Source organism: Streptomyces sp. NPDC037054 (assembly GCF_055606745.1).
Window position 1 is genome coordinate 162457 of sequence record NZ_JBVJSJ010000012.1, and the last position, 115343, is coordinate 277799.

Here is a 115343-nt window from a genome sequence, read left to right on the forward strand (position 1 = left end):
GCCCGTGCTCGGGCGGGAGGCCGTGCGTGGGCCGGCGGTCCGTCGTGGGCGGGAAGAGGGCCATGCGGTGATCCGGCGTTCGCCCGTGCTCGGGCGGTGGCCAAGTGCGTCGTGGCGGCCTGCCGCGGCCCCGAAGGGACCGCGCACGTCCCGGCGGTCGGCCGTGGGGTGGAAGGGGGTGTTCCGGTGATGCGGCGTTCGTCCGTACCCGGGCAGGAGGCCGGGCGGGTGTCGGCGGTCGGTCACGACGCGGTGGGCCCTGCGGTGATCCGGCGTTTGTTCGCGCTCGGTGTGCTCGTGCTGGTGTGTGCCGGTGTCGAACTGGTCGCCGGGCGTGGCATGTCCCCGGCCGTCGCCTGGGACGTGCTCGGCGGAGGCGGTGACGCGACCGAGCAGCACATCCTCTTCCAACTCCGGCTGCCCCGGCTGCTGGTGGCCCTCGGAGCGGGGGCCTGCCTGGGAGTCGCCGGCCTCGTCCTGCAGTCCGCGCTGCGCAATCCCCTCGCGGGACCCGAGGTCACCGGCGTGACCCCGGGCGCGGTCCTCGGGGCCGTCACCGCGACCGGTCTCGGGCTCGCGGGCTGGGAGTCGCCCCTCGCCGTGGTCGTCGCCGCCTGCGTGGGGGGCTGCGCCGGGGCCGCGCTGCTGTGGCTGCTCGCCGGGCGCGGCACGGGCGACCCGGCGCAGACCGCCGTGCACGGGGTGCTCGTGTCGGCGGTGCTCGGCGGGCTCACCGCCATGGTGCTGCTGGTCGCCCCCGGCGAACTGGGCAGCGTCGTGCAGTGGCTCGTCGGCACCACCGAGGGCCGGGTGTGGGAGCACTGGCACCTGCTGTGGCCCTGGGCGCTGCTCTGGGGAATCGCCGCATGGCTGCTGGCCGGACCGCTCACGCTGCTGCGCTGCGGCGACGAACTCGCCTCCGCGGCGGGGCTGTCCACGGCACGCGCCCGGACCGCCGCCCTGCTGTGCGCGGTGGCGCTGACGGCCGGCGCCGTGGCCGCCGTGGGCGCGCTCGGCTTCGTCGGGCTCCTCGTGCCGCACGTCGCCGTGAGCGTCTTCGGTGCCGACCTGCGCGTGGCCCTGCCCGGCGCCGCGCTCACCGGCGCGGCCGTGGTGTGCGGCGCGGACGCGGGGGCCCAGCTCGTGTCACGGCTGCTGGCGGTCGCGCTGGAGTCCGGACGGCTCACCGTGCCCGTCGGGGCGCTCACCACCTGCATCGGTGCCGCACTGCTGCTGATCGTCGTGCGCCGCGCGCCCGGCTCCACCTTCTGACGTCGACGGAGGACAGACCATGACCGAATCCGTGGGGATCCGCGTCGAGGGAGCCCACTTCGGGTACCCCGGCAGGCCCGTGCTGCGCGGCGTCGACATGACCGTGGAGCCGGGTGAGCTGACCGCCCTGATCGGCCTCAACGGCTGCGGCAAGTCGACGCTCCTCAGGCTCGCCGCCGGACTGCTGCGCCCCGACGAAGGGCGCGTCCTGCTCGGCGGCGACGACCTGTCCCGGCTCTCCCGGCGGGACACGGCCCGGCGCGTCGCGCTGCTGCACCAGTCGGCGCCCGCCGTACCCGGCATGACGGTGCGTCAGCTCGTACGGCAGGGTCGGTACGCGGCGCGCGGCCCGCTCGGCATGCTGCGCGAGGGCGACGACCCGGTCGTACGGCGGGCGTTGCGCGACGTGGGCGTGGAGCAGTGGGCCGAGCGGCCCGTGGATGCGCTGTCCGGCGGTGAGCGGCAGCGGGTCAGGCTCGCCATGGCGCTCGCCCAGGACACCCGGGTCCTGCTGCTCGACGAGCCGACCACCTACCTGGACCTGCACCACCAGCTCGACGTGCTGCGCACCGTGGTGCGGCTGCGCGAGGAACGCGGTCTGACCGTCGTGATGGTGCTGCACGACCTCGCGCACGCCGCGCGGTTCGCCGAGCGGATCGTCGCGCTGCGGGACGGGCGCGTGGTGGCCGACGGGGCGCCGAAGGAGGTCGTCACGCCGGCGCTGCTGGCGGACGTGCTCCAGGTGGCGGGCCGGGTCGGCACGGACCCCGAGGGCGGATGGCCGGTGTGTTACCCGGATCACCCTCTCCCCACTAGTAAATGATAATCATATTCATTAATGTGGGCGGTGCGGTGCTCGACCGAACACCGCATCTCCCTTGACCAAAAGGAGAGTTCATGGACAACGAGCAGATCTTCACCCCGATCGCCGACCCCGGCCAGCTGGCCCACGACTCGGCTTCCCACTCCAACGCGCTCGTCGAGAACCCCTTCGACGACACCGAGGAGTGACCGAGGGATAACCCCTCGCTCGGACCGTGGGCCCGCCCGATGCCTTCCGGGCGGGCCCATTCCCTCCTACCAGGCCCTTTCCGACAGGAGAAACCACGTGTCGCGCAGTCAGCTCGCCCCCGGTGTGGAGATCGTCGCCGTGCCCGGCCGAGGGCTTGCCGTCCGCACCGCCGGCGGGGAGTTCCTCGGCGTGCGCACCGGCGACACGGACCAGGACGCGCTGCTCGCCCGCCTCTCCGGCGCCGCCGACAACAGTCGCGACCCCGAACTCGACCGGCTCGTCCGGGCCTTCGAGGACGCCGGCCACCTCGCACAGGAGCCGCCGGACGGCTCCTGGCCCGCCGAACTCCGCGACGTACGACTCGTGGGCGACGCCGAACTCACCGGACCGCTCGCCGCGCACCTGCGCACGGCGGGCGCCGACCCACGGCCCGCGACACCCGGTGAGGCCCTCGACGGGGCACCCGCCGCCGTCGTCTGGTGCCTCAACGGGCCCGTGCCGCAAGGACTGTGGGACGCGGCCGACCGCCTCCCGGAAGGCGGCACCGCCTGGCTGCGCTGCCACCGCGAAGGATGGCAGGCCTACGTCGAACCCCTCGCCGCCGCCCCCGGCGACGTCACCTCCGCCCACGTCCGCGCCCGCCGCCTCGCCGCCACACCCGCGCACCGCGAACTCGACGCCTACTGGAGCGGACCGCGCACGTCCGGCGCCCCCTTCCGGCTCACCCCGCCCGCGGCGGCCCTCCTCGCCGCACTGCTCGCCGACGACCTCACCCGCTGGGCGACCGGCACCCCCGACGCCGGCCCACTGCCCGCCCGGCGCCGGCTCCGGAGCGTCGACCTGCGCACCCTGACCGTCTCCGAACACCCCGTGCTGCCCGTCCCCGCCGTCGCCACCATGCCGAAGAGGGCCGGATGACGACACCCCGCACCCTGACCGTCGACGGCCTCGTCACCGACGTGCAACTCCCCGACGGCGACGGCCCGTTCCCCGCCGTCCTCGTCCGCACGCCCTACGACCGGCGGCGCCACCGCGCCGAGCTGCACGGCTGGGCCCGGCGGGGTTTCGCCGCGCTGGCACAGGACGTACGGGGGCGGCACGCGTCGCCGGGGGATTGGCACCCCTACACCGCCGAGACCGCCGACGGCGCCGCGACCGCCCGCTGGATCCGCGCCCGGCCCTGGAGCGACGGGCGGATCGTCGCGGCCGGCGCCTCCTACGCCGCGTACTGCGCCCTGACGCTCGCGCTCGACGCTCCCGAGGACGCCCGGCCCGACGCCGTCGTCGCCGCCGTGCCCGCACCCGGCGCCGCCGACACCGCACGCGAACCCTCCGGCGTCGAACGGCTCGTGACCCGCGCCGGATGGTGGGCGGCGCACGGCGACCGGCGCGACTGCGACGAACACGCCCTGGGCAAGGCCCTCGCCGCCGACCCCGACCTGCTCGCCCACCTGCCGCTGAGCGGCCTCCCGGCACGGCTCGGCCGCGCCATGCCGTCCTGGCCGGCACTGTGGGAGCACCGCGAGCGCGGCAGGCTCGGCGCCGCGGCGGCCGGTGCCCGGATACCGCTCCTCGCGGTCGGCGGCCACCACGACCACTTCGCCGCGGACACCCTCGACCTGTGGCGCCGCTGGGGCGGACCCTCCGCGCGCCTGCTGATGGGCCCCTGGGGACACGGCCTCGTCGCCGAACCCGGACCCGACGCCGACCCCCGACACCGGATCGGCCTCGGCGAGCTGTACGCGAACTGGGCGCGCCTCGCCCTCGCCGGCCGGCTCGCGCACGGACACGGCGGCGCCCTCGCACTCGGCGGCAGCGCCCTGTGGGTGCCCGCCGGCACGCGGGGCGAGCCGTACACCCCGGTCCTGCGGACGCTGCGCGGCGCCACGTTCACCGCCGACCCCGACCGGCCCGTGCCCTCCGACGACCTCACCGTCCCCGCCGACGGCACCCCCGACCGCTGCCTCCTCGTCACACCACCGCTCCCGCGCCCGCTCGACGTCCTCGGACCCGCCGAGGTCCGGCTGCGCGCCACCGCCGGCACACCCCGCGCCGACTGGTTCGCGCGGCTCGTCGCCGTCGGACCCGACGGCGTGGCCGAGCGGCTCGCCGTCGGCACGGCACGGCGCGCCGACCGCCCGGCGCGGGCCGCCGAGTTCACCGTCCCGCTCGGCACGCTCGCCCGGCGCCTGACGGCCGGGACCCGGCTGCGCCTGGAGATCGCCGGGCACCACTTCCCGGCGCACGCCCGCAACCCGCACACCGGCGGCGACCCCGTCACGGCCACCCGGCTGCTCGCCTCACGCCGCGAGGTCGACACCGGGCGGGTGACGCTGCGGCTGCCCGTGCTCCGGACCCGACCCACCCCCACCGATCCCGTACAGGAGATCCTGCGATGACGGCGCTGCCGCCGGAAGCCCTGGTCGACCCGCTCTGCGGAATCGTCCGCAAGATCAAGCCCGTCGAGCACCCCGCGGGCGCGCCGCCCCGCTACACCGCGCTCACCGCCGAGATCGCCGACGCGCGCAGACTCGGCCTGTGGCCCGCCGACCGGGTCTCCCTCGGCACCACGTTCGGCGACCCCGAGGGCGCCAGGATCGCCGCGCTCGCGGAAGGCGTCGAACGCTACTGCGGCAACCGCGTCCCGCCCCCCGGCCACCCCGACGCACCCCTGCGCGCCACCGCCGCCGAGCTCGCCGACCGGGGCCTGCGCCCGTACGGGCCCGACGAACTGCCCGCCTACGCCGACTGGCAGTACGGCCGGGACGGCTTCCCCTACCGCCGCCTCACCCCGGACACGCCCGCCCTGTGGACCCGCGGCACCGAGCACCTGCCCGGCGGGGAGCGCGCCGAGGTCTGGGCTCCGGTCGCGCTCACCCACCTCAACTGGCGCCAGGGCGAGCTGCGTTCACTGCCCCGCACCCACCACCTCAACTACGCCGGCATAGCCACCGGGCAGGGCCTGGACGACGCGGTGGAACGCGGCCTGCTGGAGATCGTCGAACGCGACGCCCTCGAACTGTGGTGGCACCTCGACGGCCCGGCCCGCGGCATCGACCCGGCCAGCGTCCCCGGCCTCACCGACGACCTCGCCGGCTCCGCGCTCGACGTGTGGCTCGTGGAGATGCCGTCGGAGTTCGCGCCCTGTATGGCGGCGCTCGTCCACGACCCCCGACTCGGCCTGTACGCGGCCGGGTTCGCCTGCAAGTACGACCCGGCGGAGGCCGCCCGCAAGGCCGTCCTCGAAGCCGTCCACACCTGGGTCTTCACCCAGGGCCTCACCGGGCCCGACGGATGGGTCTTCCAGGCCGTCGAGGCCGGACTGCTCGCCCGCGGCCTCTACCTCGACCACCGCGCCGACGCCCGCTACCTCGACGCGTGCGGCCCGCAGTTCGAGCACGTGCGCGACCTCGGCGCGCACGTCCAGGTCTGGCTCGACGAGCGGATGGCGGCCGAGGCGCGCCGGTTCACCGAGCCCGCCCACGGAGTCGTTCCCCTCGACGCGGTCGAACCCGGCAGCCGCGACCGGCTGGAGCGGGCGCTGCGCGAGGGCGGACACCGCGTCATGACGTTCGACCTGACCACCGAGGACGTCGCGGAGACCGTGCTGCGGGTCGCCCGGGTCCTGGTGTCCGGGCTCATCCCCAACGCCCCCGCCGCCTTCGGCTACTTCGCCAGCCCGCGGTTCGCCGAAGCGGCGCTCGGCCGGGGGTGGCGGACGACCGCGCCGAGCGCGCCGGAGGACTTCACACTGGCCCCTCCGCCGCACATGTGAGGCCACCCGTGGACCTCGTCACCGCCCTCGCCCGCGCCCGTTCCACCGAGGAGCCCGGCCCGGACACACCCGCCGGGCCCGCCGTCCGCGCCTGGCCCGGCGCGCCGCGACCCGTCCCCGACGCCGCCCCCGGGCACCTCCCGCTGGACCGGCTGCTGCGCCTGTCGCTGGCGGCCTCCGACCGCGGCGGGCGCTTGCGCCCCGCGCCGTCCGCGGGCGCCCTGCATCCCGTGGACACCGAACTCGTCGTGGGGCCGCGCTGCCCCCTCCCGCCCGGGCGGTACGGCTACGACCCGGTCGCCCACCGCGTCCACCACCTCGGCCCCGCCGAGGCACCGCCCGGCGTGACGGTGGAACTCCGGGTCACCCCGCGACGCACGATCTCCCACTACGGGCACCGCGCCTGGCCGCTGATCCTGCTCGACGCCGGGCACGCCGCGGCGGCGGTGCGGGCGGGGGCGTGGGCGGTGGGGCTGGACGCGGCGGTGCTGGGCCTGGACGGGAGCGGGAGCCTCGGCGGGGACGGGAGCGACAGCCCCGACGGGGACGGGACCGGGCCCGGGGAGGAGAGGACCGGTACCGGGGACGGGACCGGTCCCGGGGGCGTGCGGGCGCCCCTCGTCGCCGTGCGCGTGTCCGCCCCGGCCCCCGAGGGGGTGCCCCTCGCGGCGCCGGCAGGCGTGCCGGCGCCGTGGGTCCTCCCAGCCCTCGATCCACCGGACCCCCGGCTCCTCGAAGGGCTCACCACCGCCCACCTCCTGTCACGCCGCAGTGCCGCGCCACCCCTGCGCGGCGCTCCGCCCCCGGACGCCCTCCGAGCGGTCCTGGCCACCGCCACGGCCGCGGGCGGCGGTGAGCTCGGCTGGTGCGTCGCCGTCGGTGAACCCCGGCCCGGGCTGGTCGGATCGGCGGCCGACGGCACCCTGCGCCGGTCCGCCGCGGGGGACGCCCGGCCCACGCTCGCCGCCTGGGCGGCCGGGCAGGCCTGGATCGCGCACGCGGGCGCCGTACTGCTCGCCCACGGGTGCCCCGACGACGCCGACGCCCGGCACATCCGCCGCGTCCACCTGCGCGCCGGCTTCGCCGTCCACATGGCCCACCTGACCGCCGTACGCCTGGGCCTGGCGGCCCGGCCCGTCGGCTCCTGGCAGCAGGCGGATCTCGGTGCCGCGCTCGGAGCCGCGCCCGGGCGGGACCGGGTCGTGCACGGCCTGGTCCTCGGCACCGTCCACCCCGAGGAGAGAACCCCGTGATCGTCCACCCCGAACTGCGCCGCGCCGCACGGCACGCGCGCCGTCCCCTGCTCACGGCCACCCTGTTGCAGGGCGCCGTCACCCTCACCCATCTCGCGCAGGCCGTCCTGCTCGCCGTCGCCCTGGCCGGACTGGCCCGCGGCGGGACCGACGGGCTGCCGGCGCTGCTCGGCGCGGTCCCCGCCGTCGTGGTCGCCCGCGCTGTTCTCGCCTCCTGGCAGCGGCGCACCGCCACCCGCGCCGGGGCCCGGGTGCGCGTCCGGCTGCGCGACGAACTCGTCGCCCACCTCGGACGGCTCGGCGCCGCCCGTCTGACGACCGCGCGCGCCGGCGCCGTCCGCACCACCCTGGTCGACGGGGTCGAGGGCGTCGACGCGTACGTCTCCCGCTACCTGCCCCAACTGCTCGTCACCCTCGCCGTGCCGCCGCTGCTGCTCGGCGTGCTGGCCGTCGTGGAACCGGTCGCGCTGCTCGGCCTCGTCCCGGCCCTGCTCCTCGCCCTCGCCGGGCCACGCGCCTGGGACCGGCTGCTCGCCCGGCGCGGCAAGGAACACTGGGACACCTACGAAGGGCTCGGCGCCGACTACCTGGAAGCCCTCCAGGGCATGCCCGCGCTGCGCGCCGCCGGTGCCGTGGGCCGGACCCGGCAGCGGCTGGAGGAACGCTCGGCGGCACTGCACCGGGCCACCGTCGCCAAGCTCCGCGTCTCCCTCGTCGACACCGGCATCACCGACCTGGCCATCCAGGGCGGCACCGCTGCCGCCGCACTTCTCGCCTGCTGGTCCGCCGTCACCGGCTCCACCACGGCGACGGGCACCTATCTTCTGCTGCTCCTGGCCTCCGAGTGCTTCCGCCCGGTGCGCGACCTGTCCCGCGAGTGGCACGCCGGATACCTCGGCGTCTCGGCCGCGGACGGGATCGCCGCCCTGCGCACCGCCGAGCCCGCCGTCCCCGACACCGGGACGGAACGCGCGCGCTGGCCGCAGCCGCCCGAACTGCGCTTCGAGGACGTCGGCTTCAGCTACGAGGGCGACTCGGACGCCGGTGCCCCGGCCGTGCGCGGCGTCACCTTCACCGCCGAGGCCGGGCGCACCACCGCCGTCGTCGGCCCCTCGGGCGCGGGCAAGTCCACCCTGCTCGCCCTGCTGCTGCGCCACCGCACCCCGCAGCACGGCCGGATCACCGTCGCCGGACGGGACGTGGCCGACTACACGCTCGACTCACTGCGCCGGGGCATCGCCGTCGTCTCCCAGGAGACGTACCTCTTCCACGCCTCCATCGCCGACAACCTGCGCCTGGCCCGGCCGGACGCCACCGACGACGAACTCGTCCGCGCGGCACGCACCGCCGGCATCCACGACGAGATCGCCGCGCTCCCCGACGGCTACGCGACCGTCCTCGGCGAACGCGGCGCCACCCTGTCCGGCGGACAGCGCCAGCGCCTCGCCCTCGCCCGGGCCCTGCTGGCCGACGCGCCCGTGCTGGTCCTGGACGAGGCCACCAGCTCCGTGGACGAACGCCGCGAGGCCGACATCGTCCGCGAACTGCTGAGCGCGGCCGGCGGCCGTACCGTCCTGGTCGTCGCCCACCGCCTCGCCGCCGTACGGCACGCCGACCGCATCGTGGTCCTCGACGGCGGCCGGGTCGACGCCGTCGGCACCCACGACCACCTCGTGCGGGCCGGGGGCGTCTACACGGAGCTCGTCACGGCGGGCCGCACACACGAAGGAGAACTCGCCGCATGAGCAGCCCCGCCACAGCCGCCCCCGCCACCGGCTCCACCGGCCCCACCGCCACCCCCGCCACCGGCCCCGCCTCCGCCCGTGCGGACGAGGCCCTGCCGGCACGCGGCTCGCTGCGGGCCCTGCTGCCCGCTCTCGCCGGGCACCGGGGCACGATGGCGCGCACCTGCCTCGCCGCGCTCGTCGAACAGGCCTCCCTGGTCGCCCTGTTGACGCTCGCCGCCCACACCGTCGGCACCGCCGTCATCGAAGGCCGCGCCCCCTCGTCCGGCACGGTCACCGCGCTCGTGGTCCTCGCCCTCGTCCGGGCCCTGACGACCTGGCACGAGATGGACCTCTCGCACGACCTCGCCTACCGGGTGCTGGCCGGGCTGCGGGTGCGCGTCTTCGACGGACTCGCGCGCAGCGCGCCCGCACGCGTCGCCGGCCGGCGCAGCGGCGACCTCGCCGCCACCGCCATGGCCGACGTGGAGGCGCTGGAGTTCTTCTACGCCCACACCACCGCCCAACTCCTCGCCTCCGGCGTGGTGTTCACCGGCGGCGCGGCGCTGCTGGCGGCGGTCGAACCGTGGCTGCTCGTCGCCGTACTGCCGGTCGCCGCACTGCTCGCCGCGGCGCCCTTCGCCGACGCGCGGGGCCGGGAGAAGCGCGGCGCGCGCACCCGGGAGGCCACGACGAAGCTCTCCGCCGACACCGTGGAGACCGTCGACGGGCTGCGCGAACTGCTCGCGTTCGGACGCCTCGCCGAGCGGCGCGAGCGCCTCGCCGAACAGGGACGCCGGGTCGGCGACGCCCAGCGGGCCGAGGCCGGCTGGGAGGCGACGGCCGCCGCGGCGCGGGACCTGCTCATCGTCCTCGCGGTGCTCGGCGTGGTCGCCGCCGCCGCGCAGTCCGTGACCTCGGGGCGGCTGCACGGCGCGTGGGCCCCCGCCGCGATGGCGCTCGCCCTGTCGGTGCTCGGTCCCGTCGCCGAGTCGGCGCGGGCACTGAGCCAGGCTGTCGCCCTGCGCGCCGCCGCCGCCCGCGTCGGCGCGGCCCTCGCCGCACCCGCCCTCGCCCCGCCGCCCGCCGCGCCCCGCCCGCTGCCCTCCGGGCCGCTCGGCGTCGGCCTGCGCCGGGTGCGCTTCGACTACGGGGGGCGGCCGGTGCTGGACGGCGTCGACCTGACGGTGCCCGCCGGGCGGACGCTCGCCCTGGTCGGCGCCTCGGGTGCCGGGAAGTCGACGTGCGCCCATCTGCTGGCCCGGTTCTGGGACCCGGCCGCGGGCGCGGTACTGCTGCTGCCCGCCGACGGCGCTCCCGGTGACGGGTCACCCGAAGACAGGTCCCCCGTCGACCTCCGTGACCTGGCCGACGCCGAACTGCGCCGCGCGGTCGCCGTGGTGGGCCAGGACACGCCCCTCTTCCACGGCACGCTCGCCGAGAACCTGCGGCTGTCCGCCCCGGACGCCGACGACGCGCTGCTCGCCGAGACGGCCCGGCTGTGCGGCGTCGACCGGATCGCCCCGCTGGACTCCCTCGTCGGGGAGCGCGGTGCGACCCTGTCCGGGGGCCAGCGCGCCCGGATCGCCCTCGCCCGCGCCCTGCTGGCCCGGCCCAGGGTCCTGGTCCTCGACGAGACGACCGCCCACCTGGACAACGCGGGCGACGCCCAACTCGCCGCGGTCCTCGGCAAGGGCGAGCGCACGACGATCGTCATCGCCCACCGGCCGGCCACCATCCGCCGCGCCGACCGCGTCGCCGTCCTGGAGAACGGCCGTATCGCGGAGGAGGGCACCTGGGCCGACCTCACGGCCCGCCCCGACAGCGCCCTCAACCGCGTCCTGGCCGTCGCGACGCCCTGAGCGGCACCCCCCGGCCGCAACCTCTCACCGTCGTGAGCGGACCCGTGTCTCGCGTGGCGCCGGGATGAACTGGAGCCGCAGCGTGGCCGGTGGTTCGGCGATGCCCGGACCACCGGCCTCGGCCCAGCTCAGCAGGTCGTCCGTGCAGTCGTCGTCCATCGCGAAACCGACCCACACGGCACGGCCCCCGGCCAGGCGCCCGGCGGTGGAGGGCTGCACGACCACGACGTTGGCCCGGTCGCAGGGGCCGAGGCAGTCCGTCGTCCGCACCGCGAACCGCCCGCCGGACCCGGCCGCGCCGGCGCGCAGCCGGTCGAGCTGCCAGGCGTGGTCGGTGCCGGGGTGCTTGCGGGGGTTGCCGCAGCAGCAGCCCCGGCACACCACGAGCGTGCAGGGCCGACGCGCGGCACGGAGCGCGGCATGGGTCACGGGTTCTCCGAGGATGGGGCGAGCCGGACGGGGAAGAGGGAACAGGGCGAGACCTCGGACCGGGGACGGGCCGTGCGTCACCCGGCCGCCGGTCCGCGCGCACCCGCGCGCAGGCCGTCCATGACGAGGTCCAGGAGGCGGGTCGCGCGGGGCCGCCAGTCCTCGCGCGGGTCGATCTGCCAGAGGCCGGCGATGGCGAGGAAGAAGTCGTCCACGGTCACCCCGGGCCGGACGGTGCCCGCCGACTCGTTGGCGCGCAGCAGGAGTTCGGCCGCCTCCAGCACCGGGGCGTTGCCCGGCCGTTCCGGGCCGCCCGGCGCGCCGACGGCCTGCCGGATCGCGTCGGCCAGGCCCGCCTTGGCCATGGCGAACTCGGCGAACCGGTCCATCCACTCCCGCAGCGCCGCGTCGGGCGCCCGGCACTGAAGCAACTGCGCCGCGCTGTCGGCCACCTGACGCATCTCGTGCCGGTAGATCTCCAGCACGAGCGCCTCACGGTTGGGGAAGTTGCGGTACAGCGTGCCCTGCCCGACGTCGGCCTTCTTGGCGATGAGGCTCAGCGGGGCGTCCGCGCACCGCGTCAGTTCGACGAGCGCGACCTCCAGGATCCGCTCGCGGTTCCGCTGCGCGTCCGAGCGCCGAGGGGCGTCCTTTTCCTGCCGCACTCGTCCTCCTCACAGGGAACCTGGCCGAAATCGCCTTGCTGACCGGACAGTTGTCCGTTACGTTTCCAGGTAAGCGGACGGACGTCCGGTTGGGTCCACCATAGCGGTGGACGCGGTCGGCGCGCGCCGCCGGGTCGGCGCTCCCTTCCCGCATCCCGACCGGTGCCGGTCCATGCGCCGAATCCGCCACGACCCCCGCTTCGTCCACGCGCCCGCATCCTCCACGACGTCCGCTCACGCCACGACTTCCGCTCCGACTCGTCCGACCACCGGGCGCGTCACGCCGACGCGCGCCGGAGACGTGAAAGAAGGCTGTCCATGCCGTCCACCTCGACGTCCAGCTCGGTCACCCTGACCGTCAACGGTGAGAAACACACGCTGACCGTCGACCACCGGACCACGCTCCTCGACGCGTTGCGGGAGCGGCTGGACCTGACCGGCACCAAGAAGGGCTGCGACCAGGGCCAGTGCGGCGCCTGCACCGTCCTCCTCGACGGCCGCCGGACCGTGTCCTGCCTCCAGCTCGCGGTCGCGGCCGACGGCCGCGACGTCACCACCGTCGAGGGCCTCGCCGACGGCGACCGGCTGCACCCGGTGCAGCAGGCGTTCCTCGACCTCGACGGCTACCAGTGCGGCTACTGCACGCCGGGCCAGATCTGCTCGGCCGTCGCCGTGATCGAGGAGCACGCGGCCGGCTGGCCGAGCGCCGCCACCGACGACGTACGGCCCGAGGCGGGGCCGCCACCCCTGACACCCGAGGAGATCCGGGAACGCATGAGCGGCAACCTGTGCCGGTGCGGTGCCTACGTGTCCATCGTCCGGGCGGTCGAACGCGCCGCCACCCGGCGCGCGGCGTCCGCGCGGGTCGAGGAGGCCTCGGCATGAGGGAGTTCGGCTACCACCGCGCCCAGGACGTGTCCGGCGCCGTCGCCCTCCTCGGTGCCGACCCGGACGCGCGCTACCTCGGCGGCGGCACCAACCTCGTCGACCTGATGAAGACCGGCGTCGAACGGCCCGCCCGCCTCGTCGACGTCCGCGAACTCCCCCTGGACCGCGTGGAAACGGCCCCCGGCGGCGGACTGCGCATCGGCGCCACCGTCACCAACAGCGACCTCGCCGCCCACCCCGAAGTCCGCCGCCGCTACCCGGTGTTGACCCAGGCCGTGCTGGCCGGGGCGTCCGGGCAGCTGCGCAACATGGCGACCGTCGCCGGGAACCTGCTCCAGCGCACCCGGTGCGGCTACTTCACGGACGTCACCAAGCCCTGCAACAAGCGCGTCCCCGGCAGCGGTTGCCCCGCGATCGAGGGCGAGCACCACAACCACGCCGTGCTCGGAGCCTCCGACCACTGCGTCGCCGTCCACCCCTCCGACATGGGCGTCGCCCTCACCGCCCTCGACGCCGTCGTCACCTACGAGACCGCCGACGGGCCGGGCGAACTGCCGTTCACCGACCTCTACCTGCCCGTGGGGGACACCCCGCACCGCGAGACCGCGCTGCCGCCCGGCGCGCTGATCACCGGCGTGGTGCTCCCGCCCGTGCCCACGGCCGCCAACTCCCGCTACCGCAAGGTGCGCGAGCGCGCCTCGTACGCCTTCGCCATCGGCTCGGTCGCCGCCGCGCTCGACGTCCGCGACGGCGTCGTCCACGACGTGCGCCTCGCCTTCGGGGCGGTCGCGTCCCGGCCGTGGCGGGCCCGGCGCGCCGAGGCCGCGCTGACCGGCGGACCGGCCGACGCCGCCGCCTTCGCCGCCGCGGCGGACGCCGAACTCGCCGACGCGAGGCCCCTGCCCCACAACGGATACAAGGTGCCACTGATGCGCAACCTCGTCGTGGCCGTACTGAGCGAACTCGCCGAGGAGGCCGCCCGATGACCACGACCACCACCGCGGCCGCCACGGGCGCCGTCGGCACCGCGCACACCCGCGTCGAGGGCCGCGACAAGGTCACCGGAGCCGCCCGCTACGCGGGCGAGATCCCCTTCGCCGACCTCGCCCACGGCTGGCTCGTCCTGTCGACCGTCGCCCGCGGACGAGTCGTCGCGATCGACACCGGGCCCGTGCTCGCCATGCCGGGCGTGCTGACCGTCCTGCACCACCCGAACGCTCCGCGCGTCGACACCGGCTACGTCGGCATGCTGGGCGCCCCCGACCCGACCGCCGGCGTCTTCCAGACCGACCGGGTGCCGCACGCGGGCTGGCCCGTGGCACTGGTCGTCGCCGAGACGTCCGAGCAGGCCAGGGAGGCCGCCGAGGCGCTCGTCGTGACCTACGAGGAGGAGCCGCACGACGTCGTCCTCACCGGTGAGCACCCGGGCGCCTACGTGGCTGACGGCCACATGCCCGGCGTCACCGAGAAGGGCGACCTGGACGCCGAACTCGCCGCGTCCGCCGCCGTCGTGGACGTCGAGTACACCACCCCGGAGGAACACCACAACCCCATGGAGCCCCACGCGGCGACGGCCCGCTGGGACGGCGGCCGGCTCGAGGTGGTCGACTCCAACCAGGGCACCGCCTGGGTCGCCGACGAACTCGCCAAGATGTTCTCGCTCGACCCGGGCGCGGTACGGGTCACGTCCGAACACGTCGGCGGCGGCTTCGGCAGCAAGGGCCTGCGCGCCCACCAGGTCGCCGCCGTGATGGCCGCGACCGTCCTCCAGCGGCCCGTCCGCGTCGTCATGACCCGTCGCCAGATGTTCTCCCTCGCCGGCTACCGCAGCCCCACCAGGCAGCGGGTCAGGCTCGGCGCCGACGGGGACGGCAGGCTGCGCGCGCTGGAGCACCGGTCGCTCAACCTCACCTCCACCGTGCACGAGTTCGTCGAGCCCGCCGCAGGCGTGGCCCGCGTGATGTACGACGCCGCCGCCCACCGCACCGCCAACGAGCTGGTACGGCTCGACGTGCCCACCCCGACGTGGATGCGCGCGCCGGGCGAGGCACCGGGGTCGTTCGCCCTGGAGGCCGCGCTCGACGAACTCGCGGAGAAATGCGGCCTCGACCCGGTCGAACTGCGCGCCCGCAACGAACCCGAACGCGGTCCGGTGTCCGGGCTGCCGTTCGCCGGGCGCAACCTGCACGCCTGCTTCCGGGAGGGTGCCCGCCGCTTCGGCTGGGCGGACCGCGACCCCCGTCCCCGGACGCGCCGCGACGGACGCTGGCTGATCGGCACCGGTACCGCGGCGGCCTCGTTCCCCGCAGGCTCGGCACCCTCCACGGCGGCCGTCACCGCGGAGGCGGACGGCACCTTCACCGTCCGGGTCAACGCGGCCGACATCGGCACCGGCGCGCGCACGGCGCTCACCCTGGTCGCCGCCGACGCGCTCGGCGTGACGCCGGACCGGGTCCGGGTCCGCATCGGCGACAGCGACTTCGGTCACGCGATGATCGCGGGCGGCTCCATGGGCACCCGCTCCTGGGCGTGGGCCGTCACCGCCGCCGCCCGCGAACTGCGGGAGCGGATCGCGCTCGGCGCCGACCTGCCGCCGGAGGGCATCACCGTCCGCTCCGACACCACCGAGGCCGTCGGCGCGCTCGCGCAGAAGGAACGGCACTCGTTCGGGGCGCAGTTCGCCGAGGTCGCCGTCGACGTCGCCACCGGCGAGGTCCGGGTGCGGCGCATGCTCGGCGTCTTCGCCGCCGGCCGGATCGTCAACCCGCTCACCGCGCGCAACCAACTCGTCGGCGGCATGACCTGGGGCATCTCCATGGCCCTGCACGAGGAGGCGCTGCGCGACCGGGCCTCCGGCGGCCACTACGGCGCCGACCTCGCCGGCTACCACGTCGCCTCCCACGCCGACGTCCCGGACATCGAGGCCGACTGGATCGAGGACGACGACCCGGACGACCCGGTCGGCATCAAGGGCGTCGGGGAGATAGGCATCGTCGGCGCGGCGGCGGCCGTCGCCAACGCCGTCTGGCACGCGACCGGCGTACGCCACCGCCACCTGCCCATCCGCCCCGACCGGATCCTCGCGGCGGAGGCACCGCGTGCTTGACATCGCCGGGGAACTGCACCGCTGGACCGAGGAGGGCCGGGAGTTCGCCGTCGCCACCGTCGTCGCCGTGGGCGGCAGCGCGCCGCGCGGCCCCGGCGCCGCCCTCGCGGTCGACGCCGCGGGCACGGTCGTCGGCTCGGTGTCCGGCGGCTGCGTGGAGGGCGTGGTGTACGACCTGTGCACCCAGGCCCTCCAGGACGGCCGTACGGTCCTCCAGCGGTTCGGGTACAGCGACGAGGACGCCTTCGCCGTCGGCCTGACCTGCGGCGGGGAGATCGACGTGCTGGTCACGCCGGTCGGTACGGCGGCCCCCGCCCGGACGGTGCTCCGGGCGGCCCTGGCGGCGGCCGGCCGGGGCGGGCACGCGGCCCTGGCCCGTGTCGTCGAGGGCCCGGCCGCACTCCTCGGCACCGCCCTCCTCGTGCACGCCGACGGATCGTACGAGGGCGGCCTCGGCGGCACGCCCGCACTCGACGCGACGGCGGCGGCCGAGGCCCGCGCCCTGCTGGACGCCGGGCGCACCGGCACGGTCGGCCTGTCCGAGGACGGCTCGCACTGCCCGGGCGGGCTCACCCTGTTCGTGGAGTCCAGCGTGCCGCCGCCCCGCATGATCGTGTTCGGGGCGGTCGACTTCGCGGCGGCACTCGTCCGGGCCGGCAAGTTCCTCGGTTACCACGTCACCGTGTGCGACGCCCGGCCCGTCTTCGCGACCCGGGCCCGCTTCCCGGACGCCGACGACATCGTGGTCGACTGGCCGCACCGCTATCTGCGGCGCACGGACACCGACGCGCGGACGGCGCTGTGCGTGCTCACCCACGACGCCAAGTTCGACGTGCCGCTGCTCACGGAGGCGCTGCGGATGCCGGTGGCGTTCGTCGGGGCGATGGGCTCGCGCCGCACCCACGCCGACCGCGAGCGCAGACTGCGGGAAGCCGGCGTGACCGACGCGGAACTGGCGCGCCTGAGGTCACCGATCGGGCTGGACCTCGGCGCCCGGACGCCCGAGGAGACCGCGCTGTCGATCGCGGCGGAGATCGTCGCCCTGCGGCGGGGCGGCACGGGCGTCCCGCTGACCGGCACGGCCGAGCCGATCCACCGCGCGGCATGAAACACCGTGAAGGGGCGGGGAGTTCACGGCTCCCCGCCCCTTCATACAGGCCCCTTCAGGGCCGCCCGCCTCCGCTCACGCCTCCCGGTCGCGGACCAGCAGCCGCTTCAGCAGCGGCCACGCCAGCAGCACGACGATCACCGCGTACACCGTCACCGAGAACGGCGTGTCCACCAGCCCCGTCACACTGCCGTCGCTGATCTGCAGCGCCCGCCGCAGCTGCTGCTCCGCGCCCGGGCCCAGGATGACGCCGATGACGGCGGGCAGGACCGGCAGGCCGTAGCGCCGCATCCCGAAGCCCACCAGTCCGATGACCAGCAGGATCACCAGGTCCACGACCTCGCCGCCGACCGCGTACGCGCCGACCGCCGCGAAGAACAGGATGCCCGCGTACAGGTACGGCCGCGGGACGCGCAGCAGCTTCGCCCACAGCGGGGCCAGCGGCAGGTTCAGCGCCAGCAGCAGCACCATGCCGACGAACAGGGACGCGATCAGACCCCACACCAGGTCCGGCTCCCGCTCGAACAGCAGCGGGCCCGGCTGGATGCCGTACTGCTGGAACGCCGCCAGCATCACCGCGGCGACCGCCGTGGTCGGCAGGCCGAGCGTCAGCATGGACACCAGCGTGCCCGCCGCCGAGGCCGACGCCGCCGACTCCGGACCCGCGACACCCTCGATCGCGCCCTTGCCCCACTCGTCCTTGTGCTTCGACAGCCGCTTCTCCGTCACGTACGACAGGAACGTGGGGATCTCCGCGCCGCCCGCCGGGATCGCGCCGAACGGGAAGCCGATGAACGGGCCGCGCAGCCACGACTTCCAGGTGCGCCGCACATCACCCCGGCCCAGCCACGGCCGGCCCACCGGGATCGCCTCGGGCGCCCCGCGCCGCAGGTGCGCGGCCACCCACAGCGCCTCGCCGATCGCGAACAGGCCCACGGCGACGATCACCACGTCGATGCCGTCGGCCAGTTGCAGCGAGCCGAACGTCAGCCGCTGCTGCCCGGTCATCTGGTCCAGGCCCACCAGGCCCAGCGTCAGGCCGATCAGCAGGGACGCGAGGCCCCGGACGCGGGACGAGCCGAGCACCGAGGTCACCGCGATGAACGCCAGGACCATGATGGCGAAGTAGTCGGGCGCTCCGATGCCCACGGCGAGGTCGGCGACCGTCGGCGCCAGCGCCACCAGCAGGACCGTGCCCACCAGACCGCCCGCGAAGTGCCCGATCGCGGCGGCCGCGAGGGCCTGCGCGCCGCGTCCCGCCTTGGCCATCGGATTGCCCTCGATGGCCGCGACGACGGCCGCGCTCTCACCGGGTGTGTTGAGCAGGATGGAGGTCGTGGAGCCGCCGAACATGGCGCCGTAGTAGATGCCCGCGAACATGATGAACGCGCCGGTGGGATCGAGGCCGTACGTCACCGGCAGCAGCAGCGCGACCGCCATGGCGGGACCGATGCCGGGCAGCACGCCGATCGCCGTGCCGAGCAGCACTCCGATCGCGGCCCACAGCAGGTTGACGGGCGTCAGCGCCGTGCCGAAGCCGTCCAGCAGGGAGTTGAGGGCGTTCATGTCACAGCACTCCCATCAGGGGTCCGCCGGGCAGCGGCACGCCGAGCAGGTTGTTGAAGACGGCGTAGGTGACGACGGACAGCACCGCCGCGATCAGCGGATCGCGGTCCGGGCGCCGGGAGCCGAGCGCGAAGGCCGCGCCCCAGAACAGCAGGGCGCCCGCGACGGGGAAGCCGAGCGGCTCGATGAGGACGGCCGTGCCGAGGAAGATCCCGGCGAGAAGCAGCACCGTGCGCCAGTCGGCCGGTTCGGACAGGTCGACGTCCTCGCCGGTCTCCGCCTGCCCGCGCCCGCCGCGCAGCACGTCGACGGCGAGCAGGGCGGCGACGACCAGCAGCGCGACACCGACGACCACGGGGACCGTCCTCGGGCCGACGGGGCCGCGCTGCGTGATGTCGACGTCCATCGTCAGCGCGTCGGTCAGCACGAGCACGCCGAGCGCCAGCAGCAGGGCGCACACGCCGAGTTCGGAGCGGCCGCGCAGCCACGAGGCCCGGCCGGCGTCCTCGGCCGGGGGCGTTTGCGTCCGTGTCGTCACAGTCCCAGCTCCTTCAGCACCGACACCACGCGCTTGTCCTGGGCGGCCAGGAACGCGCCGAACTTCCCGCCGGTGAGGAAGGCGTCGTCCCAGCCGTTCTGCTTCAGGGACTCCTGCCACTCCGCAGAGGCGTGCAGCTCCTCGAACAGCCGGATCAGCTTGGTGCGTTCGGCGTCCGACAGGCCCGGCGGGGCGACCACGCCGCGCCAGTTGGTGAAGTCCACGTCGTAGCCGGCCTCGCGCAGCGTGGGCGCGTCGAGCCCGTCGACCCGCTCCGGGCCGGTCACCGCGAGCAGCCGCAACTCGCCCGACTTGATCTGGTCGAGGTACTCGCCGACGCCGGACACCCCGAAGGCGACCTTGTTGCCGAGGATCGAGGCGAGCAGCTCGCCGCCGCCGTCGAAGGGCACGTAGTTGACCTGCTTCGGGGTGATCCCCGCGGCCCGCGCCATCAGCATCGGCGCGAGATGGTCGGGCCCGCCGGGCGACGAACCGCCCCCCACCGGCAGCTTGCCCGGCGCCTCCTTCCAGGCACCGATCAGCTCGTCGATCGTCTTGTACGGGGAGTCCTTGGCGACCACCACCACGTCCTGCTCCTCGGTGAGGCGGGCGATGGGGGTGGCGTCGGCGAGGGTGCGGGGCGCGTGGTTGGAGTGGACGGCGCCGACGACGCCGAGGCCCATCGACATGGCGAGCCTGCCGTTGCCGTGCTCGCTCACCAGCCGGCTCAGGCCGACGGTGCCGCCCGCGCCGGGCAGGTTGAACACCTCCACGTTGTGGGTGAGCCCGGCGTCCTCGGCGTTCTTCGCGGCCGTGCGGGCCGTGATGTCGTAGCCGCCGCCTGGCGTGTTGGGAACCATGAAGCGCAGGCCCGGGATCTGCGTGCCGGTCGCGGCGCTGCTGCCGGTGGTCAGCAGCGGCGGCCCGGCGAGCACGAGCAGGGCGGCCCCGAGCAGGGCCAGAGGGGTGCGCAGGCGCACGAGTGGCACCACCTTGTCGGTCGTCGCGGTACGGGGGGTGGGGAGGTGCGCCACATGGTGCCCGCACGGCCGCCCCGTGTCCCGCTTGCGCAACCAACGGAGGTTGTGGTCATTGCGGTCACGGCGTCCGGCGGGCCCATCCCTTTCCTTCGCCGCAGGTCGCCGCCATCATGGGCGGCGCCCGCACCCGCCCCCCACGGGGCGGCGCGGGGCCGGACCGTCAGTCACCTCACCGACGCGGTGGCGGAAGGAGCATCACGATGAACAGCGCGCCGGACACGGCCGAGGCGATCGACGTGCTCGTGGTCGACGACGACTTCATGGTGGCCCGCGTCCACCGCGCCTTCGTCGAACGCGTCCCGTCCTTCCGCGTCGTCGGCGTCGCCGGCACCGGCGAACAGGCCGTCGCCGCCGTGGACGACCTGCGCCCCGACCTGGTCCTGCTCGACCTGTACCTGCCGGACGTCTTCGGCCTCGACGTCATCCCGCGGCTGCGCGCCGCCGGGCACGACTGCGACGTCATGGTCGTCAGCGCCGCCCGTGAGGCCGACACCGTGCGCGGCGCCGTGCGGCACGGCGTCGTGGACTACCTCCTCAAGCCGTTCGAGTCCGGCGAGCTGCGCGCCCGCCTGGAGCGGTACGCCGCCCGGCGCTGCCGGCTGCTCGACACCGTGGTCCGCGGCCAGGCCGACGTGGACCGGGTGCTGGCGGGCGCGACCGCCCCCGCGCCCGGCGCCGCGGCCCTGCCCAAGGGCATGAGCGTGGAGACCGCCGAACTCGTCCAGCGCGCCCTGCGCGAGGCCGACGGCACCCTGTCCGCCAGCGAGTGCGCGGCCCTCACCGGGGTCTCCCGCGTCAGCGCCCGCCGCTACCTCGAGTACTTCCACACCACCGGCAGCGCCGACGTCACCCTGCGCTACGGGGTGGCGGGACGGCCCGAACGCCGCTACCGCCTGCGGGAGCCCTCGGCGAGCCCGGCGTGATCACGTCACCCTGGTGAAACCGGACAGGTGTGGATGTGCGCGACCGGGGAAAGCCGCGCGGGCGTGCGCCACTCGTGTGGGTGTTCCCGGCGACGTCGACGACGTGCGCGGACATGCCGCTGTGCAGAAGCCGTGGACCGGCTGTCCAGGGCGCGCGGGCAGGGCGTGAGAATGTCGCGAAGGTGCCTTCATGAGACCTCCATACCAACTGGCCGGAAGATGCCTTGTTGCAGCAAGTTGCCACGGACCAAGGTGGAATGAGCACCTGAGCATCAGGAGTCACAAGCGAGTTGCTTGGCCCGTGCGGCTGACCGCCCGGGGCGTTGACGGGGGAAAACTGATGCGGTGCGCGAGGCCGACGTCGCCATGGGCGAAAGGCCGTGCTCGCGTTGCTGCCCGAACCTCTCCCTCCGCCGTCCTCTTGGTGCCGTCGTCCGGTGCCCGCGACAGGGATAGGAGGGGGAATGCCGATGAGTCCAGTGAGCGCCGCCAAGCCGACGTATCCCGGCGTCTACGTCGAAGAGCTTCCCAGCAGCACCCGAACGATCTCGACGCTGACCACGTCGGTGACCGCCTTCGTCGGCCACACCCGCCGGGGCCCGCTGAACGAACCGGTCCGCGTCACCAGCTTCACCGAGTTCGAGCGCCGCTTCGGCGGCCTCAGCTCCCGGAGCGCCGTCGGTTACGCGGTGCACCAGTTCTTCGGCAACGGCGGCACCGTCGCCGTCGTCGTCCGCGTCGCCAAGTCCGGCAGCGGCAAGGCCGCCTGCGTCACCCTGGAGTCCACCGAGGGCCACAGCGAGAGCCGCGTCCTGGAGGTGCACGCCAAGGAACCCGGCGTGTGGGGCAACGGCCTGCGCGTCGCCGTCGACTACGACACACCCTGCCCCGACGAGACGTTCAACCTGCGCGTCTACGACGCCAAGGGCGAGGCCCGCGAGAGCTTCACCGGCCTGTCCATGGACCCCTCGCACGGCCGCCACGCGCCGACCGTGATCAACGCCGGCTCCCGCCTGATCCGCGTCGACGTCGTCGGCGAGGGCCGCCCCGACCCGTCCGGCACCGTCTCCAAGCCGTTCGGCCACGAACTGCCCGACCTCGCCGTCGACCTCACCGTCAAAATCGGCGACGTGGAGCGGGAGTTCACCCTCTTCGACCCCGACACCGACGGCGAGGCCCCGTCCTCCGTGACCGGCCTCGCGCTGCTCCTGGAGCGCAAGCTGCGCGCCCTGCCCGACGCACCCGGCAGGCACGCCTTCGCCGGCGCCGAGGTCACCGCCTTCGGCCGCCGGCTCCAGGTGGTCGCCGGCTCCACCGACCCCGACGACGTCGTGCGCTTCGTCGGCGAATGCGCCAACGACCTCGGCCTCGAAGCCTCCGTCAACCCGCCGGTGTTTCCGCTGGAGGGCGGCGAGGACGGCGAGGCGCCCGGCCCGCGCGACCTCATCGGCAGCGAGGCCGACAAGACCGGCATCCAGGCGCTGCGCGGCGTCGCCGACGTCAACCTCCTCGTCCTGCCCGAAATCGCGGCGTACGAGAACACCGACGACATGGTCACCGTCGTCTCCGCCGCGCAGCGGCTGTGCGCCGAACGCCGGATCTTCCTGCTCGTCGACGCGCCCGGCACCTGGGTCGGCGTCGACTCGGCGCGCGCCGGGCTCGCCGCCTTCGACGCCGTGCGCGGCAACCACGCCGGCCTGTACTTCCCGCACCTGCAGCTCACCGACCCGCTCACCGGGCGGCTGCGCGCCTTCCCGCCGTCCGGCGCCGTCGCCGGTGTGATCGCCCGCACCGACTCCGAGCGCGGCGTGTGGAAGGCACCGGCCGGCACCGAGGCGCGGCTCGCGGGCGTGCACTCCCTCACGGTCGACCTCACCGACCGCGAGGCCGGCCTGCTCAACCCGCTCCGCGTCAACTGCCTGCGCACCTTCCCGGTCACCGGCCCCGTGGTGTGGGGCGCACGCACCCTGGAGGGCTCGGACGCCCTCGACAGCGAGTGGAAGTACGTGCCGGTGCGGCGGCTCGCGCTGCACGTCGAGGAGAGCCTGCAACGCGGCCTGCAGTGGGTGGTCTTCGAACCCAACGACGAGAACCTGTGGCAGCAGATCCGGCTCGCCGCCTCCTCGTACCTGCACACCCTCTTCCGCCAGGGCGCCTTCAAGGGCGGCACCCCGCGCGAGGCGTACTTCGTCAAGTGCGACAGCGACACGACGACCACCGAGGACATCGAGAACGGCGTCGTGAACGTCCTCGTCGGCATCGCACCGGTCCGCCCGGCCGAGTTCGTGATCGTCAAAATCCAGCAGACGTCCGGGCAGTTCGCGCTCTAGGCGCCGGGAATCGTGGAGAACTGAAGGAATCCGATGGCAGAGTTCACGGTCAACGCCCATCGCTTCGACCCCTACAAGAACTTCAAGTTCCTGGTCCTGTGGGACGGTCGGACGGTCGCGGGCATCAGCAAGATCAGCCCCCTGAAGCGGACCACGGAGGTCGTCAAGCACCGGCACGGCGGCGACCCGTCGTCGCCCCGCAAGTCGCCGGGCCGCTCCGAGTTCGAGGGCATCACCCTGGAGCGCGGCGTCACCCACGACCCCGAGTTCGACCGCTGGGCCAACAAGGTCTGGCAGGTCGGCGCCGGGCTCGGCTCCGAGGTGTCCCTCGCCGACTTCCGCAAGGACATAGTCATCCAGGTCCTCAACGAGGCCGGCCAGGTCGCCGTCTCCCACAAGCTGTACCGGACCTGGCCCAGCGAGTACCAGGTCCTCGGTGAACTGGACGCCAACGCCAACGCGGTGGCCATCCAGTCGCTGAAGCTCGAGTGCGAGGGCTGGGAGCGGGACTACGAGGTGCCCGAGCCCGAGGAGCCCTCCTTCCTCAACCCGGCCTGACCCGGGGGGACGTCAGGGGGACACGGGGGGAGACGATGGTGATGACCGGGGCGGCCGACTTCCTGACCGCCTGGGAGTCCGGGGCCGGCCACGGACCGGCCGGGCGCGCCCTGCTGCTGCACCGGGCGGCGCGCCCGGACCTGTCCGGCGACCCGGAGGCGCTGCTCGCGCTGCCCGTCGGCGAGCGCGAGGCGGACCTGTTCGCCCTGCGCCGGGCGCTGTTCGGCGACCGGATGCAGGTGCGGCTGACGTGCCTCGCGTGCGGCGAGGACATGGAGTTCGAGCTGGACGCGGGCGAGTTCGCCCGCACCCTCGCCGAGCGACGCGACCCCCTCGTACGGGTCGCCGAGGACGGCTGGGAGGTCGAGTTCCGGGTGCCCGCCGTCGCCGATCTGGCGGCGGCGGCCCGGGATGCCGACCCGCGGCGCGCCCTGCTCGCACGGTGCGTGGTCTCGGCCGCGCGCGGCGGAAAGCCCGTCGCGGCGGACGAGTTGCCCGCCGGGGTGCAGCGCCGGATCGCCGAGGCGGCCGAGGCCGCGGACCCGGCGGCCGACGTGACCCTCAACGTCGCCTGCCCCGACTGCGGCGAGGCCACCCGGGCCGAGCTGGACATCGCCTCCTACCTGTGGACCGAACTGGACGCCTGGGCACGGGACCTGCTGCTCGACGTCCACCTGCTCGCCACCGCCTACGGCTGGAGCGAGCCGGAGATCCTGGCGCTGAGCCCGCTGCGGCGCCGCTACTACCTGGAGCTGTGTGCGGATGTCTGACCCCACCGCGGGCCGGCCCGGAGGGCCGCCGCCCGACTTCCTCGACCGGCTGCTCGCCCGGCACGCCCCGGCCGCCGCCCCGCGTCCCGACGTGGCGCGCGTACGGCCCCGGCTGCCCGGACCGTTCGAACGGATCGAGGCCGTACGGGGCCGGGACACGGACCGGGACGGCACCGAGCCGCTGTGGCCCGTCACCGCGCCGCCGACCGAGCGGCGCGAGGACCCGGCACGCCCGGCGGCCCGCGACGTGCTGCGCACGGAACGGGAGCGGACCGTCGTACGGACCGAACCGAGCCCGGCGCCGGAACCTCCGGCACCCCGGCCGGCGCCACCGGTCGCGCCCGAGGCACCGCTGCTGCGGCCCGTCACGCCGCTCACGCCCGGACCGCGACGGCTGCCCGACACCGGCCGCCGCGCCCCGGGACGCCGCGGCGAGCCCGCGCCCGCACCGGGCCCGGTGTCCGCGCCCGGCCCTCCGGGCCCGGAGACCGCTCCCCGCCCCACCGCGCCCACCGCCCCGCGGCCGAGCGCCGCCGACACGGCCGCCGCGCGCGACGCCGTACGCCAGGCCGCCGCCCGCCGCCCGGGGCGCGGCGGCGAGCAGGTGGTACAGGTGCAGATCGGGCGCCTGGAGGTCACCGCGGCCGAACCCGCGCGCGGCGGCGGACCGTCCAAGGCGCGGGAGACGGCACGCCCGCAGGCCACGGTGAGTCTGGCCGAGTACCTGGCGAGGGGGCGAAACGAATGACCGGTACGACGGACCGCGCGCAGTGGCCGAGGACGGGCATGGCGGGTCGCGTGCACGGACCGAAGACGGGCACGACCCGCCGCGCACACGAACCCAAGACCGGCACGGCCGGCCGCGCGCAGCGGCCGCGTAGGACCACGAGGACAGGGACCGAGGAACCGACGCCATGAGCAACGCACTCGCCATCGCCCATGTCAGCCAGGCCCTCGCCCTGTTGATCGCGGACAACCTGCGACCGGAGGTCGACGAGGCCGTCAAGGTCGAGGTGCGCAAGCCGCCCGCCGAGCCGCAGGGCGACCCCGCCATCTCCGTGTTCCTCTACCAGGTCACGCCCAACACCTCGCAGCGCAACAACGACCTGCCCACCCGCGCCGCCGACGGCACCCTCGTGCGCCGCGCCTCGGCCGCCCTTGACCTGCACTACCTGATCAGCGCGTACGGCGACGAGAAGGACCTGGTGGGCCAGCGCCTCATCGGCTCCGTCGTCCGCACCCTGCACGAGACGCCGATCCTGCCGAAGGACGTCATCGAACGCGCCGGGGAGAAGCCGTTCCTCGCGGGCAGCAACCTCGCCGAGGCCGCGCAGCGCGTGCGATTCACGCCGACGGTCATGGACATCGACGAGACGTCGAAGCTGTGGGGGATGCTCCACCAGACCCCGTACGCGCTGTCCGTCGTGTACCAGGCGGCCCTCGTCTTCATCGACGGCCTGGAGACGCCGGTCCCGGGCCGGCCGGTGGAGCGGGCCGACGTGCGGGTGCTGCCGTTCGGGGCGCCGGGGGCGCCGGTGCCGCCCGGGCCCCCGGCGCCCGCCCGCGCACCGGCCACCGGGGGCGGCACCGGCGGCCGCCCCGAAGCGACCGCGCAGCGGGCCCCGCAGGGCGGCCCGCTCGCCCGGACGCCCGCCAGGACGGTGGCGAAGGCCGCCGCCACGACGGAACCGAAGACCACCACCAAGGCACCGGCCACCCGCGCCCGCAGGGCCACCAAGGCCGCGAAGACGACGCAGGCCGCGAAAACGACACAGGACGTGAAGAAGACGCAGGCTGCGAAGAAGACGGCGAAACCCGCCGCCGACGCGAAGAACGACGGCACGGACAGCAACGCGAGACCACGCCGCAACGGCGGCGGCACGGACACGGAGAACTGAGGCGAAGTGACACCGACGGGGGCGGGTGAGGACATGGGAGCAGGGGGAACGCACGCGGCCGGGCCGACCGGTGCCCGCGACGGCGGCGGCGCGACGCTGACCGCCGAGATCCGGCGCGTCCTGACCCGCCTCGACACCCACGCCGCCCGCGCCGACGCGACCGGTGACTCTCCGGCACCCGCGGCGGCCCCCGGCACCACGATCGAACCCGCCGCCGGACCCGGCACGGCCCCCCTCGACGCGCTCCTCGCCTGCTTCGGCCTCACCGCCTTCGAACGGGACGTCGTCCTCCTCACCGCCGCCTACGAACTCGACCCCACCACGGCCGCCCGCTGCGCCGCCGCCAGCGGCGACCCGGAACGCGCCCACCCCACCTTCTCCCTCGCCCTGGCCGCCCTCGACCACGCCCACTGGAGCGCCCTCACCCCGGTCGCCCCGCTGCGCCGCTGGCGCATCGTGGAACTGGACGACGAGACCCGCCTCACCACCTCCCGCCTGCGGCTCGACGAACGCGTCCTGCACTTCCTGCTCGGCTCGCCCTACCTCGACGCCCGGCTGCACGGCCAGGTGCGCCGCACGCCCGTGCCGGAGACGCTGCCGCCGTCGTACGACCACGCCGCGACCCGGCTCGCGGCGGGCTGGGCCGGCGGGACCGGCGTAGCGCCGCTGGTCGAGGTGACCGGCGGCGACGTGCGCAGCCGGGCCGACATCGCCGCCGCGGCGGCCGCCCGCACGGGGCTCGGGCTCTACGCCATGAGCGCCGAGGACGTCCCGACCGACGCGGCGGAACGCGACCGGCTCGCCCGGCTGTGGCAGCGCGAGGCGATCCTGCTGCCCGCCGCGCTCCTGGTCGAGGTGGGCGAACTCGACCGCGACCAGCGGGCGGCGACCGAGGCCTTCCTGGCGGGCGCCGCCGTACCGGTGGTCGTCTCCAGCGAGGACCCCCTGCGCACCGAGCGTTCGCACGCCGCCCGGGTGAGCGTGCCCCGCCTGGACGACGAGGAGCAACTCGCCCTGTGGGCAGGCGAGTTCCAGGACGTCACCGACCTCACCGACCACGACCTGCGGTCCCTGGTGGCCCAGTTCCAGCTGCCGCCCCACGTCGTGCGCTCCGCCGCGGCCGCCGTACGCCGTGATCTGCCCGCCGAGGACGAACTCGACGCAGCCACCCTCGCCTGGCGCGCCGGTCTCGACGAGGCCCGGGTCGGCATGGATGAACTGGGCCGCCGTATCGAGCCCCGGGCGGGCTGGGCCGACCTGGTGCTGCACGAGCGGCAGACGCACGTGCTGCGGGAGATCGTCGCCCATGTGCGCCAGCGGCCGAAGGTCCACCAGGAGTGGGGCTTCGCGGCCACCCTGCGGCGCGGACTCGGCGTCACCGCCCTGTTCGCCGGCAGCTCCGGCACCGGAAAGACACTGGCCGCCGAGGTGATGGCGAAGGAACTCGGCCTGGATCTCTTCGTCATCGACCTCTCGCAGGTCGTCAGCAAGTACATCGGCGAGACGGAGAAGAACCTGCGCCGCGTCTTCGACGCCGCCGAACGCGGCGGGGCGCTGCTCCTGTTCGACGAGGCCGACGCGCTGTTCGGCAAGCGCAGCGAGGTCAAGGACAGCCACGACCGGTACGCCAACCTCGAAGTGAGCTACCTGCTCATGCGCATGGAGGCCTACCGCGGCCTCGCCGTCCTCACGACCAACATGAAGCAGGCCCTGGACACGGCGTTCCTGCGCCGCATCCGGTTCGTCGTGGACTTCCCGTTCCCGGCCGAGCACGAGCGGGCCGAGATCTGGCGCCGGGTCCTGCCGCCGCAGACCCCGGTCAAGGACATCGACTTCGAGAAGCTGGCCCAGCTCACCGTCGCCGGCGGCTCGATCCGCAACATCGCCCTGTCCGGGGCGTTCCTGGCCGCCGAGGAGGGCGAGGCGCTGCACATGCGCCACATGCTCGCGGCGGCCCGCATCGAATACCTCAAGCTGGAGCGCTCCTTGACGCCGACGGAGGTCCGCGGATGGGTGTGAACAGGAACCCTCGCGACGACGGTCCCCGCGAGATCCGGGTGGAGATCGGCGAACTAGCCCTGCACGGTTTCCGCGTGGACCCGGAGCGGGTGTCCGCCGCCTTCGAACACGAGCTGACCAGGCTGATCCGCGTCCACGGGGTGCCGATGGCGGCCGACGGCGCCCTCACGGCCGACGCACTCGCCGGCCTGCCACCCCTGCCGGCCGGGCTGTCCGCCCGCCGCCTCGGCCAGGAACTGGCTCGCGTGGTGCATGAAGGGCTCAGTGGCCACGGGGAGGTGACGCGATGAGCAACTCGCAGGCCCAGCAGGCCGACTCGGAGCAGTCGGCCGAGCAGCGCCGCCGCAAGCGCAGGGAACGGGCCGCCAAGTCCCGTACGCCCGAACCCAAAGACATCGTCAGCGGTGCCGGTCAGCCCCTCGACCCGGGAGTGCGACGGGAGCTGGAGGAGCGGCTCGGCCACGACCTCAGCCGCGTACGCCTGCACACCGGCCGCGACGCAGAGCAGCTGACGGACCTCCTCGGCGCGGACGCGGTCGCGGTCGGCCAGGACGTCTTCTTCGCCGAGGGCACCTTCAAGCCCGGCACCGACGAGGGCCGGCGCCTGCTCGCGCACGAGCTTCTGCACACCGTGCAGAACCCGCACGGTCTCGGCACCTTGCGTGCCGGGCGTGAACTGGGCGCGGTGAGCCTGCCGCAGCAGGCGATCGAGCGGGAGGCGGAAGCGGCGGCGCGGGACCTCGTGGAGCAGCCGGCTGCCGGGGGCACCGAGCAGGTGGACGTCGAGCAGGGCCTGGCCACGCCCGGCTGGCTGCGGTACGCCGCGGTCGACGCCGACCGCCGACGTATGGAGCAACTGGACCCGGCGACCGTCGTGGACCGCATGGCCAACACTCTGCTGCGCTCCCTGCGCGGTGACCCGGAGGACCGGTCGGGGCGGGTGAGGCTGCAGCTGGCGCGGATGGCGCCCCAGGTGCAGGACATCGTGCTCGACCGGCTGGAGATGCGGCTGCCCACGCCGATGCTCGACCGGCTGCTGGAGGCCGTGGAGGAGACGGAGCAGGCGGGTCCGTTGCCGTCGGAGGCAGCCGCGGCTCCCCTGGCCGTGCCCGGGGCGGCGGAGGAGGTCGAGGAGGAGCGCCGGCGGGCCTCGGCCGAGGGGCGGCAGGAAGAGGGCGAGCGCGCGGACGCACCCCGGGAGGCGGGCGGACGGCAGGAGGACGGCGGGCGGACGAGGCCCGGCGAACGGCAGGACGAGCCCACCGAGGACCAGGACACCGAGGATCAGACCGCCGAGGGCGGCGACCGTGACGCATCGGGCGGGCAGGGCTCTGCCCGGGACCGGCAGGAGTCGGCCGGGCGGCAGCAGGAACGGTCCCAGGACCGCGAGGAGGAGCGGGACGCCTCCGGTCGGGGCGCACAGAAGGACGCCTCGGAAGAACGCAAGGCCGAGGCGGACAGCGGGCAGGAACAGAAGGAGCAGGACCAGAGCGACGAGCAGCAGGCGCGGGAGGAGACGGACGGGGCTCAGGAGGAGGCCGCGCCGGAACCGGAGAAGCAGGCCGGGGAGCAGGGGCCGCGGCAGGCCGAGACCGCTGGGCAGCAGGCCGCCGCCCCGCCGGCGGTGGACCGCAGCGGAGCGGAGCCGGGCGAGCGGCCACGCACCGGCGTCGACATTGGTGCGGCCCGCACCATCGGTGACCCCGAGAACGAACAGGACGCCGACGACGAGCCGTTGGGGCTGGACACGGAGTCCGCCGAGGCCGACACCGAGCCGGACGCCGACGAGGAGGCGAGCGACAGCCGCGCGTCGGACGCCGACACCGCGCCGTCGGGCGAGGACACGGCGGTCGACCCCCGGTTGTTCCAACGGCGCAAGCGGGGAGAGCCCCGTGCGCAGGCCCTCACCTTCTCCGACGGCCCGTCGGCCGCGGACGACGTCCAGGACACGGCGGAACCCGAGACCGCCCCTGACGCTGCCGCGCGCACGGACGAGGACGACGTCGAGGACCGGGCGGTTCAGGAGCTCATGGAGGGCGTGACCGCGGATCAGGACGAGGCGGCCGACGGCGGCGGGCCGACCGGGGCGGGCCTGTCGCTGGGGGCCGGAGCGGTGGGGGCGTCCGCGTCCGTCACGGGGAAGGACGCGGACAAGGAGCGGGCCGAGGAACGCAAGGAAGACGCCGAGGCCGCACGGCGTGACGAGGAGGCACGCGCCGCCGACGGCGCCGGACAGGACACCGTGCCCGCTCCAGGTGAGGCGGCCGGACCCGACCAGTTGGCCAAGGCGGACGAGGACGCCCGTACCCAGGCTTCGGGTTCGCCGTCGGGTGCCCAGGGTGCCCAAGGCACCCGGGCCGCGTCGGACGGCGCGAGCCGCGGCCAGGGAGAAGGCAAGGCGGGAGCCGAGGCGGGCACCTCAGGCCGGAGCGGGACGGAGACAGGTGCAGGCGGAGGGAAGGAACAGGGCCGACAGGCCGACAAGGGCGCGGAACAGGGCGGCAACGCGGCCGGTCAGGACGGGAAGGGCACGGACCAGGGCAAGGACGGCACACAGCCTGCCCCCGCCGCGCCCCCCGCAGGCGACCAGGACGTGACCGAGGGCAACGGCGACGCCACCTCTCCCGGCCCTGTGACCGGCCCCGACAAGGTATCCGCCCCGGGACCTGTCACCGCCCCGAAGCTGGCACCGGGCAATGGTCCTGCCCTGTCCGCCGGCCCGGAGGCGAGGACCAACACTCCGAAGGCCACCGAGGCACCGGGATCCGGCGGGGCGACGGGGGGTTCGACGGGCTCGCGTGCCCGGCCGGCGGGCGGCAAGCGGCAGGCGGCACGGCAGGCCGCGAAGACCGCACGCAGGAGCGGCGGGGGCGGCGGACGTACGGCTTCCGCGCCCGCACCCGTCCGGTCCGGCGGCCGTGGCGGTGGCGGCCGTACCGCACCCGCCGGCGGTTCGAAGCCCAAGAAGGAGGCACCGGCCCCGGACGTCTCCAGCGCCACGCCCGAGTCGGGCCTGGCCACGGCGGGGTCGCTCAAACCGCACCAGGCCCTGGAGACCCTGAAGGGCGTCGACGCCGCCGTGGGCCGCTCCGTCGACAAGGAGCGCTCCGCCCTGCGCAAGGCGCCGCCCACGACGCAGCGGCCGTCCGGTTCGCCGCGCACCGTGCCCGGTGGCCCCACGCCGGCGGCCCCCGGCACCTACACCAACGCCAAGGTCGCCCGTACCGAGGCCGCGCCGGGCAAGACGCCCGAGATCACCGGCGAGCACAAGCCGGAAGGCGAGGTGCCGGGCGCGAACGTGCCGGAGCCGAGCTGGTGGGACATCGCCCTCACCATCGGCGCCCAGCTGTTCGGCAAGCTGCTGAAGGAGATCCTGCCGCTCGACGACCTGATCGACTCGATCCTCGGGCTCCCGACCAAGGACGAGGGCCTGCAGAACGCCCGGGTGGGCGATGCCCCGAGGCTTCCGCTGGAGAACGACTCCGACCCGCAGCGCACGGACGAACAGGGTCAGAAACTCGACGAGCGGAAGACGGAGCTGCACCGGGCGGGCCGTGACGACGCGGCCCGGCCCATGGGCGAGGACCAGATCTACCCGGACGTCCCCAAGGAGACCCTGACCGGCAAGGTCGCCGGCGGGAAGAAGGGCGCCAAGGCGAGCGGACCGCGCTCGGTGTCCGGGGGCGTTCCCATCGAGTCCGCCTCCGCCGTCGCCGAGCACGACCGTGGCCCGCAGATCCAGGCCGGCTTCGCCGAAGGCGGCCAGAAGATGGGCCAGGAGCGCCAGGCCAAGGACAAGAAGGCCACGGACGACCGCAAGCAGTACGACGAGGACCTCAAGCGCGAGGTCGACGCCAGCGGCAGGAAGCAGGCCGACGCCCGCGACAAGGGCCGCTCCGACATCTCCGACTCCCGCGACCAGTGGCGCAAGGAGCAGGACGACAAGGTCTCGGAGATCGACGACAAGAAGGGCAAGAAGTACGACGCCGTCCGGAAGGACATCAAGAAGAAGGAAGAGGACACCGACAAGGACGTCGACAAGCGCACCGAGGACGACAACAAGAAGATCGAGACGGAACAGACCAACGCCGAACGGGACGCGGAGAAGAAGCAGGACGAGGGCAAGGACGACGCCGACAACTGGCTCGAAGAGGCCATCGAGAAGCTGAAGGAGTTCTTCGAGGGCCTCAAGAACGCCATCAAGGGCATCTTCGAGAAGGCCCGTCAGGTCGTCACCGACCTCATCGACAAGTTCAAGCAGCAGGTCTTCAAGCTCATCGACGACGCCCGCAACTGGGTCATCGAGCAGATCAACACCTTCGCCGACGCCCTGATCGCCCTCGGCGACGAACTCCTCGCCGACTACCCGGCGATGCGCGACAAGTGGCGCAACACCATTGACGGGGCACGCGACTGGGCCGTGCAGAAGGTCAACGAGTTCGCCGACGCCCTCAAGGAGGTCGCCGGAAAGCTTCTCGACGGCTTGTGCGGCGCGCTGCTCGCCGGCCTCGACGTGCTGGAGACGGGACTGCTGGCGGCCGTCGATGTCGCCGAGGCCGTCACCGTCGGCGCCCTGGAGTTCGGTGCCGCCGCCGTCGCGGCGCTCGGCGAGTGGGCCGCCATCTTCAACGACATCGTCTCCGACCCCGGTGACTGGATCAGCAAGGCGGGCGCCGCGGCCGAGACCGGGGCCCGGGACCACCTCTTCAACGAGATCAAGACCGCGGTCAAGGCCTGGTTCAACCAGAAGGTCCAGGAGATCATCGGCATCCCGATGGAGGACTTCCAGGCCCTGATCGACGGCGGGGTGACCGTCGATCAGATGGCCCAGATGGCCTGGGACGAGGCGGTACCCCAACTGCCCGTGATCATCGGTGTGCTGGTTCTGGAGAAGGTGGTCGCCAAGCTGATCCCCGGCGCCGGGTGGGTGATGGCGATCATCGACGCCCTCCAGACGGCATGGGGAGCGCTGAGCGAAATCCTCGCCGCCTTCGGCCTGTTCATGGACTTCCTGAAGTCGGTCAAGAGCGGCAATGGCGCGCTGCCCTTCGCGAAGGCGGTCGCGGCCAGTGTCGTGGCCCTGCTGGAGCTGGTCTACACGTTCCTGATCGAGGGCGTCGGCAGGTTCATGGGCAAGGTCGCGGAGCGGCTCGGCGACATGCTGAAGAACATCCGCTCGAAGAAGGACAAGCCCGGGCAGCCGGACGCGCCGGGGCAACCTTCGGCACCGAACAAGCCCAAGGACGACAAGCCGAAGGACGACGAGCCGTCCGCCACGGAGAGGCCGGCCGACCGTCCGGCCCCCCGCAAGCCTTCGCCGGACAAGAGGTCTCGCCCCGGGTCCAAGCCCCGCCCTGGGAAACGCTCTTCCCCCGAGAAGAAGCCGCGCCCCTCACACACCACCCGCCCGAAGAAGCGCCGCGACGACGACGAACGCCGTGAGGAGGGCCGCGAGGTCAATGCCGCCAGGCGGAGGGCGAAGGAGGCGGAGAAGAGGACGCGCGACGAGGACCGCGACCGCCGCACGGCCGGCCCCGCGCGTCGCGGTCCGGCCCGCGACACGCTCCGCCCCGACCGGCGTCGTGCCGGCACGGACCGTACGGACGACCGGGACCGCGACCCCAGGAGTACGCGGGCCGACGACCGGCGTACGGACGACAGGCGCGGCCCCGACGACAGGCGCCGTACGGACGACCGGCGTCGCGACACCGACCGGGACCGTGACCAGGATCGCCGTCCCGGGGACCGTCCCCGCCGGGTCCGACGCGCCCGCCAGACCATCAAGGCGGCAGCCGACCGTGCGCGTCGCGCCGCCCGCAAGCTTTACGGCAAGGCCCGTCGTCGGCTCGGCAGTCGCCTGAACGACCGCCTGCGGCGCCTGCGGGACCTGTGGCGCAGGCGCCGGGACCGGATGCGTGACGACCGCTCCCGGCGCCCGGGCCGGGATCGGCGCGACGACGCCACGGAGCCGGTGGACCTGCCGCAGGTGCGGTACGCCGATGCCGACGACGGCGAGCGGCACACGCTGCGGTTCCACGGCCGGGGCCCGCGCGCGCCCCTGTACATCCACAGCACGCCGAAGGAAGTGCCGCCGTTCATGGCGGAATGGAGCAAGGACCTTCAAAAGCCAGAGGCCGAGAAGGACAGGGCGAAGCAGCAGGAGTACGTGGACGCGGCCGAGAACGAGTACCAGGTGGCGCTGAAGATCCAGGCGCGGATCCCTGCCGAGACAGACAAGAAGAAGCGGGAACGGGAGGTCGACAAGAACAAGAGGGACCTGGCGCGGCAGATGAAGAAATTCGCCGACCAGGCTCGTAACCGGCTCTACTTCGACATCCCCGAAGAACGGCTCCAGCCCTTCGCCAATCTCTCGCTCGGCCCCAAGCAGCGGCGGCCGGACGAGGCGCATGAATCCAAGTTCATCGGCACGCCGTCGAAGACGGTCTTCGGGGGCGGCGGGGAGGACGCCAACAAGGCCCCCTGGGGACAGCCACCTGGCTGGCTCGATGTGGTGAACCGAGGGCTGAGTGAAGGATCCCGCTGGGTCCGAATGCACTTGCTGCCCGAGCGGATCGGCGGCAAGGCGATGGGGAACAACCTGGTACCGGCGCGTGGTCCCGAGACGAACATCAAGGCCCGGGAAGGAGTCGAGGATCAGGCGTACAAGGCGATCGGGGATACGGAAACCCTCATTTGGTACCACTCCGGAGCCGAATTCAACCACGCCGACTGGCCTCACCTGCCGAGCTACATCCATGCGAAATTCGGTGGCTACGACAAGGTCGGCGGAACCGGAAAAAGCCCGGACGACTGGCGGGCAAAGGGCACGACGAAACCCTGGAGCCAGAGTGTCGATCCGATCGCCGCGAACGAGAAGACCCGCCTGTCCATCAACGTCGTCGGTGCCCCCACCGTCCAGGTCAGGCTGCTGGGGGGCAAACACCCGCGCCTCGCGGAGCACTTCGTCAAGGCCCGCACCGAACTGCTGGGGTCGGGCGGCAAGCTGACGAGGGCAGGCGGTGGTCGTCAGTTGCGGCGGATGGTGGAGGACTACGCCAAGGAAACCAAAATCTCCCTGGCGGGTCTGGACCGCATGGTGGCCAATTACGAACAGTTGATGGACGAGAGCGAAGTGAGCTGGACGGTGTCATGACGGCGAACAACGAAGAAGAATTCCGGTACCCCTTTGAAGAGCGCTGCGCCAAGCTCCTCCAGGAGATCAGGGAGACCGCCGAATTCGATGTGCACCTGGCGCAGCTGGACGAGATCGTCTACCTGCTGGACGTCGCCGAGACGGTCTTCGAGGAACTCGCGGAGAACGACGACCTGCCGCTGAGCCGCCGGATCCAGGAGTACTTCTTCCGCTACGGCGCGGTCGAGGCGGCCTGGCGGTCCCGGCGTCCCGGCACGTCACTCGTCGGCGAGTTCAAGCTCCACCACATCATGAGCGCGGTCGGCAATATGCGGATGACGAGGTTCTGGAAGGGCGGGGACGACGAGCAGCGCGCCCTCTACAAAGACCTCCGCATCTTCGACGACACTCCTCAGACCGGCTCGGGCCGCATGTCCCTGCTGCGCGCCACCCCGGGCGCCACCGACCCCGAGGTCTGGTTCTTCGACATGCGGCAGGGCGCGATGCCCATGGAGCTGGACTACCCGGCCTATCTGGAGACCCTGCTGGTCACAAAGGGTGTGATCGGCTGGCAGTACCTCTACTGCGAGCCGGATCTGTGCGGTGAGGGCTTCTTCCCGCTGGTGGACGGCCTCCAGGAAATGCTCGACGTCCTGCCCCGCCTCTTCCCAGACCACGACTACACGGACCTGCGGGCCCGACTAGAGGAACGCCTGTGACCCGCTACGCCGACATCCCCAAACCCATCCGCTCCGGAATAGTCGTCGTCAACCCCGACACCGGCACCCCCCAGCGGATCATCGTCCTGCAGTTCAACCCGGACACGCTCGAACGCAGCGTGAGCCCTCAGTCCGCCGGCGACAGCGGTGACGCCGGGGGCGGGGGCACCGGCAGCGGCGACCGGAACGAAGCTCTCCGCCTCAAGGGCCCCGCCCAGGAGACCTGGAAGTTCACCGCCGAGATCGACGCGACCGACCAGCTGGAGGTCGCCGCCCCCGACGGCATCCACCCGCAGCTCGCCACGCTCGAAATGCTGGTGCAGCCCACCACCGCCCAACTCCGGGAGTCCATGCGGCTGTCGCAGCAGGGCGCCATCGAGATCAGCCCGATCGAGATGCCGCTCACCCTCTTCACCTGGGGAAGCAAGCGCGTCATGCCGGTCCGGCTCACCGAGCTCTCCGTCAACGAGTCCGCCTTCGACGTCAACCTCAATCCGATCCGCGCCTCGCTCAGCATCGGCATGAAGATCCTCACCGTCAGCGATCTCCCGGCCGGGCACCGTGGCGCCGACCTCTACATGGCCCACCTCGCCCAGAAGGAACGCCTCGCCGCGGCGGCGCGCGCAGGCGGCCTGGGCTCGCTCGGGCTCTCCGGAACCAACGCCGTGATCGGAAGGGGCTGAGCACAGAACCATGGCCGACATCGAACCCTACGAGAACGCCCTGGACTCCATCCCCGGCGCCCACCCCTACCCCCGCACCAGCCGCTACCACGACGCCGAGATCGGGATCCACCGGCTGCCCGACGGGACCGAAGTGCGCTACACCAAGCGGCGCCTGCTGCCCCCGCTCGACGAGCAGCAGACGCAGCCGCACACCGTCGGCGCCGGCGAGCGGCCCGATCTCCTCGCCCAGCACTACTTCGGCGACCCCGGCCAGTGGTGGCAGATCGCCGACGCCAACCCCGTGCTCGACCCGCGGGAGTTGACGGACGAGGCCGGTCGCGTCATCGACATCCCCGCCACCGGCGGATTCCCGGGCGGCAGGGGAGACCGGCGTGTTTGACCTGCCCGTGGGGCAGGGCCCCGTCCACATCACGCTCCTCATGGGGCCCAAGCTCGCCCGGCCCGTCCCGGCCGAGGTGACCGAGGCCCTGCTGTCCGCCCAGATCACCGCCACCGCCGGGGAGCGCAGCGGCTTTCAGCTCGCCTTCGACCTCACCAAGAACGGGATCATCAGCCGGCGGTTGCTGCCCGAGGGGTTCTTCGATCCCAAGACTCGGATCATCGTGACCGTGACCGTCCGGGGCACCTCCGACGTGCTGTTCGACGGGCTGATCGTCCGGCACGAGGTCGGCGCCAGCAACCAGCCCGGCCACTCCACGCTCACCGTCACCGGCGAGGACCTCACCCTCCTCATGGACCTGGAGGAGCGCACCGCCCGCTACCCCAACCTGCCGCCCTCCGAGCGCGTGCTCGCCATCCTGCGGCGCTACTCCGACTACGGCATCCGGCCGGACGTCTACCGGGAGAAGATCTCCCAGCCCCCGCACCAGGACCTCCGCGTCCACTACCAGACCGGCACCGACCTGCAGTACGTCACCGACCTCGCCCGCGCCAACGGGTACACCTTCTATCTGGAGCCCGGGCCCAACCCCGGTCTGTCCTCGGCCCGTTGGGGCCCGGAGATGCGGCTCGGCATCCGGCAGCACGCCCTCAACGTCAACATGGACGCCAACTCGACGGTCGACCAGCTGACGTTCGCGTACGACGGCACCGCCCGCGAGGAGCCGCAGGCCCGTTGGCAGGACCCGGGGACCCGGCAGTCCGCCCTGCTGCCCCAGCCGTCCATCAGCCCGCTGCGCCCGCCCCTCGGCAAACGGCCCACCCCGGCCCTCAAGCGCAGGACGCTCTCCGGTACGGCCAAGCAGCAACGCGAGCAGGCCGAGGCCGAGTTGCTGGCCCGCGCCGCCGTCTCCGCCGACGTCGTCTCCGGATCCGGCTCGCTCGACGTCAACCGGCACGGCTACATCCTCCAGCCCCGTCAGCTCGTCGGCGTGCGCGGCGCCGGACGGGCGTACGACGGCGACTACTTCGTGAAGTCCGTGACGCACAACCTGCGACCGGGCTCGTTCCAGCAGAACTTCACCCTCTCCCGCGAGGGACTCGAAGCCCGCAGCGACTACGTACGGCCGTGACGCCGTACGTCACCGACCACCCAGGAGCAGCCCAACATGGCGGCACCCAGCAATCGCTACCTCGGCAAGTTCCGCGGCCGGGTCGTCAGCAACGACGACCCGCTGCGGATCGGCCGGATCACCGTCGAGGTCCCGGACGTCCTCGGCGACGAGCCGTCCACCTGGGCGCTGCCCTGCCTGCCGTTCACCGGACCGGAGTCGGGACAGTTCGTCGTGCCGCCGCCGGGGGCGGGCGTGTGGGTGGAGTTCGAGCAGGGCGATCCCAGCTTCCCGGTGTGGACCGGCTGCTGGTACGGCTCCGCCGAGGAACTGCCGCCCGACGCGCGCCGCGAACTCCAGGGCGCGTCGCCGAACAAGCCCGTCGTGGTGCAGACACCCGGCGCGCACAAGATCGTGATGAGCGACACGCCCGGTGCCGACCAGGGCATCCTCCTGCAGGCCCAGGGCGGCGCCTACATCCGCATCACCCGCGAGGCCGTCGTCATCGCGACCGGCGCGGGTGCCGAGGTCGTGCTGCGCGGCCGTGAAGTGACCGTCAACGAGGGCCAGTTGACCGTGCTCTCGAAGCGATGAGCGCCGAGCGATGTGCCCCGAGCGACGACACCGAGCGGTGAGCACCACGCGATGAAAGCCACAACCTGAGAAGGAACGGGGGAAGGAACACCTTGACCGGGAGTCTGCTCGTCTCCGACGCCGTGATCGGCTGCCCGCACGGCGGCCGCGTCACCGCCGCCGGACAACCCGCCGGGGGTGTGCGGGTCGCGGGCGCCGCCGTCGCGACGGCCGCCCACCAGTACGTCGTCACCGGCTGCCCGCACACCGTGCACGGCGTGCCCTCGCCGTGCGTCACGGTCCGCTGGGCCGCCGCCGAGGAGTCCGGCGTCACCGTCGACGGCCGGCCGGTGCTGCTGGACACGTCCGCGGCGCAGTGCCTCACCGCGGCCCTCGTCCCGCAGGGGCCGCCCGTCGTCCAGGCCGCGCAGCGAAAGGTCACGGTCCGATGAGCAGTCCGACGAGCCGTCCGGCGGGCCCCACCGGCCGGGCCCCCCGGCCCCGCTCCGACATCGCGTTCCCGTTCCGCGCCGACCGACGCGGACGCACCGCGCACGCCCACCACGGCGAACACGTCCACGACCTCGTCGAGCAACTGCTGTTCACCAGCCCCGGCGAGCGCGTGATGCGCCCCGACTTCGGCTGCGGGCTGCTGGACCTGGTGTTCGCGCCCAACAGCCCGGAGCTGATCAGCACCCTGGAGCTGTCCGTGCAGGCCGCGCTCCAGCGCTGGCTCGGCGACCTCATCGAGGTCGAGGCCCTGGACGTCGCGAGCGAGGACAACCTCGTCCGCGTGCACCTGTCGTACGTCGTCCGCGCCACCGGCGCCCGGCGTGACGACGTCTTCGAAGGGAGGGCCGCGTGACCACCGGCACCACCACGTCCCGCCGGGCCAAGGCGCGTGCGGCGCAGCTCAACGGCATCGACGCCGTCGAGGTGAGTGACGACGGGCTGCTGCTCACCGTCACGTTCCTCGGCAAGGCGCCCCAGGGCCTCGCGCCGGAGAACGTCCGCATCGACGGAGGCCGCCGGATCACCGGCATCACCGCCGTGGACCTCAGCGTCGAACGCGAGGACGACCCGGAACTCGACGACCGGCTCCACGTCACCGTCGACAAGGCCGGCGACACCTCCCGCTACCGGCTGTCCCTGGTCGAGACCGACCCGTACGGACGGCCCGGCACCGAGCCCTACCGCGGCTTCGACCAGCGCTACCACAGCGCCACGTTCGTGTTCCGGCCCGACTGCCCGACGCCCTTCGACTGCAAGGAGGACGAGCGGGAGCCCGAAGGCTTCCCGAGCGCGCCCGTCATCGACTACACGGCCCGCGACTACGACACCATCCGCAAACTGCTCCTCGACCGGCTCGCACTCACCACCCCCGACTGGGCCGAGCGCAATCCGGCCGACCTCGGCACCACCCTGGTCGAACTCCTCGCGTACACCGGCGACCGGATCAGCTACCAGCAGGACGCCGTCGCCACCGAGGCCTACCTCGACACCGCGCGCCGCCGCGTCTCGGTGCGCCGGCACGTCCGCCTCATCGACTACGCGATGCACGACGGCTGCAACGCCCGCGCCTACGTCACCGTCCGCACGGCGGACGACCAGACGCTCGCGCCGGGCACGTTCCGCTTCGCGTCCGTCGACGTCCGCAGCCTCGACCCGCACGACCGCCCCGAACCGGGCACGGTCATCGACGAGAACGAACTCGGCGACCTGGACGAGCGCGGCTCGGTCGAGGTCTTCGAACCGGTCGTCGCCGCCGACCCGCTGGAGCTGAGGGCCGCGCACAACGCGATACGGCTGTGGACGTGGGGCGGCGAGGTGTGCGCGCTGCCCGCGGGCACCACCTCGGCGACCCTGCGGGACGAGTGGGTGGACCAGGAGACCTGCCGGGACCGCCGCCTCGCCCTGCGGCCCGGCGACGTCGTCGTGTTCGAGGAGGTCAAGGGGCCGCGCACCGGCACCCCCGGCGACGCCGACCCCGCCCACCGCCAGGCCGTCCGCCTCACCTCCGTCACCCCGGGCGTGGACCGCATCGAGGACCAGCCGGTCCTGGAGGTCACCTGGGCCGCCGAGGACGCCCTGCGCTTCCCGTTCTGCCTCACCACCCGCGGCGGACGCCACTGCCTGCCCGTCGAGGACGTCACCCTCGTCCGCGGCAACGTCGTCCTCGTGGACCACGGACGCACCCTCACCGGACTGCCCGAGACGGTCACCGTGCCGCCCGTGCCCGCCGTCGTCGCGCCCTGCGACCCGCCCGCCTTCGGCTGCGCCGACCCCCGGGAGGGCAACGCGCCCGCCCGCCTCATCAACGCCCTCACCGACCGGACGGAGGACGGCCGCACCCTCGTCCCGGACGACGTACGCGAACTCTTCGACGTCGTCGGCGAGTCGGCCGTGGTCCGCGCCGGCCTCGGCCTGGAGCGCGCCGGTCAGCGGCACGAACGCGTCGTGCCCGGTACCGCCTACGCCCAGGCCGCCGCGCTGCGCACCCTGCTCGCGCAGTCCGTGTACCCGGGCCTCGTGCCCCGCTTCCGCCCCGTCCTCGGCCGGGCGCCCGTCACGCAGGCCGTGCCGTTCCCCGACCCGGCCGCCGTCGCGCGCGGCCAGGCCGAGCGGATCGCGGCCATCCCGGGCCGGGTCCGCCGGCGCCTCGTCGAGCTGTGGCGCAGCGCCTGCGACCGGGACGGCCTCGGCGAGGCCGAGATCGCCGAACTCGCCGTGATCTACGGCCTGGACGTCCTGGAACGCCTCGAACTGCGCCGCCACCCGGTCCGCGCCCTGCGCGAACTCCTGCACCGAAGCGACCGGTTGCTCGACGCCAAGCTGCGCCGCGTCGAGATCCTCGCCGCCCGCGCCCGCGCGGGAACCGTCCTCGACGGGCACATCGCCTGGGAGATCGCGCACAGCTGGGGCGCGGACCACGCCGCCGGACTGCACCCCGACGAGAAGGCGCTGCGCGGCCCCGCGAGCGCCGCCCTCGCCCAGGACCCGCGCCGGGCGCTGCCCGCCGTGCGCGTCGTGGACGGCGACCGGGACGAGACCTGGGAGCCGCGCCGCGACCTACTCGACAGCGGCCCCCGCGAGCGGCACTTCGTCGGCGAACTCCAGGACGACGGCCGGCTCGCCCTGCGCTTCGGCGACGGCCGGCACGGCGCGCGGCCCGCGCCCGGCGCCCGGCTCGCCCTGCACCACCGGCTCGGCGGCGGCACCGCGGGCAACGTCGGCGCGGAGGCCATCAACCACCTCGTCGTGCGCGGCGCGTGCGAGGCGCCCATCGCCGCCGTCCGCAACCCGCTGCCCGCCACCGGCGGCACCGAACCCGAACCGGTGGACCAGGTACGCCAGTTGGCACCGCTCGACCTGCGCCGCACCCGGCTTCGCGCCGTCACCGCCGAGGACTACGCGGCGCTCGCCTCCGCCCTGCCCGGCGTGCAGCGGGCCGCCGCGACCCTGCGCTGGACCGGCAGCGTCCAGGAGGCGCACGTCGCGATCGACGCGCACGGCGCCGGCGCCCCGACTCCGGACCTGCTGGCGTCCGTGACGCAGGCCCTGGAGACGTACCGGCGCATCGGCCACGACCTCGTCGTCGGCCCCGCCCGCCACGTGGCGCTCGACATCGCGCTGACCGTGTGCGCCGCGCCCGGCCACCAGCACGGCCAGATCCTCGCCGAGCTGTACCGCGTGCTCGGCAACGGCCGGCTGCCCGGCGGTCGGCTCGGCTTCTTCCACCCGGACGCGCTCACCTTCGGCGAACCGGTGCGGCTCAGCCGCCTGGTCGCCGCGGCGGCGGCCGTCCCCGGCGTGGACGGCGTCGAAGTGACCCGGCTGCGGCGGCTGTTCGATGAGGACCGAGGAGAACGGGAGGACGGCGTGCTGCGGCTCGGCCCGCTGGAGATCGCCACCTGCGACAACGACCCGGACCGGCCGGAGAACGGGCGGCTGGCGATTTCCCTGGGAGGCACCCGATGACCGCGACCGACGAGTGCGCCTGCGGCGGGGCCTGCCGCGGCGGCCACGACGAGCGGCTCGCGCCCGCCCCGCTCCACAACCCGCCCGGCCGCACCGCGCTGGACTACCGCGTCGGCGAGTACGGCTCCTTCCTGGCCGCGCTCCTCGACCGCCTCGCCTCACCGGCGTACCCGGCCCTCGACGGGCTGACCGTCCGGACGCCCGACGACCCGGCCATCGGCCTGCTCGACGCCACCGCCGTCCTCGGCGACCTGCTCACCTTCCACTCCGAGCGGATCGCCGACGAGGCCTATGTCCGGACCGCGAACGAGCACCGCTCCCTGGTGCTGCTCGGCCGGCTCGTCGGACACCGGCCGCGCCCCGGCGTCGCCGCCACCACCCACCTGGCGTACACCCTCGAACGCGACCCGCGCGCCGAGGCGCTGCCCGTCGTCGTGCCGCGCGGCGCCCGCAGCCACAGCGTGCCCGCGTCCGCCGACGAGGAGTCGCTGACCTTCGAGACCAGCCGGGACCTGACCGCCCGCTGGGACTTCAACGAGCTGAAGGTGCGTCGCCGCAGGCCCTCCCCGGTCACCCCGCAGGACCTGGCCAGGCGCTCCGCGCTGTTCGTCGCGGGCACCTCCGCCGCCCTGCGCACCGGCGACCAGTTGCTCTTCGTCTTCAGTGAACGGGCGGGCGGCGAACGGCTGTTGCTGCCCGTCGCCGGAGCCCGCGTCGACCGCGACGACGACGTCACCGCGATCTCCCTGCCGCGGTCCGCCCCGCCGACCCTGAAGGAGCTCGTCGACGAGGTGCGGCGCTGGACCGCCGACCCGGGGGCACCGGGCGAGCCGGGCGACGAACCGGCCACCCCCGAGGTGCCCAATCCCCGCCCGGTCAGCCGCCTGATCGAGGACTTCGAGGACCAGGTCCTCGCCCCGCTGCGTGCCGACCTCGACACGGCCGGGACCCCGGAGCGGCTCGCGGCCCGTCTCGCGGAACCCGTCGCCCGCCTCGGCGAGGCGCAGGTCCTGGCCACACCGTACGAGGACGTGGCGGGCTGGTTCGCCCAGCTGGAGGCCGTTCTCGCCGAACTCGCCGAGCGGGCCCTCGAACTGGCGCCGGCGCAAGGCGCCGAGACGGCACCGACCACCAGAGCAGCGGCCGAGAACCCCCACGAGGCCGCCCTCCGCGCCCTCGGCGCCGTCCTCCCCGCCCTGCGCGGCGGCGCACCCGCCCCCCGGGGCGCCCTCGGACCGCAGCGCCCCGGCACCGACACCGCCCGCCTGCTGTCCGCCCTCGACCCCGGCCTCGGCAGCCTCTACCCCGCCTGGCGCACGGCGGCCGCCCCCGGCACGCCGCAGCTCCTGCGCGAACTGCTCGCCATGCGCGTCACCGCCGCCCCCTTCGGCGCGACGGCCCCGCTCAAGCCCGTCCAGGACGACCGCGGCCGGGTCATCCGCACCGCCGACTGGCCGCTGACCGGCGCCGTGCTGGCGAGCATGCGCGTCGTCTACGACACGACGGGCAAGACCCCCGTGCGGGCCGAGTTCCAGTACGTCGAGGGCAGCAGCTCCGACCAGCGCGCGGAGAACCTGCCCGTCGCCCGGCCGGTCGCCTTCACGCTCGGCCCAGGCCGGGTCGACCTGTCGGTGCGCTCCGGACAGGACCGCGACCTGAGCTGGCTCAACCGGCGCCCGACCGACTCCCAGGAACCCGGCGTCACCGCCCGCCTCCACTCCGGTCTGCCCGAACGCACCGTCTTCGTGTCGCGGCCCGACGCCGACGGCCTCGTCCACGTCGGCATCCACAACGGCACCTCCGAGCAGGTCACCCTCCGGCCCGGCACCAACGAGCAGTTCACGCACGGCGACCACGAGATCGGCCTCAAGTACACGGTGGGCAGCACCGAGCCCAACGTCGAGATCGTCATCGCCACCAAGCCGGAACCCGTCAACCGCCGCGTCCTCCAACTGGACACCGTGCACGAGGGCATCACCGTCGGCAGCTGGGTCGCCGTGCAGCGACCCGCCAAGGGAGCCGACGACGGCGTCCCCGGCGACCCCGGACTGGCGTTCGTCACCACCCGCGTGGTCGCCGCCCGCACCGCCGTCTGCACCAACTACGGCATCACCGGCCGCGGCACCGAACTCACCCTGGCCGACCCGTGGCTGGACGAGTTCGACGTCCTGCTGTCCCACATCCGCGACACCACCGTGCACGCCGCGGGCGAGCCGCTGCGCCTGGCCGACGAGCCGCTCGGCGAGGACGTGCACGGCAACGAGATCGAACTCGCCGAGCTGTACGACGGCCTGCGGCCCGGCCGCACCCTCGTCGTCACCGGCGAGCGGTCCGACGTCCCGGGCGCGGCCGGCGTCAGCGCCACCGAGGTGGTCACCGTCGCCGCCGCCGAACCGGCCGTCGACCCGCACCTGCCCGGCGACCACGTCCACACGAGGCTGACGCTCACCGCCGACCTCGCCCACCGCTACCGGCGCGAGACGGTACGCATCCTCGGCAACGTCGTCGAGGCCACCCACGGCGAGAGCCGCGAGGAGGCCATCGGCAGCGGCGACTCCGACCGCGTCAACCAGACGTTCGCCCTGTGGCAGTCCCCGCTGACCTGGCTCGCCGACGACAACCCCCTCGGCGCCACACCGGTGCTGGAGATCCGCGTCGACGGCGTGCTGTGGCACGAGGTGGACAGCCTCGCCGGACGCGGACCCACCGAACGCGTCTACATCACCGGCTCCACCGCCGGCGGACGCACCACGGTCACCTTCGGGGACGGCGTGCACGGCGCCCGCCTGCCCACCGGCCACGAGAACGTCCGCGCCCGCTACCGCTTCGGCACCGGCCGCGCCGCCAACGTGCCCGCCGACCGCGTCACCCAGCCCCTCACCCGCCCGCTCGGCGTCACCGCCGTCACCAACCCGCGGCCCGCGACCGGCGGCGCCGACGCGGACGGCCCCGGCCTGACCCGCCGTACCATCCCGCTGGCCGTCTCGGCCCTCGACCGGCTGGTGTCCGCCGCCGACTACGAGGACTTCGCCCGCTCCCGCGCCGGCATCGGCCGGGCCGCCGCACGCGAACTCTTCGACGGACGACGGCGCGTGCTGCACGTGACGGTCGCGGGCACGGACGACGTCCCCGTCGCCGGGGACTCCGCCACCCTGCGCGCGCTGCGCGGCGCGCTCACCGAGTACGGAGACCCCCACCTGCCGGTCCGCGTGGACGCCCGCGAACTGGTCCTGCTGCTGCTCGCCGCCAAGGTGAAGGTGGCACCCGACCACACCTGGGAGGTCGTCCAACCGCGCCTGCGGCAGGCCCTGTTGCGCCGGCTCGGCTTCGACGGACGCGAACTGGGCAGGCCGGCCCGGCTGTCCGAGGTGCTGGCCGCCGCCCACACCGTGCCCGGCGTCGACCACGTCGACGTCGACGTGTTCACCGGTGTGCCCTCCTCCGCCACCCCGGAGGAGCTCACCGCCCTGCTCGCCGACCCCGGCCCCCCGCGGGCCACCGTCCCGGCCCGCCCGGCGACGTACGACGAGAAGGTCCACACCGTCCGCGACGCCGACGGCGAGACGCTGTCGTCGGTCTGCGCCCGGTACGGCATCCCGCTCGCCGAATTCCTGCGCCTCAACCCCGACATCACCGACACCCGGCGCCTCGCCAGGGGCCGGTCGGTGTTCGTCTTCCGCGGCATCCGCCCGGCCCAGCTCGCCCTGCTGTCGCCCCGGGCCGCCGACACCCTGATCCTTACGGAGGTCAAGTGATGTCCCCGGACACCGAGTCCGTGACACCGGCCCCGGCGGTGCCCAGGGACCCCGACGGTCTCGCCGCGCTGCTGCCCCGTTGGCACCGCCTGCGCGACGCCGAGGAGGGCGAGCCGCTGCGCGCCCTCCTCGCGGTGATCACCGAACAGCTCGACCGGGTCCGCGACGGCGTCGAACAGGGCTACGAGGACCTGTTCGTGGAGACCGCCGCGCCCTGGGTGCTGCCCTACCTCGGCGACCTCGTCGGCCACCGCACCCTGCCCGGCTACGAACGCGTCCTCACCACCGGCCTGCACGACGGCGGCCGGGCCGCCCTCGCCGAGGCGGTCGCGCCGCGCCGCGACGTGGCGGGCACGGTGGCGAGCCGCCGCCGCAAGGGCACCCTGCACCTGCTGGAGGAACTGTCCGAGCAGGTCGCCGACTGGCCCGCGCGGGCCGTCGAACTGTCCCGGCAGGTCGCCCACACCCAGCCCGTCCGGCTCTACGGCACCGGGCGGCGGGGCGACCGCGGCCGACTGGCGGACCTGCGCGACAGCGCCGAACTCGCCCTCCAGGGCGGTCCGTTCGGATCGACCGCCCGCACGGTCGACGTGCGCCGCGCCGACTCCCGCCGCCGGCAGGGCGGCTGGACCCCCGCCGGCGTCGCCCTGTTCGTGTGGCGGCTGAAGCCGTACTCGCTGACCCGGTCCCCGGCCTACTGCATCGACCGCGCCCGCAACCTGTACACCTTCTCCATCCTCGGCAACGACACCCCGCTGGTCACCAAGGCGCTCCCCGAGCCCTCACCGGCGCACACCGCCGCCGTCGACAACGTCCCGGCGTTCATCACCCGCCGCCTGCTGCACGACCGGCTCCTCGACTACTACGGGCCGGGCAAGAGCCTCGTCATCCGGCGCGACGGCGAGGACCGGCCCGTGCCGCCCTCCGACATCGTGGTCGCCGACCTGTCCGACTGGCGCTACCGGCCCAAGCGGAACCAGGTCGCCGTCGACCCCGAACTCGGGCGGATCGCGTTCGGCTCACGGACCGCGCCCCGGCAGGGCGTGTGGGTCGACCACCACTACGCCTTCGCCGCCGACATGGGCGGCGGCGAGTACGAACGCGACCGCGAGCCGCGGCCCGACGCCGAGGTCTACCGCGTCGGACCCGGACAGCCGTACCGGCAGATCATGGACGCCTACCGGGCCTGGCAGCACGACCGCCGCGCCGACCGCACCGGGCCCGCCGGCATCATCGAGATCACGCACAGCGGCGCCTACCAGGAGCAGCTCGACTTCGACCTCGACCCGGGCGACCGGCTCGAAGTGCGGGCCGCCGAGGGCACCCGGCCGGTGATCCGCCTGCTCGACTGGTACAGCAACCGGCCCGACGCTCTCAACATCCGCGCCGTGTCCGACGACTGCGCCCCGCACGAACGGCCGGGCATCGTCCTGGACGGCCTGCTCGTCGCCGGACGCGGCATCAACGTCACCGGACCCGTCGGCTCGGTCGTCCTGCGGCACTGCACCCTCGTACCGGGCTGGTCACTGGAGCCCGAGTGCGAGCCGCACTCGCCGGAGGAGCCCAGCGTCGTCCTGGAACGCACCACCGCCTGCCTCCAGGTCGAGCACAGCATCCTCGGCACCATCGAGGTCATCGGTGACGAGGTGAGCGAGGACCCCCTCGCCATCCACATCCGCGACAGCGTCCTCGACGCCACCGCCGACGACCGCGAGGCGCTCTCCGCCCCCGACTGCCGGCACGCCCACGCCGTGCTCCACCTGCACCGCACCACCGTCATCGGCGAGATCCACACCCACGCCGTGAAGATCGCCGAGAACTCGGTGTTCACCGGGCGCCTCCACGTGGCCCGGCGCGGCATCGGCTGCCTGCGGTACTGCTCCGTCCTCGCCGGCTCCCGCACACCGCGCCGCCACCGCTGCCAACCGGACCTCGCCGGGCCCGGACAGGCGGGCCGCGTACGGCCGTTGTTCACGTCGCAGCGCTACGGCACGCCCTGGTACGGACTGCTCGCCGACCGGTGCCCCGAGGAGATCCGGCGCGGCGCGGACGACGGCGCCGAGATGGGCGCCTTCCACGACCTGTACCGGCCGCAGCGCGAGGACGGCCTGCGGGCCCGGCTCGCGGAGTACACGCCGGCCGGCACCGACGCCGGGATCTTCTTCGTGACGTGAGCGACCGCCGAGCCACCGAACCCGCACGCACCTTCCCGAACCAGGGGGACCCCATACATGCACGCTGACCTCTCCCGCTTCACGTTCCGCCCGGAGCGGCACTACTCCGCGGTCGTCGCCCAGCAGGGCCGCGTCCAGCTCGACGCCGACCTCAACGAACAGACCGCGATCCAGCTCCACCAGGCCCGCACCCTCGCCGCCGACCTCATCGGGCCCTACGGCGGCCCGCGCGACGCCGCCGGTTTCCGCATCGAGTACGTCGGCGGCAAGCACGACCTCGACACCCTGCACATCCACGGCGGCCGCTACTACGTCAACGGCATCCTGTGCGACGCCACCCGCCCGGCGCCCGGCGTGCCCGTGCCCGACGGGGACGACGCGGAGGAGGACGGCGCGGAAGCCGCCGGGCCGCCCGCCCACTGGACGTACTGGGACCAGCCCGACGGCTTCCGCGACCCGGAGAAGCCCGGCGACCGGCTGCCCTCGCCCGCCCAGGCGCCGTTCGTCGTCTACCTGAAGGTGTGGGAGCGCTCGGTCACCGCCGCCGAGGACCCGGCGCTGCGCGAGGTCGCGCTCGGCGCGGCGATGCCCGACACCGCGGCCCGCGTCAAGGTCGTCTGGCAGGTACTGCCGCTCTCCCTCGACGAGTTGCGCATCGAGGACGCGGAGCCGTCCAAGGAGGTCGTCCGCGCCGCCTTCGACGACTGGGCGAAGCGGCAGGCGGCGCCCACGGCCCGGCTCGCCGCCCGCAGCGAGCGTCCCGACCACGCCGACGAGGACCCCTGCCTGGTCAAGCCCGATGCCCGCTACCGCGGCCCGGAGAACCAGCTGTACCGGGTGGAGGTCCACGCGGGCGGCGAGGCCGGCGAGGCCACCTTCAAGTGGTCCCGCGAGAACGGCTCGGTGGTCTTCCCGGTCGACGAAGTCGACGGCACCTGGGTGGAGTTGGCGACCCTCGGCCACGACGACAAGCTCGACCTGGACGTCGGCGACCACGTCGAGTTCGTCGACACCGCCTACGCCTCCCGGCTCGAACCCCTGCCGCTGCTGCGGGTCGAGGAACTCGACCTGCCCGGCCGTCGGGTGCGGCTGTCCGGCGAACCCGACGGGGCCGTCGGACGCCTGCCCCACCTGCACCCCTTCCTGCGCCGCTGGGACCAGCACGAGGGCCCGCGCCGCAAGGGCCGCACCGCCGCCCTCCGCGACGGCGCCGTCCGCCTGGAAGAGGGGGAGTGGCTGCACCTGGAGGACGGCGTCGAGGTGTACTTCGCCAAGGGCGGCACCTACCGCACCGGCGACCACTGGATCGTCCCGGCCCGCACCGCCACCGGCGCCGTCGAGTGGCCGTCCGACGCCGCGCGCCGCCCCCTGCTGCGGGCGCCCGCCGGCATCGCCCGCCACTTCGCCCCGCTGGCCCTGGTCAAGGGCGAGGCCGGGGCCGTCGACCTGCGGCGCGCCTTCGGCCCGCTGGCCAGCAGCGTGCCCGCGGCCGACGAGGCGACCCTCGCCGCGGAGGAACAGGCCCGACGTGAGGAACTGGCCGCCGAGTCCGACCCCTCGGCGGGCAGGTCGCAGACCACGGCCGAGGCCGAGGCCGCGGCGGAAGGAGACGAGTGATGGCGAAGCCGCTGAGCGCGTCCAAGATGGTGGAGATCCTGCGCGCCGAGGGCCTCACGGTCCACGAGGTGCGCAACTGGCGCAACCACAACCGCAACACCAAAGGCCCCTGGGGTCCCGTGAACGGCGTGATGATCCACCACACCGTCACCTCGGGCACCGAGGCGTCCGTGGACATCTGCTACAACGGCTACTCCGGCCTGCCGGGCCCCCTGTGCCACGGCGTCATAGACAAGAAGGGCCACATCCACCTCGTCGGCAACGGCCGCGCCAACCACGCCGGACTCGGCGACGGCGACGTCCTGCGCGCCGTGATCAACGAGACGCGGCTGCCGTCGGACAACGAGGCCGACACCGACGGCAACCGGCACTTCTACGGCTTCGAGTGCGTCAACCTCGGCGACGGCAAGGACCCCTGGCCCGAGGCGCAGAAGGAGGCCATCGAGAAGGCCGCCGCCGCGATATGCCGCCACCACGGCTGGAGCGAGCGGTCCGTCATCGGCCACAAGGAGTGGCAGCCGGGCAAGACGGACCCGCGCGGCTTCACCATGGACGGCATGCGCAAACGCATCGCCGACCGGCTGAAGGGCGGCGGGGGAGGCGGCGGTAAGGACCCCGACCCGAAGCCCGCGCCGAAGCCGTCGTACGAGCCGTTCCCCGGTTCGGCGTTCTTCCACGTCGGGCAGAACTCCTCGATCATCACCGCGATGGGCCGCCGCCTGGTCGCCGAGGGCTGCAGCCGCTACGAGGAGGGCCCGGGCCCCGAGTGGACCGAGGCCGACCGCCGCTCGTACGCGGCCTGGCAGCACAAGCTCGGCTTCACCGGCAAGGACGCCGACGGCATCCCCGGCAGGACCAGCTGGGACCGGCTGAAGGTGCCCGCCCGGCGCAAGTGAACACAGTCGTGCCCCTCCCCGGTGCGGCACCGGGGAGGGGCACGGCGAGAGGTGTCAGCCGCGCGGGGCGTCGTCCTGCCCGGACTGCTCCTGCTTCTCCTTCAGGCGCGCCGCCTCCTTGCGGACCTCGGCCTGCGTGGCGCGCTCCCGCTCCAGCCACTCGGGCCGCTCCTCCTTCAGCGCCTCGATCTGCTCGGTGGTCAGCGGCTCGGTGACGCCGCCGCGCGCGAGCCCGGAGATCGACACGCCCAGCTTCGCCGCCACCACCGGGCGCGGGTGCGGGCCGGTGCGCCGCAGCTCCCGCAGCCACTCGGGCGGATCGGTCTGCAGGGCGTTCAGCTCGGCGCGCGAGACGACACCCTCACGGAACTCGGCGGGGGTGGCCTCGAGGTACACACCCAGCTTCTTCGCCGCTGTCGCGGGCTTCATCGTCTGGGTGCTCTGGTGCGACTTCATGCCGACCAGGGTATCGAGCGCGTGACCGGTTCCCGACCACGCCCGGTAGCCTGGCCCGGTGACAGGCTCGGCAGAAACCCCCTCGTTCCGGCTCGTGTACGTACCCGGTGTGACGCCCGACAAGTGGCGGCGCGTCTGGAACGAACGGCACCGCGACACCCCGCTGACCCTGCTCCAGGCGCCCGCCGCCGAGGCCCGGGACCTGCTGGTGGGCGGCGGTGCGGACGCGGGCCTGGTCCGGCTGCCGGTCGACCGTACGGTCCTCAGCGCGATCCCGCTCTACACGGAGCAGACGGTCGTCGTCGTGCCCAAGGACCACCTCGTGACGGCGGCCGACGAGGTCACCTTCGAGGACCTGGCCGACGACATCGTGCTGCACCCCCTGGACGACGTCCTCGACTGGGAGGACGGGGAGCGCGGCCTGCCCGGCCGGCCCGCGCTGCAGCGGCCCGCGACCACCGCGGACGCCGTCGAACTGGTCGCGGCCGGCATCGGCGTGCTCGTCGTCCCCCTGTCGCTGGCGCGGCTGCACCACCGCAAGGACCTCACGTACCGGCCGCTGGCCGACGCCCCGGAGTCGCGGGTCGCGCTGTCCTGGCCGGAGGCGGCGACCACCGACGAGGTGGAGGACTTCATCGGCATCGTCCGGGGCCGCACCGTCAACAGCACGCGGGGCCGGGCCCGGCCCGGGCCGGACGCCCGGCAGAAGCCGGCCGAACGGAAGCCGGGCGCCGGTGGCCGCGCGGGCGCGCGCGGGACGGGCGCCGGCAAGGGCGGCAGCGGCAAGGCGGGAGCCAAGGGCAGCGGTGCCCGCAGGACGTCGGGCACCGCCAAGGGCGCCCCGAAAGCCACTCCCAAGGGCGCCCCGAAGGGCGGCCGGCGGGGCAAGCCGCGCGGCCGCTCGTAACCGCGCCGGGCTCTTCGGACCGGGTGGGCGCCGTGCCTCAGAGTTCGTTCGCCGGCCAGGCCAGCAGGCGGGCGCCGATCACGGCCGTCTGGAGCGTGTAGCGGTGCACCGGGTCGGACGGGTCGGCGCCCGTCAGACCGCGGATGCGTTCCAGGCGGTAGGTGAGCGCCCGCACGCTCAGGCTGAGACGGCGGGCGGCCTCGGCGGCGGTGCAGCCCGACTCGAAGTACACCTCCAGCGTCCGCAGCAGCGGCTCGGCGCCGCCCCGGGCCTCCCGCAGCGGCCCCAGCGCGCTCAGTACGAGGTCGGCCATGGCCTGCCGGTCCCGGGTGAGCACCGGGTAGACCAGCAGGTCGGCGGCGCGCAGCACCGGCTCCTGGAGCTCCAGGCGCTCCGCCAGGTCGAGGGTGCTCAGCGCCTCCTCGTAGGAGTGCACCACGCCGCCCGCGCCGGGCTGCGGGCGTCCGATGGCGACCCGGCTGAAGTCCGTCGCCGCGTGGGCCTGTTCGGCGAAGAACCTCAGGACGTCGTCCTGGTCGCCGGGCGCGATGCAGATCAGCAGCCCGTTCTTGGTGGTGAGCAGGATGCGCCGGTCACCGAACCGGGCGTTGAGCTCGGCCTCCACCCGGCGGGTGACCGGAGCGGTGTCGTCGTAGGCCTCCGGGCCCCGGGCCACCGCGACCGAGTGCGCCCCGGACAGCACAAGCCCGAACCGCTCGGCGCGTTCCGCGAGCCGCCCGAGGTCGCTGCGGCCGTACAGCAGGTCGTCGATGAACTCCCGGCGCGCGGCCTCCTCCTGGCGCACGGCGAGCCGCTGCGCCCGCTCGTAGCCCTCGGCGAACGCGTCGACGGCCTGGGTGACGGCGGCCAGGACGTGGTCCGCCGAACCGGCGCCGCCGGGCCACGACTCCCGGGTGGCCTCCAGGTGCTGCCGGACGAGGGTGCGCAGGCTCAGCCCCTCGTCGGCCGCGCGCTCACCGAGGGAGCGGCGCGCCTGGAGTTCGTCGCGGGTGAGCCGCCGTCCGGTCGTCGCCACCTCGGCGAGGATCTCGGCGTAGCCCTCCAGATGCCCCGATGCCCGCGCTGGCCCGCCCACGTGCCCCCCTTGTCGTGCCGGTGACGCCGGACGACTGTTGTCGGTGTCCGGCAACGGGAGGCTAGTCAACGCTGCCGGAACGCGGCAACGCGGGGGCGTCGGTGCCGGGCGACGCCGGGGGGCGAGGCGCGCACGCGGCCCCGAGCACGCCGGCTCAGGGCGCGTACGTGGCCCGCTGCGCCGTGCTCACCACCTTCGCGCCGTCGGCGTCCCCGAGCAGCCCGGCGGACGCCCACGCCGCCACGGTGGAGCGCACGCGCGCGACCAGCGCGCCCTTGCCGTCGAAGGGGGCCCCGGCCCAGATCTCGTCCAGGAGCGTGGTGCCGTCGGCCCTCGCCGGGTTGGCGACCCCGGAGTCGGTGCCGCCGAACACCACGCGCGGTTCGGACCGCCGGACGTACGCGTGCGTCGGGTCCTCGGTGCCCTCGAAGAACGGTGCCCATGCGACGCCGTCCAGGGTGAAGCGCAGCGGCCTGCCCGGCACGGGGGTGAGGCTCGGCAGCAGGTCCCCGGAGAGGCCCGCGTTGCGGTACAGGCCGACCTTCAGGTGCGCGGTGGAGGGATCGCGGGCGACGAGGTTGACCGGCCCGAGGAAGAGGCTTTGCAGGGTCGGGTCGTCGAGTGCCTTCTCCACGCGCAGACGGAACGGGACGGACACCCGCACGGTGTCGCCGGCGCGCCAGGTCCGGGACACGCCGAAGTAGCCGCCGGACACCGGATTCCCCGGCACCGCACGGCCGTTGACCGTGACGCGGAAGCCCCGGCCGGCCCACGCCGGCACCCGCAGCCGCAGCTCGAAGGAGGCGCTGCCGCCCCCGACGGTGAGTGTGCTGCCCTGCTCCACCGGGTAGTCGGTGGTCTGCGTGACGGTGATCCCCTTGTCGGCCCACGTGAGCGTGGTGGGGCTGTAGAGGTTGACGTACAGGGCGCTGCCGTCGGCCTTCGCGAAGTACACCGAGTCCTGGTACTTGGTGGCGCTCTCCATGCCGGTGCCCTCGCAGCAGGTCGTGCCCTGCTTGGGCGTGTAGTCCCGGACATGGCCGGGCGTCAGCCCGATGAAGTACGTGACGAGGGGCTTCTCCGCGTCGGGCCGGTCCTGCTTGGAGCCGAGCACCTGGTTGTAGAGGGCCCGCTCGTAGTACTCCATGTACTTCGGGTCCTGCTCGTGGAAGAACAGCGTCCGGCTCAGCTTCAGCATGTTGTACGCGCAGCAGGTCTCGGCGGTCGTCGCCCCGATGGTGCCCGCGATGACGCCGGAGGCCTTCCAGAACTCCCCGGTGCTGGTGCCGCCGATGCCGTACGTCCGGCCCGGCACGACCATGTCCCAGAAGTTCTTCGCGGCCGTGAGGTAGCGCTCCTCGCCCGTCTCGTCGTACAGCCGCACGTACCCGGTGAAGATCGGGATGTGCTGGTTGGCGTGCAGGCCGTCGAGGACGTCGCGGTTCGCGGCGCACGCGTCGATGAGCCGGTCGAGGTCGAACAGGCGGGCCGACGCGAGGTGTTCGGGCTTCCCGGTCAGCGTGTGCAGGTCGCAGAGCGCCTCGACGATGCCGCCGAACTCGCCGCTGGAGAAGATGCCCCACATGCGCTGCAGGGTGGCGGCGGGCAGCTTCGACAGCCGGGAGTGCATCCAGTCGGCCATGCCGGACGCGAGGTCCAGCGCCCGCTCGTCGCCGGTGGCGAGGTGGGCGTCGAGCAGCCCGCGCAGGATCTTGTGCGCGGTGTAGTACGGCGCCCACACCTTCGTGTAGTCGCTGCCGGTCATCGACTCCAGGTCGATGAACTGCGTCTCCGGGTACGCCGCGAGGAACCCGGGGTGGCTCGGCCCGCCCCAGGTACGGCGCAGGACGGCGGTCAGGTCCCGGCCGGAGGCGTCCGCGAAAGTGCCGCCCGACGTCTCGTCGAAGGCGTACGAGGCCAGGTCGCCGCGGCCCGCCGGGGTGTCGGCGGCGCGGGCCTGCCGCAACGCGGCGATCTCGGCGGCGGTCAGGGCGCGCGACCAGACGTCGAACGCGTCGAAGGCGCCCGCGAACACCGGGTCGGCGGGGAAGTGGGAGCGGCCGAGCCAGTGGTGCGCGAGGGTGCCGAGCGCCGCCGGGGTCAGTGTCATCGCCGTGTTGCGGGCGACGGCGGCGCCGTTGACGTAGAGCGTGCCGGTGCCGTCCGCGAGGGTCACGGCCAGGTGGCTCCACGCGTCGAGCGGCAGCGGGGCCGTGCCGTCGAGGCCCTGTTCGCCGCCCGGCCCCGAGGTGGTGAGGGCGAAGCGGGGCACGCCGTCGCCGTTGCGCGCGGCCAGGTACAGGTAGCGGGTCGTGTCGTCGCCGAAGTCGAGGACGCGGGCCCAGTTCCCGGCGTGCGCGGGCCGCACCCACGCGGACAGCGTGAGCGCGGGCGCTCCGCCGAGGACTTGGCCGGGCAGGTCGACGTACTGGTAGGAGCCGCGGACGGTCTCCACGGCGGTGCCGAACCGGCCGCTTGTGCTCAGCACGGCGGGGTCGCGCCGCAGGGCCTCGCGCACCTCGGTCAGCGCCGTGACGACGGTGTCGGTCTTGTCGGCGAACACCCGCTCACCGGTGCCCCGGTGGGCCTGCGCGAGCATGGTGAGGAAGTGGCCGGTGTAGTGCCCGCGCAGGTTGCCGTTGGCCTCGCCGTCCAGCCCTTCCCAGCCGCCCGGAGCGACCGCGTCCCCGGTCGGCAGGCCCGCGTTGGCGCGGAACACCTGGACCAGCCGGTTCACGTCGTAGCCGCGGGCGTGCTCCAGCATCAGCTCGCGTTTGGCGGCGAACACGCCCGGGCGCAGCGTGACGTCCTCCAACGCGAACGGGCGCACGGTCCAGGCGGCCGGGAGGTCCGGCGCCGGGCCGGCGGCGGGTGCGGCCAGGCTCCGTCCGGCGCCCGCGAGGGACGCCGCGGACGCGGTCGCCGCCAGGGTCGCGGCCTGGAGAAGGGTTCGTCGGGAGAGGGGCGGTGCCATGGGTGCTCCTCCACGGGTCCACGGAACGGGACGGTGCCGGCCGGCGTGCCGTCATGTCGACATGCCTCGTGCTCGACATGCCTCGTGCTCGACGTGCAGTGCGTTCGAAATGGCGAACACCGTACGAGTAATCGACCAGACGATAGGGATGGGGCGCAGGGGCGTCAACGGGCCGGGAGGGACCGGTTCCGGCCGTTCGGCGCGGGCGCGCCGGCTACCAGGTGTCGACGAACCGCCGCTGCCCGGCCGGGACATCGGGGCAGCCGTCCAGCGCGGCCAGGATCCACTCCCGCGAGTCCGCCGGGTCGATCACCGCGTCGATCTCCAGCGCCGCCGCCGCGTTCACCGCCTTGCCGTGCTCGTACAGCTCGGCGACGCGCGCCTCGAACGCCCGCTCCCGTTCGGCCGGATCCTCGATCGCCGCGAGCTCCTTGCGGTACGCGAGCCGCACGGCGCCCTCCAGGCCCATGCCGCCGAACTCGCCGCTCGGCCACGCCGCCGTGGCCAGCGGGGCGCGCGTGGAGCCGCCCATCATCGCCATCGCCCCCAGCCCGTACGCCTTGCGCAGCACCAGACTCACCAGCGGCACCCGCAGGTTCGCGCCGGTCACGAACAGGCGCGCGAAGTGCCGTACGGTGGCCGTCCGTTCGGCGTCCGGCCCGACCATGAAGCCCGGCGTGTCGCACAGGGACACCACCGGAAGGCCGAACGCGTCGCACAACTGCAGGAACCGCGCCGTCTTGTCGGCCGCGTCCCGGTCGATCGCCCCGCCCAGATGCCCGGGGTTGCCGGCGATCAGACCCATCGGGCGCCCCGCGATCCGCACGAGGTACGTCAGCACGCCGACCCCGAACCCCGACCGCAGCTCCAGCACCGACTCGGTGTCGGCCAGCCCCGTGACCACGCGGCGGACGTCGTAGGCCCGCCGCCGGTTCTCCGGAACGGCGTGCCGCAGCAGCCGCTGGTCGGGCGCCTCCCAACTCGCCCGCGCGCCACGGAAGTAGGACAGGTACCGCCGGGCCACCCAGACGGCCTCCGCCTCGTCGGCGACCGCGATGTCCACGACGCCGTTCGGCACCTGGACCGACAGCGGGCCGACCTCCTCGGGCCGGAACACGCCGAGCCCGCCGCCCTCGATCATCGCGGGCCCGCCCATCCCGATCGTGGCCTCGGGGGTGGCGATCACGACGTCGCAGCAGCCGAGCAGCGCCGCGTTGCCCGCGAAGCACCGCCCCGACGCGATGCCGACCAGCGGCACCCGCCCGCTCAGCCGGCCCATCGTGTGGAACGTCGACACGTGCAGACCCGCCACCGACGTGGTGTCCGTGTCGCCGGGCCGGCCGCCGCCGCCCTCCGCGAACAGCACGACCGGCAGCCGGCGCCGACCGGCCAGCTCCAGCATCCGGTCCGTCTTCCGGTGGTTCTGCACCCCTTGCGTGCCCGCGAGGACCGTGTAGTCGTACGACATCACCACGCACGCCGAGCCGTCGACGCGGCCGGTGCCGGTGACCATGCCGTCCGCGGGCGTGGACCGGATCAGCTCGTCCAGCGGACGGCGCCGTCGCTGCGCGGCGACCGCCAGCGCCCCGAACTCCGTGAACGACCCCGCGTCGCACAGGTCGTCGATGTTCTCGCGGGCGGTGCGGCGACCGGCCGCGCGACGCTTCGCGACGGCCTCCGGGCGGTGCTCGTCCAGCCCGACGGCGTGCCGATGCCGGACCTCGGCCAGATCGGGGCGCACCGCGTCGGGATCGCGCCGCTCCTCGGCCGTCTCGTCCGTCCCGTCCTCCGCCATGTCCGTCAACGCGACCAACGGGGCGCCCTCGCGGACCGTTTCGCCCACGCGCGCGTGCACCACGTCCACGACTCCGGAGCCGGGCGCCCGCACCACGTGCTCCATCTTCATGGCCTCGACCACCAGCACCTGCTGCCCGCCGCGCACCACGTCGCCGGGTGCCACGTCGACGGCGACGACGGTCCCGGTCATCGGCGCGACGATCACTCCGTCGTCGGCCTCGTCCCCGTTGCCTGCGTGCCCGTCCTCGGTCGCCGGGGCCTCTTCCGCGACGGTCCGCGCCGCCTCCTCCACGACACCCGGAAGCGCCCAGAACTCCGGCCGCGCCAGCACCTCCCGCACCAGCGCGATCCCCGTCCGCACCCCCTCCACGGCGAACTCGCCCAGCGCCCGGCGGGCCCGCGCACAGGCGGCGCCCACGTCGCCGTGCGGGACGTGCGCGATCACCTTCGCGAGCAGCGGGTCGTAGCGCACCCCGACCTCCACGCCCGCCCGCACCGCCGTGTCCACCCGGATGCCCGGACCGGTCGGCACATCGAACCGCGTGATCCGGCCCGCCGACGGACGCACCCCGCCGTCCGCGCCCATGGCCTCGGCGTTCACGCGCGCCTGCACCGCGAACCCGCGAGGCGGTTCCGGCGTGCCCCCGAGCCCGAGCCCGGCCAGCGTCTCGCCCGCCGCCAGCCGCAGTTGCACGGCGACGAGGTCGACGCCGGTGACCTCCTCCGTGACCGTGTGCTCCACCTGGAGCCGGGGGTTGGCCTCGATGAAGTGGAACTCCTCGCCCCTGACCAGGAACTCGAAGGTGACCAGGCTCGTGCACCGCGCGGCCCGCGCCAACCGCAGCGCGCTGCCGAGGAGTTCCGCCCGCAGGGCGTCCGGCAGTCCCGGCGCCGGGGCGATCTCGATCAGCTTCTGGTGCCGCCGCTGCGCGCTGCAGTCCCGGTCCCACAGGTGCGTCACCGCCCCGGTCGCGTCCCCGACGACCTGCACCTCCACGTGCCGGGCGCCCTCCAGCAGCCGCTCCACGTACAACTCGCCCCGCCCGAAACCCGTCCCGGCCTCCGAACGGCACCGCTCCCAGGCCTCCGCGAACTCCTCCGCCCGCCGCACCACCCGCATGCCGCGCCCGCCGCCCCCACCGACCGCCTTGATCATCACGGGCCCGTCGGCGAGCAACTCCCGCGCCCGGTCCGGTCCCACGCCGCCGGGCGTCCCCGCGAGCACGGGAACCCCCGACGCGGCGGCCAGTTCACGCGCCCGCGCCTTGTCCCCGAAGACCGCGAGCACCTCGGGGGAGGGGCCGACGAAGCCGACCCCGGCCGCGGCGCAGCTCCGCGCGAACTCCGCGTCCTCGCTGAGGAATCCGTACCCCGGGTGCAGCAGACCACAGCCGGTGCGCTCCGCGGCGGCGAGCAGGGCCTCCGCGTCCAGGTAGTCACCGACCCGCACCACGTCGTCGGCCGCGCGTACGTGCGCGTCGTCGTCGCCGGCGCACACCGCGACCGTGCGCAGCCCGGCCTCCGACGCCGAGCGCAGCACCCGTACGGCGATCTCCCCGCGATTGGCGACCAGCACGGCGGCAGAACCCATGGAGCCCTCCAGGACGTCGACGCTCGGCCCGGTCATGCTGATTGACATTGACGTCAACGTCAATACGCTGGCCCGCGTGGCCCCCTCACCGAATCCCTGGTCCGTCCGCACCGCCCGCGACCGCAGCGAGGCGCCCGCCCGCGCCCGGCTCCTGGACGCCGCCGAGACGGTCTTCGCCCGCCTCGGCCACGGCGCGACGACGGTCGCCGGCATCACCGCCGAGGCCGAGGTGTCCCGGGCCGCCTTCTACGTGTACTTCGCGTCCAAGGAGGAGATCTTCCGCGTCCTCGCGGTCCGCGTCCGCGACGCGTTCCTCGCCGCGCAGGACGTGCCGGGCGTCGACACGGACGACGTCCGCGCCGTCGCCGAGGCATCGGTCGGCGCGTTCATCGCCGCCTACGCACGCCACCTCCCGCTGCTGGGGCAGCTCGAACAGCAGGCGCGCACCGACGCCGAGCTGGGCGAGCTGTGGCGCGAGATCCGCGAGCGTCCGGTGGCCCGGCACGCCCGCTACATCCGCCGCCTCACCGCCGAGGGCCGCGCCCGCCCGCCCGTCAGTCCCCTCGCCGTCGCCCGCGCGGTCGGCGCCCTCTGCGTCGAGGCGGCCCGCCAGACCGCCGCCCGGCCGGACACCCACAAGCTCCGCGTCCGTGACGCGACGGCGCTGTACCTGCGGTTGCTGGGGGCGGAAGAGGCGTAGGCACGGGCCGCCCGGGGGGCGAGTGGGGAGCGGCGGCGAGCGGGGCGCGGAGAGCCGGCCGTCGGCGGTCAGGCAGTCGGTGCCGACCGGGCGAGCCACTCGAGGGCGGCCCGGGCCGTGAACGCGCGGTGCCCGTCGCGCAGGAGCAGTCCGGCGGTGGCGAATTCCGGGGCGTCCGCCTGGGCGGCGACATAGGGCAGCGCGATGCACCGCATGCCGGCCGCGTGCGCGGCGGCGACTCCGGGAGCGGCGTCCTCCAGGACCACGCAGTCGGCCGGGTCGGCGCCCAGCCGCCGGGCCGCCGCCAGGAACACGTCGGGGGCCGGTTTGCCGCGCGGCACCTCGTCGGCCGACACCACCGTCCGCAGGTGCGCGTCCAGACCCGTCCCGGCGAGGACCGCCCCGATCGCCTCGGGGGAGGAGCCCGAGGCCACCGCCATCGGCACGCCCCGCGCCGCGAGCAGTTCGACGAACGCGCGCATCTCCGGGTAGACGCGGGTGCCCGCCCGGGCCAGCGCGAGATAGCGGCGGTTCTTCTCGGCGAGCAGCTCCTCGACCGTGGCCCGCAGCCCGTACCGCTCCTTCCAGAGCGTCACGGTGTCCTGCGTGCTGATCCCGACGTACCGCTCGTGGTCCGCCCAGGTGAAGTCCGGGACGCCGTGCCCGGCGAGGACCTGACGGCCCGCCTCGTAGTAGTTCGGTTCGCTGTCCACGAGCGTGCCGTCGAGATCGAAGACGACCGCGGTCGCGCCGAGTGTGCTCATGGCGTCCAGGATCGCAAAGGCCGGTCCGGGCGCGGAGCCGCCCCGGCCGGTCCGGCAGCCGCCGCGCGGGGGACCGCTTCCGCGCCGCCCCGGCTCCCTCACGTCCGGGTCGCGCGCCCGATCGACTCCACGAGCGGCAGCAGCCGGTGCGGGACGCGCTCGCGCAGCGCGACCTCCGTACGGGTGCGGACCACGCCCGGCATGCTGATCAGCTTCTGGATCACGTCCTCCAGGTGGGCGTTGTCCCGCGCCACGACCCGCGTGAGCAGATCCCCGCCGCCGGTGATCGAGAAGGCCTCGACGATCTCCGGGACCTCGGCGAGCGCGTCGCCCACGTCGTCCAGATGCCCCTGGGTGACCTCGATGTGCACGAACGCCAGCACCGGATGGCCGAGCGCGGCGGGGGAGAGGGCCGGCGCCGTGCCCGTGATGACGCCCTCCCGCTCCAGCCGGTCCAGGCGGGCCTGGAGCGTGCCGCGCGCCACGCCGAGGATGCGCGCGTACTCCCGCACGCTCGTCCGCGGCTGCTCCAGCAGGAGCCGCAGGATGCGGGTGTCGAGCTCGTCGACGGCCATGGGCGACCGCCCTCCTCCTCCACCGATGATCATCAACGACTGTACCAATGGCCCACCCTCCCGCATCCTTGCCGAGCCGCCGAACCGTGAACCGTTGGTCCCCGCATGGCCGCCGGAACGTCATGACGGCTGAGCCAATGGCCCAGTCGGGGAGGGTCGAGTTGAGCCGGTGGGGGAAAGGATGCTGCAATATGCGCGTCGATGGCGCTGCGGATCCCGCGGCGCCTTTTTCGTGCGGGTATTCATGGCCCGTACACCGGTCTTGGGTGAACCTGTCCGAAGGGGGCGGTAGTCAGTGCTGAAGAGGGTGTTCGTCGCTCCGGACCCCGGGCGGACCCGACTGCGGTTCGCGGCCCGGGCCGTCCTCGGCATCGGGCTCGCCGTCGTGGTCTGCGGCCTCGCCGGACACTCCCTCGCGGGCGCCGTCACCGGCGGCCTCGCCGCGCTGCTCGCCCTGTTCACCGTCACCGACGCCACCGTCCGCGGGCAGGCGGTCACCACCGCCCTGCTGCCGGCCGTCGGCCTGCCCGTCCTCGCCGCCGCCGCGGAACTCCACGACCAGCCCGTCGCCCGGGACCTGACCTTTCTCGCGGTCGTCGGCGCGGGCGTCTACGCGCGCCGCTGGGGGCCGCGCGGACACAGCCTCGGCGTGTTCGCGTTCATGACCTTCTTCGTGGCGCAGTTCCTGCACGCCACCCCCGACCGGCTCCCCGAGCTGTGCGCCTCCGTCGTCCTGTCCGTGCTGTCCGCCGCCGCGGTCCGCTTCGGCCTGTGGTGCTACGAGCGCCGCCTGCCCCCGGCCCTCGCGCCCGCCCCGCCCGGCGGCACCGGCCTCGCCCGCGTGACGACCCGCCAGGCCGTCCAGGCGACCGCCGGCGCCGGCTTCGCCCTCGTCGTCGGCCAACTGGTGTCCGGACAGCGCTGGTACTGGGCGGTCGGAGCCACCTGGTGGATCTTCGTCAACACCACCTCGCGCGGCGAGACCCTGGTACGCGGCTTCCGGCGCGTCCTCGGCACGGTCATCGGCATCGGCCTCGGCGTCCTCGTCGCGCTCCCGGTGGACGGCGCTCCGGTGCCCACGGCCGCGCTCACCGCCGTGTGCGTGTTCGGGATCTTCTACACGGCCGCCGTCTCCTACACCTGGATGATGCTCTGGGTGACCCTGCTCGCCGAGCTGCTCTACGGCCTCCTCGGCGTCCTCGAACCCGCGCTGCTCGCCCTGCGGCTCGTGGAGACCGGCGTGGGGGCGCTCGGCGCGGCGCTCGCCGTGCTGTTCGTGCTGCCCGTCACCACGCACGCCGTCACGGACGCCTGGATCCAGCGGGCGCTGCGCTGCGTCCACGCCTGCACCGCCGAGACCGCCGCACGTCTCTCGGGCGACGCGCACGCCGACCCCGCGCCGCGCGTGGCGGAGCTGGAGCACCTGCTCGGCCGGGTGCGCCTGTCGGTCGCGCCGCTGGTCCACCCGCTCAACCCGATGCGCGGCCGCAAGGCGCGGGCCCGCCGGGTCCTCGACCTCCTCGACGACTGCGCGCGCGAGGTCCGCGGCCTGGTCGCCGTCGCCGCCGACCCGGAGGCCTCCCACGACGCCCGGCTGGCCGCGGCCTGCTGGCGGGTCGAGGCGGCGGTCGAGGCGCTGACCGGCGGCGGCGCCGAGACCCTCGCCCCCGCCGGACCGGCGCCCGCCGCGGAACCGGCCCTGGCCCACCTGCACGGCCTGGAGCGCGCCCTGGCGGAACTGGCGACCCCGCTGCGCGCCCCGTCGGGATCACCGCTGGTCGGCGCCTGAGGCCTCGGCAGTGCCACGGGGCAGTGCCACAGGGGCCACCGGGCGGTGCCACCGGGCGGTGCCCGAGACCGGAGCGGGCGCCCGCGACGAGATCACTCGTTTGGTCTAGACCTTCTGTGATCGGCTGCTACCGTCACCCCGGACGGCACAGGGCGAGAGGGGACAGCGGTGGCAGACGGCGGTCGGCGGCAGCGGGCGTTCATCGGGTCGTTCACGGCGGCCGGCGGCCCCGGCATCGTGACGGCGGCGGTGGCCGCCGACGGCGCGCTCACGGTGGTCAACAGCCTCAACGGCGTGCCCGACCCCGCCTACCTCGCCCTCGCGCCGGACGGGCGCACCCTGTACGCGGTCAGCGAGACCACCGACGGCAAGGTCGCCGCGTACGACGTCACCGGTGACGCGCCCGAACCGGCCGGGCCGCCCGTCCGCGTCGGCGGCGACGGACCCACGCACCTCAGCGTGTTCGCCGGGCACGTCCTCACCGCCAACTACGGCTCGGGCAGCGTGACCGCCGTGCCCGTCCGCCCCGACGGCACCCTCGCGGACACCCCGCGCGCGGTGCTCCGGCACACCGGCTCGGGACCGTACGCCCCGCGCCAGCAGGGCCCGCACGCCCACCAGGTGCAGCCCGACCCCAGCGGCCGCTGGGCGGTGAGCGTCGACCTCGGCACCGACTCGGTCCGCGTGTGCGCCGTGACCGCGACCGGCCTCGACCTGCACCGCGAGATCGCCCTGCGCCCCGGCTCCGGCCCGAGGCACCTGGCCTTCCATCCGGACGGCGCGCACGCCTACGTGGTCAACGAACTCACGCCGACGGTCGCCGTCTGCCGCTGGGACGCCGCCGAGGGCTCCCTGAAACCGCTGGCCGAGGTCCCGCTGCTCCCCGGCGCTCCCGCCGATGACGCCTACCCGTCGGGCGTCGTCGCCTCGCCCGACGGCCGTTTCGTGTGGGCGGCGACCCGGGGCGAGGACGTCCTGTCCGTGCTCGCCGTCGAGGGCGACGGACTGCGGCTGGTGGCGACAGTGCCCTGCGGCGGTCACTGGCCCCGGGCGATCACCGAGTCGAACGGCGTCCTGTACGCGGCGAACGAGCGCTCCGGCGACGTCACCTGGTTCGCCCTCGACCCGGCGACCGGTGTGCCCCGCCGCGCCGGCTCGGTGCGCATCCCGGCGGCATCCTGCGTCGTCCTCGACCGCCCGGTCCCGGCCCAGCGGCGGGGTTGAGTGCGGAAGTGCTGAGCGAGGCTGGGTTGAGTGGGGCGGGGCTGAGTGCGGCGCCGCCGGGGCGCTGCCCCGCGGTGCTCGCTGCTCCGGCCTGCGGAATCGAGGCCGCTCCGGGCAGGAAGAAGGGCCCGCTCCTGCGCCGGGAGCGGGCCCTTGTCGTACGAGGTGTCAAAAGAGGCGGCCGCCGTGCGGGCGGGCCGCGCCGCGTCAGCGGGCGGGCGTACCCTGCGCCTGCTGCGGCGTGATGCCCAGCGCGGTCGTGTACTTGGCCAGCGCCAGCTTGCCGATCGCCGGGTACGGGCCGAGCGGCTCGGCGGCGGGGCAGGCCGCCTCCTTGGCCGCCTCCTCGATCAGGGCCGGCTCGATCTCCGGACCGATGAGGTAGGGCGCGAGCGCCAGCTGCTGGGAACCCGAGGACCGCAGCTGCTCGGCGACGGACGCGATCGAGCCCTCCTGGTCCAGAGCCGCCGCCATCACCGGCACGGCCAGGCGCGCGGCGAGCAGCATGCCGGTGATACCGGCCGCCTGTACGGCTTCCTCGCCGCCCACAGAGGCGAGGATGATGCCGTCGGCGGCGGTGGCCACGGTGAACAGGCGGGCACGGTCCGCGCGCGCCAGACCGGCCTCGGACAGCCGGACGTGCAGCGCCTCCGCGAGCAGCGGGTGCGGGCCGAGCACATCGGTGAGGTCCGCCGCGACGCGGCTCTCCATCACGGCCTGGCGGAGCCGTCGCAGCAGCGCGTTGTCCGGGCCGGCGAGCAGCGGTACGACGACGGCGACCGGGCCGTCGGGCTCCTTGGCGTCCACACCGGCGGCGAGAGCCTGCTCGTAGCGCGCGGTGCGCTCCTCGGCGGCGTGCGTGAGCACGATCTGCAGCGAGGGGAACTCGTTGTCGTCCCCGTCGAGGTACCCGATCCGCGCATCCAGGCCGGGCAGCTCGGAGCGCGCGATGCTCACGACCTCCTCGGCGAGGCTGCGTGTGGCGGGGCCGGGCGTGCCCGGAACCGCGAGGACGAGCGCGGGCGCGCCCTCGGGAGCCGCCAGGGGCTCGGGACGGCGGTGCCGCCCGGGCTGGCGGGGCCGGGGCATTCGTACTGGCAGGCCGGACGCGGGCCCAGTGGGGGAGCTCATGGCGCCGCATGTTACTTGCTTCCTGGGCTTCCCTGTTCGGAGAGGGTGCAGGTGAGCGGTATCCGTCCGGTTTTGTCTGATGAGTAACGTACGAATCGCAAACGATCGGCGGTGATCAGGCGGTTTCCGCCGTTTGAGGACGGAGTCCGCGGGGCAGGCGCCCCCGGATTCAGCAGCTGTTTTCGGTCACTGATTTTCGGTCACGACGTGGAGCATCGTGCCGTCCGCCGGGAGGGCGAGCGAACCCGTCGCGAGGTCGGTCGCGATGCGGACCGAGCCGTGCAGCGGATCGCCCTCGGCCGGGACCCGCACCGCGTGCGGCAGCCGCTTCGCCAGTTCCTCCGCCAACGGGTCCAGGATCGGGGCGCCCATGTTGAGGAGGCCGCCGGTGAGCGCGAGGCGGGGGGTGCCCGTGGGCGGGCAGACGGCGGACGCCGAGTCGGCCATGTGCCGGGCCGCCGCGCGCAGGATGTCCGCCGCGACGGGATCGGCGCCGGCGCAGGCGGCCACGTCGGGGGCGAAGGAGGCGAGCACGGCGGCCCGGTCGGCGCGTGGATACAGCTTGCCGGGCAGTCCGGGCAGCGGCCCGAAGCGCTCCTCGGCGCGGGCCCGAAGGAGCGCCGAGCCGTCCTCGCGGCCGTCGTGGGCGCGCAGCGCGGCCTCCAGACCGGCCCGCCCGATCCAGGCGCCGCCGCCGCAGTCGCCGAGCAGATGCCCCCAGCCGTCCGCGCGCCGCCACGCGGTCAGGTCGGTGCCGACGGCGATCAGACCCGTACCGGCGGCGACCACCGCGCCCGGCCGGGGACCGAGCGCCCCGACGTACGCGGTGACCGCGTCGGCGGCGAGAGCGAGCGCCCGCACCCCGAGCTCCCGCGCGAGCGCGCCCGGCAGCTCGGCGCGCAGCGCGTCCCCGAGCGTGGCCAGCCCCGCGGCGCCGACGACGGCCGTGTCCAGCCGCGCGACCCCGGCCTCGTCGGCCAACGCCCGCGCGACGGGCACCAGTTGCCCCAGCAGGTGGCCCGGATCGATCCCCCGCGAGCCGGTCCGCACCGGCTCGCGCGACTCCCGCCGCGCCACCGGCCCCCGCTCGGGAACCCCGACGACGACGCGCAGCCCCGACCCCCCGGAGTCCACGGCGAGAAACCCGCGCGGACCTTCCGCGGCGGACGGCACCGCCTCGCCCCGCGCCCCGGCGTCCCCCGGCTTCGCCCCGTCATCCCCACGTCTCACGGCAGGCGCCAGTCCACCGGGGCCGCGCCCTGCTGGGCCAGGAGCTCGTTGGCACGGCTGAACGGGCGGGAGCCGAAGAAGCCGCGGTCGGCGGACATGGGGGACGGGTGCGCCGACTCCACCGAGGGCAGGCTGCCCAGCAGCGGCCGCAGATTGCGGGCGTCGCGGCCCCACAGGATGGACACCAGCGGCTTGCCGCGCGCGGCGAGCGCGCGGATGGCCTGCTCGGTGACCTCCTCCCAGCCCTTGCCGCGGTGCGCGCCGGGGCTGCGCGGCGCCGTGGTGAGCGCCCTGTTGAGCAGCAGCACACCCTGCCGCGTCCACGGCGTCAGATCGCCGTTGGACGGCTGGGGGAGTCCGAGGTCGGTGTGCAGCTCCCGGAAGATGTTGATGAGACTGCCGGGCAGCGGCCGCACCTCGGGCGCGACCGAGAACGACAGCCCCACGGCGTGTCCCGGGGTCGGATAGGGGTCCTGTCCGACGATCAGGACACGGACGTCGTCGAAGGGCTGCTGGAAGGCCCGCAACACGTTCGGCCCGGCCGGGAGGTAGGTGCGCCCGGCCGCGATCTCACCCCGCAGGAAGTCACCCATGGCGGCGATGCGCCCGGCGACGGGTTCGAGGGCCTTCGCCCAGCCTTCTTCGACGATCTCGTTCAAGGGTCGTGGTGCCACGGGCGTCACCCTACTGCCGTACAGCCGGCGGCGATCAACCCGTGGCCGGCGGCCGGGCGCGGACGACCGGGCCGCCGACTCCCTTGCACAGGCCCCCCGTTGCCCACGATCGCGAACCGCCCGTCGCCCACGACCGCGCGCCCCCCGCCCCCGAGGGCGGTCGCCCTCATCCGACCACCGCGGCCCGCACGCACAGCACGTCCGGCAGGTGCGAGGCGAGCTGCTGCCAGCTGTCGCCGTCGTCGGCGGAGGCGAACACCTCGCCGTTGCGATTGCCGAAGTACACGCCCGCCGTGTCCGCGTCGTCCGTGCACATCGCGTCGCGCAGCACCGTGCCGTAGTGGTCCCCCTGCGGCAGGCCCGCCGTCAGGGGCTCCCACGACTCGCCCGCGTCGGCCGTGCGGAACACCCGGCAGCGGCGGTCGGCCGGCACCCGGTCCGAGTCGGCGTTGATCGGGAAGACGTACGCCGTGTCGCCGCGGTGCGGATGGGCGACCGCGGCGAAGCCGAACGTGGACGGCAGGCCCTCGCCGATGTCGGTCCACTGCCCGCCCGCGTCGTCGCTGCGGTACACGCCCCAGTGGTTCTGCAGATACAGCCGGTCCGGGTTCGCCGCGTCCCGCGCGACCTTGTGCACGCACTGCCCGAACTCCGGGTTCGGGTCCGGCAGGAACACCGCGGAGACACCCGAGTTGGACGGCGACCAGCTCGCGCCGCCGTCCGTCGTGCGGAACACGCCCGCCGTCGACACGGCCACCGTCACGGCCCGCGGGTCGCGCGCGTCGGTGAGGACGGTGTGCAGGCCCTCGCCGCCGCCGCCCGGCACCCACTTCGAGCGCGTGGGGTGCTCCCACAGCGGGCGGACCAGTTCGAAGGTCTCGCCGCGGTCCTCGGAGCGGTACAGCGCGGCCGGTTCCGTGCCCGCGTACACCACGTCCGGTTCCGCCGCGGCCGGGTGCAGCTGCCACACCCGCTCCAGCGAAGCGCCCGTGTCCTTGGGGAACTTGACCGCGGGCCGGGACGGTTCCGTCCACGTCCGGCCCAGGTCGTCCGAGTGGAACACCGACGGCCCCCAGTGCGCGCTGTCACCGCCGGCCAGCAGCCGCGGCACGTCGCCGCGGGTGTCGACGGCGACCGAGTAGACCGCCTGTGCGTTGAAGTAGGGATTCTCGTCGAACTCCCAGGCGCCGCCTCGCCGGCGCCCGATGAACAGGCCTTTGCGCGTGCCCACGGCAAGCAGGACCTCGGTCATGCCACACACCTCCGCGACGTCGCCCTCGACGTCCTCGACCAGACACGGGCCAGTCTGCACCCCACCACTGACAGTCACCTCCGCAGCGGGCCGCGCCGCAGGTCAGGGAGGGTGTCGGGAGGAAGTGAGGGCGTGAGCGGAGCGGGCCCGCCGGTCAGCCGGCGCCGGGCAGCGCGCGGCCCAGCACGGCCGTCAGGTCGGCCCCGTCCGGCAGCGTGCCGAACGCGTGCCCCCAGTCCCCGCCCAGCCGGGTCGCGCAGAACGCGTCGGCGACAGCCGGCGGCGCGTGCCGGACCAGCAGCGAGGCCTGCAGCGTGAGCGCCATCAGCTCCACCAGCCGCCGGGCGCCGGCCTGCGACGCCCCGGGCAGTCGGTCCTTGAGCCGGGTCACGGCCGCATCGAGCCGGGCGTCCGCGCCCCGGGCCAGGGCGAGTTCGGCGAACAGCGCCTCCGCGGCCGCGGGCTCCCGGCCCAGCGCCCGCAGCACGTCGAGCGCGTTGACGTTCCCCGACCCCTCCCAGATCGACAGCAGCGGTGCCTCCCGGTAGTGGCGCGGCATGCCCGACTCCTCCACGTAGCCGTTGCCGCCCAGGCACTCCAGGGCCTCCGCGGTGAAGGCCGGGCCCCGCTTGGTGACCCAGTACTTGCCGACGGCCGTCGCGATCCGCCGGAACGCCGCCTCGCCCTCGTCCCCGCGCACGGCACGGTCGGCCGCACCCGCGAGCCGCAGCGTGAGCGTCGTCGCGGCCTCCGACTCCAGCGCCAGGTCGGCGAGCACGTTGCGCATCAGCGGCTGGTCGATCAGCCGCGCGCCGAACGCGCTGCGGTGCCGCACATGGTGCCCGGCCTCCACGAGCGTCTTGCGCATCAGCGTCGCCGACGACATCACGCAGTCCAGGCGCGTGCAGTTGACCATCTCGATGATCGTCTTCACGCCCCGCCCCTCCGGCCCGACCAGCCAGGCCACGGTCCCGTCGAACTCGGGCTCCGAGGAGGCGTTGGACCGGTTGCCGAGCTTGTCCTTCAGTCGCTGGATGCGGAACGGGTTGCGGCTGCCGTCGGGCAGGACGCGCGGCACCAGGAAGCACGACAGCCCGCCGGGCGCCTGCGCCAGCACCAAAAACACGTCGCACATCGGCGCCGACGTGAACCACTTGTGCCCGCGCAGCGTGTAGAGCCCGGGCTCGGCGGTCGGCGTGGCCGTCGTCGTGTTCGTCCGGACGTCCGAGCCGCCCTGCTTCTCGGTCATCCCCATGCCCGCCAGCAGGCCGCGCTTCTGCGTCGGCACGCGCAGGCCGGGGTCGTACTCCCGGCCGGTCAGCAGCGGTTCGTAGATCTTCGCCAGCTCCGGCTGGGCGCGCAGCGCGGGAACGGCGGCGTACGTCATCGACGTCGGGCAGCCGTGTCCGGCCTCCGTGTGCCCCCATACCAGCCCGCCGGCGGTCCGCGCGACGTGCGCGCCGGGACGCTCGTCCGCCCAGGGCACGCCCGCCAGGCCCTCGGCGACGGCCGTGCGCATCAGGTGGTGCCAGCTCGGGTGGAAGTCGACCTCGTCGACGCGGTTGCCGTACCGGTCATGGGTCCGCAGCTCCGGCTCGTGCCGGTTCGCCTGCTCGCCCCACTCCTGCGCCTCCGTGCCGCCGGCCAGCCGCCCGAGCCGCCTGACGTCCCCCTCGGCCCAGCCCGCGCCCTCCCGCCGCAGCCCTTCCAGCAGGGCCGCGTCGTCGGACGCGTCGTAGGGGGCCGCGGGCGGCGGCTGATTGGTCACGGCGTGCGTGGCCGGAGCGTCGTACTCCCCGTACTCGGGGCCGGGGAACTGCGCGGGAGTCGAGACCATGCGGCGAGTGTTGCACCATCTCTACGAGTGCAGCAATAGTGCAACAGCAAAAGCGGGGTCGTACAGTACGGGACCATGCCCAGGAACGTGCCGGACCGGCCCGACGAGCCCGAACTGCGCCCGCTGTCCGCGCGGTCGGTCGTGCTCAGCCTGCTCCTGGGCACGCACCCCGCCGAACTGCCCTCCCGCGAACTGACGCGCGCGGTCGAGCGCTTCGACGTCGGCGGCTCCACCCTGCGCGCCGCGCTCAGCCGGATGGTGGCGGCGGGCGACCTGCGGCGCACCGACACCGGCTACCGCCTGAGCGACCGCCTCCTGGCACGCCAGCGCCGCCAGGACGAGGCCGTACGGCCCCGCACGCGCGCGTGGGACGGCGACTGGGAGATGCTCGTGATCACCGCGACGGGCCGGGGTCCCGCCGAACGCGCCGACCTGCGCACCCGGCTGACCGCGCTGCGCCTCGCCGAACTCCGCGAGGGCGTCTGGCTGCGACCCGCCAACCTGAGCCGCCCCCTGCCCGGCGACCTCCGCGAGGTGGCCGAGTCCTGCACGGCCCGCCCCGGCCGGCCCGCGCGCGAGGTGGCGGCGGAGCTGTGGCCGCTCGACGCCTGGGCGGACACCGCCCGCGCGCTGCTCCGCCGCGTCGCCCGCGAGGACCGTCCGGCCGCCCGGCTCGCCGCCTTCGCGGCCGTCGTGCGCCACCTGCTCGCCGACCCGGTCCTGCCGCCCGCGCTCCTGCCCGCCGACTGGCCGGGCCCGGCGCTGCGCGCGGCGTACGCCGACTACCAGCGGGAGATGACGCTCGCCGTGGTCGCGCGGGAGAGCGGCGGGCGGGAGTCCGGTGCGCGTGACGACGGTGTGCGTGAGGGCAACGCGCGTGAGGGCAATGCGCGGGCATGACGCCGCGGCCGTACGAAGCGCCGCGCGGGACGCTCCGTACGGCCGCCTTCACTGTGGGGGGTGGCTCACCGGTGGGGGTGGCTCACCGGTGGAGGTGGGTCACTTGTAGGTGATGTCCGACGACGCGTACTTGCAGTGGGTGCCGTCGGGGCCCGAGCCGTTCTGGGTCGGCTCGTCGCCGTCGTCGTTGCCGATGTACTTCTGGCACGGCACGATCTTGCGGTCCGTGTCCCCGACGATCGTGATGTTCCGCAGGGTCGCGCTGTCGCCGTAGTTGGTGTTGATGCCGACGATCCGGCTGCCCTTCCAGGCGACCTCGACCGTGTTGAGGTTGATCGTCCGCTTGTACTGCGTGGAGCAGTTGCCGCAGGAGCGGACGAAGGTGCCGAAGTTCTTGACGGCGAAGTTCGACACGTTGAGCGTGCCGGCGCCGTTGAACTGGAAGACCTTGTCGCCGGCCTCCTTCGCGCCACCGCCGGTGACGGTGTAGACGTTCGACGACGAGGAGCCGCGGAAGGTCGCCGCGTCCTCGCCGACGTCCTCCCACCAGACGTTCTGCAGCGTGCAACTGCCCTTGCAGTGGACGCCGTCGGCGGCGGGGGCGCCGAGGATGACGTTCTTCAGGACGGCGCCCGGCTCCAGTTGGAGAATCGGGCCCTGGTCCTCGCCCTGGCCGCCGTCGCCCAGGTCGCCGGAGCCGTAGAGGCGCTTCATCCCGTAGTCCTTGGTGCCGGACACGGTGATGGTGGAGGAGACCGCCTGGCTGCCGTTGGGCGTCGGCCAGGTGGCGGCGCTCGCCGACGGGGCGCCGCTGGTCATGATCATGCCAAGCGAGAGCCCGAGCGCGGCCAGTGCCCCGGTGAGGGCGCGGCCCTGTGCGCGCGGTCGTGTCGCAGAAGTCATGTCCCGCTTCCTTCTGTCGCTGTGTGAGGGGTTCCCGGAGCTTCCGCCCCCACGCCGGACATCACCGAAGGTGCGTTCATGTATGCGAACTATGTTCGCGGTTCTGGCGATTAACACCAGAAAACCCGTCACCGACGTGGGGATCGGTCACTCCGTTGAACGGAACGTAGAGTGCAAGCGCTTTCTAGTCAACGCTTCGCGCAGAACGCGTTGAGTCGCACCCGGGTCATGGCGGGCCGAACTCCGTTTGTCCGTGGGAGCGCTTCCACGACGGACGTGCGCATGCCACGATGCTGGCCGGACGCCCCCCGACCCGCACCGGAAAGGGACCACCCCGTGATGACCCCTGCCCCCAACACCGTGCGGAGACCGCTGCGTTCGGCGGTCCTCGCGTTCGTCGCCGCGCTCGTGCCGTTACTCGTGGCCACCGTGCTCACCGCGCCGCCCGCCTCCGCCGCCTCTCCGCCGCGCGCCCAGGCCGTGCCGACGGCCCAGCTGACCGAGGTCACCGGCTTCGGCAGCAACCCCAGCAACCTGCGGATGTACGTCTACGTCCCGGACTCCGTCACCGCGAACCCGGCGGTCGTCGTGGCCGTCCACTACTGCACGGGCTCGGGCCCCGCGATGTACTCCGGAACCGAGTTCGCCTCGCTCGCCGACCGACTCGGCTACATCGTCGTCTACCCGTCCGTCACCCGGTCCAGCAAGTGCTTCGACGTCGCCTCGCCGCAGGCACTGCGCCGCGACGGCGGCAGCGACCCGGTCGGCATCAAGTCCATGGTCGACTGGGTGGTCCGCGCCTACGACGCCGACACCTCGCGGATCTTCGCGACGGGCATCTCCTCCGGCGCGATGATGACGAACGTCCTGCTCGGCGACTACCCGGACGTCTTCGCGGCCGGCGCCGCCTTCGCGGGCGTGCCCTTCGGCTGCTTCGCCACCACCGACGGCTCCGAGTGGAACAGCGCCTGCGCGAACGGCACCGTGACCCGCACACCGCAGGCCTGGGGCGACCTCGTGCGCGGCGCGTACCCCGGCTACGGCGGGCCCCGGCCGCGCATGCAGCTGTGGCACGGCACCGAGGACGACGTCCTGCGGTACCCCAACTTCGGCGAGGAGATCAAGCAGTGGACGAACGTCGCCGGTGTCTCCCAGACCCCGGCCGCCACCGACACCCCGCAGCCGGGCTGGACCCGCACCCGCTACGGCGGCACCGGTGACCGGGCCCCGGTCGAGGCGATCAGCCTCCAGGGCGTCGGCCACAACCTCTACACGTCCGGCATGGCAGCCCGCGCGCTGACCTTCTTCGGCCTGGACGGCGGAGGCGGCCCCACCCCGCAGCCCCAGCCGGGCCCCTGCAAGGTCACCGTCGCCACCAACGCCTGGAACACCGGCCTGACCGCCTCGGTCACCCTCACCAACACCGGCACGACCGCGGTCGACGGCTGGCGGCTCGGCTTCACCCTGCCCGCCGGCCAGACGGTCACCGGCGGCTGGGGAGCCACGTACACCCCGTCCTCCGGCGCGGTGACCGCCGTGAACGCCGCGTACAACGCGCGCATCGCCCCCGGCGCGAGCATCACCATCGGCTACCAGGCGACCCACACGGGCAACGCGACGGCGCCGACCGCGTACACCCTCAACGGGACGCCCTGCACGACGGGGTGAGCACCCCGCACGAGCGACGGCGCACCCCGCACGACCGCATCAGCCTCTCGCACGACCGCATCAGCACCCCGCACGACCGCATCAGCACCCCGCACGGCCCGGTGACCGAGGCGCGCCCGCATCACGCTCGGTCACCGGGGCACGCACCGTCGGCGCCGTACTCCGTCCGGAGGACATGCCGCACGGATCTCGGTGCGGGCGGATGACCTGCGCGATCGCGGGAACCCGGCAGGTCTCTGCGATGGGACGCGAGGTGAGTGAGTCATGGCAAGGCAGCAGCAGTCGTCGACGCCCCTCCCTGCGCCGTTGCGTACCGCGGCCGGACCGCTGCTGACAGCGGCCTCCGCGCTGCGGAAGGTGCCGGGCGCGGGGACGGTGGGCAGGGCGGCCGAGGGCGCGCTCGACAAGGTCGGGGCCGTGTCCCCGCGTGGCCGGCGCTTCGCGGTGTACACCGGCGCCGGCGTGCTCGGCGTCGCGGGTCTCGTGGAGTGGCCCGTGGCCCTCACCGGCGCGGCCGTCGCCTGGCTGACCCAGCCGCGCGGCGGGCAGGCGGACACGGCGGACGGCGGCACGAAGGCGTCCAGCGGCACCAAGGCGACCGGCAGCGGTGGGTCGAAGGCATCCGGGGGGACCGGGTCCAGGCCCACGGGTGCGGCCAAGACCAGCGCCTCCAAGACCAGCGCCTCCAAGACCAGCGCGGCCAAGACCACTGCGGCCAAGACCAGCGCGGCCAAGACCGGCGGGGCCAAAGCCGGCGGGGCCAAGGCCGGCGGCGGGACCAAGGCGTCGGCCTCCTCCGGTTCCAGGTCTTCCGGCGGCAAGTCCTCCTCCGCCGCCACAAAGACGTCCGGCACCAAGACCTCCGCCGCGCGCGGCAAGTCCTCCGGCACCGCCAGTAAGTCCCGTACGACGAAGTCGGCCGCGAGTTCCAGTCGGCCGAAGTCCAAGTCGGCTGCCGGTGGATCCGGCGCGCGGCGTGGGCGGACGACCAAGAGCTGACGAGCCGGCGGCGCCGACGCGAGAGTCGTGAGAGTGAGGAGCCTGATGGGCATGGGACTGCTGGCCGCCCCGTCGGCCGCCGCCGCGCTGGTGACGGCGGGGCCTCGGCTGCTCGTGCGCGGCACCGCGCCCGTGGTCGGCGCCGCCGCGGGCGCGGTGGCGGGTACCGCGCGCGCCGGTGTGCGCGGCGCGGACACCGCGGTGCGCATCGCGCGCGTCGCCCGCAACGCGCTGCCGACGGGGTCCCGCCCCTGGCGTTCCGGCACCCGGGCGCACGTCGCGCTGCGGGTCGCCGAGGCGGACCGCGTACGACGCGCGGGCGGGCTGCGGCGGGCGGCCGGCCGGGTCGCCGCCGAGCTGGCCCGCCACCCCGACGTGGCCCTCGCGTACTGGGACGGCGGGCTCGGCCGGCTGGTGGTGAGCGCCACCGGGAGCGAGGCCGTGGACCGGGTCCTCGACCGTGTCACCGAGTCGGCCGCCCGGCACGGCCTCGCGCCCGCGGACGAGGGCGCCGCCGAGATCCCGCACCCGGCGAATCCGGCCGGGGTGCGCGCGGCGGCCGCCGCCCTCGCCGCCGACGGCCTGGGCATCGCCGCGGGCCTGTCCGCGTCCGCGCTGCGGTTGCCGCCGTCGCCGCGTGCCGTGACCGCGCTCGTGACGCTGCTGCGGGAGAACCCGCGCGTACGGAGTCTGCTGCGGGCCCGGCTCGGCCCCGACCGCATGGACGTGGTGCTGGCCGCGGCCAACGCCGTCGCCCACGGCGTGGGCCAGACGCCGACCGGTCTCGTGCTCGACGGGGTGCTGCGGGCCTGCCAGCTGGCGGACACGATGTTCCGGGCCGCCGCGTTCGACGCCGTCCACGACCGGGTGTGCCTGCCGGAGCGCGTCAGCATCCCCCCGGGGACCTGCCCGCGCCCGCCGCTGCGCACCTCCCCGGCCCAGGAGTACGCCTCCCACGCCGCCACCGGCAGCCTCGCGGGCGCCCTGGCGACGCTGCTCGTCAAGCACGACGGCGCGGAGGCCGCCGAGGCGGTGCTCGCCGGCTCGCCCAAGGCCGCGCGCTACGGCCCCGCCGCCTTCCACGCCGTACTCGGCGCCGCCCTGTCCCGCACCGGCGTGCTCGTACGGGACGCCGAGCGGCTGCGGCAGCTGGAGATGGCCGGCACGGTCGTCCTGCACCCCAGCGCGCTGCGCACCCCCGGCTCGGGCGCCGACCCGTGGGCCGAGGCCGTGCTGGACGCGGCACGGCACGCCGGGCTGCGCGTCGTGATGGTCGACGATCCCGCGCTGGCCGACTTCACCGCCCTTGCCGACCACGTCGTCGGCGCCGACCGTCCGCTCACGGACGTGGTGGCCGGGCTGCGCGGCGAGGGCGTCGACGGCGGCGTCGTCACGGTCGCCCGGCCCGCCTCGGCCGACGACACCGACGTCCTGACCGGGCTCCTCGCCGGTGACGTGGCCGTCGCCCTCACCGACGCGGAGTGCGTGGTGTGGGGCGCGGACGTCCTCGCCCTGCACGGACTGCCCGACGTGTGGCGGCTGTTGAGCGCCGTCCCGGCCGCCCGCGCCATCGGCCGCAGGTCGCAGACGCTGGCCCGGTCCGGCGCCGCCCTGTCCGGGCTGCTGGTGGCCGTCGGCGAGTCCAGCGGCCGGCGGCACAGCCCGCTGCCCGGGCTGCGGCACGCGCCGGTCGACCTGAGCGCGGCGGCGGCCCTGCTCAGCGGCGCCCGCGCCGCCCTCGGCGTGGCCGCGGCCCGTCCGCCGCACCCCCGCGCCCGGGTGGCCTGGCACGCGCTCGACCCGGACGCCGTACGGGCCCGGCTCAAGCGCGAGCACGCCGCCGACCCGACCGCCGTCGACCAGGCCACGTCCCGGGTCCGCGAGGCGGCCCGCACCGTCGGCCGGCATCCCCTGCTCGCGCCGGCCCGCTGGACGGTGCAGCTCGCCCGGGCGGTGCGCGGGGAGCTGGACGACCCGCTCACGCCGGTCCTCGCGGTCGGCTCGGCCGCGTCGGCGATCCTCGGGTCCGCCGTCGACGCCCTCCTCGTCGTCGGCGCGCTCGATCTGAACGCGCTCGTCGGCGGCGTGCAGCGGCTGCGCGCCGAGCGGGCCCTGTCCGGGCTGCTGGCCGACCAGAAGCAGAAGGCCCGCGTCGCCGGCGAGGGTTCGCGCAAATCGCCCCGGATCGTGGACGCGTCGAAGCTCGTGCCGGGCGACGTGATCGAGCTGAAGGGCGACGACGTCGTGCCCGCCGACGCCCGGCTGCTGTGGGAGGACGGCCTGGAGGTCGACGAGTCGGCGCTGACCGGCGAGTCGCTGCCGGTCGACAAGCGGACCGACCCGACCCCGCGCGCGGCCGTGCCGGACCGGCGGTGCATGGTCTTCGAGGGCACCACCGTGGTCGCCGGCAGCGCCCGCGCCGTCGTCGTGGACACCGGCGACGACACCGAGTCCGCGCGCGCCGTCCACCTCGCCGCCCGCACCCCGCCCTCCGCCGGAGTCCAGGCCCGGCTGCAGGAACTCACCCGCAAGGCCCTGCCGTTGACGCTGGCCGGCGGCGCGGTGGTGACCGGCCTGTCCCTGCTGCGCGGCACGCCGATCCGCGACGCGGTCAGCGGCGGCGTGGCGGTGGCCGTGGCGGCCGTGCCCGAGGGGCTGCCGCTGGTGGCCACGGTCGCGCAGCTCGCCGCCGCCCGCAGGCTGAGCCGGCGCGGCGTCCTGGTGCGCACCCCGCGCACCCTGGAGGCCCTGGGCCGGATGGACACGATCTGCTTCGACAAGACCGGCACCCTCACCGAGAACCGGCTGCGGCTGGTCCGGGTGACCGACGCCGACGGCACGGTCCACAAGGTGGGGGAGCCGGAGGCCGCCGACACGGTGCGCGCCGCGGCCCGCGCCTGCCCCCGGCTGAACGGCGGCACGGACAAGCCGGTGCACGCGACCGACGAGGCCGTGCTCGACGCCGCCGGGGAGGACCCGGGCTGGCGGCAGGAAGAGGGCCAGCCGTTCGAGGCGGGCCGTGGTTACGCCGCCGCCGTCGGCCGGGACGCGGACGGCGGTCCCGTCCTCGTGGTCAAGGGCGCGCCGGAGACGGTGCTGCCCGCCTGCCCCGACCTGCCCGACGGCGCCTCAGGGACGGCCCACGACCTCGCCCGCGACGGCCTGCGCGTCCTGGCGGTGGCCAGGCGGCCGCTGCGCAGCGGCGAGACGGCCGCCGACGCCCTCGAACAGGCCCTGGAGAAGCTGGAGTTCACCGGACTGCTGGCCCTGGCCGATGTCGCGCGCGAGACCTCCCCGGCCCTGGTCCGCGGCCTGCGCAACGCGGGCGTACGACCGGTCATGCTGACCGGCGACCACCCGCAGACCGCCCGCGCCATCGCCGCCGACCTGGGCTGGCCGGACGACACCGGCGTCGTGACCGGCGACGAACTCGCCGCTGCCGACCGGTCCGAACGCGCCCGCATGCTGCGCGACGTCGGCGTGGTCGCGCGGGTCGCGCCCGAGCAGAAGCTCCAGGTCGTCGAGGCCCTGCGGGACGCCGGCCGGGTCGTCGGGATGGTCGGTGACGGTGCCAACGACGCGGCGGCCATCCGCGCCGCCGACATCGGCGTCGGCATCAGCGCGCGCGGCTCGGCCGCCGCCCGCAACGCCGCCGACCTCGTCCTCACCGAGGACGACCTGTCGGTGCTGATCGAGGCGGTCGCCGAGGGCCGGGCCCTGTGGCACAGCGTCGCCGACGCCATCGCCATCCTCATCGGCGGCAACGCGGGCGAGGTCGGCTTCGGCATCGTCGGCACGCTGCTGGCCGGCCGCGCGCCGCTGTCGACCCGGCAGATGCTGCTGGTCAACCTGTTCACAGACCTGTTCCCGGCGATGGCGGTCGCGGTGACACCGAAGGAGGACGGCGCGGAGAGCCCGACGGACCCCGACGAGCGCAGCGAGCCGCTCGGCACGGAACTGCTCGGCGAGCCCCTCGTCCGGCAGATCCGCCACCGCGCCCTGACGACCTGCGCGGGCGCGACGGCGGCCTGGCTGATCGGGCGCTTCACCCCGGGCACGGCACGCCGTTCCACGACGATGGCGCTGTGCGCGGTGGTCGGCACCCAGCTCGCCCAGACCCTGGCCGACCGGCGCGGCAGCCCGCTCGTGCAGGTCACGTCCCTCGGCTCGGCCGCCGCCCTGGTCGCCCTGGTCGAGACGCCCGGCGCCAGCCAGATGTTCGGCTGCACGCCGCTCGGCCCGGTCGCCTGGGCGGGTGTCGCCGCGGCGATCGTGCTCGCCCTGGCGGGACAGCGGGTGCTGCCCCGCCTGGAACGGGCGGTCGCCACGCGGCTGCCGGACACCGTGAGGTGACCCGGCGGGAGCGCCGCGCCGGGAGCGGCTAGACGGCCTCCTCGCGGGACTTCCCGGCTCCCCGCTCGCCTCCGCCGACGGATGGGGAGCCCGCGTCGGAGGTGTCCCGGCCGTCCGGACCCGCCCGCCCGGGGAGGTGGTTGAACAGCAGGTTCAGCGCGATCGCCGTCAGACAGCCCGCGCTGATGCCGCTGTGCATCACCGTCTGGAACCAGTCCGGGAACTTGTCGTAGATCGTCGGCACCCCGACCGGCAGCACGCCCATCGCGACCGCGACCGCGACCACCGTCAGGTTGTTGTTGCCCCTGAAGTCGACCCGCGCCAGCGTCCGCAGACCGCTCGCGGCGACCGTCCCGAACATCACCAGGCCGGCACCGCCCAGCACCGGCGCCGGAATCGCCGCGACCACCGCGCCCAGCTTGGGCAGCAGCCCGAGCAGCACGAGGATGCCGCCCGCCGCGGCCACCACCCAGCGGCTGCGCACCCGCGTCATGCCGACCAGGCCCACGTTCTGCGCGTACGCCGTGTACGGGAAGGTGTTGAAGACGCCGCCGAGGACGGTGGAGAGGCCGTCCGCGCGCAGTCCGTCCGCCAGCGAGCGCGGCTCCACCTTGCGGTCCGTCATCTCGCCGACCGCGATGAAGTCACCGGTCGTCTCGGTCATGCAGACAAGAGCCACCACCAGCATCGAGACGATGGCCGACACCTCGAACGTGGGCGCCCCGAAGTGGAACGGCGTGCTGATGCCGAGCCAGTCGGCGTCCGAGACGCCGCCGAAGTCCGTGAAGCCGAACGGGATCGCGACGAGCAGCCCGACGACGATGCCGATGAGCACGGCGACCCGCGAGAGGAACGCGGGCGCGAACCGCTGCACTCCCAGCACGACGGCGAGCACGAACGCGGCGAGCGCCAGGTTCCTCGGCTCCCCGAAGTCCTCCGCGCCGGCGCCGCCCGCGGCCCAGTTGCCCGCGACCGGCAGCAGCGAGACGCCGATGACGAGGATGACCGTGCCGGTGACCAGGGGCGGGAAGAACCGCAGCAGCCTGCCGAACACCGGGGCCAGCAGCACGATCGCGAGTCCCGCGACGATCACCGAACCATAGATCGCGGGCAGTCCGCCGCCCGTCGTGCCGATCAGCACCATGGGGGACACGGCGGCGAAGGTGCAGCCCTGCATGATCGGCAGCCGCACACCGAACCGCCAGAACCCGATGCACTGGATGAGCGTGGCTATGCCGCACACCAGCAGGTCGGCGGTGATGAGGTACGCCAGGTCGGCCGGCGGCAGATTCATGGCGCCGCCGACGATCAGCGGCACCGCAACGGCACCCGCGTACATCGCGAGCACGTGCTGGAGGCCGAAGGCGGCCAGGTGACGGACGGGTGGGACCTCGTCGACGGGATGCACGGGGGAGGTCGTTGCCATGGGCACTCCTGAGCGGCGGTGGGCGGAGCCGAGGGGGCTTGCGGGGACAGAGGGACCAGGAGACAGGTCCAGTCGGGGTCGGGGGAACCGTCCGGCAGCGAAAAGTTCCGGACAGCACGAGACCGTATGCGCCTTGAACAGTTTGTTGATTTCCGCCGTGTTGCCGCCGCGTGACCCGGCCCAGGGGAGGAACCGCCCGTCGCCCGCCCGCTCCGCCGGCAGGGTGCAGTGACCGGCGGCGGCGCGTGTCCGTTCGTATGGAGTGTGATGATGCGGTTACGTTCCGTGTGTGCTAGAAGCATCCTTTCTTAATCTGTCCGGTCGCCGCCCGGCGGACGGTGCTGTTTCCGTGCGGCCCGCGTGGGAGGTGCGGGAGGGTGACGGCGCCACGTCGTGGTTCGACGTGCGGCTGGAATTCGCCGACGGCGCGCGCGTCGACGCGCTGGCCGTGCGGTCCGGGCGCGGCGTCTGCCTGGAGGACGTGCGCGCCCGGCCCGCGCTCTCCCTCGACGACCTGACCGTGCTCGCCGACTGGCTGGAGGGGCCGCTCGCCGACGCCTGCGGCGTGCCGCGCCGGCCGGAGGGTGACGCGGGCACCGGCAAGGGCGCCGACGAGGACGCCACGGAGCTGGCGGCACGCGAGTACCGCGCGGCGCAGGAGAGCGGCGCCGATCCCGTCCTCGCGGTGATGGCCGCGACCGGCCGCGACCGCCGCGGGGCGCTCCGGCTCATCGGTCGGGCCCGGGACGCAGGCTTCTTGACGCCCCGTCACATCCGGCGCTGACCTGCCGATTCACTCACAGCAGTTCCCGCATGCGCGTGATCTCGCTCGTCTGCTGGGCGATCACGTCGTCCGCCATCTCCTCGATCTGCACGTTGTTGCCCTGCGCCTTCACGTCCACGGCCATCGTGACCGCACCGTCGTGATGCGTGATCATCAGGGTCAGGAAGAGCTGGTCGAACGCCTTCCCCTCGGCCGCGCGCAGGTTCTTCAGCTGCGCCGCGCTCGCCATGCCGGGCATCCCCGCGTGGTCGTGCCCGCCGTGCCCCTCGGGCTGTTCCTTCTCGCCATGGGTCTTCAGCCAGCCTCTCATGGCGTCGATCTCCGGGCCCTGTGCCGCGGAGATGCGCTCGGCGAGCTTCTTGATCTTCTTCGACTCGGCGCGTTCCGGGACGAGTTCGGTCATGTCGAGCGCCTGCGTGTGGTGCTGGATCATCATGCGCGCGTACGCGACGTCGGCGGAGTTGGGGGAGTCGTCGCCCTGCTGCGCGGCGGCCTCCTCCGGGGACAATGTCCGGTTGTCCTCGCCGGGCTTGCCCGGCGCGATGACCGAAGGCCCGCCCGCGGTGGCGGCCTTGGTGTCCGGTTCCGCGGTGCAGCCCGCGAGGCCGAACACGGCCGCGGCGGCCAGGGCGGCGAGCGAGGCCGGGGCGAGGATCACGCGGGACTGGCGGCGGGAGAACACATCGACCTCCTGTGACGGGCGTGTTGAGCGCACCTTGTGGGTGCGATGAACGTCCTAGCACGCTTCCGTGGGTTACTGATCAAAAAACTTCATTGCGGGTTTGTTGCCCCCTGTTGGTATGCGCATGGCGAGGACGATACTGCGTGGTGCGTGAACCGTTCTTGTCTGAACGGCGCTAGGGAGGAAACAGTGATCCTGTTGAACAACCCTCGAACCCGGCGCAGACGGCTGGGTGTTGCCACCGCGGCGGCCGGACTCCTGGCCTCGCTGCTCGCGGCGGGCCCGGCCGCGGCCATCCCCGATCCCGGGGACGGTCCGACGAAGCAGCGGGGCGTGTCCGAGAGCACCGAGGCGGAGGTGCGTCAGGCCATAGGCGACGGCGAGATACCCGGCCAGGACCAGGTCGTCCACTCGGCCAACATCGAACACGTCGTCAACATCCCCAAGGACACGCTGCCCGGCACCAACTCGGACCTCGCCTTCCAGGGCAAGTACGCGTTCGCCGGCAACTACGACGGCTTCCGGATCTTCGACATCAGCAACCCGAAGGCCCCGAAGACGGTCGCCCAGGTCCTGTGCCCGGGCTCGCAGAACGACATCTCGGTCTCCGGGGACCTGCTGTTCCTGTCCACCGACTCCTCGCGCAGCGACAACAGTTGCAGCAGCACCAGCCAGCCGGCGACGGAGAAGTCGTCCTGGGAGGGCATGAAGGTCTTCGACATCAGCGACAAGTCCAACCCGAAGTACGTCGCCGCCGTCGAGACCGCCTGCGGCTCGCACACCCACACGCTGGTGCCCGAGCGCAGGAACGTTTACGTCTACGTGTCGTCCTACTCGCCGAACGCCGCGTTCCCCGACTGCCAGCCGCCGCACGACGGCATCTCCGTCATCAAGGTGCCGCGCAACGCCCCCGAGAAGGCGGCGGTCGTCTCCTTCCCGGTGCTGTTCCCCGGTGAGGGCCCCGACGGCGGCGGCAACCCGGGCGCGCCCACCAACCCGGGTGTCTCCAAGACCACCGGCTGCCACGACATCACCGTGCTGCCGAGCAAGGACCTGGCCGCCGGCGCCTGCATGGGCGACGGCATCCTGTTCTCCATCGAGGACCCGGAGAACCCGAAGGTCATCGACCAGGTGCAGGACAACGTGAACTTCGCGTTCTGGCACTCGGCGACCTTCAACCAGGGCGCGAACAAGGTCGTGTTCACCGACGAGCTCGGCGGCGGCGGTGCGGCCACCTGCAACGCGGCCATCGGCCCGAACCGCGGTGCCGACGGCATCTACGACATCGTCGGCAGCGGCGAGGACAGCAAGCTGGTCTTCCGCAGCTACTTCAAGATCCCCCGCCACCAGGCGGCCACCGAGAACTGCGTGGCCCACAACGGCTCGCTGATCCCGGTCAAGGGCAAGGACCTCATGGTCCAGGCCTGGTACCAGGGCGGCGTCTCCGTCTGGGACTTCACCGACTCCGCCAACCCGAAGGAGATCGCCTACTTCGAGCGCGGCCCGCTGTCCACCGACCGGGTCGTCACCGGCGGTTCCTGGTCCGCGTACTACTACAACGGCTACATCTACTCGAACGACATGGCGAAGGGCTTCGACGTCCTGAAGCTCAGCGACCGGCGCACCGACCCGGCACAGCGGGTCCGTCTGCACGAGCTCAACGTGCAGACGCAGCCGGACTACTTCGACTGACCCCGCGCGGGGTGCTCCGGCGCCCCGGTCGCGAAGTAGCGCGACAGGTCCGTCTCGCACGTCCCGCCGGACGCCTCGGTGTCCGGCGGGACGCCCATCTCCCAGTCCAGCCCGTACCGCGTGAACAGCTCGGCCCGCAGCGCCGGCACCGGCATCGGGGCGCCCGGCATCAACGCGGCGTAGACCGCGCCCATCAGCAGGGCGCGCAGCATCGGGTAGTCGTGGTCCACGTCCCGCGATCCGCGCCGGGCGACGGTGTCCCGCAGCAGCTCGGCCAGCCGCCGCTGCTCCGGACACGGCAGGAAGCCCTCGGCCTGCAGCAGCCCCGACATGTGCTGGCGCATCAGCACGGGCCGTTCCCGGGCGAGGCCGAGGATCGCGTCGATCGCCCGCGCCAGCCGCTCCCGGCCGTCCTCGGTGCAGGGCTCGCGCTCCAGCGCCTCCTCCAGCGTGCGGTGCATCAGGCGGTGCACCGCGGACTGCACGAGCTGGCGCTTGCCCGGGAAGTAGTACGACACCAGGCCGCGGGCCGAACCGGCCCGGTCGGCGATGTCACCGAGGGTGGTGGCGTCGTAGCCGTGCTCGCCGACGAGCTCGACCGCCGCCTGCAGAAGCCGCTCCTTGGAGCGCCGCCGCAATTCTTCATTGACCGAGGCGCTGCGCGGGGACATGCTGTAACTCCTGCGTTGACTGGCTGCCAGCCAACTATACTCAACGCATCCGGGCCGGCCCCTTCGCGGGGTCCGGTCGGTGCTGCCGTCCGTCTCGGGCGACGCGGGGGATCGTCCGAGACGGACGTGCGGCATGCCCGGGTGGAGACAGTCGCGCCGTGGGGCGCGGTGTCAGTCCACGAGGTCCAGCACCGGGCGCAGCGCGTCGGGCCGGTCGGCCGCCGGAAGGTGGTCGACGAAGTGCAGCCGGCAGCCGAGGGCCGTGGCGCCGCCGTCCGCCCGACGGTCGTCACCCACCATCACGGTCTTGCGCGGATCGGCGCCCAGCGCCTCGCAGGCCACCGCGAACAGCCGCGGATCGGGCTTCTGCACGCCGTGCTCGTACGACAGCACGTAGGCGTCGATCCATGGGTCGAGGCCGTGCGCGCGGAACACCGGCCGAGGGTCCCAGCCGATGTTGCTGACGACGCCGACGGGGACACCGCGCTCGCGCAGCGCCCGGAGGACCTCCGTTGCGTCCGGGTAGGGCCGCCAGGCCGCCGGAGCCATGTGGCGGTCGTACAGCGCGTCGTGCAGCGCCGGGTCGGGCAGCGGCACCTGCCGGGACAGGCCGGTGTAGGCGGCGCGGTGCAGTGCGGCGCTGCGGTCGCGGTCCCGCCAGGTCTCGGCGAGTTCCTCCGGCACGCGCAGCGGGGGAGCGCCGCCGGGCAGTGCCCCGGCCTCCTCGAGTGCCTTCGCCGCCGCGGCCACCTCGCTCTCCGGGAGCCGGATCCCCGCCTCGTCGAGCGCCCCGCGCAGCCAGGACTCGGTGGGCTCGACGCGGAAGAGAGTGCCGGAGAAGTCGAAGAGCACGGCGGTCATGGGCCGATCCTACGAGGGCCGATTCCGGCGCGGGGATGACGGTTCCGGCCGAATGCGGGCCGAATGCGGCGGAGGAAGCGGGGCTGAGGGAGGAGGAGGCGGCGGGGCCGGGCCGGGATCAGGGACGCAGGCGCCGGTGGGCGAGCACCGCCAGCGTCACCGTGAGGGCGCCCAGGAGCCAGCCGCCCACCACGTCCGTGGGCCAGTGGACGCCGAGCCAGATCCGGGTCAGGCCGACGCCCGCCACGGAGATCACGGCGACCGCCAGCGCCGTACGGCACAGGACGCGCCCGGCACCGTAGTGGTGCAGCAGCCACAGCAGCAGGCCGGACACCACCGTGGCCGTCATGGCGTGGCCGGAGGGGAAGGCCGCGAAGTGGGCGGAGTCGACCGGGTCGGGCCACACGGGCCGGGGCCGGTCGACCGCGGCCTTGAGGCCCTGCTGGAGCAGCGCCGCGAGTGTGCAGACGACCGCCAGCCACGCCGCCGTCCACAGGGCGGCGTGCCGCACCAGCAGCCACACGGCTACCGCCGTGCAGAGGATGCGCATCGTCCAGGGGTCCCACACCCAGTCCGTGAGGATGCGGAAGGCCTGGGTCAGGCCCGGTTCGCCGACCGCCCAGCGGTGCGTGGTGCGGGAGACGTCGCCGTCCAGCCCGATCAGCGGCCGCCACTCGGCCGCGACGAGCACGATCAGCACCGCGGAGCAGGCCGCCAGTACGCCGGTCCATCCGACGGCGCGGCGGTGCTCGGGCGGGCGGGGCGGGGAGTCGACGGACGGGGTAGCCATGTCTCGATCCTCGCGCAGTGGCGGGGCGCGGGGCCAATCCCGGCGTCGCACTTCGGCCGGTAAGAACGCCACGGCCGGGACGCCTACGCTCGTCTAGCCGAGAGCGCGCAGGCCGGGGACGAACGCCACCAGGACCGGGATCACCGGGACGAGCGAGGCCGCCGCCGTCAGTTGCAGGCGCCGGGTCGCCGGGAGCCGGTCCGGGGGAGTGAGAAGGCGGTCGACCCGGTGCGGCACACGGGCCTGCGGCGTGGGGCAGGGGCCGAACACGCCGCGGTCCTCGTTGAGTTCGACCAGGGCGAGCGCGGTCGTGAGGCGGCCGAAGCGGCGGGAGGCCATGTCGTCGGCGGCGAGTTCCACCAGCCGGTGCATCTCGTCCCGGAACACCGCGAACACCCGCACCCGCGGAAAGCCGTCCGCCAGCGCGGCCGAGCAGTGCAGCAGCCAGTGGTGCCGGGCCAGCGCGTGCCCCTCCTCGTGGGCCACCACCGCGTCCAGCTGCCGCCCCTTGAGCCGCCGCAACGCGGCCGTCGTGACGACCAGTTGGCCCTCCGCGCCGGCCAGCCACCACGCCTCCGGCCGCTCGCCCTCCAGGACCACGAGCCGGCCCCCGCGCTCCTCGCCCGGCAACAGCGGTGCCCGCAGCAGCAGTTCGGCACGGCGCCGCCGACGCCGTACCTGGGCGCGGGCGACCTCCCGGACCAGCATCACCGCACTCCACACGCCGCCGCACGCGAGGGTCACCGCGGTCGTCGCCGCCCACGGGCCGGCCGTACCGAGCGCGTACGCCTCCACGACCGCGTGCGGCGCGGACGCGAACACGTGCCCGCCCACCGCCCGCCACGCCGCCGCCGCGCTCAGCGTCATCGACAGCGCGCAGCACAGCAGGACGGCCGCGATCACGCACTGCCACACCCACAGGGCGAGCACCGGCTCACGGTCCGGCCAGTCGGCACCGGCGAGCAGCCGAGGGGCGACCACCGCGGTCACCGCGCCGAGCAGCAGCAGGACCGCGGGGAGGATCATGGGGGCAGCCTACGAGCACGGCGGCGTCCGTGGTGGGGCATGCGGGGCAAAGTGACGCAGGCAACGGCGGTCGTGTGACCGCGCCGGCTGTCCCTGCGGCCGCCGTCACAGCGTCAGCAGCATGGCCAGCATCGCGATCCCCATCGACAGCCGGCACGCCCGCGCCAGCTCCGGACGGTCGCCCCAGCCGGTGCGCCCGGCGGCGGCACCCGCGGGCGCCGTGCCACCAGGCCCGGGGGTGACCGGCACCAGCCGGAACCCGGACACCAGCACGTACCCCACGAAGTAGAGCAGCAGCAGCCCGGTCAGCAGCGGGACGTCCGCGCCCGTGTGGGCGTGCGCCCGGCCCGTGGAGTCGGCCATGACGGCGGCCATGTAGACCATGGCCGCGGCCCCCACCGTGTGATGCAGATGGTGCGCGTCCGTGCGCGCCGCCCACAGGGCCCGCAGCCCGGCCGCCCCGAACACCAGCGCGTAGCCGGGCCAGGCCCACCACGGCGGGCTGAACGCCGCCGCCGGCACGGCCATCACCGCCATGCCGAACCCCATGAGTGCCTCGCCGCCGGCCGCCCGGCGCTGCTCCTCGACACCGCTGCGCATCCGCAGCAGACAGTAGACGCCGGTCGCCGCGCACAGAGCGACCAGCAACCACCCGGACGATGCCGGTCCGTGCACACCGACCTCCCCGCTCGAGCCGCACGGTCGGTCAAGGGCTGCCCGGCCCCGTCGGCGCGCACGCGAGCGCAGGGATGTACACGGGGAGCATTCGGGGGAGCGCGGCGAGTGACCGGCCCACATCGACGAGAATTATTCACGAGTAAAACACCTGCTAACGTCATGCGAGTGACCCGTGCGACCCCCGCCTCCCGAACCCCGGCCCTCCGACGGCCCTCCCTGATGGGCGCGCTGCGCCTCGGGCGGCCCTCGGACATCTGGTTCAAGCCCGCCCTGAGCGTGGTCGTCGCGGTCGCCCCGCCCAACCTGGCGCTGCTCGCCGTCGGCCGCCTCGACCTCGCGATGTACACGATGGCCGGCTCCCTGTGCGCCCTCTACGCGCACCACCGTCCCTACGCCGCCCGTGCCCGCGTCCTCGCGTGGGTCGTGCTCGGCATGCTCGCCGGTCTCGCCGTCGCCCTGGTCGCGGCGTCCCTCACGGCGAACGCCGTGCTGCTCGTCACCGTCGGAGCCCTGCTCGCCGCGGCGCAGAAGGCGCTGTGCGACGCCACCCGCGTCGGCCCGCCCGGCAACGTCATCCCCGCCTTCGTCACCTCCGCCGCCCTGTTCGTGCCCCAGACCCTCGGCCAGGTCCCCCGGGCACCTCGCCCTCGCCGCCGCGGCCGGGCTCTGGGCCTGGCTCGTCGGCATGGCGCCGGGACTGGTCCGGCCGCACGGACCTGAACGCCGCGCCACCGCCCACGCCCTGAACGCCGCCGCCGCGTACGCGGAAACCCATGGCACCGGGACCGGCGTTCCCGACGGCAGCGGCACGAGCACGAGCGGCAGCACCACGGCCGATGACGGCAACAGCAACAGCAACAGCAACGGCGACGGCGACGGCGAAGGCCACGCCGGGCTCCGGGCCCGCGCCGCCGGATACGCGGCCGTGCAGGCGGCCTGGCAGACCCTGATGTCCACGGGGACGCCCACCGAGATGCCCACGAGCACCCGCCCCATCCGGCGCGCACTGGAACGGCTCCTCGTGCGCGCCGAGGTCGCCCTCGCCGCGCCCGCGGACGCCGACCCCGCGCGCCTGCGCGCCCTGGCGCGCGAGCTGCGTGGCACCCGCCCGGTGCCCGACCCGGGCGACCCTCGGGAGGCCGACGGCGAACTGCTCGGCGTGGCCGTCGAACGCGCCGTGCCGGCCCGGCCCTGGTGGACCCGGCTCGGCCCGCTCACGCCGCTCGCCGTCCGCACCGCACTCGGCTGCGCCCTCGCCGGCTACGCCTCCCTCGCCCTCGGGATCGGCCGCCCCTACTGGGCGCTGGTCACCGCGGCCTCGCTGTACCAGGCCGGCCTCGCCCTCACCTGGAGCCGGGGTGTCCAGCGCGTCGTGGGCAACCTCGCGGGCGTCCTCCTGTTCGCGGCGGTCGTGCCGCTGGCTCACGCCCATCGGGCGGCCCTCGTGCTGTGCTGCCTCGCCCTCAACTTCGGCGCCGAGGCGCTCATCGGCCGCAACTACTGGCTGGGCAGCGTGTGCGTGACCCCGATGGCCCTGCTCGTCACCGAGTTCGCCGGGTACCAGGCGCCGGGTCCGCTGATCGCCGAGCGGATCGTGGACACCGTCGTCGGCGCCCTCGTCGGCCTCGCCGCCGCCGTGGTCGTCACCAACCGCAGGGCGGGCGACCGGGTCGAGCGGGCCGTCGCCGCCGTCGACCGGGCGCGGGAGGGCGCCGCGCGCCTGGCGAATGGGCCCGAGCCGGACCCCCGCGACCTGGAGACGGCCCGCCGCTGCCTGGCCGCCGCACTGGTCGACCTGCGGGCCACCGCCGAGGCCGCGTCCGGCGAATGGTGGCAGCGCGCCCTGCCCCAGGAGAGGGTCGTGCGCGCCGAGCGGTCCGGACACCGTACGCTCGCCGCGACGGTACGACGCCGTCCGACGCGCCCGGACCGGGGCACGCCGGACGGGCACACCGCGGACCGCGGCGGTGACACGAAACGGGAGGACGCACGGCCATGACGGCAGCGAACGGACGGCCGGCGACCGGGGACACCACGCGGGCGGAGGAGACGCCCGGCGCGGCGCGGGGCGACACGGTCGCGGCGGTCGTCCGGCAGTGGCGGGCCGTCCACCCCGACCTCGACACCGGGCCCATGGAGATCATCGGCCGCGTCAACCGCTGCGCCGCCCTCCTCCAGCAGGCCGAGGACGCGCCGCTGCGCCGCGCGGGCCTGAGCCGCTCCGAGTTCGAGCTGCTGGGGGCGCTGCGCCGCACCGGGCACGAGCTGACGCCGGGCGACGTGGCCCGCGAGACGTTCGCCTCCGGCGCCGCCGTCACCAAGCGCCTCAAGCACCTGACCGAGCGGGGCCTCGTGGAGCGGCGCGGCGACGACCGCGACCGCCGCGTCGCCCACGTCCGGCTCACCGACGCCGGCCGTGACCTCGTCGACGGGATCCTGCCCGAGCAACTGGCCTACGAGAAGGCCGTCCTGTCCGACCTCGCCCCCGCGGACCAGGGCGACCTCGCGACCCTGCTCGGCGAACTGCTCGGCCGCCTGGAGGGCCGGCTGGGAGCGCTGCGGGCCTGACGACGGCCGGGCCCCCGAACATGGGGGCCGGCGTCAGGGCTCCTCGCCCCCGGCCCGAGCGAGGTCACGGCTTCTCGCCCGCCCGGCCCGGCGTCAGGGCGCCTCGCCCGCCCGATGGACGCCGAACATCGCGCCCTGCGGGTCCCGCAGCACCGCGATGCGCGGCCCGGCGGGCAGGGACGTCGGCTCCATCAGGACGGTGCCGCCCGCGTCCGTAGCGTCGGCGGCCGTCCGGTCGGTGTCCGCCGTGGCGAAGTACGGCAGCCAGTGCGCCGGCACCTCGTGCGGGAACTTGTCGTCCATCGGCACCATGCCGCCGAACTCCGCGCCGCCGACCGTCCACCGCGTGTACCGCTCGGACGTCCCGGCGCTCCAGCCGAAGAGCGTCGCGTAGAACGACTCGGCCCGCTCGGGGGCCCTCGTCAGCAGTTCGACCCAGCCCAGCGAGCCGGGCGCGTTGAACAGTCCGGCGCCGGGGAAGCCGCCCGGCTGCCACAGCTGGAGGACCGCGCCGGCCGGGTCGACGACCACCGCCGAGCGGCCCAGACCGGGGACGTCCGAGGGCCCGGTCAGGACGGTGCCGCCGGCCGCCGTGACCTCCCGCGCCGCGACGTCCGCGTCGGTCACCGCGAAGGAGACGCTCCAGGCGACGGGCTGCCCGTCCTGCGCCGACGGTGTGATCCCGGCGACCGCGGCGTCCTGGAGGTACGCGACGGTGTAGCCGCCGGCCCCGGTCCCGGGCGGCGGCCCCGGCCGCCAGCCGAACAGCGCCGTGTAGAACCGCTGGGCCGCCGCCACGTCGCGGGTGCCCAGCTCCACCCAGCAGGGACCGCCGAAGACCGGTTCGTCGAGCTCCATGGCGTTCCTTCCGCGCGGGACACCCCCACCAGCACGCTAAGCCGGGTCCCCGCCCCCGGCCATCCGGCGGACCGGGCGCGCGGCGGAGCGTCGGTGTCAGATTCCCGGCCGGTACCGCATCGGATGGTCCGCCGGGACCTCCACCAGCACGATCGGGACCCCGTCCGGGTCGGCGACCCACATCTCGATCAGCCCCCACGGCTCCCGCACCGGCGGGCGGACGATGTCGACGCCCTTCGCCAGCAGCTCCTCCCGCGCCGCGCCGACGTCCGGGACCTGGAGCCACAGCCGCACGGCCGGGGACGGCGGCGCCTGAGCCCGGCCCGACAGCTCCAGGTAGCCGCCGCCGAGGAAGTAGACGGTGCCGCGTTCCGGACCCGTGCCGAACTCCCGGTAGACGGTGAGTCCGAGCCGCTCGCCGTAGAAGTCGCGGGACCGCTCGGGATCGGTGGGACGGATCAGCGTCCGCCCGGCAAGTACCTGCACCATGCGGCGGAGCCTAACGGCAGGGTTACGCTCGACCTGCCCGAGCCGTGCCGAGAACGGAGACGTCACCTCATGGAGCCCCTGGCCGCCCCCACCACCGCCCCCGGCGGACTGACCTTCCGTGACGCCACCGACGCCGACGTGGCCGACCTGGTCGCGCTGATCGAGTCGGCGTACCGCGGGGACGCCAGCCGGGCCGGGTGGACCACCGAGGCGGACATCCTCGCGGGGCAGCGGACCGACCCGGAGGGCGTGCTGGAGGTCGTCGAGAACCCCGACAGCAGGCTGCTGACCGCCGAGCGCGACGGCCGCATCATCGCCTGCTGCCAGCTCGAACACCGGGGCGCGCACGCCTACTTCGGCATGTTCGCGGTCAGCCCCGCGGTCCAGGGCGGCGGCATCGGCAAGATCGTCCTCGCGGAGGCCGAGCGGCGGGCGCGCGCGAGCTGGGGCGTCACGGAGATGCACATGACGGTGATCTCCGTGCGCGAGGACCTCATCGCCTGGTACGAGCGCCGCGGCTACCGCCGCACGGGACGGATGACCCCCTTCCCCTACGGCGACGAGCGCTTCGGCATCCCGCAGCGCGACGACCTGGAGTTCGAGCTGCTGGTCAAGGAACTCGCCTGAGCGTCGGCCCGCGAACGGGCGGTGAAGCCGGACGCCGGCCGGAGAGCGGGCCCTGAAGCCGGGCCGCGAGGAGGCCCGAAGCCGGACGTGTCAGGCCGTGAAGCGGCCGGTCCGCTTGATGTCCGGGTAGTCGGTGGTGGCGCCGTCCAGCTCCAGGGCGTGCGCGAGCCGCAGGTGCTCCTGGGTGTTGACCACCCAGCCGATGATCCGCAGGTCTCGCTTGCGGGCGTGCTCCACCACCTCCAGCGTCAGCCGGCGGATGTTGAGGCAGACCGTCGCGGCCCCCGCCTCGACGGCGCGGTCCACGACGTCGAGGCCGTACCGGCTGGCGATGAGCGCCGTGCGCACCCCCGGCACCAGCCGGGCGATCTCGGTGATGGCCTCGTCGTGGAACGAGGACACCTCCACCCGCGGCACGAGATCCCGCTCCCGCATCACGTCGGCCAGCGCCCGGGCCGCCGCCACGTCCTTGATCTCCGCCTGCAGCGGGGCCCGCACGGCGTCCAGGACCTCCTCGAACACCGGGACCCGCTCGCCCCGGCCCGCGTCCAGCGCGCGCAGCTCGTCGAGGGTCTGCTCGGCGATCGGACCGCTGCCGTCGGTCGTGCGGTCCACGTCCAGGTCGTGCATGACGACCAGGGCGCCGTCCTTGCTCAGGTGCAGGTCGAGCTCGATGGCGTCGAGACCGGCCCGCTCGGCGGCGACGAAGGACCGCAGCGTGTTCTCGGGCTCGACGCCCATGACCCCGCGGTGACCGATGGTGAGGAGGCTCAAGGTTCCACTCGCTTCCGTCGACGGCGGCTCGGCGGACGGAACGGAACCGAGCCGTCCGCACGGCTGGGCCGCAGCCTAACGGCCCGCGTCGAACCGTACCGTCGGCACAGGGGGCGGCAGGGCGCCTCCGCTCGTGTCCGGCAGGAAAAAGTGCGGCGAAGGGCGGGGGTGCGCAGGATAATTTCCCGATGATCCTCTTGCTGGGAGGAACCTCGTATGCCTACGGTGTCCCCACACGAGCTTCTCCCGTGGAGGATGGGACATGACGGAAATTCTTGTGCAGACGGGTGTGAGGGACAGCGTTCCTCCGGCGACCAGGGTGGTGGAACACCCGGCGTGGCCCGTGCTCAAGGATGCCGTGGAGCAGATCCGGCCATGGCAGTCCAAGGACGGATCGATCGACTTCGGCGCCGAGGGCGCCCCGTCCCGCGCCGACGCCGAGCGCGCCGTGGGGCGCGTCGCCGACGCCGTGCGCGAGCTGTCCCCGCTGCTGCCCCACGACCGCGCCTACCACGAGGCCCTGGTCGAGGACCTGCGCCGCTGGGCCGAGGGCGGCTTCGAGGTGCCCGACTTCCTGGACTCGCTGCTGGCCTTCCAGCCCGCCGCCCACCGCGTCGACGGCCTCCAGCACCTCGTGGTCTTCCCGATGTACACGCAGAACGGCAACCCCGACCGCAACTTCGAGGCGGTCGTGCTGCGCATGGTCTGGCCCGAGTGGCTGGCCGAGCTGGAGCGCACCCGCTACGACAACCCGCTGTTCTGCGGCATCACCTTCGAGGACTTCACGGCCGGCTACGACACCAACTCGGCCGTCCTGTTCCCCGAGACGATCGCCGTGCGCGAGGCCCCCGAGCGCTTCACCTGGGGCGGCATCTTCTGCGACCGCGAGGCCGCCCGCTTCCGCCGGGTGACCGCCGCCGCCGTCGACATCCTGGGCCTGGAACTGCCCGAGGACGTCGCCGCGATGGTCCACGACCAGAAGCGCTGCGAAGAGGCCTTCGTGCTGTGGGACATGGTCCACGACCGCACCCACAGCCACGGCGACCTGCCCTTCGACCCCTTCATGATCAAGCAGCGCCAGCCGTTCTGGATGTACGGCCTGGAGGAGCTGCGCTGCGACCTCACCGCCTTCAAGGAGGCCGTGAAGCTCGCCGAGGAGGGCGTCCCGCAGGCCCGCGACGTGCAGTACGCGGTCCTCTTCGACCGCATGTTCCGCTTCCCGGTCACCGGCGAGCGCGTCCGCAACTACGACGGACTCGGCGGCCAGCTCCTCTTCGCCTACCTGCACAAGCACGACGTCGTCCGCTGGACCGACAACAAGCTGTCCATCGACTGGGAGCGCGCCCCGCGCGTCACCAACCAGCTGTGCGCCGACATCGAGACGCTGTACCGCGACGGCATCGACCGCCCCAAGCTCGTCCACTGGTTCGCCGGCTACGAGCTGGTCTCCACCTACCTCGCCCCGCACCCCGGCTCCACGTGGGCCAAGGGTCCCGACGCCCTGGACCTGACCCAGCCGCCGCGCAAGCTCGTCGACGAGGTGCTTCCCGACGAGTTTCCGCTCAGCATGTTCTACGAGGCACTGTCCAAGAAGCTCAAGAAGGTGATCGCCGAGACCAAGGGGATCCGGGCGGACGGCGCCGAGCGGGTCGCCGCATGAGCGACCGCACCGACGAAGCATCGCTGGAGGCGAAGATGGGGAACGGGGCTCTCGACGGCGCGGTCGTCGCGGTGGCCGGAGCGGGCGGACCCGCCGGCCGGGCGGCACTGCTCAGGCTCGCCGAGGCGGGCGCGACCGTCATCGGCTCGGACAACGACCCGGAGCGGCTCGCCGAGGCCGTGGACGCGGCCCGCTACGCGCACGGCGGCGCCACGGTCACCGGCGAGAAGGTCGACCTGCTCGACCTCGACGCGACCCGCGACTGGGCCGCCCGCATCGAGCAGGACTTCGGCCGGGTCGACGGCGTGGTCCACCTGGTCGGCGGCTGGCGCGGCAGCCAGACCTTCACCAAGACCGACCCGGCCGACTGGGACCTGCTGGAGAAGCTGCTCATCCGCACCGTGCAGCACACCACCCTCGCCTTCCACGAGGCTCTCCAGCGCAGCGACCGCGGCCGCTACGTCCTGATCAGCGCGGCCGGCGCCAGCAACCCGACCGCGGGGAACGCCGCCTACTCGGCCGCCAAGGCCGCCGCCGAGGCGTGGACGCTGGCCATGGCCGACTACTTCCGCAAGGCGGGGGGCGAGCAGGGTCCGACGTCCGCGGCTGCGATCCTGGTGGTCAAGGCGTTGGTCCACGACGCGATGCGCGCGGAGCGGCCCAACGCGAAGTTCGCGGGCTTCACGGACGTCAAGGATTTGGCCGAGGCCATCACCGGAGTCTGGGAGAAGCCCGCCGCGGAAGTGAACGGAAACCGTCTGTGGCTGACCGAGAAGCCGTGAACCCCCCGAAGACCGACGCGCGTCGCCATCACGACCCGGAGGTCCGCGGTTTCGCCAGTGACAACTACGCCGGGGCCCACCCGGAGGTGCTCGCCGCCCTGGCCCTCGCCAACGGCGGGCACCAGGTCGCGTACGGCGAGGACGACTACACCGAGAACCTCCAGCGGATCATCCGCAGCCACTTCGGCGCGAGCGCCGAGGCGTTCCCGGTCTTCAACGGCACCGGCGCCAACGTCGTCGCGCTCCAGGCGGTCACCGACCGCTGGGGCGCGGTGATCTGCGCCGAGAGCGCGCACATCAACGTCGACGAGGGCGGCGCCCCCGAGCGCATGGGCGGCCTCAAGCTGCTCACCGTGCCCACGCCCGACGGCAAGCTCACGCCCGAGCTGATCGACCGGCAGGCGTACGGCTGGGAGGACGAGCACCGCGCGATGCCGCAGGTCGTCTCGATCACCCAGAGCACCGAACTCGGCACGCTCTACACCCCGGAGGAGATCCGGGCCATCTGCGAGCACGCCCACGCGCACGGCATGAAGGTGCACCTGGACGGCTCCCGGATAGCCAACGCCGCCGCCTCCCTGAACGTCCCCATGCGGACCTTCACCAACGCGGTCGGCGTCGACATCCTCTCCCTGGGCGGCACGAAGAACGGCGCCCTGTTCGGCGAGGCCGTCGTCGTCATCAACCCGGACGCCGTGCGCCGCATGAAGCACCTGCGCAAGCTGTCCATGCAGCTCGCCTCCAAGATGCGCTTCGTGTCGGTGCAGTTGGAGGCGCTGCTGGCCAAGGACCTCTGGCTGCGCAACGCCCGGCACTCCAACGAGATGGCCCAGCGCCTCGCCGAGGGCGTGCGCGCCGTGCACGGCGTGGAGATCCTCCACCCGGTGCAGGCCAACGCGGTCTTCGCGCGTCTTCCGCACGAGGTGACCGAGCGCCTCCAGAAGCGGTTCCGCTTCTACTTCTGGGACGAGGTCGCGGGCGACGTCCGCTGGATGTGTGCCTTCGACACTACGGAGGAGGACGTGGACACCTTCGTGGCCGCCCTCAAGGAGGAGATGGCCCGCTAGTGCTGCGAAGCCGTTCGGCCCGTTAACCTCCCCCCATGCGTGATGGGGGAGTGACCGAGGAAGGAACCGGGACCGGGGAGGGGCAACGGCCGGGCCCTGCCGCCACGTTGCGCCGCCGCCGGCTGCTCGCCTCGGCTGTCGCACTGGCGCTGGCCGTCGGCGGCACGGCCGTGCCGCTCGTCCTCGCGGCCGGCGACGACGAGCCCGGGTGCCGCGAAATCCCCGCGTCCACCCGGGCCTTGACGAAGGACCCCGCCGCCGCGACCCGCGCCCTGGACCCGGGCGACGACATGTCCCGCTACCCGGCCGTGCGCGGGCTGGTGCGCCAGGAGAACCCCTGCGGCGACGGCGCCGAGGTCCTCGGCAGGCTCGTCGAGGTGGCCACGGTGGCGCGGGGCCCAGGTACCCCGCACACCCTCGCCCAGGCCCGCTGCGCCTACGCCGTGGTCGCGGCTCTGGACGGGGCGGACGTGCCCCACGGCATGGCGCCCGGCGTCGCCCGCGTGCTGGCCGACTACGTGGCGGACGAGGCCCGCTTCCAGCGCTTCGGGCGGGACTCGGACCGTCCGGTGGTGCCGCCGGAGCCGGCGGCGCCGGACGACACGCGCCGCACGGGACACGGCCGCTTCCTCGCGCCCGGCGAGGCGCACGTCGACTTCGACCACGAGGACGAGGCGACGGGCGCGCGGCCCGAACCCGTGTACCTGGTCCACGAACTGGCCCGGAACCCCGAGGCGTTCGCGATCCTGTACGCCGCCGAGCGCGCGTACTTCGCGCACTACCTGGAACGTCTCACCCGGCAGGGCGGCGACCCGGACCACCGGCCCGACAAGCGCGAGAAGTGGGGCCGCACGACGGCCACCGACTGGCCCGACAACGACCTCGAGGACATCGCCGAGCGCGTCGGCGCCCTGATGCAGCATCGCGTCCTGCACGCGAAGGAGGGCGGCATCCCCGATCTCGCCGCCTTCGACGCGACCGTGCGCCGCCACACGCGCGGCGCCTACGAGGCCGCTCCCCGGCAGCTCACCACCCGCCCGCCCATGGGCGACATCGCCGACCGGCCCGTGGCCGGCCCCGTGCGCGGCGATCTCATGGACGGCCGGCACCACCTGCTGACCGTGCTCGACGCCTGGGCCGGGGACCGGGGGGTGCCCGAAGAGCGTGCGCGGGTCATGCGGCAGATCGTCGACGACGCCTACGTCAGGAGCATGTGGCGGGAGGCGGCGCTCCCCTGGAGAGGGAGCCGAGTGCTCAGCCCTTGACCCGAAGGCCGGAGCAGTCCCGCCGTTCCATCTGGTCACGGGCGAAGGCCTCCAGCAGATCCCGCATGCCGGACCGCGTCATGCCGGAGACCTTCCCGCGGGCGCCCACGGCGAAGTTGGCGGCCTCCCCGGCACACCGGGCCGACGCCGTCAGGGGCCGGGGCACGCCTTCCTCGCGGGTGAGCCGGTTGCTCCAGTCTCCGTACCAGGCGGCGAAGGCCAGCCTGACCTGCTTCCCGCGTCCTTCCTCGCCGTCCGAGAGCAGTTCGCAACGGCCCGTCGGTGCCGCGTCGTTCGTGCCGTAGCCCACCCGCCAGCCCTCGGGGCGCGGCAGGCCCGCCCGCGACGCCCAGCCGCATCCCAACGCGTCGGCCTCCGCCAGCGGCACGGTGGGGAACTCTTCGTCCGTTTCCGCGGGCGCGGCCTCGACCTTCGGCGTGGCCAACCGCTCCGCGCCGCAACCGAGCCGGTCCGAGGCGCCGTTGACGAAGGCGACGGCCGTCTCGTACGCGGCAGGTGAGTCCGACGAGGTGACCCGGCCGAAGGCGGTGCGCACGACCATCCTGCGCTGCCGTCCGTCGTCGTCCGTGCCCAGCGCCGGACAGGGCACGAGGAAGTAGAGGTTGTCCGAGGTGTCGGCGAATGCGGGCAGGCCCGCGGGCACGGGCCTCTGCGGGACGAAGCCGTCGTCCTCGAAGACGGACATGAAGAGCCGGTCCCGCTCGTCCCGCCGCGTGGACGCCCAAGCGGCGAGGAGCCGCTCGTCGTCCGCGTCGTCGGTCTCGACCGTCACGCGGCAGGTGTAGTCGCCGAGTTCGTCGTACGCCGCCGACTCGGCGTCCTGGAAGTGGTCCGCCTCCTCGGCCAGTTGCCGTACGGCGTCGCCGGGCAGCATCCCCGAGCACGCGCCGCGCACCAGCCACCAGTCCTGGACGTACGGCTCGGCGATCCAGCCGCCGAGGCCCAGGACCGCCACAGCCGTCACCGACACCTTGATCCAGCGCCGCATTCGCTCGCCCCCGTCGCGCAGTCGGTCGCGGGGGAGCCGGCCCGACCGCGGCCGGCCCGCCCCGTCACAGCCGGGACCTTATCGGCAGCGGGGGCGCGGAGGTCAGCGGGCCTCGGCCTCGCGGACCTGCTCCGGGGTCGGCGCCGTGCCGCCGAGGTGCGCCGGCAGCCACCACGTGTCGTCGGCGTCCTTGGGGCGCACGGGGTACGCGCGCTGCGCCGCCTCCAGGAGCTCCTGCACGCGCTCGCGCAGCTGCCGCGTGATCGCGCCCGCGTACTTGTCGCGGGACGCCTCGATCGCCTCGCCGACCCGGATGGTGATCGGCGTGTGGCTGCGCTTGAAGTTGCGCGGGTGGCCCTTGGTCCACAGCCGCTGCGTGCCCCACACGGCCATCGGGATCAGCGGAACGCCCGCCTCCTGGGCCATCCGCGCGGCACCGGACTTGAAGCTCTTGAGCGTGAACGACTGCGAGATGGTCGCCTCGGGGAACACCCCGACGATCTCGCCGGACCGCAGCGACTCCAGGGCGTGCTGGTAGGCCGCCTCGCCCTGCTTGCGGTCGACGGGGATGTGCTTCATCCCGCGCATCAGGGGACCGGAGATCTTGTGCCGGAACACGGCCTCCTTCGCCATGAACCGGACGAGACGCTTCTGCGGCAGTGCCGCCAGGCCGTTGAAGATGAAGTCCAGGTAGCTGATGTGGTTGCTCACCAGCACGGCGCCGCCCGAGCGCGGGATGTTCTCCGAACCTCGGCAGTCGATCTTGAGGTCCCACACCTTGAACATCGTGCGAGCGAGACCGACGACGGGACGGTAAACGAGTTCTGCCATGGGCAGGGTGGACCCTTCCTTCTCTGCCTGGGAAGGGGACTCCCGGCGGAAAGTTACGCAGCCGTAGGTTTACGGCTTGTCGAGATCGTGCCCGAAGAACGTCCGGGTAGCCAGTCCTCGCGCCCTCCAACCGCGAGATTCTCGTCACGTCGCACACCCGGCCCACCTCGGGCTTTTACACGATCATTGCCCGGAGCGAACCGTCACACGCCGTACGAGCAGGTACATCTCGCAGCCCAGGCAGTACCCGAACGCGGCATTGAGGAAGGCCGCGGCGAGCGCCGCCCCCGTCGCGGCGAGCCCCAGCCACTGCGGCCCCAGCACGAACCCGACGAGGCCGGCCCCCGCGAAGACCAGCCCCACCGCCTGCGCGAACCGCGGCGGCTGCGGCGCCTCGAACTCCGTCGGCGGCCCCAGTCGCGGCCGCACCGCCCTGCGGTACAGCCATCCGTACGGCGAGCGGCCCACGCCGCCCGCGGCGCCCAGCGCGAACGCCAGCGTCTGCCAGGCCAGCAGCCACGCGCTCCCGGTGACCAGCACGACCGCCAGGACGACGGTCGTCACGGCCGCCCCGAACCGCGGCCCTCTCACATCGATGTCCATGCGGACCAAGCATTCCGCACCCCGGCCCGCACCGGGAACCGGGAATCTTTGCGGTCCCGTGAACGCTTGTGCGGAGGATGACCGGACTGGTGGTGTGCGTGGTGGTGCTCGCGGCGGCGAGCGCCTACGGAGTGCTGCAACGGCGGCGGAGCGGGAGGATGCGGGTGCGCGGGCGCGACGACGGCAAGCGGCTCGGGGCGGCCGAACTGGGCGCCGAGCTCGGCGAACGGGCCACGCTCGTGCAGTTCTCCAGCGCCTTCTGCGCCCCCTGCCGGGCCACCCGGCGCGTCCTCGGCGAGGTCGCCGGCCTGGTCCCGGGCGTGGCCCACGTCGAGATCGACGCCGAGGCCCACCTGGACCTCGTACGCACCCTGGACATCCTCAAGACGCCGACGGTGCTCGTGCTCGACGCCGACGGCCGGGTGGTGCGCCGCGCCACCGGACAGCCCCGCAAGGCCGACGTCATCGCCGCGCTCGGCGACGCCGTCTGACCCCGGGGACACGACCGTGAGCCATCTCCCACATGCCGGGACGTACTTGACCTTGCGCGGAATGTGTCGTCAGCCTGAGTCGTATGCCTTCGGAACTCCTTCTCTTCGGGCGGGCGCACATCGACCTCGCCCGTACCGCGAGCGCGCGCTGTCCGGGCTGCTGAGCAGCCAAGGACCCGCTTGTCGCCTCCCGAGAAGGACAACTCCATGACGGCCACGCCCGACCTCGTCACGCCCCGCCTCGCCTCGCCCGACCTGCTGCGCTCCGTCTTCCGCCGGCACGCGGCGGGCGTCGCGGTGATCACCGCGCAGTCCGACACGGGTCCGGTCGGCTTCACCGCCACCTCCCTGACCTCCGTCTCCGCCGAACCCCCGATGGTCTCCTTCGGCGTCGGCGCAGGTGCCTCCAGCTGGCCCGCGATCGCCACGGCCGACCACGTCGGCGTGCACATACTCGGCGAGCACCAGCGGGAGCTGGCCGCCACCTTCGCCCGCAGCGGCGCCGACCGGTTCGGCGCGCCCACCGCCTGGCGGGAGGGCCCCGGGGGAGTGCCCGTGCTCGACGGGGTCCTCGCGTGGCTGGTGTGCCGGATCGTGGCGCGGGTGCCCGCCGGCGACCACCATGTGGTCCTCGCCGAGGTCGAACTCGGCGATCCCTCCGGTTCCGGCCGGCCCCTCCTCTACCACCAGGGACGCTTCACCGGCCTGCGCGACTGAGGGCGGGCCGGGCGGCCGGGCCCCTGCTGCGTGACGGTCCGGTTCCGGTTACGCTGCGTTGCACAGGTCACAGTTCAAAGCGCTTGCTTAGCGGGCATGGACTGGGTGTACTGACGAGTAATATTTCGCTCGGAGCGTGGGTCGCCCCGACCGGGATCAGCCGCTTGAGGCGCCTATGCTGCCTGCAAGCAGGCAGCCGAGAAATGACGATGCAGTAGGAGAGCCGGCGTGAGCTTGAGGATCGTTGTCACTGTGAAGTACGTGCCCGACGCCACTGGCGACCGGCACTTCGCCGATGACCTGACCGTCGACCGGGACGACGTGGACGGTCTGCTCTCCGAGCTGGACGAGTACGCGGTCGAGCAGGCGCTGCAGATCTCCGAGAACTCCGACGACGACGTCGAGGTCACCGTCCTGACCGTCGGCCCCGAGGACGCCAAGGACGCCCTGCGCAAGGCGCTGTCCATGGGCGCCGACAAGGCCGTCCACGTCGAGGACGACGACCTGCACGGCACCGACGCCATCGGCACCTCCCTGGTGCTGGCCAAGGCGATCGAGAAGGCCGGCTACGACCTGGTGATCTCCGGCATGGCCTCCACCGACGGCACCATGGGCGTCGTCCCGGCCCTGCTCGCGGAGCGCCTCGGCGTCCCGCAGGTCACCCTGCTCTCCGAGGTCTCCGTCGAGGGCGGCACGGTCAAGGGCCGCCGCGACGGCGACGCCGCGAGCGAGCAGCTGGAGGCCTCCCTGCCGGCCGTCGTGTCGGTCACCGACCAGTCGGGCGAGGCGCGTTACCCGTCGTTCAAGGGCATCATGGCGGCCAAGAAGAAGCCGGTGGAGTCCTGGGACCTGTCCGACCTCGACATCGACGAGGACGAGGTCGGCCTCGAGAACGCCTACACCACGGTCGACTCCGCGACCGAGCGCCCGGCGCGCACCGCGGGCACGATCGTCAAGGACGAGGGCGAGGGCGGCAAGCAGCTCGCCGAGTTCCTCGCGGGCCAGAAGTTCATCTGAGCCCCCTTCCATCGCCCCTCTGTCTTTCGCAAGCAGGAGAGAAGTCCCATGGCTGAAGTTCTCGTCTACGTCGACCACGTGGACGGCGCCGTCCGCAAGCCCACCCTCGAGCTGCTGACCCTGGCCCGCCGCATCGGCGAGCCGGTCGCCGTCGCCCTCGGCAACGGCGCCGCCGACACCGCCGCCACGCTGGCCGAGCACGGCGCGGTGAAGGTGCTGACCCACGACGCCGCCGAGTACGCCGAGTACCTGGTGGTGCCGAAGGTGGAGGCCCTCCAGGCCGCCTACGAGGCCGTGTCCCCGGCCGCCGTCCTCGTGCCGTCCTCCGCCGAGGGCAAGGAGATCGCCGCCCGCCTGGCGCTGCGCATCGGTTCCGGCATCATCACCGACGCCGTCGACCTGGAGGCCGGCGACGAGGGTCCGGTCGCGACCCAGTCGGTGTTCGCCGCCGCGTTCACCACCAAGTCCCGCGTCTCCAAGGGCACCCCGGTCATCACGGTCAAGCCCAACAGCGCCGCCGTCGAGCCGGCCCCGGCCGCCGGTGCCGTCGAGGCCTTGTCGGTGTCCTTCTCCGACAAGGCCACCGGCACGAAGATCACCGGCCGTACGCCGCGCGAGTCGACCGGCCGCCCGGAGCTGACCGAGGCCGCGATCGTGGTCTCCGGCGGCCGCGGTGTGAACGGCGCGGAGAACTTCGCGATCATCGAGGCGCTCGCCGACTCGCTCGGCGCGGCCGTCGGCGCCTCGCGTGCCGCGGTCGACGCCGGCTGGTACCCGCACACCAACCAGGTCGGCCAGACCGGCAAGTCCGTGTCGCCGCAGCTGTACATCGCCTCGGGCATCTCCGGCGCGATCCAGCACCGCGCCGGCATGCAGACGTCGAAGACGATCGTGGCGATCAACAAGGACGCCGAGGCCCCGATCTTCGACCTGGTCGACTACGGCGTCGTCGGCGACCTGTTCGACGTCGTCCCGCAGCTCACCGAGGAGATCAAGGCCCGCAAGGGCTGACCGTTCCCGGAGCGTCGAAGGCCCTCGTGACCCGCGCGGTCGCGGGGGCCTTCCCGTTGCCCCGCGCCCGGCGGCCGGAGGTGCGGAGCCGGCCGGGACGTAAGACGGTGTTGACCAGGCGGAAGGTCGCCCGATAACTTCGTTCTACGGATTGTTGATTCCGTATGGCGGAAAAACAGGAGGGTGTGGGCATGGGTCAGGGCCAGCAGGAGACCGTGGCGACGAGCCTCGCGGGCGCCGTGCGGGAGGAGATCAGCGCCTCCCTCGCACCGGTCGACGCCGAGCTGGAGCGCCGCTACCCGGGGGACCCCGGCACCCGCCAGCCCGTCCACACGGTGTACGTCCCCGGCGACGCCTTCACCGCTGAAACGATCCGCTCCTGGGGCGACCAGGCCCTCGACCTCCTCGACGAACACGCCCCGGACGCCGCCTCGTTCGCCGCCGTCCTCGGCCTGGCCGACGACCTCGCCGAGCCCGTCCACGCGCGCGTGCGCGCCAAGCTGGAACGCGAGCCGATCGAGGACCTGCGCGTCGACTTCGAGGACGGCTACGGCAACCGCCCCGACGCCGAGGAGGACGAGGCCGCCGCCCGCGCCGCCCGCCTGATCGCCGAGGCGTACGCCACCGGCACGGCCGCCCCGTACATGGGCATCCGCATGAAGTGCATGGAGGCGGCCGTACGCGACCGCGGCATCCGCACCCTCGACATCTTCCTCACCGGCCTCATGGAGGCCGGCGGCCTGCCCGACGGGCTCGTGCTCACCCTGCCGAAGGTGACGTACCCCGAGCAGGTCACCGCCATGGTGCGGTTGCTGGAGGCCTTCGAGAAGGCGCGCGGCCTGGAGCCCGGCCGGATCGGCTTCGAGATACAGATCGAGACCAGCCAGTCCATCCTCGCCGCCGACGGCACCGCCGCCGTCGCCCGCATGATCCACGCCGCCGAGGGCCGCGCCACCGGACTGCACTACGGCACCTTCGACTACAGCGCCTGCCTCGGCGTCTCCGCCGCCCACCAGGCCAGCGACCACCCGGCCGCCGACCACGCCAAGGCGATCATGCAGGTCGCCGCCGCCGGCACCGGCGTACGCGTCTCGGACGGCTCCACCAACGTCCTGCCCGTCGGCCCCACCCCGAAGGTCCACGACGCCTGGCGGCTGCACTACGGCCTGACCCGCCGCGCCCTGGCCCGCGCCTACTACCAGGGCTGGGACATGCACCCCGGCCACATCCCCACCCGGTACGCCGCCGTCTACGCCTTCTACCGAGAGGGCTTCGAGCAGGCCGCCGGCCGCCTCGCCCGCTACGCCAACCACGCCGCCTCCGGCGACGTCATGGACGAGCCCGCCACCGCCAAGGCCCTCAGCGGCTACCTGCTGCGCGGCCTGGACTGCGGCGCCCTCGACATCGCCGAGGTCGCCCGGCTCACCGGCCTGACCCGCGCCGACCTGGAGAGCTTCGCGGCGCCCCGACGCGGCGACCTGACGGCCTCGGCGACCTGACCCCGGCCACGGCCCCACGCCGGCACGGCATCCGCTGCCCCTGGTCCGGACGCCACAGGTGTCACAGGAACGGGGCGGCGGTGTCTTCGGGGAGTACGGGCGGGCGGACGGGGCCGGCGGCCGGTGGCCGGGCGCTGTCGCGTCGACGACAGCGGCAACACGGGCGTCTTCGCCGGTGACGTCTACATCAAGGGCGGCGACAACGACGCGCCGCCGCCGGGACTGCCGGTCTGCTGAGCCCGCACGTACCGCTCCAGACCCGACCCGGTCACCATGCCCTCCTCCGCGAACAGCCGCGTCCCCCGCTCGCACCGCCACCGGTCGGCGCGGGCCCGCGCGCTGAACTCCTCGGGCGTCGCGCCGAACAGCTCCCTCAACCGGGGCCGGTCGGTCAGGAGCTCACCGAGCAGCGGGCGCTGGCCGGGATGGGCGCGCGGGGCGCCGTTGCCGTCGCGCAGGACGCCGTGCCGGTTCACGTACACGTACGTGCCGGGCAGCAGGGTGCCGTCGGCGAGTTCGATCCGCACGTCGGGCGCGGGCAGCCAGGCGCGGTCGTAGTTGCCGCCGGGCAGCGGTACGCCCTCGCTCGCGTCGATCACCCCCAGCTGCCGGGTGTCGAGCCAGATCAGGAACAACTCCCTTACGGCCGAGGGCGAGGCGACCGGGGAGGCGGACACGTAGCCCATGCGGCTCACGTGTGCCGAGACGCCCACGTCGAGTCCGGTGACCCGGGCCCGGACCATCGGGATCGGCGAGGCGATGCCGAACTCGGCGGTCTTGTGCCGCAGTTGGCCGGGGCAGGCGTTGGAGCCGACGGCGAGGACCGGGACGCGGTCCTCGTGCACCAGACGCTCCAGCGGCAGCAGCCGGTCGCCGTCCAGCAGGCCGGAGTCCGCGGGCCACGCCCCGGGGTAGAGCAGCGGATGGTCGCGCGGCGCCTCGGCCAGTCCCAGCGCCTCCAGGGTGCGGTCGGTCATGCGCCGCTCAGTCCGCCGGGGGCAGCTCGCCCGAGCCGCGGGTGATCAGCCGGGTCGGCAGTTCGATGCGGTCGGGCGTGGTCAGGGTGCCGTCGAGCTGCTGGAAGAGACGCTCGGCGGCGGTGCGGCCGAGCGTCGCCGCGTCCTGGGCGACGACCGTGACGCCGGGCTGGAGCAGATCGGCGAGCTCGATGTCGTCGAAGCCGACCAGGGCCACCGGGCGGGAGTGCTCGGCGAGCACGCGGATCACCGTGACCGTCACGCGGTTGTTGCCCGTGAAGACGGCGGTCACCGGGTCCGGGCCGGACAGCATCCCCTCGGCCGCCCGCCGCACCCGCACCGGGTCCGTGACGCCGAGGGACATCCAGGAGTCCTCGACCGGTATCCCGGCGTCCTCCATGGCGGCCCGGTAGCCGCGCAGCCGTTCGGCGGCGGTGTGGATGCGCGGCATGTCACCGATGAAGCCGATGCGGCGGTGCCCGTGCGCGATCAGGTGGGCCACGCCGTCCCGGGCGCCGCCGAAGTTGTCCGACAGGACCACGTCCGCGTCGATCTGCCCGGCCGGGCGGTCCACGAACACCGTCGCGACACCGGCCTTCAGCTCCGGCTCCAGATAGCGGTGGTCGTCGCCGGCCGGGATCACCACCAGGCCGTCCACCCGCCGCGCGCACAGCGCCAGCACGAGTTCCTGCTCGCGGTCCGGGTCCTCCGCGCTGGAGCCGTTGATGAGCAGCGCTCCGTGGGCCCGCGCCACCTCCTCGACCGCGCGGCTGAGCGGGCCGTAGAACGGGTCGGCGAGGTCCTCCAGCACCAGGCCGATGCTCGCCGTACGGCCCTTGCGCAGCACCCGCGCGCTGTCGTTGCGGCGGAAGCCCAGCGCGTCGATGGCCTCCTGGACGCGGCGCTCCGTGTCCGGCGTGACGCCCGGTTCGCCGTTGACGACGCGCGAGACCGTCTTCAGTCCGACGCCGGCCCGCGCGGCCACGTCCTTCATGGTCGGACGATTGCCGTAGCGGCTTCCGGGGAGGCGGTCAGCTCGGCGGGGCGTCTCGGGCACGATGCGGTGTCCTGTTCCTGTCGTCCGACGGGGTGCGGCGGTCCAGTGGTTTGTATGAGGATGTGGCGTCGAGCATAGAGCCTGGACAACGTTGTCAGATGCGGGAGACACTGTCCATCGCACTCTTCGGCCCGCGCCCCCACGCGCGACCGGCCTGCTGCTTTCCCATTTTTTCGCGACGCTTCGCATGGTGGACGGGGAGATCCGACTCTGATGCACACCAACCTCGTGGCCGCGCTGGACATCGGCGGCACCAAGATCGCCGGTGGCCTGGTGGACGGCCATGGCGAGATCCTGGTGCGGGCCCAGCGCGCCACGCCCGCGCGGGAGGACGGCGACACCGTGATGCGGGCCGTGGAGGACGTGCTCGACGAGCTGGCCACGTCGCCGCTGTGGGCCCGCGCCTCGGCCGTCGGCATCGGCAGCGCGGGGCCGGTCGACGCCTCCGCGGGTACCGTCAGCCCGGTCAACGTGCCCGGCTGGCGTGACTATCCGCTGGTCGGGCGGGTGCGCGAGGCGGTCGGCGGGCTGCCCGTCGAGCTGATAGGCGACGGCGTCGCGATCACGGCGGCCGAGCACTGGCAGGGTGCGGCCCGCGGCCACGACAACGCGCTGTGCATGGTGGTGTCGACGGGGGTCGGCGGCGGCCTGGTCCTGAACGGGCGCCTCCACCCGGGCCCCACGGGCAACGCCGGTCACATCGGCCACATCAGCGTCGACCTGGACGGCGACCCCTGCCCGTGCGGTTCGCGCGGCTGCGTGGAACGCCTGGCGAGCGGCCCGAACATCGCCCGCCGCGCGCTGGACGGCGGCTGGCGCCCCGGTCCCGACGGCGACACCTCCGCCGCCGCGGTGGCCGCCGCCGCACGGCTCGGCGACCCCGTCGCCGTGGCCTCCTTCGAGCGGGCGGCGCAGGCGCTGGCCGCCGGCATCGCGGCCACCGCGACCCTGGTCGAGATCGACATCGTCGTGATCGGCGGGGGAGTGGGCAAGGCGGGCGACGTCCTGTTCACCCCGCTCCGCACGGCGCTGAAGGCCTACGCGACGCTGTCCTTCGTCCAGCGCCTCACGGTGACTCCGGCCCAGATGGGCACGGACGCCGGCCTGGTGGGAGCGGCGGCAGCGGCGCTCTCGGGCCGGGCCGTGGCGGGGGTGTAGGCGCGGACCGGCGCAGGGCGCCGGGTTCGCGGAGCCGGGTCGCGGCAAGGGGTGCGCGGGCCGGTGCGGGGACGGCACTGGGCCCGGTTGGGTGGGCCGGTGCGGGGCGGTCCTGGGCCCGGTCGGGTGGGCCCGGTGTGGAGTGACACCGGGTCCGGTCGGCGGGCCGGTGCGTGACTCCTGGGGCGCTGCGTAGTTGAGCACGGCATGAAGAAGCGCAGCATGCTCGCCATCGCCTCCCTCGCCGCCGGTTTCGTCGTCGCGGCCGTCACCCCCTCCCACGCGGAGGGCCAGTCGGCGCTCGGTGACCTCGACGTGGACCGCACCCTCGGCACCGCCCAGGACCTCGTCGCCACGGACAGCCTGGCCGGGGTCGAGAACGCCCTGGGCGACAAGGACTGACGAGCCTCCCTCCCGGCCGACGGCGCCGGTGCCCCCGTGAAAAGGGCACCGGCGCCGTCGGCATGGGCGCCCTCAACTGGGGCTGGTTTCCGTGGCAGGGTGGAGCGGGCAAGCCACAGGGGGCCAACTCAAGAGGGGGACACGTGATCGTTTGGATCAACGGGACGTTCGGTGCGGGAAAGACCACCACCGCACGGGAACTGATCGAACTGATCCCGAACAGCACGCTCTTCGACCCCGAGGTCGTCGGCGGCGCACTCACGCACCTGCTGCCGCCCAAGCACCTCGCCGAGGTCGGCGACTTCCAGGACCTCCCGATCTGGCGACGTCTCGTGATCGACACGGCGGCCGCGATGCTCGCCGAACTCGGCGGCACCCTCGTGGTGCCCATGACCCTGCTGAGGCAGGAGTACCGCGACGAGATCTTCGGCGGCCTCGCCGCCCGCCGCATTCCCGTCCGGCATGTGCTCCTGGCCCCGGCCGAAACGATCCTGCGTCAACGAATAGCCGGCCGTGAGGTCCCCCCGGGCCTCCCCGACGGCGAGATGCGTGTCCGCCAGTGGTCCTACGACCACATCGAGCCGTACAAGGCCGCGCTCGCCTCCTGGCTCGTCGCCGACGCCCACCCCGTCGACACCAGCGCGCTCACCCCGCGGGAGACGGCCGCGCGCATCGCCGAGGCCGTCGCCGGGGGTGTCGTGCCCGTCTGCGACATCGTGCAGACACCGGAGCCGACCGCGGAGACGCTGGCCGCGGGCGTGCTCCTCTTCGACGAGCGGGACCGCGTGCTGCTCGTCGACCCCACCTACAAGGCCGGCTGGGAGTTCCCCGGCGGCGTCGTCGAACCGGGGGAGGCGCCCGCCCGTGCCGGCATGCGCGAGGTCGCCGAGGAGACCGGCATCCGCCTCGACGACGTACCCACCCTGCTCGTCGTCGACTGGGAACCGCCCGCGCCGCCCGGCTACGGCGGGCTGCGGCTGCTCTTCGACGGCGGCCGGCTCACCGCCACGGACGCCGCCCGCCTCCTGCTGCCCGGACCCGAACTGCGCGACTGGCGCTTCGTCACCGAACAGGAGGCCGCCGAACTGCTCCCACCCGTCCGCTACGAACGCCTGCGCTGGGCCCTGCGGGCCCGGGAGCGCGGGGCGGCGCTCTATCTGGAGGCGGGGGTCCCCACCCCTTACGCCGACAACGCCGAGGCGCGGGAGGGACCGTGACCGTTTGTCGGCGACAAGTCTCTGACGCGTAGAGGGACTTGGTCGTCAGTCTGCCGTCCCGGTGGACTCGGCCGCGCGGCGGATCGCCGTGGCCGCACCCCCGAGTACCGGGTCCCCGTGGCCGAAGCACGCCACGTCGGGGTCGAGCGCCGCCAGGCGGTGACATGCCGCGAGGACCCGGTCGCGGTCCAGGTTGAAGACGCCCGGCACGACCGTGCCGTCCACCGGCAGCGCGGCCACCGTGTCGCCCGTGAACAGCACGCCGTGGGACGGCAGATGGAGCGCGAGGCTGCCGTCGGTGTGACCGGGGACGTGCACGACGCGCGCCCCGTCGCCGGTGTCGAGGACATCACCGTCGGCCAGTTCGGTGACCCGTGGCGGACGGGCGAAGTCGCCCTGCGGGAGATGCTTCTGTGCCTCCGCGTGGATCGGCAGCTCCCAGTCCTCGAACACCGGCGGCGGGCCCGGGACGTCACCCCGCACGAACGGCGCGTCCAGGACGTGCGCCAGCACCTCGGCCCCGGACAGCGCCGCGAACTCGGCCGCCCCGCCCACGTGGTCCTCGTGGAAGTGCGTCAGCACGACCCGGCGCACCGAACGCGGATCCCGGCCCAGCCCCCTGACCGCCCCGGCGATCGCGGCGCCGGCCCCGGGAGGGCCCGCGTCGATCAGCGTCGACTCGTCGCCGTCCCGCCACAGATACGCCTGACCGACCGGGAACCGCAGCAGATGGAGCCGGGGAAGGAGCTCGATGACGTCCATGGGACGAACGTAGCCGGGCCCCCGCCCGGAGGCAGGGGCCCTCTGCTGTCGGCAGAGCCGCGGCGGCCTGGACGGCCGGTCAGCCCGCCGCGTAGTTCCGCAGGAACAGCGCCTCCGCCACCGACAGGCGCTCCAGCTCCTCGGGCGACACGCTCTCGTTCACCGCGTGGATCTGCGCCTCCGGCTCGCTGAGCCCGATCAGCAGGATCTCCGCGTCCGGGTACAGCGAGGCGAGCGTGTTGCACAGTGGGATGGAACCGCCCTGGCCCGCGTACTGCATCTCCTCACCCGGGTACGCCACCGCCATCGCGTCCGCCATCGCCTGGTACGCCGGGCTGGTCGTGTCGGCGCGGAACGCCTGGCCCTGGCCGACCTGCTCCACCCGCACCCGCGCACCCCACGGCGTGTGCGCCTCCAGGTGCGCCTGGAGCAGCTTCGTCGCCTCCGCCGCGTCCACGCCCGGCGGCACCCGCAGGCTGATCAGCGCGCGGGCGCTCGCCTGCACCGACGGCGTGGCGCCCATGACCGGCGGGCAGTCGATGCCGATGACCGTGACCGCCGGACGCGCCCAGATGCGATCGGCGACCGTGCCGGAACCGATCAGCCCGACGCCGTCCAGCACCTTCGCGTCCTTGCGGAACTGCGCCTCGTCGTACTGGAGCCCCTCCCACGCCGACTCGCCGGCCAGCCCGTCGACGGTCGTCGAACCGTCCTCGGCGCGCAGCGAGTCCAGGACGCGGATCAGCGCGGCCAGCGCATCGGGCGCCGCGCCGCCGAACTGACCGGAGTGCAGATTGCCCTCCAGGGTGTCGACCTGGACGCGGACCATCGTCATGCCGCGCAGCGCCGTCGTCACCGTCGGCAGGCCCACGCGGAAGTTGCCGGAGTCGCCGATGACGATCGCGTCGGCCCGCAGCAGGTCGGGGTGCTGCTCGGCGTAGCGCTCCAGACCGCCCGTGCCCTGCTCCTCGGAACCCTCCGCGATCACCTTGACGTGCACCGGCACACCGCCGGCCGCCTTCAGCGCGCGCAGCGCCAGCAAGTGCATGATGACGCCGCCCTTGCAGTCGGCGGCGCCCCGTCCGTACCAGCGGCCGTCCCGCTCGGTCAGCTCGAACGGCGGCGTGGCCCAGGCGGACTCGTCCAGCGGCGGCTGCACGTCGTAGTGGGCGTACAGCAGCACCGTGCGGGCGCCCTCCGGGCCGGGCAGATGGCCGTACACGGACTGGGTGCCGTCCGGGGTGTCCAGCAGCGCCACGTCCTCGAAGCCCTCGGCGCGCAGCGCGTCGGCCACCCAGCGTGCGGCGCCCTCGCTCTCGCTCCTGGGGAACTGGTCGAAGTCCGCCACCGACTTGAAGGCCACCAGCTCGGTGAGCTCCTCCCTCGCCCTCGGCATCAGGGAGGCGACGGTCTCGGCGACCGGATTCGACGACATGGGCACGCTCCTCGTGGGTGCGACGTTGTACGGGTGCGGACTTGTGGGCGCGCGGGATCGCGCGGGTGCGCGTGCTCCGGTGTGCCGGGCGCGCGCACTGCCGATCCTCCCACAGCGACCTGCGGCGACGACCGCCGTAGGATGCGGGGGACATGGGGTCTCCCCTGCTCGTGCGACGCCCGAGCGCGGGGAGCGGCAGGCGGCTGATCGGGAGCAGTAGACCATCGTGAGCAGCGAGCACTCTTCGGCGGACGACGTGCAGCAGGTGTGGGACGTCGTCGTGGTGGGCGCGGGACCCGCCGGGGCATCGGCCGCCTACGCGGCGGCCGTGGCGGGGCGGCGCGTGCTGCTGCTGGAGAAAGCCGAGCTGCCCCGGTACAAGACGTGCGGCGGCGGCATCATCGGACCCTCGCGCGACGCCCTGCCGCCCGGCTTCGAACTGCCCTTCCGGGACCGTGTGCACGCCGTGACGTTCTCGAACAACGGCCGCTTCACCCGCACCCGCCGCTCCCGGCAGATGCTGTTCGGGCTCATCAACCGCCCCGAGTTCGACCAGCAGCTCGTCGAGCACGCGCAGAAGGCGGGCGCCGAGCTGCGCACGGGCGCCGCCGTCCAGCGCGTCGAGCAGCACGGCTCGGCCGTACCCGACCGGCGCACCGTCGCCGTCGTCCTCCAGGGCGGCGAGACGGTGCTGGCGCGGGCGGTCGTCGGCGCGGACGGCAGCGCCAGCCGGATAGGGGCGCACGTCGGCGTGAAGCTCGACCAGGTCGACCTCGGCCTGGAGGTCGAGATCCCGGTCCCGGACACCGTCGCGGAGGACTGGAAGGGCCGCGTCCTCATCGACTGGGGCCCCATGCCCGGCAGTTACGGCTGGGTCTTCCCCAAGGGCGACACCCTGACGGTCGGCGTGATCTCGGCGCGCGGCGAGGGCGCCGCGACCAAGCGCTACCTGGAGGACTTCATCGGCCGGCTCGGCCTGGCCGGTTTCGAGCCGAGCATCTCCTCCGGGCATCTGACGCGCTGCCGTGCCGACGACTCCCCGCTGTCGCGCGGGCGGGTCCTGGTGTGCGGGGACGCGGCGGGGCTGCTGGAGCCGTGGACCCGGGAGGGCATCTCCTTCGCGCTGCGGTCGGGACGGCTCGCCGGCGAGTGGGCGGTGCGCGTCGCCGAGGCGCACGACGCGGTGGACGCCCGCCGCCAGGCCCTGAACTACGCCTTCGCCGTCAAGGCCGGCCTCGGCGTGGAGATGAGCGTCGGCAAGCGGATGCTCGCGCTGTTCGAGCGGCGGCCCGGGATGCTCCACGCGGTGCTGACCGGTTTCCGGCCCGCCTGGCGGGCGTTCAAGGACATCACCCAGGGCTCCACGACGCTGGGCGAGCTGGTCCGCAGCCATCCGCTGGCCCAGCGCGCCCTGACGGCGATGGCCCCCCGGCCGGTGGCCGACGCAGAGACGGTCGGCGAGCAGGTGGCGGCGGGAGGCACGGCGCCGGGCGCGGATTCCTGACCGCGCGGTGCCCGCCGGGCCGAGTCCGGGCGGCGTCCGGATGGCATCCGGGGCGGGCCGGTCGTACTTCCCGGGGAGTACACGTGATCACCACGCGCGGGTGACGCCGTCCGGCACCGGCGGCGTCTAGCGTGGCGGACATGGACGAACAGCGCGCGACCGGGGGCGGGCCGCCGCAGTGGTGGCGGCAGGGGCCCTCGTGGTGGAACCGCTGGGACGAAGCGGAGCGCGGCCCGCGGTGGCCGTGGCGGACCACCGCGCTGATCACCACGTTCGTGCTGGTCGGCTCTAACTTCGCCGCCCAGTCGCAGGTGGGCGAGCGGGCCGCGCTCGACGTCTTCGCGCGCGTGCTGCTGCTCGTCGCCGGCGCGGCGCTG

General features: G+C 74.1%; 93 protein-coding genes and 2 pseudogenes (1 of these 95 running past the window's edge). 61 read left to right on the forward strand and 34 right to left on the reverse strand.

Translation table 11 applies throughout. The annotated features are described in order from the left end of the window. Positions 1 to 264: 264 nt before the first annotated feature. The 9 genes and pseudogenes from ACZ7D7_RS26535 to ACZ7D7_RS26575 all read left to right on the forward strand — a co-directional run bounded on the left by ACZ7D7_RS26535 (position 265) and on the right by ACZ7D7_RS26575 (position 10898). A complete protein-coding gene (locus ACZ7D7_RS26535) occupies positions 265 to 1272 on the forward strand; it encodes a FecCD family ABC transporter permease (RefSeq protein WP_470827628.1) in 1008 nt (335 codons plus the stop codon). 19 nt (positions 1273 to 1291) lie between these two features. Continuing rightward, positions 1292 to 2111, forward strand: a pseudogene (locus ACZ7D7_RS26540) (ABC transporter ATP-binding protein). Positions 2112 to 2169: 58 nt separating this feature from the next. Then, a complete protein-coding gene (amiA, locus tag ACZ7D7_RS26545; protein WP_279547552.1) occupies positions 2170 to 2283 on the forward strand; it encodes a streptamidine family RiPP in 114 nt (37 codons plus the stop codon). A gap of 97 nt (positions 2284 to 2380) precedes the next feature. Next, positions 2381 to 3202, forward strand: a complete 822-nt coding sequence (locus ACZ7D7_RS26550; protein ID WP_470827470.1) for a hypothetical protein — start codon at positions 2381 to 2383, stop codon at positions 3200 to 3202. Then, positions 3199 to 4683: a CocE/NonD family hydrolase gene (locus tag ACZ7D7_RS26555; RefSeq protein WP_470827471.1), complete on the forward strand. Its 1485-nt coding sequence runs from the start codon at positions 3199 to 3201 to the stop codon at positions 4681 to 4683. The genes ACZ7D7_RS26550 and ACZ7D7_RS26555 overlap by 4 nt, the downstream gene beginning before the upstream one ends. Next, the gene (locus tag ACZ7D7_RS26560) at positions 4680 to 6059 is read left to right on the forward strand and encodes a YcaO-like family protein (protein WP_470827473.1); all 1380 of its coding nucleotides are present in this window, start codon (positions 4680 to 4682) and stop codon (positions 6057 to 6059) included. Before ACZ7D7_RS26555 ends, ACZ7D7_RS26560 begins: the two co-directional genes overlap by 4 nt. Positions 6060 to 6067: 8 nt before the next feature. Continuing rightward, positions 6068 to 7312 carry a nitroreductase family protein gene (locus ACZ7D7_RS26565; protein WP_470827474.1) on the forward strand — a complete coding sequence of 415 codons (1245 nt, stop codon included), beginning with the start codon at positions 6068 to 6070 and terminating at the stop codon, positions 7310 to 7312. Next, entirely contained in the window at positions 7309 to 9057 is a 1749-nt protein-coding gene (locus ACZ7D7_RS26570; RefSeq protein ID WP_470827475.1) for an ABC transporter ATP-binding protein/permease, read from the forward strand. The genes ACZ7D7_RS26565 and ACZ7D7_RS26570 overlap by 4 nt, the downstream gene beginning before the upstream one ends. Beyond that, positions 9054 to 10898, forward strand: coding sequence for an ABC transporter ATP-binding protein (locus ACZ7D7_RS26575; protein ID WP_470827477.1), 1845 nt, complete (start codon positions 9054 to 9056; stop codon positions 10896 to 10898). Before ACZ7D7_RS26570 ends, ACZ7D7_RS26575 begins: the two co-directional genes overlap by 4 nt. Before the next feature lie 24 nt (positions 10899 to 10922). Here the strand turns inward: ACZ7D7_RS26575 and ACZ7D7_RS26580 are convergent, their stop codons facing one another. Continuing rightward, entirely contained in the window at positions 10923 to 11327 is a 405-nt protein-coding gene (locus tag ACZ7D7_RS26580) for a (2Fe-2S) ferredoxin domain-containing protein (RefSeq protein WP_470827479.1), read from the reverse strand. Between the two features lie 77 nt (positions 11328 to 11404). Then, a complete protein-coding gene (locus ACZ7D7_RS26585; RefSeq protein ID WP_470827480.1) occupies positions 11405 to 11992 on the reverse strand; it encodes a TetR/AcrR family transcriptional regulator in 588 nt (195 codons plus the stop codon). A gap of 318 nt (positions 11993 to 12310) precedes the next feature. On the opposite strand from ACZ7D7_RS26585, the gene ACZ7D7_RS26590 reads away from it, so the two are divergent. From ACZ7D7_RS26590 to ACZ7D7_RS26605, 4 genes are read left to right on the forward strand one after another with little or no spacing between them, the layout of a single operon-like run. Continuing rightward, entirely contained in the window at positions 12311 to 12877 is a 567-nt protein-coding gene (locus tag ACZ7D7_RS26590; protein ID WP_470827481.1) for a 2Fe-2S iron-sulfur cluster-binding protein, read from the forward strand. Then, on the forward strand, positions 12874 to 13866 hold the full coding sequence (locus tag ACZ7D7_RS26595) for an FAD binding domain-containing protein (protein WP_470827482.1): 993 nt from the start codon (positions 12874 to 12876) through the stop codon (positions 13864 to 13866). The genes ACZ7D7_RS26590 and ACZ7D7_RS26595 overlap by 4 nt, the downstream gene beginning before the upstream one ends. Then, entirely contained in the window at positions 13863 to 15986 is a 2124-nt protein-coding gene (locus ACZ7D7_RS26600) for a xanthine dehydrogenase family protein molybdopterin-binding subunit (RefSeq protein ID WP_470827484.1), read from the forward strand. Before ACZ7D7_RS26595 ends, ACZ7D7_RS26600 begins: the two co-directional genes overlap by 4 nt. Next, complete coding sequence (locus tag ACZ7D7_RS26605) at positions 15979 to 17094, forward strand: XdhC family protein (protein ID WP_470827485.1); 1116 nt, start codon at positions 15979 to 15981, stop codon at positions 17092 to 17094. Before ACZ7D7_RS26600 ends, ACZ7D7_RS26605 begins: the two co-directional genes overlap by 8 nt. Positions 17095 to 17169: 75 nt before the next feature. Here the strand turns inward: ACZ7D7_RS26605 and ACZ7D7_RS26610 are convergent, their stop codons facing one another. The 3 genes from ACZ7D7_RS26610 to ACZ7D7_RS26620 are packed head-to-tail and all read right to left on the reverse strand — an operon-like array spanning position 17170 to position 20178. Next, positions 17170 to 18660, reverse strand: coding sequence for a tripartite tricarboxylate transporter permease (locus ACZ7D7_RS26610; RefSeq protein WP_470827487.1), 1491 nt, complete (start codon positions 18658 to 18660; stop codon positions 17170 to 17172). A 1-nt stretch (position 18661) separates the two neighbouring features. Then, a complete protein-coding gene (locus tag ACZ7D7_RS26615) occupies positions 18662 to 19198 on the reverse strand; it encodes a tripartite tricarboxylate transporter TctB family protein (RefSeq protein ID WP_470827489.1) in 537 nt (178 codons plus the stop codon). After that, positions 19195 to 20178: a Bug family tripartite tricarboxylate transporter substrate binding protein gene (locus tag ACZ7D7_RS26620; RefSeq protein ID WP_470827491.1), complete on the reverse strand. Its 984-nt coding sequence runs from the start codon at positions 20176 to 20178 to the stop codon at positions 19195 to 19197. The genes ACZ7D7_RS26615 and ACZ7D7_RS26620 overlap by 4 nt, the downstream gene beginning before the upstream one ends. A 260-nt stretch (positions 20179 to 20438) precedes the next feature. Between ACZ7D7_RS26620 and ACZ7D7_RS26625 the strand changes: the two genes are divergently transcribed. From ACZ7D7_RS26625 to ACZ7D7_RS26725, 21 genes are all read left to right on the forward strand, one after another. Next, positions 20439 to 21161 (forward strand): response regulator, encoded by a 723-nt coding sequence (locus ACZ7D7_RS26625; RefSeq protein ID WP_470827492.1) that lies wholly within the window; start codon positions 20439 to 20441, stop codon positions 21159 to 21161. Between the two features lie 464 nt (positions 21162 to 21625). After that, positions 21626 to 23491 carry a phage tail sheath family protein gene (locus ACZ7D7_RS26630; RefSeq protein WP_470827493.1) on the forward strand — a complete coding sequence of 622 codons (1866 nt, stop codon included), beginning with the start codon at positions 21626 to 21628 and terminating at the stop codon, positions 23489 to 23491. A gap of 33 nt (positions 23492 to 23524) precedes the next feature. Beyond that, positions 23525 to 24049 carry a phage tail protein gene (locus tag ACZ7D7_RS26635; RefSeq protein WP_004003113.1) on the forward strand — a complete coding sequence of 175 codons (525 nt, stop codon included), beginning with the start codon at positions 23525 to 23527 and terminating at the stop codon, positions 24047 to 24049. A gap of 35 nt (positions 24050 to 24084) precedes the next feature. Next, positions 24085 to 24819 carry a T4 family baseplate hub assembly chaperone gene (locus tag ACZ7D7_RS26640; protein WP_470827494.1) on the forward strand — a complete coding sequence of 245 codons (735 nt, stop codon included), beginning with the start codon at positions 24085 to 24087 and terminating at the stop codon, positions 24817 to 24819. Beyond that, positions 24812 to 25567 (forward strand): hypothetical protein, encoded by a 756-nt coding sequence (locus tag ACZ7D7_RS26645; protein WP_470827496.1) that lies wholly within the window; start codon positions 24812 to 24814, stop codon positions 25565 to 25567. Before ACZ7D7_RS26640 ends, ACZ7D7_RS26645 begins: the two co-directional genes overlap by 8 nt. Before the next feature lie 166 nt (positions 25568 to 25733). Beyond that, positions 25734 to 26717 carry a Pvc16 family protein gene (locus ACZ7D7_RS26650; RefSeq protein ID WP_470827498.1) on the forward strand — a complete coding sequence of 328 codons (984 nt, stop codon included), beginning with the start codon at positions 25734 to 25736 and terminating at the stop codon, positions 26715 to 26717. A 33-nt stretch (positions 26718 to 26750) separates the two neighbouring features. Beyond that, complete coding sequence (locus ACZ7D7_RS26655; RefSeq protein ID WP_470827500.1) at positions 26751 to 28736, forward strand: AAA family ATPase; 1986 nt, start codon at positions 26751 to 26753, stop codon at positions 28734 to 28736. Beyond that, positions 28727 to 29026, forward strand: a complete 300-nt coding sequence (locus ACZ7D7_RS26660) for a hypothetical protein (RefSeq protein WP_470827501.1) — start codon at positions 28727 to 28729, stop codon at positions 29024 to 29026. Before ACZ7D7_RS26655 ends, ACZ7D7_RS26660 begins: the two co-directional genes overlap by 10 nt. Next, positions 29023 to 35889, forward strand: coding sequence for an eCIS core domain-containing protein (locus tag ACZ7D7_RS26665; protein WP_470827503.1), 6867 nt, complete (start codon positions 29023 to 29025; stop codon positions 35887 to 35889). The genes ACZ7D7_RS26660 and ACZ7D7_RS26665 overlap by 4 nt, the downstream gene beginning before the upstream one ends. Continuing rightward, a complete protein-coding gene (locus ACZ7D7_RS26670) occupies positions 35886 to 36587 on the forward strand; it encodes a hypothetical protein (protein WP_470827504.1) in 702 nt (233 codons plus the stop codon). Before ACZ7D7_RS26665 ends, ACZ7D7_RS26670 begins: the two co-directional genes overlap by 4 nt. After that, the gene (locus ACZ7D7_RS26675) at positions 36584 to 37270 is read left to right on the forward strand and encodes a hypothetical protein (protein WP_470827506.1); all 687 of its coding nucleotides are present in this window, start codon (positions 36584 to 36586) and stop codon (positions 37268 to 37270) included. The genes ACZ7D7_RS26670 and ACZ7D7_RS26675 overlap by 4 nt, the downstream gene beginning before the upstream one ends. 10 nt (positions 37271 to 37280) lie before the next feature. Next, positions 37281 to 37652, forward strand: a complete 372-nt coding sequence (locus tag ACZ7D7_RS26680) for a LysM peptidoglycan-binding domain-containing protein (RefSeq protein WP_470827507.1) — start codon at positions 37281 to 37283, stop codon at positions 37650 to 37652. Beyond that, positions 37645 to 38784 carry a hypothetical protein gene (locus ACZ7D7_RS26685; protein WP_470827509.1) on the forward strand — a complete coding sequence of 380 codons (1140 nt, stop codon included), beginning with the start codon at positions 37645 to 37647 and terminating at the stop codon, positions 38782 to 38784. The genes ACZ7D7_RS26680 and ACZ7D7_RS26685 overlap by 8 nt, the downstream gene beginning before the upstream one ends. A gap of 36 nt (positions 38785 to 38820) precedes the next feature. After that, positions 38821 to 39357, forward strand: coding sequence for a phage baseplate assembly protein V (locus ACZ7D7_RS26690; RefSeq protein ID WP_470827511.1), 537 nt, complete (start codon positions 38821 to 38823; stop codon positions 39355 to 39357). Positions 39358 to 39449: 92 nt separating this feature from the next. Then, entirely contained in the window at positions 39450 to 39788 is a 339-nt protein-coding gene (locus ACZ7D7_RS26695; protein ID WP_470827512.1) for a hypothetical protein, read from the forward strand. Then, positions 39785 to 40201 (forward strand): GPW/gp25 family protein, encoded by a 417-nt coding sequence (locus ACZ7D7_RS26700; protein WP_470827513.1) that lies wholly within the window; start codon positions 39785 to 39787, stop codon positions 40199 to 40201. Before ACZ7D7_RS26695 ends, ACZ7D7_RS26700 begins: the two co-directional genes overlap by 4 nt. Beyond that, a complete protein-coding gene (locus ACZ7D7_RS26705) occupies positions 40198 to 43314 on the forward strand; it encodes a putative baseplate assembly protein (protein WP_470827515.1) in 3117 nt (1038 codons plus the stop codon). Before ACZ7D7_RS26700 ends, ACZ7D7_RS26705 begins: the two co-directional genes overlap by 4 nt. Continuing rightward, positions 43311 to 47069 carry a putative baseplate assembly protein gene (locus ACZ7D7_RS26710; protein ID WP_470827517.1) on the forward strand — a complete coding sequence of 1253 codons (3759 nt, stop codon included), beginning with the start codon at positions 43311 to 43313 and terminating at the stop codon, positions 47067 to 47069. The genes ACZ7D7_RS26705 and ACZ7D7_RS26710 overlap by 4 nt, the downstream gene beginning before the upstream one ends. Further along, positions 47069 to 49243 (forward strand): hypothetical protein, encoded by a 2175-nt coding sequence (locus ACZ7D7_RS26715; RefSeq protein WP_470827518.1) that lies wholly within the window; start codon positions 47069 to 47071, stop codon positions 49241 to 49243. The genes ACZ7D7_RS26710 and ACZ7D7_RS26715 overlap by 1 nt, the downstream gene beginning before the upstream one ends. Positions 49244 to 49300: 57 nt before the next feature. After that, positions 49301 to 50860 (forward strand): DUF6519 domain-containing protein, encoded by a 1560-nt coding sequence (locus ACZ7D7_RS26720; protein ID WP_470827519.1) that lies wholly within the window; start codon positions 49301 to 49303, stop codon positions 50858 to 50860. Then, positions 50860 to 51756: a peptidoglycan-binding protein gene (locus ACZ7D7_RS26725; RefSeq protein ID WP_470827520.1), complete on the forward strand. Its 897-nt coding sequence runs from the start codon at positions 50860 to 50862 to the stop codon at positions 51754 to 51756. Before ACZ7D7_RS26720 ends, ACZ7D7_RS26725 begins: the two co-directional genes overlap by 1 nt. A 54-nt stretch (positions 51757 to 51810) precedes the next feature. Here the strand turns inward: ACZ7D7_RS26725 and ACZ7D7_RS26730 are convergent, their stop codons facing one another. Then, positions 51811 to 52212: a DUF5997 family protein gene (locus ACZ7D7_RS26730; RefSeq protein ID WP_470827522.1), complete on the reverse strand. Its 402-nt coding sequence runs from the start codon at positions 52210 to 52212 to the stop codon at positions 51811 to 51813. A 58-nt stretch (positions 52213 to 52270) separates the two neighbouring features. On the opposite strand from ACZ7D7_RS26730, the gene ACZ7D7_RS26735 reads away from it, so the two are divergent. Then, entirely contained in the window at positions 52271 to 53119 is an 849-nt protein-coding gene (locus ACZ7D7_RS26735; RefSeq protein ID WP_470827523.1) for a LysR family transcriptional regulator substrate-binding protein, read from the forward strand. Positions 53120 to 53156: 37 nt separating this feature from the next. Here the strand turns inward: ACZ7D7_RS26735 and ACZ7D7_RS26740 are convergent, their stop codons facing one another. From ACZ7D7_RS26740 to ACZ7D7_RS26750, 3 genes are all read right to left on the reverse strand, one after another. Further along, a complete protein-coding gene (locus ACZ7D7_RS26740; protein WP_470827525.1) occupies positions 53157 to 54215 on the reverse strand; it encodes a PucR family transcriptional regulator in 1059 nt (352 codons plus the stop codon). 154 nt (positions 54216 to 54369) lie between these two features. Then, positions 54370 to 57189: a beta-L-arabinofuranosidase domain-containing protein gene (locus ACZ7D7_RS26745; RefSeq protein ID WP_470827526.1), complete on the reverse strand. Its 2820-nt coding sequence runs from the start codon at positions 57187 to 57189 to the stop codon at positions 54370 to 54372. Positions 57190 to 57403: 214 nt separating this feature from the next. Beyond that, the gene (locus ACZ7D7_RS26750) at positions 57404 to 60613 is read right to left on the reverse strand and encodes an acetyl-CoA carboxylase family protein (protein WP_470827528.1); all 3210 of its coding nucleotides are present in this window, start codon (positions 60611 to 60613) and stop codon (positions 57404 to 57406) included. Here ACZ7D7_RS26750 and ACZ7D7_RS26755 point away from each other — a divergent pair. After that, positions 60612 to 61277 (forward strand): TetR/AcrR family transcriptional regulator, encoded by a 666-nt coding sequence (locus tag ACZ7D7_RS26755; protein WP_470827529.1) that lies wholly within the window; start codon positions 60612 to 60614, stop codon positions 61275 to 61277. The two genes, ACZ7D7_RS26750 and ACZ7D7_RS26755, sit on opposite strands and share 2 nt — an antisense overlap. Before the next feature lie 68 nt (positions 61278 to 61345). Here the strand turns inward: ACZ7D7_RS26755 and ACZ7D7_RS26760 are convergent, their stop codons facing one another. After that, entirely contained in the window at positions 61346 to 62041 is a 696-nt protein-coding gene (locus ACZ7D7_RS26760) for an HAD family hydrolase (RefSeq protein WP_470827531.1), read from the reverse strand. Positions 62042 to 62139: 98 nt separating this feature from the next. Then, on the reverse strand, positions 62140 to 62616 hold the full coding sequence (locus ACZ7D7_RS26765) for an Lrp/AsnC family transcriptional regulator (protein WP_470827533.1): 477 nt from the start codon (positions 62614 to 62616) through the stop codon (positions 62140 to 62142). 295 nt (positions 62617 to 62911) lie between these two features. Here ACZ7D7_RS26765 and ACZ7D7_RS26770 point away from each other — a divergent pair, with 295 nt between their 5' ends. Together ACZ7D7_RS26770 and ACZ7D7_RS26775 are read left to right on the forward strand one after the other, a co-directional pair. Further along, a complete protein-coding gene (locus ACZ7D7_RS26770; RefSeq protein ID WP_470827534.1) occupies positions 62912 to 64405 on the forward strand; it encodes an FUSC family protein in 1494 nt (497 codons plus the stop codon). 168 nt (positions 64406 to 64573) lie between these two features. After that, complete coding sequence (locus ACZ7D7_RS26775; RefSeq protein WP_470827536.1) at positions 64574 to 65629, forward strand: lactonase family protein; 1056 nt, start codon at positions 64574 to 64576, stop codon at positions 65627 to 65629. Positions 65630 to 65836: 207 nt separating this feature from the next. On the opposite strand, the gene ACZ7D7_RS26780 is transcribed toward ACZ7D7_RS26775, so the two are convergent. The 5 genes from ACZ7D7_RS26780 to ACZ7D7_RS26800 all read right to left on the reverse strand — a co-directional run bounded on the left by ACZ7D7_RS26780 (position 65837) and on the right by ACZ7D7_RS26800 (position 71753). Continuing rightward, positions 65837 to 66760 (reverse strand): sirohydrochlorin chelatase, encoded by a 924-nt coding sequence (locus ACZ7D7_RS26780; RefSeq protein WP_470827538.1) that lies wholly within the window; start codon positions 66758 to 66760, stop codon positions 65837 to 65839. A gap of 186 nt (positions 66761 to 66946) precedes the next feature. After that, the gene (locus ACZ7D7_RS26785) at positions 66947 to 67933 is read right to left on the reverse strand and encodes an N-acetylglucosamine kinase (protein ID WP_470827629.1); all 987 of its coding nucleotides are present in this window, start codon (positions 67931 to 67933) and stop codon (positions 66947 to 66949) included. Positions 67934 to 67986: 53 nt separating this feature from the next. Next, positions 67987 to 68664, reverse strand: coding sequence for a uracil-DNA glycosylase (locus ACZ7D7_RS26790; protein WP_470827540.1), 678 nt, complete (start codon positions 68662 to 68664; stop codon positions 67987 to 67989). Positions 68665 to 68830: 166 nt separating this feature from the next. Beyond that, a complete protein-coding gene (locus ACZ7D7_RS26795) occupies positions 68831 to 69916 on the reverse strand; it encodes a WD40/YVTN/BNR-like repeat-containing protein (protein ID WP_470827542.1) in 1086 nt (361 codons plus the stop codon). A 154-nt stretch (positions 69917 to 70070) separates the two neighbouring features. Beyond that, the gene (locus ACZ7D7_RS26800; RefSeq protein ID WP_470827543.1) at positions 70071 to 71753 is read right to left on the reverse strand and encodes a DNA alkylation response protein; all 1683 of its coding nucleotides are present in this window, start codon (positions 71751 to 71753) and stop codon (positions 70071 to 70073) included. Between the two features lie 75 nt (positions 71754 to 71828). On the opposite strand from ACZ7D7_RS26800, the gene ACZ7D7_RS26805 reads away from it, so the two are divergent. Next, a complete protein-coding gene (locus ACZ7D7_RS26805) occupies positions 71829 to 72653 on the forward strand; it encodes a PaaX family transcriptional regulator C-terminal domain-containing protein (protein WP_470827544.1) in 825 nt (274 codons plus the stop codon). Positions 72654 to 72752: 99 nt separating this feature from the next. Here ACZ7D7_RS26805 and ACZ7D7_RS26810 read toward each other — a convergent pair whose 3' ends face one another. Next, the gene (locus ACZ7D7_RS26810) at positions 72753 to 73556 is read right to left on the reverse strand and encodes a pectate lyase (RefSeq protein WP_470827545.1); all 804 of its coding nucleotides are present in this window, start codon (positions 73554 to 73556) and stop codon (positions 72753 to 72755) included. 339 nt (positions 73557 to 73895) lie between these two features. Between ACZ7D7_RS26810 and ACZ7D7_RS26815 the strand changes: the two genes are divergently transcribed. From ACZ7D7_RS26815 to ACZ7D7_RS26825, 3 genes are all read left to right on the forward strand, one after another. Beyond that, entirely contained in the window at positions 73896 to 75224 is a 1329-nt protein-coding gene (locus ACZ7D7_RS26815; protein ID WP_470827630.1) for an extracellular catalytic domain type 1 short-chain-length polyhydroxyalkanoate depolymerase, read from the forward strand. A 264-nt stretch (positions 75225 to 75488) separates the two neighbouring features. Then, a complete protein-coding gene (locus tag ACZ7D7_RS26820) occupies positions 75489 to 76223 on the forward strand; it encodes a hypothetical protein (RefSeq protein ID WP_470827547.1) in 735 nt (244 codons plus the stop codon). A gap of 45 nt (positions 76224 to 76268) precedes the next feature. Beyond that, entirely contained in the window at positions 76269 to 80576 is a 4308-nt protein-coding gene (locus ACZ7D7_RS26825; protein WP_470827549.1) for an HAD-IC family P-type ATPase, read from the forward strand. Positions 80577 to 80604: 28 nt separating this feature from the next. On the opposite strand, the gene ACZ7D7_RS26830 is transcribed toward ACZ7D7_RS26825, so the two are convergent. Beyond that, positions 80605 to 82002 carry a nucleobase:cation symporter-2 family protein gene (locus ACZ7D7_RS26830; protein WP_470827551.1) on the reverse strand — a complete coding sequence of 466 codons (1398 nt, stop codon included), beginning with the start codon at positions 82000 to 82002 and terminating at the stop codon, positions 80605 to 80607. Positions 82003 to 82351: 349 nt separating this feature from the next. Between ACZ7D7_RS26830 and ACZ7D7_RS26835 the strand changes: the two genes are divergently transcribed. Next, the gene (locus ACZ7D7_RS26835) at positions 82352 to 82786 is read left to right on the forward strand and encodes a DUF6214 family protein (RefSeq protein ID WP_470827553.1); all 435 of its coding nucleotides are present in this window, start codon (positions 82352 to 82354) and stop codon (positions 82784 to 82786) included. A gap of 13 nt (positions 82787 to 82799) precedes the next feature. On the opposite strand, the gene ACZ7D7_RS26840 is transcribed toward ACZ7D7_RS26835, so the two are convergent. Further along, positions 82800 to 83468 (reverse strand): DUF305 domain-containing protein, encoded by a 669-nt coding sequence (locus ACZ7D7_RS26840; RefSeq protein WP_470827554.1) that lies wholly within the window; start codon positions 83466 to 83468, stop codon positions 82800 to 82802. A gap of 189 nt (positions 83469 to 83657) precedes the next feature. On the opposite strand from ACZ7D7_RS26840, the gene ACZ7D7_RS26845 reads away from it, so the two are divergent. Then, positions 83658 to 85160 (forward strand): LVIVD repeat-containing protein, encoded by a 1503-nt coding sequence (locus ACZ7D7_RS26845; RefSeq protein WP_470827556.1) that lies wholly within the window; start codon positions 83658 to 83660, stop codon positions 85158 to 85160. Here ACZ7D7_RS26845 and ACZ7D7_RS26850 read toward each other — a convergent pair. The 5 genes from ACZ7D7_RS26850 to ACZ7D7_RS26870 all read right to left on the reverse strand — a co-directional run bounded on the left by ACZ7D7_RS26850 (position 85148) and on the right by ACZ7D7_RS26870 (position 89183). Further along, positions 85148 to 85831 (reverse strand): TetR/AcrR family transcriptional regulator, encoded by a 684-nt coding sequence (locus ACZ7D7_RS26850; protein WP_470827558.1) that lies wholly within the window; start codon positions 85829 to 85831, stop codon positions 85148 to 85150. The two genes, ACZ7D7_RS26845 and ACZ7D7_RS26850, sit on opposite strands and share 13 nt — an antisense overlap. 171 nt (positions 85832 to 86002) lie before the next feature. Continuing rightward, positions 86003 to 86692 (reverse strand): HAD family hydrolase, encoded by a 690-nt coding sequence (locus ACZ7D7_RS26855; RefSeq protein WP_470827559.1) that lies wholly within the window; start codon positions 86690 to 86692, stop codon positions 86003 to 86005. A 118-nt stretch (positions 86693 to 86810) separates the two neighbouring features. Then, a complete protein-coding gene (locus ACZ7D7_RS26860; RefSeq protein ID WP_470827561.1) occupies positions 86811 to 87482 on the reverse strand; it encodes a phosphatase PAP2 family protein in 672 nt (223 codons plus the stop codon). 93 nt (positions 87483 to 87575) lie between these two features. Continuing rightward, positions 87576 to 88508, reverse strand: coding sequence for a M56 family metallopeptidase (locus ACZ7D7_RS26865; RefSeq protein ID WP_470827563.1), 933 nt, complete (start codon positions 88506 to 88508; stop codon positions 87576 to 87578). A 105-nt stretch (positions 88509 to 88613) separates the two neighbouring features. Next, complete coding sequence (locus ACZ7D7_RS26870; protein WP_470827564.1) at positions 88614 to 89183, reverse strand: DUF5134 domain-containing protein; 570 nt, start codon at positions 89181 to 89183, stop codon at positions 88614 to 88616. Between the two features lie 222 nt (positions 89184 to 89405). Between ACZ7D7_RS26870 and ACZ7D7_RS26875 the strand changes: the two are divergent. Together ACZ7D7_RS26875 and ACZ7D7_RS26880 are read left to right on the forward strand one after the other, a co-directional pair. After that, positions 89406 to 91185, forward strand: a pseudogene (locus ACZ7D7_RS26875) (FUSC family protein). Next, the gene (locus ACZ7D7_RS26880; RefSeq protein ID WP_470827566.1) at positions 91182 to 91754 is read left to right on the forward strand and encodes a MarR family winged helix-turn-helix transcriptional regulator; all 573 of its coding nucleotides are present in this window, start codon (positions 91182 to 91184) and stop codon (positions 91752 to 91754) included. The pseudogene ACZ7D7_RS26875 and the gene ACZ7D7_RS26880 overlap by 4 nt, the downstream one beginning before the upstream one ends. 93 nt (positions 91755 to 91847) lie before the next feature. On the opposite strand, the gene ACZ7D7_RS26885 is transcribed toward ACZ7D7_RS26880, so the two are convergent. Further along, complete coding sequence (locus tag ACZ7D7_RS26885; protein ID WP_470827567.1) at positions 91848 to 92612, reverse strand: VOC family protein; 765 nt, start codon at positions 92610 to 92612, stop codon at positions 91848 to 91850. Between the two features lie 96 nt (positions 92613 to 92708). After that, positions 92709 to 93101 (reverse strand): VOC family protein, encoded by a 393-nt coding sequence (locus ACZ7D7_RS26890; protein ID WP_470827568.1) that lies wholly within the window; start codon positions 93099 to 93101, stop codon positions 92709 to 92711. A gap of 69 nt (positions 93102 to 93170) precedes the next feature. Here ACZ7D7_RS26890 and ACZ7D7_RS26895 point away from each other — a divergent pair, with 69 nt between their 5' ends. Next, positions 93171 to 93728 (forward strand): GNAT family N-acetyltransferase, encoded by a 558-nt coding sequence (locus ACZ7D7_RS26895; RefSeq protein ID WP_470827570.1) that lies wholly within the window; start codon positions 93171 to 93173, stop codon positions 93726 to 93728. A 90-nt stretch (positions 93729 to 93818) separates the two neighbouring features. Here ACZ7D7_RS26895 and ACZ7D7_RS26900 read toward each other — a convergent pair whose 3' ends face one another. Then, positions 93819 to 94502 (reverse strand): glycerophosphodiester phosphodiesterase, encoded by a 684-nt coding sequence (locus ACZ7D7_RS26900; RefSeq protein ID WP_470827571.1) that lies wholly within the window; start codon positions 94500 to 94502, stop codon positions 93819 to 93821. Positions 94503 to 94764: 262 nt separating this feature from the next. Between ACZ7D7_RS26900 and ACZ7D7_RS26905 the strand changes: the two genes are divergently transcribed. The 4 genes from ACZ7D7_RS26905 to ACZ7D7_RS26920 are packed head-to-tail and all read left to right on the forward strand — an operon-like array spanning position 94765 to position 99276. Then, positions 94765 to 96162 (forward strand): DUF6421 family protein, encoded by a 1398-nt coding sequence (locus ACZ7D7_RS26905; protein ID WP_470827572.1) that lies wholly within the window; start codon positions 94765 to 94767, stop codon positions 96160 to 96162. A gap of 35 nt (positions 96163 to 96197) precedes the next feature. Further along, positions 96198 to 96944 (forward strand): SDR family NAD(P)-dependent oxidoreductase, encoded by a 747-nt coding sequence (locus ACZ7D7_RS26910; protein ID WP_470827631.1) that lies wholly within the window; start codon positions 96198 to 96200, stop codon positions 96942 to 96944. Further along, positions 96941 to 98011: a threonine aldolase family protein gene (locus ACZ7D7_RS26915; protein WP_470827574.1), complete on the forward strand. Its 1071-nt coding sequence runs from the start codon at positions 96941 to 96943 to the stop codon at positions 98009 to 98011. Before ACZ7D7_RS26910 ends, ACZ7D7_RS26915 begins: the two co-directional genes overlap by 4 nt. A gap of 35 nt (positions 98012 to 98046) precedes the next feature. Beyond that, positions 98047 to 99276 (forward strand): hypothetical protein, encoded by a 1230-nt coding sequence (locus ACZ7D7_RS26920; RefSeq protein WP_470827576.1) that lies wholly within the window; start codon positions 98047 to 98049, stop codon positions 99274 to 99276. Here ACZ7D7_RS26920 and ACZ7D7_RS26925 read toward each other — a convergent pair. From ACZ7D7_RS26925 to ACZ7D7_RS26935, 3 genes are all read right to left on the reverse strand, one after another. Next, positions 99266 to 100261, reverse strand: a complete 996-nt coding sequence (locus tag ACZ7D7_RS26925; protein ID WP_470827577.1) for a hypothetical protein — start codon at positions 100259 to 100261, stop codon at positions 99266 to 99268. The genes ACZ7D7_RS26920 and ACZ7D7_RS26925 overlap by 11 nt on opposite strands. A gap of 126 nt (positions 100262 to 100387) precedes the next feature. Next, positions 100388 to 101116 carry a lysophospholipid acyltransferase family protein gene (locus ACZ7D7_RS26930; protein ID WP_470827578.1) on the reverse strand — a complete coding sequence of 243 codons (729 nt, stop codon included), beginning with the start codon at positions 101114 to 101116 and terminating at the stop codon, positions 100388 to 100390. A 183-nt stretch (positions 101117 to 101299) separates the two neighbouring features. After that, the gene (locus tag ACZ7D7_RS26935; RefSeq protein WP_470827579.1) at positions 101300 to 101719 is read right to left on the reverse strand and encodes a DUF4395 domain-containing protein; all 420 of its coding nucleotides are present in this window, start codon (positions 101717 to 101719) and stop codon (positions 101300 to 101302) included. Positions 101720 to 101796: 77 nt separating this feature from the next. On the opposite strand from ACZ7D7_RS26935, the gene ACZ7D7_RS26940 reads away from it, so the two are divergent. The 5 genes from ACZ7D7_RS26940 (at position 101797) to ACZ7D7_RS26960 (ending at position 106454) form a co-directional block, all read left to right on the forward strand. Then, positions 101797 to 102210 (forward strand): thioredoxin family protein, encoded by a 414-nt coding sequence (locus ACZ7D7_RS26940; protein ID WP_470827580.1) that lies wholly within the window; start codon positions 101797 to 101799, stop codon positions 102208 to 102210. Positions 102211 to 102417: 207 nt separating this feature from the next. Next, positions 102418 to 102927: a flavin reductase family protein gene (locus ACZ7D7_RS26945; protein WP_470827581.1), complete on the forward strand. Its 510-nt coding sequence runs from the start codon at positions 102418 to 102420 to the stop codon at positions 102925 to 102927. Between the two features lie 228 nt (positions 102928 to 103155). Beyond that, a complete protein-coding gene (locus ACZ7D7_RS26950; RefSeq protein ID WP_470827582.1) occupies positions 103156 to 103944 on the forward strand; it encodes an electron transfer flavoprotein subunit beta/FixA family protein in 789 nt (262 codons plus the stop codon). A gap of 48 nt (positions 103945 to 103992) precedes the next feature. Next, positions 103993 to 104955 (forward strand): electron transfer flavoprotein subunit alpha/FixB family protein, encoded by a 963-nt coding sequence (locus ACZ7D7_RS26955; RefSeq protein ID WP_470827583.1) that lies wholly within the window; start codon positions 103993 to 103995, stop codon positions 104953 to 104955. 191 nt (positions 104956 to 105146) lie between these two features. Further along, a complete protein-coding gene (locus tag ACZ7D7_RS26960) occupies positions 105147 to 106454 on the forward strand; it encodes a DUF6986 family protein (RefSeq protein WP_470827585.1) in 1308 nt (435 codons plus the stop codon). A gap of 182 nt (positions 106455 to 106636) precedes the next feature. Here the strand turns inward: ACZ7D7_RS26960 and ACZ7D7_RS26965 are convergent, their stop codons facing one another. Both ACZ7D7_RS26965 and ACZ7D7_RS26970 read right to left on the reverse strand, forming a co-directional pair. Beyond that, positions 106637 to 107431 (reverse strand): hypothetical protein, encoded by a 795-nt coding sequence (locus ACZ7D7_RS26965; RefSeq protein ID WP_470827587.1) that lies wholly within the window; start codon positions 107429 to 107431, stop codon positions 106637 to 106639. Positions 107432 to 107438: 7 nt separating this feature from the next. Then, the gene (locus ACZ7D7_RS26970) at positions 107439 to 108488 is read right to left on the reverse strand and encodes a LacI family DNA-binding transcriptional regulator (protein WP_470827588.1); all 1050 of its coding nucleotides are present in this window, start codon (positions 108486 to 108488) and stop codon (positions 107439 to 107441) included. A 213-nt stretch (positions 108489 to 108701) separates the two neighbouring features. Here ACZ7D7_RS26970 and ACZ7D7_RS26975 point away from each other — a divergent pair, with 213 nt between their 5' ends. The 3 genes from ACZ7D7_RS26975 to ACZ7D7_RS26985 all read left to right on the forward strand — a co-directional run bounded on the left by ACZ7D7_RS26975 (position 108702) and on the right by ACZ7D7_RS26985 (position 111265). Then, complete coding sequence (locus ACZ7D7_RS26975; RefSeq protein WP_470827589.1) at positions 108702 to 109646, forward strand: ROK family protein; 945 nt, start codon at positions 108702 to 108704, stop codon at positions 109644 to 109646. Positions 109647 to 109853: 207 nt separating this feature from the next. After that, positions 109854 to 110048: a hypothetical protein gene (locus ACZ7D7_RS26980; protein WP_470827590.1), complete on the forward strand. Its 195-nt coding sequence runs from the start codon at positions 109854 to 109856 to the stop codon at positions 110046 to 110048. Positions 110049 to 110191: 143 nt separating this feature from the next. Next, the gene (locus ACZ7D7_RS26985) at positions 110192 to 111265 is read left to right on the forward strand and encodes an NUDIX hydrolase (RefSeq protein ID WP_470827592.1); all 1074 of its coding nucleotides are present in this window, start codon (positions 110192 to 110194) and stop codon (positions 111263 to 111265) included. Between the two features lie 45 nt (positions 111266 to 111310). Here ACZ7D7_RS26985 and ACZ7D7_RS26990 read toward each other — a convergent pair whose 3' ends face one another. Continuing rightward, positions 111311 to 112027 (reverse strand): MBL fold metallo-hydrolase, encoded by a 717-nt coding sequence (locus ACZ7D7_RS26990; protein ID WP_470827593.1) that lies wholly within the window; start codon positions 112025 to 112027, stop codon positions 111311 to 111313. A gap of 79 nt (positions 112028 to 112106) precedes the next feature. Further along, entirely contained in the window at positions 112107 to 113462 is a 1356-nt protein-coding gene (locus tag ACZ7D7_RS26995) for a M20/M25/M40 family metallo-hydrolase (RefSeq protein ID WP_470827594.1), read from the reverse strand. A 226-nt stretch (positions 113463 to 113688) separates the two neighbouring features. Between ACZ7D7_RS26995 and ACZ7D7_RS27000 the strand changes: the two genes are divergently transcribed. Together ACZ7D7_RS27000 and ACZ7D7_RS27005 are read left to right on the forward strand one after the other, a co-directional pair. After that, on the forward strand, positions 113689 to 114966 hold the full coding sequence (locus ACZ7D7_RS27000; RefSeq protein WP_470827595.1) for a geranylgeranyl reductase family protein: 1278 nt from the start codon (positions 113689 to 113691) through the stop codon (positions 114964 to 114966). A gap of 140 nt (positions 114967 to 115106) precedes the next feature. Beyond that, a protein-coding gene (locus ACZ7D7_RS27005) for a sensor histidine kinase (RefSeq protein WP_470827597.1) crosses the window boundary here: on the forward strand, positions 115107 to 115343 show its beginning. 993 nt of this gene lie beyond the right edge of the window; only the first 237 of its 1230 coding nucleotides appear in the window; the start codon lies at positions 115107 to 115109; the stop codon falls past the right edge of the window.

Excerpts from the sequence above, each read along its gene's own strand:
- ACZ7D7_RS26590 (WP_470827481.1), top strand. The coding sequence starts at position 12,311 with ATGCCGTCCACCTCGACGTCCAGCTCGGTCACCCTGACCGTCAACGGT.
- ACZ7D7_RS26710 (WP_470827517.1), top strand. The coding sequence starts at position 43,311 with ATGACCGCGACCGACGAGTGCGCCTGCGGCGGGGCCTGCCGCGGCGGC.
- ACZ7D7_RS26575 (WP_470827477.1), top strand. The coding sequence starts at position 9,054 with ATGAGCAGCCCCGCCACAGCCGCCCCCGCCACCGGCTCCACCGGCCCC.
- ACZ7D7_RS26945 (WP_470827581.1), top strand. The coding sequence starts at position 102,418 with ATGACGGCCACGCCCGACCTCGTCACGCCCCGCCTCGCCTCGCCCGAC.
- ACZ7D7_RS26720 (WP_470827519.1), top strand. The coding sequence starts at position 49,301 with ATGCACGCTGACCTCTCCCGCTTCACGTTCCGCCCGGAGCGGCACTAC.
- ACZ7D7_RS26810 (WP_470827545.1), bottom strand. The coding sequence starts at position 73,556 with ATGACTTCTGCGACACGACCGCGCGCACAGGGCCGCGCCCTCACCGGG.
- ACZ7D7_RS26995 (WP_470827594.1), bottom strand. The coding sequence starts at position 113,462 with ATGTCGTCGAATCCGGTCGCCGAGACCGTCGCCTCCCTGATGCCGAGG.
- ACZ7D7_RS26760 (WP_470827531.1), bottom strand. The coding sequence starts at position 62,041 with ATGAGCACACTCGGCGCGACCGCGGTCGTCTTCGATCTCGACGGCACG.
- ACZ7D7_RS26610 (WP_470827487.1), bottom strand. The coding sequence starts at position 18,660 with ATGAACGCCCTCAACTCCCTGCTGGACGGCTTCGGCACGGCGCTGACG.
- ACZ7D7_RS26820 (WP_470827547.1), top strand. The coding sequence starts at position 75,489 with ATGGCAAGGCAGCAGCAGTCGTCGACGCCCCTCCCTGCGCCGTTGCGT.
- ACZ7D7_RS26595 (WP_470827482.1), top strand. The coding sequence starts at position 12,874 with ATGAGGGAGTTCGGCTACCACCGCGCCCAGGACGTGTCCGGCGCCGTC.
- ACZ7D7_RS26690 (WP_470827511.1), top strand. The coding sequence starts at position 38,821 with ATGGCGGCACCCAGCAATCGCTACCTCGGCAAGTTCCGCGGCCGGGTC.
- ACZ7D7_RS26555 (WP_470827471.1), top strand. The coding sequence starts at position 3,199 with ATGACGACACCCCGCACCCTGACCGTCGACGGCCTCGTCACCGACGTG.
- ACZ7D7_RS26855 (WP_470827559.1), bottom strand. The coding sequence starts at position 86,692 with ATGACCGCCGTGCTCTTCGACTTCTCCGGCACTCTCTTCCGCGTCGAG.
- ACZ7D7_RS26800 (WP_470827543.1), bottom strand. The coding sequence starts at position 71,753 with ATGGTCTCGACTCCCGCGCAGTTCCCCGGCCCCGAGTACGGGGAGTAC.
- ACZ7D7_RS26750 (WP_470827528.1), bottom strand. The coding sequence starts at position 60,613 with ATGACCGGGCCGAGCGTCGACGTCCTGGAGGGCTCCATGGGTTCTGCC.
- ACZ7D7_RS26905 (WP_470827572.1), top strand. The coding sequence starts at position 94,765 with ATGACGGAAATTCTTGTGCAGACGGGTGTGAGGGACAGCGTTCCTCCG.
- ACZ7D7_RS26630 (WP_470827493.1), top strand. The coding sequence starts at position 21,626 with ATGCCGATGAGTCCAGTGAGCGCCGCCAAGCCGACGTATCCCGGCGTC.
- ACZ7D7_RS26850 (WP_470827558.1), bottom strand. The coding sequence starts at position 85,831 with ATGTCCCCGCGCAGCGCCTCGGTCAATGAAGAATTGCGGCGGCGCTCC.
- ACZ7D7_RS26990 (WP_470827593.1), bottom strand. The coding sequence starts at position 112,027 with ATGGACGTCATCGAGCTCCTTCCCCGGCTCCATCTGCTGCGGTTCCCG.
- ACZ7D7_RS26560 (WP_470827473.1), top strand. The coding sequence starts at position 4,680 with ATGACGGCGCTGCCGCCGGAAGCCCTGGTCGACCCGCTCTGCGGAATC.
- ACZ7D7_RS26965 (WP_470827587.1), bottom strand. The coding sequence starts at position 107,431 with ATGACCGACCGCACCCTGGAGGCGCTGGGACTGGCCGAGGCGCCGCGC.
- amiA (WP_279547552.1), top strand. The coding sequence starts at position 2,170 with ATGGACAACGAGCAGATCTTCACCCCGATCGCCGACCCCGGCCAGCTG.
- ACZ7D7_RS26700 (WP_470827513.1), top strand. The coding sequence starts at position 39,785 with ATGAGCAGTCCGACGAGCCGTCCGGCGGGCCCCACCGGCCGGGCCCCC.
- ACZ7D7_RS26640 (WP_470827494.1), top strand. The coding sequence starts at position 24,085 with ATGGTGATGACCGGGGCGGCCGACTTCCTGACCGCCTGGGAGTCCGGG.
- ACZ7D7_RS26860 (WP_470827561.1), bottom strand. The coding sequence starts at position 87,482 with ATGGCTACCCCGTCCGTCGACTCCCCGCCCCGCCCGCCCGAGCACCGC.
- ACZ7D7_RS26805 (WP_470827544.1), top strand. The coding sequence starts at position 71,829 with ATGCCCAGGAACGTGCCGGACCGGCCCGACGAGCCCGAACTGCGCCCG.
- ACZ7D7_RS26600 (WP_470827484.1), top strand. The coding sequence starts at position 13,863 with ATGACCACGACCACCACCGCGGCCGCCACGGGCGCCGTCGGCACCGCG.
- ACZ7D7_RS26625 (WP_470827492.1), top strand. The coding sequence starts at position 20,439 with ATGAACAGCGCGCCGGACACGGCCGAGGCGATCGACGTGCTCGTGGTC.
- ACZ7D7_RS26795 (WP_470827542.1), bottom strand. The coding sequence starts at position 69,916 with ATGACCGAGGTCCTGCTTGCCGTGGGCACGCGCAAAGGCCTGTTCATC.
- ACZ7D7_RS26765 (WP_470827533.1), bottom strand. The coding sequence starts at position 62,616 with ATGGCCGTCGACGAGCTCGACACCCGCATCCTGCGGCTCCTGCTGGAG.
- ACZ7D7_RS26815 (WP_470827630.1), top strand. The coding sequence starts at position 73,896 with ATGACCCCTGCCCCCAACACCGTGCGGAGACCGCTGCGTTCGGCGGTC.
- ACZ7D7_RS26825 (WP_470827549.1), top strand. The coding sequence starts at position 76,269 with ATGGGCATGGGACTGCTGGCCGCCCCGTCGGCCGCCGCCGCGCTGGTG.
- ACZ7D7_RS26910 (WP_470827631.1), top strand. The coding sequence starts at position 96,198 with ATGGGGAACGGGGCTCTCGACGGCGCGGTCGTCGCGGTGGCCGGAGCG.
- ACZ7D7_RS26975 (WP_470827589.1), top strand. The coding sequence starts at position 108,702 with ATGCACACCAACCTCGTGGCCGCGCTGGACATCGGCGGCACCAAGATC.
- ACZ7D7_RS26980 (WP_470827590.1), top strand. The coding sequence starts at position 109,854 with ATGAAGAAGCGCAGCATGCTCGCCATCGCCTCCCTCGCCGCCGGTTTC.
- ACZ7D7_RS26645 (WP_470827496.1), top strand. The coding sequence starts at position 24,812 with ATGTCTGACCCCACCGCGGGCCGGCCCGGAGGGCCGCCGCCCGACTTC.
- ACZ7D7_RS26680 (WP_470827507.1), top strand. The coding sequence starts at position 37,281 with ATGGCCGACATCGAACCCTACGAGAACGCCCTGGACTCCATCCCCGGC.
- ACZ7D7_RS26745 (WP_470827526.1), bottom strand. The coding sequence starts at position 57,189 with ATGGCACCGCCCCTCTCCCGACGAACCCTTCTCCAGGCCGCGACCCTG.
- ACZ7D7_RS26730 (WP_470827522.1), bottom strand. The coding sequence starts at position 52,212 with ATGAAGTCGCACCAGAGCACCCAGACGATGAAGCCCGCGACAGCGGCG.
- ACZ7D7_RS26665 (WP_470827503.1), top strand. The coding sequence starts at position 29,023 with ATGAGCAACTCGCAGGCCCAGCAGGCCGACTCGGAGCAGTCGGCCGAG.
- ACZ7D7_RS26655 (WP_470827500.1), top strand. The coding sequence starts at position 26,751 with ATGGGAGCAGGGGGAACGCACGCGGCCGGGCCGACCGGTGCCCGCGAC.
- ACZ7D7_RS26955 (WP_470827583.1), top strand. The coding sequence starts at position 103,993 with ATGGCTGAAGTTCTCGTCTACGTCGACCACGTGGACGGCGCCGTCCGC.
- ACZ7D7_RS26885 (WP_470827567.1), bottom strand. The coding sequence starts at position 92,612 with ATGGAGCTCGACGAACCGGTCTTCGGCGGTCCCTGCTGGGTGGAGCTG.
- ACZ7D7_RS26890 (WP_470827568.1), bottom strand. The coding sequence starts at position 93,101 with ATGGTGCAGGTACTTGCCGGGCGGACGCTGATCCGTCCCACCGATCCC.
- ACZ7D7_RS26715 (WP_470827518.1), top strand. The coding sequence starts at position 47,069 with ATGTCCCCGGACACCGAGTCCGTGACACCGGCCCCGGCGGTGCCCAGG.
- ACZ7D7_RS26635 (WP_004003113.1), top strand. The coding sequence starts at position 23,525 with ATGGCAGAGTTCACGGTCAACGCCCATCGCTTCGACCCCTACAAGAAC.
- ACZ7D7_RS26880 (WP_470827566.1), top strand. The coding sequence starts at position 91,182 with ATGACGGCAGCGAACGGACGGCCGGCGACCGGGGACACCACGCGGGCG.
- ACZ7D7_RS26780 (WP_470827538.1), bottom strand. The coding sequence starts at position 66,760 with ATGAGCTCCCCCACTGGGCCCGCGTCCGGCCTGCCAGTACGAATGCCC.
- ACZ7D7_RS26650 (WP_470827498.1), top strand. The coding sequence starts at position 25,734 with ATGAGCAACGCACTCGCCATCGCCCATGTCAGCCAGGCCCTCGCCCTG.
- ACZ7D7_RS26895 (WP_470827570.1), top strand. The coding sequence starts at position 93,171 with ATGGAGCCCCTGGCCGCCCCCACCACCGCCCCCGGCGGACTGACCTTC.
- ACZ7D7_RS26670 (WP_470827504.1), top strand. The coding sequence starts at position 35,886 with ATGACGGCGAACAACGAAGAAGAATTCCGGTACCCCTTTGAAGAGCGC.
- ACZ7D7_RS26920 (WP_470827576.1), top strand. The coding sequence starts at position 98,047 with ATGCGTGATGGGGGAGTGACCGAGGAAGGAACCGGGACCGGGGAGGGG.
- ACZ7D7_RS26865 (WP_470827563.1), bottom strand. The coding sequence starts at position 88,508 with ATGATCCTCCCCGCGGTCCTGCTGCTGCTCGGCGCGGTGACCGCGGTG.
- ACZ7D7_RS26755 (WP_470827529.1), top strand. The coding sequence starts at position 60,612 with ATGCTGATTGACATTGACGTCAACGTCAATACGCTGGCCCGCGTGGCC.
- ACZ7D7_RS26660 (WP_470827501.1), top strand. The coding sequence starts at position 28,727 with ATGGGTGTGAACAGGAACCCTCGCGACGACGGTCCCCGCGAGATCCGG.
- ACZ7D7_RS26935 (WP_470827579.1), bottom strand. The coding sequence starts at position 101,719 with ATGGACATCGATGTGAGAGGGCCGCGGTTCGGGGCGGCCGTGACGACC.
- ACZ7D7_RS26930 (WP_470827578.1), bottom strand. The coding sequence starts at position 101,116 with ATGGCAGAACTCGTTTACCGTCCCGTCGTCGGTCTCGCTCGCACGATG.
- ACZ7D7_RS26725 (WP_470827520.1), top strand. The coding sequence starts at position 50,860 with ATGGCGAAGCCGCTGAGCGCGTCCAAGATGGTGGAGATCCTGCGCGCC.
- ACZ7D7_RS26960 (WP_470827585.1), top strand. The coding sequence starts at position 105,147 with ATGGGTCAGGGCCAGCAGGAGACCGTGGCGACGAGCCTCGCGGGCGCC.
- ACZ7D7_RS26830 (WP_470827551.1), bottom strand. The coding sequence starts at position 82,002 with ATGGCAACGACCTCCCCCGTGCATCCCGTCGACGAGGTCCCACCCGTC.
- ACZ7D7_RS26940 (WP_470827580.1), top strand. The coding sequence starts at position 101,797 with ATGACCGGACTGGTGGTGTGCGTGGTGGTGCTCGCGGCGGCGAGCGCC.